This is a genomic window from Streptomyces sp. NPDC059499, from assembly GCF_042749285.1.
GTDB lineage: Bacteria > Actinomycetota > Actinomycetes > Streptomycetales > Streptomycetaceae > Streptomyces.
Window position 1 is genome coordinate 587,691 of sequence record NZ_JBHYTT010000001.1, and the last position, 112,111, is coordinate 699,801.

General features: G+C 71.0%; 107 protein-coding genes (1 of these 107 running past the window's edge). 45 read left to right on the forward strand and 62 right to left on the reverse strand.

The annotated features are described in order from the left end of the window. Positions 1-190 precede the first annotated feature (190 nt). On the reverse strand, positions 191-829 hold the full coding sequence (locus ACFW9O_RS02730; RefSeq protein ID WP_351179790.1) for a PH domain-containing protein: 639 nt from the start codon (positions 827-829) through the stop codon (positions 191-193). Positions 830-965: 136 nt separating this feature from the next. On the opposite strand from ACFW9O_RS02730, the gene deoC reads away from it, so the two are divergent. Genes deoC through ACFW9O_RS02745 form a run of 3 tightly spaced genes read left to right on the forward strand, consistent with a single transcriptional unit; the run spans position 966 to position 4,250 of the window. Beyond that, positions 966-1,913: a deoxyribose-phosphate aldolase gene (deoC, locus tag ACFW9O_RS02735; protein ID WP_351179787.1), complete on the forward strand. Its 948-nt coding sequence runs from the start codon at positions 966-968 to the stop codon at positions 1,911-1,913. A 5-nt stretch (positions 1,914-1,918) separates the two neighbouring features. Next, positions 1,919-3,355 carry an aldehyde dehydrogenase family protein gene (locus ACFW9O_RS02740; RefSeq protein WP_351179784.1) on the forward strand — a complete coding sequence of 479 codons (1,437 nt, stop codon included), beginning with the start codon at positions 1,919-1,921 and terminating at the stop codon, positions 3,353-3,355. Beyond that, positions 3,348-4,250, forward strand: a complete 903-nt coding sequence (locus ACFW9O_RS02745) for an aldehyde dehydrogenase family protein (RefSeq protein ID WP_384604242.1) — start codon at positions 3,348-3,350, stop codon at positions 4,248-4,250. The genes ACFW9O_RS02740 and ACFW9O_RS02745 overlap by 8 nt, the downstream gene beginning before the upstream one ends. An 81-nt stretch (positions 4,251-4,331) precedes the next feature. Here ACFW9O_RS02745 and ACFW9O_RS02750 read toward each other — a convergent pair whose 3' ends face one another. After that, the gene (locus ACFW9O_RS02750; RefSeq protein ID WP_351175457.1) at positions 4,332-4,748 is read right to left on the reverse strand and encodes a hypothetical protein; all 417 of its coding nucleotides are present in this window, start codon (positions 4,746-4,748) and stop codon (positions 4,332-4,334) included. 63 nt (positions 4,749-4,811) lie between these two features. Here ACFW9O_RS02750 and ACFW9O_RS02755 point away from each other — a divergent pair, with 63 nt between their 5' ends. Next, positions 4,812-5,537 carry a uridine kinase gene (locus ACFW9O_RS02755; protein WP_384604245.1) on the forward strand — a complete coding sequence of 242 codons (726 nt, stop codon included), beginning with the start codon at positions 4,812-4,814 and terminating at the stop codon, positions 5,535-5,537. Between the two features lie 215 nt (positions 5,538-5,752). On the opposite strand, the gene ACFW9O_RS02760 is transcribed toward ACFW9O_RS02755, so the two are convergent. After that, positions 5,753-6,529: a SigE family RNA polymerase sigma factor gene (locus tag ACFW9O_RS02760; RefSeq protein ID WP_384604248.1), complete on the reverse strand. Its 777-nt coding sequence runs from the start codon at positions 6,527-6,529 to the stop codon at positions 5,753-5,755. A gap of 203 nt (positions 6,530-6,732) precedes the next feature. On the opposite strand from ACFW9O_RS02760, the gene afsQ1 reads away from it, so the two are divergent. From afsQ1 to ACFW9O_RS02785, 5 genes are all read left to right on the forward strand, one after another. Beyond that, on the forward strand, positions 6,733-7,410 hold the full coding sequence (gene afsQ1 / locus ACFW9O_RS02765) for a two-component system response regulator AfsQ1 (protein ID WP_198959609.1): 678 nt from the start codon (positions 6,733-6,735) through the stop codon (positions 7,408-7,410). Then, positions 7,407-8,939 carry an ATP-binding protein gene (locus tag ACFW9O_RS02770; protein WP_384604251.1) on the forward strand — a complete coding sequence of 511 codons (1,533 nt, stop codon included), beginning with the start codon at positions 7,407-7,409 and terminating at the stop codon, positions 8,937-8,939. Before afsQ1 ends, ACFW9O_RS02770 begins: the two co-directional genes overlap by 4 nt. After that, entirely contained in the window at positions 8,939-9,589 is a 651-nt protein-coding gene (locus tag ACFW9O_RS02775) for a hypothetical protein (protein ID WP_384604253.1), read from the forward strand. Before ACFW9O_RS02770 ends, ACFW9O_RS02775 begins: the two co-directional genes overlap by 1 nt. Positions 9,590-9,684: 95 nt before the next feature. Then, positions 9,685-10,257, forward strand: a complete 573-nt coding sequence (locus ACFW9O_RS02780) for a VanZ family protein (RefSeq protein WP_384605234.1) — start codon at positions 9,685-9,687, stop codon at positions 10,255-10,257. A gap of 91 nt (positions 10,258-10,348) precedes the next feature. Next, entirely contained in the window at positions 10,349-10,552 is a 204-nt protein-coding gene (locus ACFW9O_RS02785; RefSeq protein ID WP_384604255.1) for a PspC domain-containing protein, read from the forward strand. A 90-nt stretch (positions 10,553-10,642) separates the two neighbouring features. On the opposite strand, the gene ACFW9O_RS02790 is transcribed toward ACFW9O_RS02785, so the two are convergent. Both ACFW9O_RS02790 and ACFW9O_RS02795 read right to left on the reverse strand, forming a co-directional pair. Beyond that, positions 10,643-10,951: a hypothetical protein gene (locus tag ACFW9O_RS02790; RefSeq protein ID WP_384604258.1), complete on the reverse strand. Its 309-nt coding sequence runs from the start codon at positions 10,949-10,951 to the stop codon at positions 10,643-10,645. Between the two features lie 134 nt (positions 10,952-11,085). Beyond that, on the reverse strand, positions 11,086-12,240 hold the full coding sequence (locus ACFW9O_RS02795) for an adenosine deaminase (RefSeq protein ID WP_351175443.1): 1,155 nt from the start codon (positions 12,238-12,240) through the stop codon (positions 11,086-11,088). A 113-nt stretch (positions 12,241-12,353) separates the two neighbouring features. Here ACFW9O_RS02795 and ACFW9O_RS02800 point away from each other — a divergent pair, with 113 nt between their 5' ends. Next, positions 12,354-13,112 (forward strand): alpha/beta hydrolase, encoded by a 759-nt coding sequence (locus ACFW9O_RS02800; protein WP_384604261.1) that lies wholly within the window; start codon positions 12,354-12,356, stop codon positions 13,110-13,112. 27 nt (positions 13,113-13,139) lie between these two features. Here the strand turns inward: ACFW9O_RS02800 and ACFW9O_RS02805 are convergent, their stop codons facing one another. Continuing rightward, positions 13,140-14,093, reverse strand: coding sequence for a LysR family transcriptional regulator (locus tag ACFW9O_RS02805; protein WP_351175439.1), 954 nt, complete (start codon positions 14,091-14,093; stop codon positions 13,140-13,142). A gap of 62 nt (positions 14,094-14,155) precedes the next feature. Between ACFW9O_RS02805 and ACFW9O_RS02810 the strand changes: the two genes are divergently transcribed. The 4 genes from ACFW9O_RS02810 (at position 14,156) to ACFW9O_RS02825 (ending at position 17,654) form a co-directional block, all read left to right on the forward strand. Then, entirely contained in the window at positions 14,156-15,466 is a 1,311-nt protein-coding gene (locus tag ACFW9O_RS02810) for an MFS transporter (RefSeq protein ID WP_384604265.1), read from the forward strand. Positions 15,467-15,552: 86 nt separating this feature from the next. Beyond that, entirely contained in the window at positions 15,553-16,272 is a 720-nt protein-coding gene (locus ACFW9O_RS02815) for a L,D-transpeptidase (protein ID WP_384604268.1), read from the forward strand. Positions 16,273-16,368: 96 nt separating this feature from the next. Beyond that, the gene (locus ACFW9O_RS02820; RefSeq protein ID WP_384604271.1) at positions 16,369-17,364 is read left to right on the forward strand and encodes a sigma-70 family RNA polymerase sigma factor; all 996 of its coding nucleotides are present in this window, start codon (positions 16,369-16,371) and stop codon (positions 17,362-17,364) included. After that, on the forward strand, positions 17,361-17,654 hold the full coding sequence (locus ACFW9O_RS02825) for a hypothetical protein (RefSeq protein WP_384604274.1): 294 nt from the start codon (positions 17,361-17,363) through the stop codon (positions 17,652-17,654). The genes ACFW9O_RS02820 and ACFW9O_RS02825 overlap by 4 nt, the downstream gene beginning before the upstream one ends. Before the next feature lie 24 nt (positions 17,655-17,678). Here ACFW9O_RS02825 and ACFW9O_RS02830 read toward each other — a convergent pair whose 3' ends face one another. The 12 genes from ACFW9O_RS02830 to ACFW9O_RS02885 form a co-directional block, all read right to left on the reverse strand. Then, positions 17,679-18,044 carry an STAS domain-containing protein gene (locus tag ACFW9O_RS02830; protein WP_384604276.1) on the reverse strand — a complete coding sequence of 122 codons (366 nt, stop codon included), beginning with the start codon at positions 18,042-18,044 and terminating at the stop codon, positions 17,679-17,681. Positions 18,045-18,064: 20 nt separating this feature from the next. Next, entirely contained in the window at positions 18,065-18,655 is a 591-nt protein-coding gene (locus ACFW9O_RS02835; RefSeq protein WP_384604277.1) for a Uma2 family endonuclease, read from the reverse strand. A 98-nt stretch (positions 18,656-18,753) separates the two neighbouring features. After that, entirely contained in the window at positions 18,754-20,031 is a 1,278-nt protein-coding gene (locus tag ACFW9O_RS02840) for a thymidine phosphorylase (protein ID WP_351175427.1), read from the reverse strand. Between the two features lie 143 nt (positions 20,032-20,174). Continuing rightward, a complete protein-coding gene (locus ACFW9O_RS02845; RefSeq protein WP_384604280.1) occupies positions 20,175-20,591 on the reverse strand; it encodes a cytidine deaminase in 417 nt (138 codons plus the stop codon). Beyond that, the gene (locus ACFW9O_RS02850) at positions 20,588-21,850 is read right to left on the reverse strand and encodes an ABC transporter permease (protein WP_384604282.1); all 1,263 of its coding nucleotides are present in this window, start codon (positions 21,848-21,850) and stop codon (positions 20,588-20,590) included. Before ACFW9O_RS02850 ends, ACFW9O_RS02845 begins: the two co-directional genes overlap by 4 nt. After that, positions 21,847-22,965, reverse strand: a complete 1,119-nt coding sequence (locus ACFW9O_RS02855; RefSeq protein WP_384604284.1) for an ABC transporter permease — start codon at positions 22,963-22,965, stop codon at positions 21,847-21,849. The genes ACFW9O_RS02850 and ACFW9O_RS02855 overlap by 4 nt, the downstream gene beginning before the upstream one ends. Beyond that, the gene (locus ACFW9O_RS02860; protein ID WP_351175461.1) at positions 22,962-24,548 is read right to left on the reverse strand and encodes an ABC transporter ATP-binding protein; all 1,587 of its coding nucleotides are present in this window, start codon (positions 24,546-24,548) and stop codon (positions 22,962-22,964) included. The genes ACFW9O_RS02855 and ACFW9O_RS02860 overlap by 4 nt, the downstream gene beginning before the upstream one ends. Before the next feature lie 187 nt (positions 24,549-24,735). Continuing rightward, positions 24,736-25,791: a BMP family ABC transporter substrate-binding protein gene (locus ACFW9O_RS02865; protein ID WP_351175419.1), complete on the reverse strand. Its 1,056-nt coding sequence runs from the start codon at positions 25,789-25,791 to the stop codon at positions 24,736-24,738. 138 nt (positions 25,792-25,929) lie between these two features. Then, positions 25,930-27,177 (reverse strand): amidohydrolase, encoded by a 1,248-nt coding sequence (locus ACFW9O_RS02870; RefSeq protein ID WP_384605237.1) that lies wholly within the window; start codon positions 27,175-27,177, stop codon positions 25,930-25,932. A gap of 430 nt (positions 27,178-27,607) precedes the next feature. Further along, on the reverse strand, positions 27,608-28,594 hold the full coding sequence (locus tag ACFW9O_RS02875; RefSeq protein ID WP_384604287.1) for a MarR family transcriptional regulator: 987 nt from the start codon (positions 28,592-28,594) through the stop codon (positions 27,608-27,610). Between the two features lie 358 nt (positions 28,595-28,952). Next, complete coding sequence (locus ACFW9O_RS02880; protein ID WP_384604289.1) at positions 28,953-29,240, reverse strand: hypothetical protein; 288 nt, start codon at positions 29,238-29,240, stop codon at positions 28,953-28,955. 118 nt (positions 29,241-29,358) lie between these two features. Further along, a complete protein-coding gene (locus ACFW9O_RS02885; protein ID WP_384604292.1) occupies positions 29,359-30,570 on the reverse strand; it encodes a helix-turn-helix domain-containing protein in 1,212 nt (403 codons plus the stop codon). Between the two features lie 422 nt (positions 30,571-30,992). Here ACFW9O_RS02885 and ACFW9O_RS02890 point away from each other — a divergent pair, with 422 nt between their 5' ends. Continuing rightward, positions 30,993-32,066 (forward strand): hypothetical protein, encoded by a 1,074-nt coding sequence (locus ACFW9O_RS02890; protein WP_384604295.1) that lies wholly within the window; start codon positions 30,993-30,995, stop codon positions 32,064-32,066. 111 nt (positions 32,067-32,177) lie between these two features. On the opposite strand, the gene ACFW9O_RS02895 is transcribed toward ACFW9O_RS02890, so the two are convergent. Then, positions 32,178-32,840, reverse strand: a complete 663-nt coding sequence (locus ACFW9O_RS02895; RefSeq protein ID WP_384604297.1) for a hypothetical protein — start codon at positions 32,838-32,840, stop codon at positions 32,178-32,180. A 325-nt stretch (positions 32,841-33,165) separates the two neighbouring features. On the opposite strand from ACFW9O_RS02895, the gene ACFW9O_RS02900 reads away from it, so the two are divergent. Further along, entirely contained in the window at positions 33,166-34,590 is a 1,425-nt protein-coding gene (locus ACFW9O_RS02900; RefSeq protein ID WP_384604299.1) for a helix-turn-helix domain-containing protein, read from the forward strand. Between the two features lie 2 nt (positions 34,591-34,592). Here the strand turns inward: ACFW9O_RS02900 and ACFW9O_RS02905 are convergent, their stop codons facing one another. Beyond that, complete coding sequence (locus ACFW9O_RS02905; protein ID WP_384604302.1) at positions 34,593-35,273, reverse strand: hypothetical protein; 681 nt, start codon at positions 35,271-35,273, stop codon at positions 34,593-34,595. 105 nt (positions 35,274-35,378) lie between these two features. Next, on the reverse strand, positions 35,379-35,534 hold the full coding sequence (locus tag ACFW9O_RS02910) for a hypothetical protein (protein ID WP_384604305.1): 156 nt from the start codon (positions 35,532-35,534) through the stop codon (positions 35,379-35,381). Between the two features lie 106 nt (positions 35,535-35,640). Here ACFW9O_RS02910 and ACFW9O_RS02915 point away from each other — a divergent pair, with 106 nt between their 5' ends. Beyond that, positions 35,641-37,356, forward strand: coding sequence for a serine/threonine-protein kinase (locus ACFW9O_RS02915; protein ID WP_384604307.1), 1,716 nt, complete (start codon positions 35,641-35,643; stop codon positions 37,354-37,356). A gap of 50 nt (positions 37,357-37,406) precedes the next feature. Here the strand turns inward: ACFW9O_RS02915 and ACFW9O_RS02920 are convergent, their stop codons facing one another. Genes ACFW9O_RS02920 through ACFW9O_RS02935 form a run of 4 tightly spaced genes read right to left on the reverse strand, consistent with a single transcriptional unit; the run spans position 37,407 to position 42,102 of the window. Continuing rightward, a complete protein-coding gene (locus tag ACFW9O_RS02920) occupies positions 37,407-38,450 on the reverse strand; it encodes a hypothetical protein (RefSeq protein WP_384604309.1) in 1,044 nt (347 codons plus the stop codon). Between the two features lie 11 nt (positions 38,451-38,461). After that, a complete protein-coding gene (locus ACFW9O_RS02925) occupies positions 38,462-39,397 on the reverse strand; it encodes an N-acetylneuraminate synthase family protein (protein ID WP_384604312.1) in 936 nt (311 codons plus the stop codon). Between the two features lie 12 nt (positions 39,398-39,409). Then, positions 39,410-40,663 (reverse strand): cytidylyltransferase domain-containing protein, encoded by a 1,254-nt coding sequence (locus tag ACFW9O_RS02930; RefSeq protein ID WP_384604315.1) that lies wholly within the window; start codon positions 40,661-40,663, stop codon positions 39,410-39,412. Positions 40,664-40,704: 41 nt separating this feature from the next. After that, positions 40,705-42,102, reverse strand: coding sequence for a DUF6716 putative glycosyltransferase (locus tag ACFW9O_RS02935; protein WP_384604318.1), 1,398 nt, complete (start codon positions 42,100-42,102; stop codon positions 40,705-40,707). 208 nt (positions 42,103-42,310) lie between these two features. Between ACFW9O_RS02935 and ACFW9O_RS02940 the strand changes: the two genes are divergently transcribed. Beyond that, positions 42,311-43,294, forward strand: a complete 984-nt coding sequence (locus ACFW9O_RS02940) for a glycosyltransferase family 2 protein (protein ID WP_384604321.1) — start codon at positions 42,311-42,313, stop codon at positions 43,292-43,294. Next, the gene (locus ACFW9O_RS02945; RefSeq protein ID WP_384604324.1) at positions 43,291-44,631 is read left to right on the forward strand and encodes a polysialyltransferase family glycosyltransferase; all 1,341 of its coding nucleotides are present in this window, start codon (positions 43,291-43,293) and stop codon (positions 44,629-44,631) included. Before ACFW9O_RS02940 ends, ACFW9O_RS02945 begins: the two co-directional genes overlap by 4 nt. A 10-nt stretch (positions 44,632-44,641) precedes the next feature. Here ACFW9O_RS02945 and ACFW9O_RS02950 read toward each other — a convergent pair whose 3' ends face one another. The 6 genes from ACFW9O_RS02950 to ACFW9O_RS02975 all read right to left on the reverse strand — a co-directional run bounded on the left by ACFW9O_RS02950 (position 44,642) and on the right by ACFW9O_RS02975 (position 52,692). Next, complete coding sequence (locus ACFW9O_RS02950; protein WP_384604327.1) at positions 44,642-45,766, reverse strand: acyltransferase; 1,125 nt, start codon at positions 45,764-45,766, stop codon at positions 44,642-44,644. Positions 45,767-45,816: 50 nt separating this feature from the next. Then, positions 45,817-48,183 (reverse strand): polysaccharide pyruvyl transferase family protein, encoded by a 2,367-nt coding sequence (locus ACFW9O_RS02955; RefSeq protein WP_384604330.1) that lies wholly within the window; start codon positions 48,181-48,183, stop codon positions 45,817-45,819. Then, the gene (locus tag ACFW9O_RS02960; RefSeq protein ID WP_384604332.1) at positions 48,180-49,487 is read right to left on the reverse strand and encodes a hypothetical protein; all 1,308 of its coding nucleotides are present in this window, start codon (positions 49,485-49,487) and stop codon (positions 48,180-48,182) included. Before ACFW9O_RS02960 ends, ACFW9O_RS02955 begins: the two co-directional genes overlap by 4 nt. 56 nt (positions 49,488-49,543) lie before the next feature. Next, positions 49,544-50,893, reverse strand: coding sequence for a polysialyltransferase family glycosyltransferase (locus tag ACFW9O_RS02965; protein ID WP_384604335.1), 1,350 nt, complete (start codon positions 50,891-50,893; stop codon positions 49,544-49,546). Between the two features lie 3 nt (positions 50,894-50,896). Continuing rightward, positions 50,897-51,862, reverse strand: a complete 966-nt coding sequence (locus tag ACFW9O_RS02970) for a glycosyltransferase family 2 protein (RefSeq protein ID WP_384604338.1) — start codon at positions 51,860-51,862, stop codon at positions 50,897-50,899. Between the two features lie 185 nt (positions 51,863-52,047). After that, entirely contained in the window at positions 52,048-52,692 is a 645-nt protein-coding gene (locus tag ACFW9O_RS02975; RefSeq protein ID WP_384604339.1) for a TetR/AcrR family transcriptional regulator C-terminal domain-containing protein, read from the reverse strand. Between the two features lie 38 nt (positions 52,693-52,730). On the opposite strand from ACFW9O_RS02975, the gene ACFW9O_RS02980 reads away from it, so the two are divergent. Together ACFW9O_RS02980 and ACFW9O_RS02985 are read left to right on the forward strand one after the other, a co-directional pair. Continuing rightward, on the forward strand, positions 52,731-54,155 hold the full coding sequence (locus ACFW9O_RS02980; RefSeq protein ID WP_384604342.1) for an FAD-dependent monooxygenase: 1,425 nt from the start codon (positions 52,731-52,733) through the stop codon (positions 54,153-54,155). A gap of 18 nt (positions 54,156-54,173) precedes the next feature. Beyond that, positions 54,174-54,632, forward strand: coding sequence for a MarR family winged helix-turn-helix transcriptional regulator (locus ACFW9O_RS02985; RefSeq protein ID WP_384604345.1), 459 nt, complete (start codon positions 54,174-54,176; stop codon positions 54,630-54,632). Positions 54,633-54,656: 24 nt separating this feature from the next. Here ACFW9O_RS02985 and leuE read toward each other — a convergent pair whose 3' ends face one another. The 3 genes from leuE to ACFW9O_RS03000 form a co-directional block, all read right to left on the reverse strand. Continuing rightward, positions 54,657-55,316 (reverse strand): leucine efflux protein LeuE, encoded by a 660-nt coding sequence (gene leuE, locus ACFW9O_RS02990; protein WP_384604348.1) that lies wholly within the window; start codon positions 55,314-55,316, stop codon positions 54,657-54,659. Positions 55,317-55,502: 186 nt separating this feature from the next. Continuing rightward, positions 55,503-56,120 (reverse strand): hypothetical protein, encoded by a 618-nt coding sequence (locus ACFW9O_RS02995; RefSeq protein ID WP_384604351.1) that lies wholly within the window; start codon positions 56,118-56,120, stop codon positions 55,503-55,505. A gap of 72 nt (positions 56,121-56,192) precedes the next feature. Further along, the gene (locus tag ACFW9O_RS03000) at positions 56,193-57,782 is read right to left on the reverse strand and encodes a methylmalonyl-CoA mutase (RefSeq protein ID WP_384604353.1); all 1,590 of its coding nucleotides are present in this window, start codon (positions 57,780-57,782) and stop codon (positions 56,193-56,195) included. Between the two features lie 209 nt (positions 57,783-57,991). Here ACFW9O_RS03000 and ACFW9O_RS03005 point away from each other — a divergent pair, with 209 nt between their 5' ends. After that, complete coding sequence (locus tag ACFW9O_RS03005) at positions 57,992-58,870, forward strand: L,D-transpeptidase family protein (RefSeq protein WP_384604355.1); 879 nt, start codon at positions 57,992-57,994, stop codon at positions 58,868-58,870. A gap of 199 nt (positions 58,871-59,069) precedes the next feature. On the opposite strand, the gene ACFW9O_RS03010 is transcribed toward ACFW9O_RS03005, so the two are convergent. The 6 genes from ACFW9O_RS03010 to ACFW9O_RS03035 all read right to left on the reverse strand — a co-directional run bounded on the left by ACFW9O_RS03010 (position 59,070) and on the right by ACFW9O_RS03035 (position 64,938). After that, positions 59,070-60,149, reverse strand: a complete 1,080-nt coding sequence (locus tag ACFW9O_RS03010) for a hypothetical protein (RefSeq protein ID WP_384604357.1) — start codon at positions 60,147-60,149, stop codon at positions 59,070-59,072. Next, a complete protein-coding gene (locus tag ACFW9O_RS03015) occupies positions 60,149-60,832 on the reverse strand; it encodes an RNA polymerase sigma factor (protein ID WP_351169882.1) in 684 nt (227 codons plus the stop codon). Before ACFW9O_RS03015 ends, ACFW9O_RS03010 begins: the two co-directional genes overlap by 1 nt. Positions 60,833-61,115: 283 nt before the next feature. Further along, positions 61,116-61,709: a hypothetical protein gene (locus ACFW9O_RS03020; protein WP_384604360.1), complete on the reverse strand. Its 594-nt coding sequence runs from the start codon at positions 61,707-61,709 to the stop codon at positions 61,116-61,118. 112 nt (positions 61,710-61,821) lie between these two features. Beyond that, on the reverse strand, positions 61,822-62,328 hold the full coding sequence (locus ACFW9O_RS03025) for a hypothetical protein (RefSeq protein WP_351169888.1): 507 nt from the start codon (positions 62,326-62,328) through the stop codon (positions 61,822-61,824). 74 nt (positions 62,329-62,402) lie between these two features. Continuing rightward, entirely contained in the window at positions 62,403-63,197 is a 795-nt protein-coding gene (locus ACFW9O_RS03030) for a DUF4328 domain-containing protein (protein WP_384604362.1), read from the reverse strand. A gap of 145 nt (positions 63,198-63,342) precedes the next feature. Next, positions 63,343-64,938, reverse strand: a complete 1,596-nt coding sequence (locus ACFW9O_RS03035) for a glycoside hydrolase family 20 protein (RefSeq protein ID WP_384604365.1) — start codon at positions 64,936-64,938, stop codon at positions 63,343-63,345. Positions 64,939-65,300: 362 nt separating this feature from the next. Here ACFW9O_RS03035 and ACFW9O_RS03040 point away from each other — a divergent pair, with 362 nt between their 5' ends. From ACFW9O_RS03040 to ACFW9O_RS03080, 9 genes are all read left to right on the forward strand, one after another. Continuing rightward, entirely contained in the window at positions 65,301-65,837 is a 537-nt protein-coding gene (locus ACFW9O_RS03040; RefSeq protein WP_384604367.1) for a 2-oxo-4-hydroxy-4-carboxy-5-ureidoimidazoline decarboxylase, read from the forward strand. Positions 65,838-66,027: 190 nt separating this feature from the next. Next, positions 66,028-66,408, forward strand: coding sequence for a succinate dehydrogenase, cytochrome b556 subunit (sdhC, locus tag ACFW9O_RS03045; RefSeq protein ID WP_329208111.1), 381 nt, complete (start codon positions 66,028-66,030; stop codon positions 66,406-66,408). A 5-nt stretch (positions 66,409-66,413) separates the two neighbouring features. Continuing rightward, positions 66,414-66,893 carry a succinate dehydrogenase hydrophobic membrane anchor subunit gene (locus ACFW9O_RS03050; protein ID WP_384604370.1) on the forward strand — a complete coding sequence of 160 codons (480 nt, stop codon included), beginning with the start codon at positions 66,414-66,416 and terminating at the stop codon, positions 66,891-66,893. Positions 66,894-66,922: 29 nt separating this feature from the next. Beyond that, positions 66,923-68,677: a succinate dehydrogenase flavoprotein subunit gene (sdhA, locus tag ACFW9O_RS03055; protein ID WP_351169903.1), complete on the forward strand. Its 1,755-nt coding sequence runs from the start codon at positions 66,923-66,925 to the stop codon at positions 68,675-68,677. After that, complete coding sequence (locus ACFW9O_RS03060; protein WP_329208115.1) at positions 68,677-69,453, forward strand: succinate dehydrogenase iron-sulfur subunit; 777 nt, start codon at positions 68,677-68,679, stop codon at positions 69,451-69,453. The genes sdhA and ACFW9O_RS03060 overlap by 1 nt, the downstream gene beginning before the upstream one ends. Before the next feature lie 193 nt (positions 69,454-69,646). Next, entirely contained in the window at positions 69,647-70,252 is a 606-nt protein-coding gene (locus ACFW9O_RS03065; RefSeq protein WP_384604373.1) for a hypothetical protein, read from the forward strand. 534 nt (positions 70,253-70,786) lie between these two features. Further along, the gene (locus tag ACFW9O_RS03070) at positions 70,787-71,221 is read left to right on the forward strand and encodes a hypothetical protein (RefSeq protein ID WP_329208119.1); all 435 of its coding nucleotides are present in this window, start codon (positions 70,787-70,789) and stop codon (positions 71,219-71,221) included. Positions 71,222-71,292: 71 nt separating this feature from the next. Next, positions 71,293-71,712 carry a DCC1-like thiol-disulfide oxidoreductase family protein gene (locus ACFW9O_RS03075; RefSeq protein WP_351169957.1) on the forward strand — a complete coding sequence of 140 codons (420 nt, stop codon included), beginning with the start codon at positions 71,293-71,295 and terminating at the stop codon, positions 71,710-71,712. A 10-nt stretch (positions 71,713-71,722) separates the two neighbouring features. Next, complete coding sequence (locus ACFW9O_RS03080; protein ID WP_384604377.1) at positions 71,723-72,496, forward strand: TetR family transcriptional regulator; 774 nt, start codon at positions 71,723-71,725, stop codon at positions 72,494-72,496. Positions 72,497-72,608: 112 nt separating this feature from the next. Here the strand turns inward: ACFW9O_RS03080 and ACFW9O_RS03085 are convergent, their stop codons facing one another. Next, complete coding sequence (locus ACFW9O_RS03085; RefSeq protein ID WP_384605239.1) at positions 72,609-73,967, reverse strand: metallophosphoesterase; 1,359 nt, start codon at positions 73,965-73,967, stop codon at positions 72,609-72,611. Between the two features lie 74 nt (positions 73,968-74,041). Then, on the reverse strand, positions 74,042-74,287 hold the full coding sequence (locus ACFW9O_RS03090; protein WP_329208122.1) for an SCO4848 family membrane protein: 246 nt from the start codon (positions 74,285-74,287) through the stop codon (positions 74,042-74,044). A 121-nt stretch (positions 74,288-74,408) separates the two neighbouring features. On the opposite strand from ACFW9O_RS03090, the gene ACFW9O_RS03095 reads away from it, so the two are divergent. After that, a complete protein-coding gene (locus ACFW9O_RS03095; protein ID WP_384604380.1) occupies positions 74,409-75,680 on the forward strand; it encodes a D-alanyl-D-alanine carboxypeptidase family protein in 1,272 nt (423 codons plus the stop codon). Here the strand turns inward: ACFW9O_RS03095 and ACFW9O_RS03100 are convergent. Beyond that, positions 75,628-76,551, reverse strand: coding sequence for a YihY/virulence factor BrkB family protein (locus tag ACFW9O_RS03100; protein ID WP_384604383.1), 924 nt, complete (start codon positions 76,549-76,551; stop codon positions 75,628-75,630). The two genes, ACFW9O_RS03095 and ACFW9O_RS03100, sit on opposite strands and share 53 nt — an antisense overlap. A 128-nt stretch (positions 76,552-76,679) precedes the next feature. On the opposite strand from ACFW9O_RS03100, the gene ACFW9O_RS03105 reads away from it, so the two are divergent. Together ACFW9O_RS03105 and ACFW9O_RS03110 are read left to right on the forward strand one after the other, a co-directional pair. Continuing rightward, positions 76,680-78,032, forward strand: a complete 1,353-nt coding sequence (locus ACFW9O_RS03105) for an FAD-binding oxidoreductase (protein WP_384604386.1) — start codon at positions 76,680-76,682, stop codon at positions 78,030-78,032. A 172-nt stretch (positions 78,033-78,204) separates the two neighbouring features. Next, positions 78,205-78,960 carry a decaprenylphospho-beta-D-erythro-pentofuranosid-2-ulose 2-reductase gene (locus ACFW9O_RS03110; protein ID WP_384604389.1) on the forward strand — a complete coding sequence of 252 codons (756 nt, stop codon included), beginning with the start codon at positions 78,205-78,207 and terminating at the stop codon, positions 78,958-78,960. Positions 78,961-79,047: 87 nt separating this feature from the next. Here ACFW9O_RS03110 and ACFW9O_RS03115 read toward each other — a convergent pair whose 3' ends face one another. Together ACFW9O_RS03115 and trpS are read right to left on the reverse strand one after the other, a co-directional pair. Beyond that, on the reverse strand, positions 79,048-79,638 hold the full coding sequence (locus ACFW9O_RS03115) for a 2'-5' RNA ligase family protein (protein ID WP_384604390.1): 591 nt from the start codon (positions 79,636-79,638) through the stop codon (positions 79,048-79,050). 90 nt (positions 79,639-79,728) lie between these two features. Further along, on the reverse strand, positions 79,729-80,742 hold the full coding sequence (trpS, locus tag ACFW9O_RS03120) for a tryptophan--tRNA ligase (RefSeq protein WP_384604393.1): 1,014 nt from the start codon (positions 80,740-80,742) through the stop codon (positions 79,729-79,731). Between the two features lie 45 nt (positions 80,743-80,787). Here trpS and ACFW9O_RS03125 point away from each other — a divergent pair, with 45 nt between their 5' ends. From ACFW9O_RS03125 to rocD, 4 genes are all read left to right on the forward strand, one after another. Further along, entirely contained in the window at positions 80,788-81,510 is a 723-nt protein-coding gene (locus ACFW9O_RS03125) for an RNA polymerase sigma factor (RefSeq protein WP_384604396.1), read from the forward strand. A gap of 1 nt (position 81,511) precedes the next feature. Beyond that, entirely contained in the window at positions 81,512-82,387 is an 876-nt protein-coding gene (locus ACFW9O_RS03130) for a hypothetical protein (RefSeq protein ID WP_384605242.1), read from the forward strand. 118 nt (positions 82,388-82,505) lie between these two features. Beyond that, positions 82,506-83,258 (forward strand): hypothetical protein, encoded by a 753-nt coding sequence (locus tag ACFW9O_RS03135; protein ID WP_384604399.1) that lies wholly within the window; start codon positions 82,506-82,508, stop codon positions 83,256-83,258. A 137-nt stretch (positions 83,259-83,395) separates the two neighbouring features. Further along, a complete protein-coding gene (rocD, locus tag ACFW9O_RS03140) occupies positions 83,396-84,601 on the forward strand; it encodes an ornithine--oxo-acid transaminase (protein ID WP_351169939.1) in 1,206 nt (401 codons plus the stop codon). Positions 84,602-84,763: 162 nt separating this feature from the next. Here rocD and ACFW9O_RS03145 read toward each other — a convergent pair whose 3' ends face one another. From ACFW9O_RS03145 to ACFW9O_RS03155, 3 genes are all read right to left on the reverse strand, one after another. Then, entirely contained in the window at positions 84,764-85,951 is a 1,188-nt protein-coding gene (locus tag ACFW9O_RS03145; RefSeq protein ID WP_384604401.1) for a glutathionylspermidine synthase family protein, read from the reverse strand. 6 nt (positions 85,952-85,957) lie between these two features. Beyond that, complete coding sequence (locus ACFW9O_RS03150; RefSeq protein ID WP_351169945.1) at positions 85,958-86,233, reverse strand: hypothetical protein; 276 nt, start codon at positions 86,231-86,233, stop codon at positions 85,958-85,960. Positions 86,234-86,347: 114 nt separating this feature from the next. After that, positions 86,348-87,748 (reverse strand): PLP-dependent aminotransferase family protein, encoded by a 1,401-nt coding sequence (locus tag ACFW9O_RS03155; RefSeq protein ID WP_384604404.1) that lies wholly within the window; start codon positions 87,746-87,748, stop codon positions 86,348-86,350. Between the two features lie 47 nt (positions 87,749-87,795). Between ACFW9O_RS03155 and ACFW9O_RS03160 the strand changes: the two genes are divergently transcribed. Both ACFW9O_RS03160 and ACFW9O_RS03165 read left to right on the forward strand, forming a co-directional pair. Beyond that, positions 87,796-88,293, forward strand: coding sequence for a carboxymuconolactone decarboxylase family protein (locus ACFW9O_RS03160; protein WP_351169951.1), 498 nt, complete (start codon positions 87,796-87,798; stop codon positions 88,291-88,293). 16 nt (positions 88,294-88,309) lie between these two features. Further along, positions 88,310-89,047, forward strand: a complete 738-nt coding sequence (locus ACFW9O_RS03165) for an isocitrate lyase/phosphoenolpyruvate mutase family protein (protein ID WP_384604407.1) — start codon at positions 88,310-88,312, stop codon at positions 89,045-89,047. A gap of 88 nt (positions 89,048-89,135) precedes the next feature. On the opposite strand, the gene ACFW9O_RS03170 is transcribed toward ACFW9O_RS03165, so the two are convergent. The 4 genes from ACFW9O_RS03170 to ACFW9O_RS03185 all read right to left on the reverse strand — a co-directional run bounded on the left by ACFW9O_RS03170 (position 89,136) and on the right by ACFW9O_RS03185 (position 93,398). Then, positions 89,136-90,125: a malate dehydrogenase gene (locus ACFW9O_RS03170; RefSeq protein ID WP_351180808.1), complete on the reverse strand. Its 990-nt coding sequence runs from the start codon at positions 90,123-90,125 to the stop codon at positions 89,136-89,138. A 184-nt stretch (positions 90,126-90,309) separates the two neighbouring features. Next, entirely contained in the window at positions 90,310-91,434 is a 1,125-nt protein-coding gene (locus ACFW9O_RS03175) for an XRE family transcriptional regulator (RefSeq protein ID WP_384604411.1), read from the reverse strand. Between the two features lie 429 nt (positions 91,435-91,863). Then, positions 91,864-92,499: a DUF3017 domain-containing protein gene (locus tag ACFW9O_RS03180; protein WP_384604414.1), complete on the reverse strand. Its 636-nt coding sequence runs from the start codon at positions 92,497-92,499 to the stop codon at positions 91,864-91,866. Between the two features lie 20 nt (positions 92,500-92,519). Beyond that, on the reverse strand, positions 92,520-93,398 hold the full coding sequence (locus ACFW9O_RS03185; protein ID WP_384604417.1) for a bifunctional methylenetetrahydrofolate dehydrogenase/methenyltetrahydrofolate cyclohydrolase: 879 nt from the start codon (positions 93,396-93,398) through the stop codon (positions 92,520-92,522). A 237-nt stretch (positions 93,399-93,635) separates the two neighbouring features. On the opposite strand from ACFW9O_RS03185, the gene ACFW9O_RS03190 reads away from it, so the two are divergent. Continuing rightward, on the forward strand, positions 93,636-94,244 hold the full coding sequence (locus ACFW9O_RS03190; RefSeq protein ID WP_384604419.1) for a hypothetical protein: 609 nt from the start codon (positions 93,636-93,638) through the stop codon (positions 94,242-94,244). A gap of 102 nt (positions 94,245-94,346) precedes the next feature. Here ACFW9O_RS03190 and ACFW9O_RS03195 read toward each other — a convergent pair whose 3' ends face one another. From ACFW9O_RS03195 to purN, 3 genes are all read right to left on the reverse strand, one after another. Further along, the gene (locus tag ACFW9O_RS03195) at positions 94,347-95,828 is read right to left on the reverse strand and encodes a DUF2079 domain-containing protein (protein WP_384604422.1); all 1,482 of its coding nucleotides are present in this window, start codon (positions 95,826-95,828) and stop codon (positions 94,347-94,349) included. 173 nt (positions 95,829-96,001) lie between these two features. Beyond that, the gene (gene purH, locus ACFW9O_RS03200; protein ID WP_351180821.1) at positions 96,002-97,555 is read right to left on the reverse strand and encodes a bifunctional phosphoribosylaminoimidazolecarboxamide formyltransferase/IMP cyclohydrolase; all 1,554 of its coding nucleotides are present in this window, start codon (positions 97,553-97,555) and stop codon (positions 96,002-96,004) included. Beyond that, a complete protein-coding gene (purN, locus tag ACFW9O_RS03205; RefSeq protein ID WP_384604425.1) occupies positions 97,542-98,198 on the reverse strand; it encodes a phosphoribosylglycinamide formyltransferase in 657 nt (218 codons plus the stop codon). Before purN ends, purH begins: the two co-directional genes overlap by 14 nt. Positions 98,199-98,436: 238 nt before the next feature. Between purN and ACFW9O_RS03210 the strand changes: the two genes are divergently transcribed. Beyond that, entirely contained in the window at positions 98,437-99,369 is a 933-nt protein-coding gene (locus tag ACFW9O_RS03210; protein ID WP_384604427.1) for a hypothetical protein, read from the forward strand. Between the two features lie 19 nt (positions 99,370-99,388). Here ACFW9O_RS03210 and ACFW9O_RS03215 read toward each other — a convergent pair whose 3' ends face one another. Continuing rightward, positions 99,389-100,996, reverse strand: a complete 1,608-nt coding sequence (locus ACFW9O_RS03215; protein WP_384605244.1) for a DUF6350 family protein — start codon at positions 100,994-100,996, stop codon at positions 99,389-99,391. 125 nt (positions 100,997-101,121) lie between these two features. On the opposite strand from ACFW9O_RS03215, the gene ACFW9O_RS03220 reads away from it, so the two are divergent. After that, on the forward strand, positions 101,122-102,315 hold the full coding sequence (locus ACFW9O_RS03220) for a helix-turn-helix domain-containing protein (RefSeq protein ID WP_384604430.1): 1,194 nt from the start codon (positions 101,122-101,124) through the stop codon (positions 102,313-102,315). 107 nt (positions 102,316-102,422) lie between these two features. On the opposite strand, the gene sucD is transcribed toward ACFW9O_RS03220, so the two are convergent. The 6 genes from sucD to ACFW9O_RS03250 all read right to left on the reverse strand — a co-directional run bounded on the left by sucD (position 102,423) and on the right by ACFW9O_RS03250 (position 110,215). Continuing rightward, positions 102,423-103,307 (reverse strand): succinate--CoA ligase subunit alpha, encoded by an 885-nt coding sequence (gene sucD / locus ACFW9O_RS03225; protein WP_329208168.1) that lies wholly within the window; start codon positions 103,305-103,307, stop codon positions 102,423-102,425. Positions 103,308-103,328: 21 nt separating this feature from the next. Beyond that, complete coding sequence (sucC, locus tag ACFW9O_RS03230; RefSeq protein WP_351175202.1) at positions 103,329-104,510, reverse strand: ADP-forming succinate--CoA ligase subunit beta; 1,182 nt, start codon at positions 104,508-104,510, stop codon at positions 103,329-103,331. A gap of 370 nt (positions 104,511-104,880) precedes the next feature. Further along, positions 104,881-106,053 carry a VWA domain-containing protein gene (locus ACFW9O_RS03235; protein ID WP_384604432.1) on the reverse strand — a complete coding sequence of 391 codons (1,173 nt, stop codon included), beginning with the start codon at positions 106,051-106,053 and terminating at the stop codon, positions 104,881-104,883. Positions 106,054-106,091: 38 nt separating this feature from the next. Continuing rightward, a complete protein-coding gene (locus ACFW9O_RS03240; RefSeq protein WP_384604435.1) occupies positions 106,092-108,494 on the reverse strand; it encodes a DUF5682 family protein in 2,403 nt (800 codons plus the stop codon). Continuing rightward, positions 108,491-109,615 carry an AAA family ATPase gene (locus ACFW9O_RS03245; protein WP_384604438.1) on the reverse strand — a complete coding sequence of 375 codons (1,125 nt, stop codon included), beginning with the start codon at positions 109,613-109,615 and terminating at the stop codon, positions 108,491-108,493. The genes ACFW9O_RS03240 and ACFW9O_RS03245 overlap by 4 nt, the downstream gene beginning before the upstream one ends. Positions 109,616-109,756: 141 nt before the next feature. After that, positions 109,757-110,215 carry a hypothetical protein gene (locus ACFW9O_RS03250; RefSeq protein WP_384604440.1) on the reverse strand — a complete coding sequence of 153 codons (459 nt, stop codon included), beginning with the start codon at positions 110,213-110,215 and terminating at the stop codon, positions 109,757-109,759. A gap of 136 nt (positions 110,216-110,351) precedes the next feature. Between ACFW9O_RS03250 and ACFW9O_RS03255 the strand changes: the two genes are divergently transcribed. Next, on the forward strand, positions 110,352-111,752 hold the full coding sequence (locus ACFW9O_RS03255) for an SWIM zinc finger family protein (protein ID WP_384604442.1): 1,401 nt from the start codon (positions 110,352-110,354) through the stop codon (positions 111,750-111,752). A gap of 41 nt (positions 111,753-111,793) precedes the next feature. Then, positions 111,794-112,111, forward strand: the 5' end (the start) of a protein-coding gene (locus ACFW9O_RS03260) for a DUF5691 domain-containing protein (protein WP_384604445.1). The gene runs 1,302 nt beyond the window's last position; the window shows 318 of its 1,620 coding nt (coding positions 1-318); its start codon is at positions 111,794-111,796; its stop codon lies off the right edge, out of view.

Sequence of the window (112,111 nt, forward strand, 5' to 3'; positions counted from 1 at the left end):
CCCGGTCCGGGGCCTTGGGGGGGGGGGCGCCACGGGACGGGGCGGTGGCTGTGGTACTGGCCCGGCCCCCCCCCCCGCCCCCCCACCGCGGCCGGCCCCCCCCCCCCGGGCCTGCGGGGGGGGGCCGGGCCCGCCACGGCAGGCAGACGACGGCCACCAGCACCCCGTCGGGCGGACCTACGGGGCCGCCTCAGGCGATCGCGAGCAGCACCACGAGCAGCACCGCGCCGACGACGGCCGGGGCGATCACCTCGTACGCCCAGCGCACCGACGCCGTGGTCACGGCCTCCTCCTCACGCCTGCCCGCCCGCTCGGCCAGCTCCCGCAGCTCCCGGACCGACTGGTCGGCGGCGGCGGCGCGGGCCTGCATGTCGCGGACGTCGGCGTGCACGGAGGTCCGGCCGTACGGGTCGTCGTGCGCCTCGCGGGTCGCCTTCCGCGCCGCACGCTTGCGCTCGCGCAGCGATACGGGCACCGCCCACAGCTGGTACTTCCTGCCGTCCTGGGTGAACAGTTCGCTGGAGTACGAGGCCCGGACGTCGGAGACGTCGCTCCAGGGCAGCACGATCGTCCGGAACGGGTTGCGGATGCGGATCCGCTCCTCGTCGGCGAACACCGCGGGCCGCAGGGTGAACGCCACGATCAGCGGAATCAGGGTCAGCAGCGCGGCCAGCGCCTGCCACGGCACCCATCCGTTGCCCCGGACCACCGCGTCGCCGCCGATCCAGCCGACCAGCAGGATCAGCAGCGCGCCGCTGACCAGCCCGGCGACCGACCGGAAGGTCCGGTCGGCGTAGGCGGGCTCGGCGGGAGGTGTGGGGCTCGTCATGGTCCCGATTCTGCCTGACGGGCGCGCGCGGTGGCGGGGCGCCCGCCCGGCAGCCTCGTACGGCCTGCGGGAGACGCGGAAACGGGGAGGGCCCTGTACAGGTCGCTACGCGCGTAGATATGCTCATGTGGTGACCATGCCCACCACTGCACCTGCATTCGCCGACGCGACGGCGTCCGACAGTGCGCTGCGCCGCTTCCTGCACGGGCTGCCCGGCGTCGACACCGTCGGCCTCGAAGCGCGCGCCGCCTCTCTCGGTACCCGATCGATCAAGACGACTGCCAAGGCGTACGCCATCGATCTCGCCATCTCGATGATCGACCTGACGACGCTGGAAGGCGCGGACACCCCGGGCAAGGTCCGGGCTCTCGCCGCCAAGGCCGTCAACCCCGACCCCACCGACCGCACGACCCCGCGCACCGCCGCGGTCTGCGTCTACCCCGACATGGCGGCGACCGCCGCCGCAGCACTGGCCGGCTCCGGAGTGAAGGTGGCGTCCGTCGCGACGGCCTTCCCCGCCGGGCGCGCCGCGCTGGACGTCAAGCTCGCGGACGTCCGCGACGCCGTGGCGGCAGGGGCCGACGAGATCGACATGGTGATCGACCGCGGCGCCTTCCTCTCCGGCCGTTACCTGAAGGTGTACGAGGAGATCATCGCCGTGAAGGCCGAGTGCGGCTCGGCCCGGCTGAAGGTGATCTTCGAGACCGGCGAGCTGTCCACGTACGACAACATCCGGCGGGCCTCCTGGCTCGGGATGCTGGCGGGCGCGGACTTCATCAAGACGTCGACCGGCAAGGTCGGGACCAACGCCACGCCGGCGAACACGCTGCTGATGCTGGAGGCCGTGCGCGACTTCCGGGAGCAGACTGGAGTACAGATCGGCGTGAAGCCCGCGGGCGGAATCCGCACGTCCAAGGACGCGATCAAGTTCCTGGTCCTGGTGAACGAGACCGCGGGCGAGGACTGGCTGGACAACCACTGGTTCCGCTTCGGCGCCTCCAGCCTGCTGAACGACCTGCTGATGCAGCGCCAGAAGCTCAGCACCGGCCGTTACTCCGGCCCCGATTACGTGACGGTGGACTGATCCTCATGGCAACTGCATTCGAATACGCACCGGCTCCGGAGTCCCGCTCCGTCGTCGACATCGCCCCCTCGTACGGCCTCTTCATCGACGGCGAGTTCACCGAGGCCGCCGACGGCAAGGTCTTCAAGACGGTCAGCCCGTCGTCCGAGGAGGTGCTCTCCGAGGTGGCCCGGGCCGGCGCCGAGGACGTGGACCGGGCCGTGAAGGCCGCCCGCAGGGCGTTCGAGAAGTGGTCGGCGCTGCCCGGCTCCGAGCGCGCCAAGTACCTGTTCCGGATCGCCAGGATCATCCAGGAGCGCTCCCGCGAACTGGCCGTCCTGGAGACCCTGGACAACGGCAAGCCGATCAAGGAGACCCGCGACGCGGACCTTCCGCTGGTCGCCGCGCACTTCTTCTACTACGCGGGCTGGGCCGACAAGCTCGACCACGCCGGCTACGGGGCCGACCCGCGCCCGCTCGGTGTGGCCGGACAGATCATCCCGTGGAACTTCCCGCTCCTGATGCTCGCGTGGAAGATCGCTCCGGCGCTCGCCACCGGCAACACGGTCGTGCTGAAGCCCGCGGAGACGACCCCTCTCTCCGCGCTCTTCTTCGCCGACATCTGCCGCCAGGCGGGCCTGCCCAAGGGTGTCGTCAACATCCTGACGGGTTACGGGGACGCGGGCTCGGCCCTCGTCGAGCACCCCGACGTCAACAAGGTCGCCTTCACGGGTTCGACCGCGGTCGGCAAGGCCATCGCCCGCCAGATCGCGGGTACGGGCAAGAAGGCCACCCTGGAACTGGGCGGCAAGGGCGCCAACATCGTCTTCGACGACGCGCCCGTCGACCAGGCCGTCGAGGGCATCGTCAACGGGATCTTCTTCAACCAGGGCCAGGTCTGCTGCGCGGGCTCGCGGCTCCTCGTCCAGGAGTCCGTCCAGGACGAGGTGCTGCACTCCCTCAAGCGCCGTCTGTCCACGCTCCGCCTCGGCGACCCGCTGGACAAGAACACCGACATCGGCGCGATCAACTCCGAGGAGCAGCTCTCCCGGATCACCGCGCTCGTCGAGACGGGCGAGACGGAGGGCGCCGAGCGCTGGTCCGCCCCGTGCGAGCTGCCGTCCTCCGGCTACTGGTTCGCACCGACCCTGTTCACCGGCGTCACGCAGGCGCACCGGGTGGCCCGCGACGAGATCTTCGGTCCGGTGCTTTCGGTGCTCTCCTTCCGTACGCCGGACGAGGCAGTCGCCAAGGCCAACAACAGCCAGTACGGCCTCTCGGCGGGCATCTGGACGGAGAAGGGCTCCCGCATCCTCGCGGTGGCCAACAAGCTCCGTGCGGGCGTCGTCTGGGCCAACACGTTCAACAAGTTCGACCCGACCTCGCCGTTCGGCGGATACAAGGAGTCGGGCTTCGGCCGCGAAGGCGGCCGCCACGGTCTGGAGGCCTACCTCGATGTCTGACGGACGACTGAGCGTCTTCAAGACCTACAAGCTGTACGTCGGGGGCAAGTTCCCCCGCTCCGAGAGCGGCCGGGTGTACGAGGTGACGGACTCCAAGGGCAGGTGGCTGGCGAACGCCCCGCAGTCCTCCCGCAAGGACGCGCGTGACGCCGTGGTGGCCGCGCGCAAGGCGTTCGGCGGCTGGTCGGGAGCGACCGCGTACAACCGCGGCCAGGTCCTCTACCGCGTCGCGGAGATGCTGGAGGGCCGCCGGGAGCAGTTCGTACGGGAGGTGGCGGACGCCGAGGGGCTGTCGAAGTCCAAGGCGGCTGCCGTCGTCGACGCGGCGATCGACCGCTGGGTCTGGTACGCGGGCTGGACCGACAAGATCGGCCAGATCGTGGGCGGGGCGAACCCGGTCGCGGGGCCGTACTTCAACCTGTCCACCCCGGAGCCGACCGGTGTCGTCACGGTACTGGCCCCGCAGGAGTCGTCGTTCCTGGGTCTGATCTCGGTGATCGCCCCGGTGATCGCCACCGGTAACACGGCGGTCGTCATCGCCTCGGCGGACGCCCCGCTGCCCGCGCTCTCGCTGGGCGAGGTGCTGGCCACCTCGGACCTGCCGGGCGGTGTGGTGAACATCCTGTCGGGGAGGACGGCGGAGCTCGCCGCTCCGCTGGCGTCCCACCAGGACGTCAACGCAATCGATCTCACGGGTGCCGTCGCGGGCAGCGAGCTCGCGAAGGATCTGGAGATCGCGGCGGCCGACAACGTGAAGCGGGTTCTCCGTCCACAGGCTGTGGACGGCGTGGACTGGACCGCCGATCCGGGCACACGCCGTCTGACGGCCTTCCTGGAGACCAAGACGGTCTGGCACCCGACGGGCGCCCTGGGAGCCTCCGGCTCCTCGTACTGACGCCCACAGGCCCTCCGGGCGCACGCAGGGCCGCTCCCCGGGGCGGCCCTGCGTGCTGTGCGCGTGCGCACCGTGCGTGCGTCAGCCGGTGATCAGGCCGGTCACCTGTCCCACCACGGGCAGGTCACCGAGCGCCGCGCCGCTGGTCAGCGGGTCGGTCACGACGGCTGTGGTCACCGGCTTGAAGTCGGCGATCTGAGTGCCCACGGCGTTGTCCAGCGGGTCCACTCCCGTTCCGGCCAGCGGGTCGAGCTGCAGATCGGTGACGGGGGCGACGGCACCGGCGAGTCCGTAGCCGAGCGCACTGGTCAGCGCGGGCGCCGCCGCGTCGCTGACCGCCCCGAGGGTGCTGTCCGCGCCGGTGGCCGGAGCGGCGGGCAGCGGTGCCGCCTGGGCCGCCGCACCTCCCGCACCGAGCGCCGCGCCCAGCGCGGTGAGGGTCAGACCGGCGCGCAGAAGAGCGCGGCGCCGGGGCTTGGAGAGTGCATGACGTGCCATGTTTTCCCACCTGATCGAGGCTGGTCGAGTAATCATTCGTGCGCGCAGAGTAGTTGAGGTGTGATGCTCGATACCAACAGGACCTCCCGGGGATCCCCTGCGCGGGTCAATGCCTCACACTTCTGTTCTGTGAGTTCCCAACCGATCCCCACTCGAGTCGTGCTGATCGCCGGCCCCTCCGGCTCCGGCAAGTCCTCCCTCGCCGCCCGTACCGGTCTTCCGGTGCTGCGGCTGGACGACTTCTACAAGGAGGCCAACGACCCGACGCTGCCTCTGGTCACCGGCAGCACGGACATCGACTGGGACTCGGCACGGTCCTGGGACGCGGACGGAGCGGTCGCGGCCATCGCCGAGCTGTGCCGCACCGGGCGTACGAACGTCCCCGTGTACGACATCGCCACGAGCTCCCGGGTCGACCGCGAGGCGCTCGACATAGAGCGCACACCCTTGTTCATCGCCGAGGGCATCTTCGCCGCGGACATCGTGGAGCGCTGCCAGGAACTGGGTCTGCTGGCGGACGCGCTGTGCCTGCGCGGGCGGCCGTCGACGACGTTCCGGCGGCGGCTGGTGCGGGATCTGCGCGAGGGCCGGAAGTCGGTCCCCTTCCTGCTGCGCCGCGGCTGGCGCCTGATGCGGGCCGAGCGGCGCATCGTGGCCCGCCAGACCGCGCTGGGCGCGTACCCGTGCGGCAAGGACGAGGCCCTGGGCCGTCTGGCCGCGGCCGCGGCGGGCCGCTGCCGCCGGACGACGACGGCTGCGGCTGCCTCACCGGCCCCGCCCGCGTCCTGACCTGGCAGAGCCCCGGTGGTGGCCGGAGCGGGCAGATCACCGGGCTGACGTGATCCGGACCGCACCACGCACAACGCAGCGGGGCCGGACAGGACCCCCCGGCCCGTCCGACCCCGCCACGTACTGCCCCCGTACCGCCGCTTCCCCCGAAGCCGCGACCCGTTTCCCCCGTACCGCCGCTTCCCCCGAAGCCGCGGCCCGTTCCCCCTTGCGCCTCAGGCCACCAGCTCGCCGAAGGACTCCTCCTCGTCACGGCCGAAGCTGAGGACCTCGTCCTCGCGCAGCCGGCGGAGCGACCGCCAGATGCTCGACTTCACCGTGCCGACACTGATGTCGAGGATGGACGCGATCTCCGGGTCCGTGCGGCCCTCGTAGTAGCGGAGGACCAGCATCGTGCGCTGGAGTTCCGGCAGCCGTGCGAGGGCCTGCCAGAGCACCGCCCGCAGCTCCGTGCCGCGCATCGCGTCCGTGTCGCCCACCGTCTCCGGCAGCTCCTCGGTCGGGTACTCGTTGAGCTTGCGCCTGCGCCAGGCGCTGATGTGCAGATTGGTCATGGTGCGGCGGAGGTATCCGCCGACCGCCGCCTTGTCACTGATCCTGTCCCACGCCCGGTACGTCGAGAAGAGGGCGCTCTGCAGCAGGTCCTCAGCCTCGAACCGGTCGCCGGTCAGGTGATAGGCGGTCGCGTACAGGGAGGCGCGGCGCTCCTGGACGTAGGCCGTGAACGCCGCTTCGGCGTCCTCGGTCCGCTCCAGGGGCTTCCGTTCCCCCGTGACCTCCCCGTACGCGGTTCCCCCGTCGGCCCCGTTTCCCCCGTGGCCCCCGTTTCCCCCCGTGGGCGCGTCAACCATCGTCAGGTACGACGAGTGCTGACGCCCGGCGCCGCGGAAGCACCCCCGCCCTCCCCCGGCGCCGGACTTCTCCGTGCTCCGGCCGACGTCGTGGAGACGCGTGACAACTGCGCTTGAGGTGGTGCTGTGCAGTGCGTTCATCTCGCGCCCCCCGTCGGTGGAGTCCGTTCGTTCCCTGTGCCAATGAGCTTGCCGGGGCAGTTTCATGGCGCTGTCCCCCGACTGTCACAGGCCTGTCACAGGGCATGTTGACCGCGTCCCGGAGCCCCGGAAGTGCTTGGGGAGACAGATCCAGTAGGGGGGTTTGTCGAACTGCGGCACCACCATGGGCCAGAATGACCTCCGTGCCTTTCCTGTTGCTGATCGAGGACGACGACGCCATCCGCACGGCCCTCGAACTCTCGTTGTCACGCCAGGGCCACCGTGTGGCCACCGCGGCGACGGGAGAGGACGGCCTGGACCTGCTCAGGGAGCAACGACCGGACCTGGTGGTGCTGGACGTGATGCTGCCCGGGATCGACGGTTTCGAGGTCTGCCGGCGCATCCGGCGGACCGACCAGCTGCCGATCATTCTGCTGACCGCGCGCAGCGACGACATCGACGTCGTGGTGGGGCTGGAGTCCGGCGCGGACGACTACGTGGTGAAACCCGTACAGGGCCGGGTGCTCGACGCCCGTATCCGTGCGGTGCTGCGGCGTGGCGAACGGGAGTCCACCGACTCGGCGACCTTCGGGAGCGTCGTCATCGACCGCTCGGCGATGACCGTCACCAAGAACGGGGAGGACCTGCAGCTCACGCCGACCGAGCTGCGGCTCCTGCTGGAACTGAGCCGCAGGCCCGGTCAGGCCCTGTCCCGGCAGCAGTTGCTGCGACTGGTGTGGGAGCACGACTACCTCGGTGACTCGCGGCTGGTGGACGCCTGTGTGCAGCGGCTGCGCGCGAAGGTGGAGGACGTGCCGTCCTCGCCGACCCTGATCCGGACCGTGCGCGGAGTGGGTTACCGGCTGGACTCGCCTCAGTGAGTGATTCCGCGAAACGCTCCATACTCGCGGGTCTTCGCTGGACCAGCCTGCGGCTGCGGCTCGTCGTCGTGTTCGCGCTGGTGGCACTGACAGCCGCGGTGTCCGCGTCGGGCATCGCGTACTGGCTCAACCGTGAGGCCGTCCTGACGCGTACGCAGGACACGGCGCTCGGCGACTTCCGGCGGCAGATGCAGAACGGGGCGGCCTCGCTGCCGCTGCAGCCCACGGGCAGCGATCTGCGGGAGGCCGCCGGGCAGATGGCGAACAGCGGCCCCGGCTACCACGTGCTGCTGGTCGACTCCCATGACGGCAAGCCGATCGTCGGGTCCTCCGACATCGACGCCTTCACCAAGCTCGACGTACCCGTGTCACTGCAGCGCCAGGTGAACAAGAAGCAGCCGCTGACATCGAGCAACAGCCATGAGTACCACCTGTTCTGGCAGCGTACGAGCATCGGCGGCACGCCGTACCTGGTGGCCGGCACGAAGATCATCGGCGGTGGTCCCGCGGGCTACATGCTGAAGTCGCTGGACCAGGAGCGCCAGGACCTCAACTCGCTGGCCTGGTCCCTGGGCATCGCCACCGCGCTGGCCCTCGTCGGCTCGGCGCTCCTCGCGCAGGGCGCGGCAACGACCGTGCTGCGCCCCGTGCAACGGCTCGGGGACGCCGCCCGCAAGCTCGGCGAGGGGAAGCTCGACACCCGTCTCGTGGTCTCCGGCACCGATGAACTGGCCGATCTCTCCCGCACGTTCAACAGGACGGCGAGCTCCCTGGAGAAGAAGGTCGCGGACATGACCGCGCGGGAGGAGGCGAGCCGCCGGTTCGTCGCCGACATGTCGCACGAGCTGCGGACCCCGCTGACCGCGATCACCGCGGTCGCCGAGGTGCTGGAGGACGAGGCCGACAGCCTCGATCCGATGATCGCGCCCGCCGTGCACCTGGTGGTGAGCGAGACCCGGCGGCTGAACGACCTGGTGGAGAACCTCATGGAGGTCACCCGCTTCGACGCGGGTACCGCCCGGCTCGTCCTGGACACGGTCGACGTGGCCGACATGGTCACCGCCTGCATCGACGCCCGCGCCTGGCTGGACGCGGTCGATCTCGACGCGGAGCGGGGCATGATGGTGCGGCTCGATCCGCGCCGGCTCGACGTGATCCTGGCGAACCTGATCGGCAACGCGCTCAAGCACGGCGGCTCGCCGGTACGCGTGGCCGTGCGGGCCGACGACGACGAGCTGGTCATCGAGGTACGGGACCACGGTCCGGGCATCCCCGAGGACGTCCTGCCCCATGTGTTCGACCGCTTCTACAAGGCGAGTGCCTCGCGGCCGCGTTCCGAGGGCAGTGGTCTGGGTCTGTCGATCGCGATGGAGAACGCGCACATCCACGGCGGTGACATCACGGCCTCGAATTCGCCGGACGGCGACGGCGCGGTGTTCGTGCTCCGGCTGCCGCGCGACGCGGAGCGGCTGACCGGTACCCCCGGGGACGACGACCCGGACCGGAACGAGAAGGGCAGCGCGAAGTGATGCGCAGCGACCGCGCGTACGACGCGCCCCGCACGGGATCCTCCGGGAAGGGCCCCGGCCGGGCCGCCGCCGCGCTCACGGCCGTCGTGGCGTGTGCGGCGCTGGCTACTGGGTGCGGCATCAGGAGCACCTCGGTGCCGGTCGACGCGGGGGCCGCGCCGTCCCGGATGCCGTGCCGCGCCTCGGCTCCGGCGGCGACCGCGCAGCCGCTGGAGAGCATCCCGGTCCACGTCTACCTGGTCTGCGCCTCGCAGCTGGCGACGGTGGAGCGCATGGTGGAGGTCGACGAGTCCAGCTCCGACCGGGTCCGCATGGCCCAGTCGCTGCTCGGCGAGCTCCAGCAGGTGCCGACCGCCGAGGAGCGGCGCGCCGGCTTCTCCACGGACGTGCCGACGGATCTGCGGGTCACCGCGGCGCGCAAGGGCGACCCGGAGGGCACGCTGCGCCTCAGCGAGCAGCCCGAGGACCTGCCCGCGCAGGCGCTCGCGCAGGTGGTGTGCTCGTACGCGGAGAGCGAGGCGCTGAGCTCCGGAGGGTCGGTGCTTCTCGGCGGGCCGGGGAACTACACCCCACGGGGCTATCTGTGCACGACGGAGACGAAGAGCCGCCCGGGGGACGTTCCGACGCTGGGTGCCGTCGAGCTGCCCTGAGGGCCGTGTCCGGGCCCGGTTCCGCTCTCCGTGCCGCTCGTCACAGATGCTTCCTGCGACCGGGCGGAACCGATCCTGCCGGTCGCGGCGTCTTGGTGCACGTGCGTCACAGTTCGGACGGCAGCGCCGTCATCCGCTTCCGCGCGGCGGGGGTCTTCCTCCTCCTCGCGCATCTGCTGTTCGTCGGCTGGCTGACGCTGCGCCCGCTGGACGTGCCCTGGGTGACGGCCGCGAATCTGCAGCCGTTCGCCGGGATCAGGGCGGACCTGACGTTCGGCCCCGTCGAGGCGGCGCGCCGGATCGGTGAGGGGCTGCTGCTGCTGGCTCCGCTGGGCGTGCTGCTGCCGATGGCGGGGGGACGGCTGCTGGTCTCCCCGTGGGCCTCGCTGGCCCGGACCGTCGCGGCCGGGGCGCTGATCTCCATGGCCATCGAACTGGGCCAGACCGGGGTTCCGGGGCAGGTCGTCGATGTCGATTCGATGCTGCTGAACACCGTGGGTGTCGCGATCGCCCATCTGCTCGTCGTTCCGGTGTCCCGGGCGCGGCTGCGCCGCGGGAACCGGACCGGCGCCGGGGACCTGGCCCGTCTCAGGGGCGAGGCCCGCTTCAGGAGCGAGGCTCCTCAGGGGTCGACCCCGACGATTTCCAGGGTCGGCATCGCCCCGTAGAGCGACGCTTTGCACCCCTTCGCGGAGCCACTATGGAGGTACCGGGAGCGCGACGGAGCCGCCCCCGCAACGGTTCGCGAAGGAGCTCACCATGGCCGCACTTGTCCGCCCCAGTGACGGACGCATGATCGGTGGGGTGTGCGCGGCGCTGGCACGGCGCTTCGGCACCTCCGCACGGACCATGCGGATCATCTTCCTGGTCTCGTGCCTGCTTCCCGGCCCCCAGTTCCTGGTCTACCTGGCGCTGTGGCTGTTTCTGCCGTCGGAGAAGACCTCGTCCGCGACGGCCTGGTGACCGGCGGGACCACGGGGGTACGGGACAGGGAGAAGACGATGGGGCGCGCACCCGGACCGGGTGCGCGCCCCATTCGCGTGTGCGGGGCGGTCAGCCGCCGATCGGCAGGGCGCCGAGCGGCAGGGCACCCGTCAGTCCGCCCGCGGGCAGGCCGCCGAGCAGGTTGGTGCCCGGCGCCGAGACCTCACTGCCGCTGCCCTGCTGGTTGAGGAGGCCGCTTGCCGCCTCCTGCACGGCAGGCAGCGCGTCAGTCACGGAGTCGAGCGCGACACCGGCCGGAAGCGCGCCGGCTGCGGCGTCGACGGGCAGGGCGACCGCGGAGGCGCTTCCCGCACCGGCGGCAGCGAAAGCGGCACCGAGAGCGGCGACACCGAGGGTCCTGACAGCAGACTGCTTCATGTGAAATTCATCCTTGGGGAAGGGGATGTGAGCGGCTCTGCAACGTAGTCATCCCTCTGCCTTTCCCGCAAACATGCCTGGACACGAAAAAAGGCCGGGATCCGAAGTTCCCGGCCGTTCTTCTTTTGGCTTCCTCAGCCTGCCACCGACGAAGAACCGCTGGTCGTAGCCGTCTGACGGAAGAGCCACTCGGACTTCAGCTCCGCGTACCCGGGCTTGACGACGTCGTTGATCATCGCCAGACGTTCATCGAAAGGAATGAACGCTGATTTCATCGCATTGACTGTGAACCACTGCATATCATCGAGCGTGTATCCGAATGTCTCGGTCAGCCGCTCGAATTCCTGGCTCATACTGGTCCCGCTCATCAGTCGGTTGTCCGTATTCACCGTGGCGCGGAAATGCAGCTTCCGCAGCAGCCCGATGGGGTGCTCCGCGTACGAGGGCGCGGCACCGGTCTGGAGGTTGGAGGTCGGGCAGAGCTCCAGCGGGATCCGCTTGTCCCGTACGTAGGAGGCGAGGCGGCCCAGCGTCACGCTGCCGTCCTCGGCGATCTCGATGTCGTCGATGATGCGGACCCCGTGGCCGAGCCGGTCGGCGCCGCACCACTGGAGGGCCTGCCAGATCGACGGCAGCCCGAAGGCCTCGCCCGCGTGGATGGTGAAGTGGTTGTTCTCGCGCTTGAGGTACTCGAACGCGTCGAGGTGCCGGGTGGGCGGGTAGCCCGCCTCGGCGCCCGCGATGTCGAAGCCGACGACACCCAGGTCGCGGTAGCGGTTGGCGAGTTCGGCGATCTCCAGGGCGCGGGCGGCGTGCCGCATGGCGGTCAGGAGGGCACCGATGCGGATGCGGTGGCCGTTCGCACGGGCCCGGCGCTCACCCTCCCGGAAGCCCTCGTTGACCGCCTCGACGACCTCTTCGAGGGTCAGGCCCGCGGTGAGGTGCTGCTCGGGCGCGTACCGCACCTCGGCGTAGACGACGCCGTCCTCGGCGAGGTCCTCGGCGCACTCGGCGGCCACCCGGACCAGGGCGTCGCGGGTCTGCATGACGGCGCAGGTGTGGGCGAACGTCTCCAGGTAGCGCTCCAGCGAACCGGAGTCCGCCGCCTCGCGGAACCAGATGCCGAGTTTGTCGGGTTCCGTCTCGGGCAGCGCGTCATAGCCCTGCGCGAGCGCCAGCTCGACGATGGTGCCGGGGCGCAGGCCCCCGTCGAGATGGTCGTGCAGGAGCACCTTGGGCGCGCGGCGGATCTGATCGGGTCCGGGGACATTCAGGGTCTGGCTCGTCATTGGGGCACTCTAGCGCCTACGCGCGTAGAGCGCTGTTGGGCGCAGGCTGCCGATGCGTAACAGTGACCGCGATGTCGGGTGGAATACATCTGCCCTTCTGACACTGTTCTGTCATGGCACAGCGCGCACTTCCCCTGCCTGCTGCGAGGCTGGGACGGGCCGTCCACACGGCCGGAGCACCACCTGAGGTCAGCGGCGTGGTCCTGCTGCTCCCGGACGGCGAGACGCACTCGCTGCGCCGCCCCTCCACCTTTTCGTACGCGATACAACTGCCGTTCGCCCGGACGCTGGCGCGGGCCGGGCAGGGCGACGGCCTCGCCGTGCACGTGGTGCACTACCGCCGCCGCGGCTGGAACACCGACGGCGACCCGGTACCGGACGCGGAATGGGCCGCCGACGAGGCCGTTCGCCGCTACGGCGACATCCCTGTCTGCCTGGTCGGGCACGGGATGGGGGGCCGGGCGGCACTGCGTGCGGGCGGGCACCCCGCCGTCACCTCCGTACTGGCGATGGCTCCCTGGCTGCCCGGCTCCGATGCACCGGAGCCCGAGCCGGTGAAGCACCTGGCGGGGCGGCGGGTGCTGATCGTGCACGGCACGAACGACTCCCGGACGGATCCCGAGCTCTCCTACCGGCTGGCCGAGCGGACCAAGAAGACCAACCCGGACACCTGCCGTTTCGAGGTCCACTCGGACGGACACGCGCTGCGGCAGCACCGGGCCGAAGTGGTGGCGCTGGCCGCGGACTTCATCCGCGGTTCGCTGTTCGCCGGGTCGTACGCACGGCCGGTCGCCGACGCGTTCGCCGCGCCGCCCCCGCTGGGGCTGCGGATGCCGCTGGCGGCGGGGTTCGGGCAGTCGCTGCGCTACTGAGCGGCCGGGCGGCGGCAGTTGCCGCGGTCAGTCCGGGAGCAGGTTTCCCCTGCGCGACAGCAGGAAGTGCTTGAAGGCGGCCACCGGTGGCGTGTCCGGGTGGCCGTCGAGCCATGCGACCCCGATCTCACGGGCCGCGCGCGGGGCCGTGACCGTCAGTTCGACCACACCCGGCCGGGCGACCGCGGGCGGCGGGAGCAGGGCCACCCCGAGCCCTGCCGCGACCAGGCCGCGCAGCGTCTCGGCCTCCTCCCCCTCGAACGCGACGCGGGGCGTGAAGCCGGCTTCCGCGCAGAGGTCGTCGGTGATCCGCCGCAGGCCGTAACCGGGTTCGAGGGTGACGAACGTTTCGTCGGCGGCCTCGGCCAGCCGGATGCGGCGGCGGCCCGCCAGCCGGTGGTCGTCGGGTACGACCAGCCGGAGCCGCTGTTCGTCCAGGCGGCGGGTCACGAGGTCCGGGGCGTCGGGGACGGGCGAGGTGAGGCAGAGGTCGAGGTCGCCCGCGCGCAGGCGCTCGATCATCGCCTCGCCGTAGTTCTGGACGAGCTGGAAGCGGACCCGGGGGTGGTCGGCCCGGAAGGCGCGGATCAGGGCCGGCACGGTCTCGGAGCCCATCGTGTGCAGGAAGCCGAAGGCGACCTTGCCCGCCGTCGGGTCGGCGTCCGCCCGTACCGAGTCGGCGGCCTTCTCCACCTCGGCCAGGGCGCGTTCGGCGGAGCCGAGGAAGGTACGGCCCGCCGGGGTGAGCGAGACGGTGCGGCCACGCCGGGCGAACAGGGCGACACCCAGATCCTGTTCAAGTCTCACCATGGCCCGCGACAGCGTCGACTGCGGGACGCCGAGCTCGTGCGCGGCACGGGTGACGTGCTCGTGGCGGGCCACCGCCTCGAAGTACGCAAGGCGTGGCGCGAGCACTTGGCGAATGTCTTCTTCGTAACTACTCGGTGACAGCCGAGGCCGTGAGCTGTGTTGATGCACCATGGGAACGATTATGACGAGTTCATGCATTGGACGCATGAAACGCCGGGCCCTACGTTCGGGGTATGCCTCCTGCCAGTACCGGGGCGTCCACCATCGTGCTGGGCGCCTCCGCTCCGTCATCGCCCGTCGCCGCCGTCCCCGCCCCGGACCCGGACCGCCTCGAGCCGGGCCGTCCCGGCTACCGCCGGATGAGCTTCGCGCTGTTCGCCGCCGGGGTCGCGACCTTCGCACTCCTCTACTCCACCCAGGCGCTGCTGCCCGCCGTCTCCGCCTCTTTCGGCGCCACGGCCGGCCAGGCGAGCTGGACGGTCTCGGCGGCGACCGGCGCGCTGGCGCTGTGCGTACTGCCGCTGAGCGCCCTCTCGGAGCGCTTCGGGCGGCGCCAGATGATGACGGCGTCGCTGACGGTCGCGGTACTGGTCGGGCTGCTCGTCCCGTTCGCCCCGTCGCTCGACTGGCTGATCGCGCTGCGCGTGATCCAGGGTGCGGCGCTGGCCGGACTGCCCGCCTCCGCGATGGCCTACCTGGCCGAGGAGGTGCGGCCCAAGGCACTGGTGGCCGCGATCGGCCTGTTCGTGGCGGGCAACAGCATCGGCGGCATGAGCGGGCGGATCCTCGCCGGATGGGTCGCACAGCTGTGGGGCTGGCGCGCCGCGCTGGGCGCGATCGGGCTGCTCGCCCTCGCCTGCGCGGTCGTCTTCCACTTCATGATCCCGAAGGCCCGTCACTTCACCCCCGGTTCGCTGAACCCGAGGGCCCTGGCGAAGACGGTCGGCGGACACCTCTCCGACCCGCTCCTGCGCCGGCTGTACGCGATCGGCGCCCTGTTCATGACGGTGTTCGGCGCGGTCTACACCGTGATCGGCTACCGGCTCGTCGGGGAGCCGTTCAACCTCCCGCAGGGCATCATCGGTTCGATCTTCCTGATCTACCTCGTGGGCACGCTCTCCTCCGCCGCGGCCGGCCGGCTGGTCGCCCGGCTGGGCCGCCGCGGGGCGCTCTACCTCGCCGTCTCCACCACGGCCGCGGGCCTGCTGCTCTCCCTGGCGGACGTGCTCGCCGCCGTCCTGCTCGGCCTGGTCCTGATCACGGCCGGCTTCTTCGCCGGGCACGCGGTCGCCTCGTCCTCGGTGAGCCGCACGGCGACGACGGGCCGCGCCCAGGCCTCGGCGCTGTACCAGTCCGCCTACTACCTGGGCTCCAGCGCGGGCGGCACGCTCGGCGCCGTCGCCTTCCACACCGGGGGCTGGGCGGGCACGGTCTTCCTGGGTCTCCTCGCGGTCCTCGGCGTGGTCTCGATCACGCTGTACGGGACCCGGGCCGCACGGGCGGAGCGCCGCCCGGCCGTGCCGTCGGCAGCAATGCAGAACTGAGACCTGCGCACGCACAACCACCGCTCCCCCACGCGCGTCCAACAGGGACAGACACGGCGCGGACGCGCGAAGGGGAGCAGGCGTACATGACAATCTCGGGGAAGATACGCACCGGCGCGGGGACACGGCGCGGGGTCGCACTGTCCGTCGCCGGTCTGGTGGCCGCACCGGCCATCGTCCTGGGCACCGGGACCTCCGTCCAGGCGGCCTCCTGCACGGCGGCCAAGGGGCCGTACCAGATACAGGTCGAGAGGAACCTCGGGCTGACCGCCGACGGCCGGCAGTCGACGGCCGACTGCAAGGCGATCCGTTCGTACCAGGTGGCGAAGGGCATCACCCCGGCCATCGGATACGCCGGGCCGGTCACCTGGCGCACGATGAAGACGATCGCCGCCCAGAAGGCGGCCGGGAAGAATCCCAACGCCGCGAAGAAGTGCCCCACCAACAAGGGGCGCATCGCGTGCGTGGACCTGACCCGGCAGCTGACCTGGATCCAGGACGGCAGCAAGCTGAAGTTCGGTCCGGTGCCGGTGCGGACGGGCCGCAACGGCGCGGAGACGCGGACCGGCGCGCGGAAGATCTACTGGCGCAGCATCAACCACTGGTCGACGCTCTACGACGTCCGGATGCCGTACGCGCAGTTCTTCGACGGCGGCCAGGCGTTCCACTCGGTCACCAAGTCCATGTACAACAACCCCGGCTCGGCGGGCTGCGTGAACATGCGCCCGGCGGACGCGAAGTCATACTGGAACCTGCTGAAGAACGGCGACGACGTCTTCGTGTACGGACGCAAGCCCGGCACCTGAGCAGCGGTTTCCGCGCTTCCCGCCCGATTGTCAGTGGCCTGCGGTAGCTTCCACAGTGCTGAGTGAGCGGTGTCACAGCGCAACTGAGGTGAAGCGATGAGTGATCTGACAGCCACGGCCGGGGCGAGTATCGACAGCCGTCTGGAGGGACACCGGACCGAGCTGACGGGCTATTGCTACCGGATGCTCGGTTCGGCCTTCGAGGCGGAGGACGCGGTCCAGGACACGCTCGTGCGGGCCTGGCGCAACTTCGACAAGTTCGAAGGCCGTTCCTCACTGCGCTCGTGGCTGTACCGGATCGCGACGAACGTCTGCCTGGACATGCTGAGCGCGGGCAACAAGCGGGCGCGGCCGGTCGACCTGACCGGCCCGACGCCGCTGGCGCAGGCGGCGCTCAATCCGCTTCCGGAGAACACCTGGCTCGAACCGATGCCGGACGGCCGCATCCTGCCTTCGGTGGCCGACCCGGCCGAGGCCGCCGTGGCCCGTGAGTCGGTGCGCCTCGCCTTCGTCGCCGCGCTGCAGCACCTGCCGCCCAAGCAGCGCGCCGTGCTGATCCTGCGCGAGGTCCTCGCCTGGAAGGCGAGCGAGGTCGCCGAGCTCCTCGACACCTCGGTCGCCTCGGTCAACAGCGCCCTGCAGAGGGCACGGGCGACGCTGGCGGACACGGACAGATCGGCTCCGGACACCGCGAACCCGTTGGACGACGAGCAGCGCAAGCTCCTCGACCGGTACGTGGCGGCCTTCGAGGGGTATGACATGGCGGCGCTGACCGCGCTGCTCCACGAGGACGCCGTGATGACCATGCCGCCGTTCGACCTGTGGCTGCAGGGGCACGACGACATCACCGGCTTCATGCTCAGCATCGGCGCGAGCTGCGCGGGCTCGCGGCTGGTGGCGACCCGGGCCAACGGGTCCCCGGCCTTCGCGCACTACAAGCCGAATCCCGACGGGCCGGGCTTCGTGCCGTGGGCGGTGCAGGTCATCGACATCTCGGAGGGTGCCATCACCGGGATGCACTGCTTCCTGGACACCCCGCGCTGGTTCCCGCTGTTCGGTCTCCCCGACCACCTGGAGGCAGATGCCTCGTGAGGGTGCGCAGACCGGTGGTGATCGGCTGGGCGCTCCTCGCGGCGGGCGGCTGGGCGGTGACGCTCTGGCTCGGCGAGCCCACGGCCACCGCCGGGCCGGGGCCCTCCCCCGTTCCGAGCTCTCCGGCCGGTGCCGAGCCGGGACCGCAGCCCGAAGGCCCGTGCTCGGCGTCCCGGGCGAGGGCCGGCGCCACACCGTCGCCGGACCCCGGCGAGTGGCTGCGGAGCGTCGAGCAGGTGGACGGACGGGTGGTCCAGCACCTGTGCGTCTACTCCGAGTCCCGCCGCTGACCGGGGACGCGGGTGCGGTCCGGATCAGACCGGGTCCCGCGCCTGGTCCCCACCACCGAGGTCCACCACGTCGGCCAGACCCACAAGGTCGAGCAGCGACCGGAGTTCACCCGGTACGTTGCACAGCCGCAGTTCGACGCCTCCGGCCCTGCGCGCGACGAGCCCCAGCCGGGCCAGCGCCTCGACCAGGGCGAGGTCCGGGCGCAGGACACCGCCCACATCGCAGTCCACCGCCGCGGGCGGACCGGCGTCCTCGCGGCCGCGCAGCAGCGCCTCCAGCTCGGCGCAGAGTCCCGGCACATCGGCCCTGGTGATGCGGCCGGTGAGGACGAGGGCGTTCGGGGTCATGGCATCCACACCACAGAGACCGGCGTGACGCCCGAAACTCATCGGCTCACGACGAAACAGCCTCAGCTGACCGGGAACATCCCGGTGTCCACGTCCAGCCCGAACGGCTCGGGGAGGGTGAGCTTCTCGCCGTACTCGACCGACTCCAGGACACGGTAGGTGCCACGTTCCGGGGCACCGTAGAGAGTGGCAGTGGGCCGACCGGAGTGCCATGGGTCGAGGAGCAGAAAAAGTTCGGCACCCGCTTTCGCGTAGCCGTGTGCCTTCTTGATGCGGTCATGGTTGGCATTCGCCTTGGAGGTGATCTCCACGACGAGCAAAGCCTCCCCGGCCGGAACGGGACTGCCGGTCCCGGCCAGAGTGTCACGGGGCAGAATCACCAGATCCGGGATGTAGAGCCCGTCCTGGCCCGGGACCGAAACACCAACCGTCTGGTAGATACCCCAGTCCTCTGGCAGCACGGCGTAGAGCCGGCGTTGCAACAACTCCGCGGTGATGTTGTGCTCATCGGACGGCGGTGGCGACACGGTGACGACCCCTTCAACGATCTCCACCTTGCAGCCCTCGGGCGCGTCCGTCTCCTCCCAGATACGGACGAGGTCGTCCCAGTCCTGGCCGTGACCCGGCCCGGGATCGACAGTGAGTGCGCTCATGGCGGTCTCCTCTTATCGGTGCGTCACCGAGTCCAGCATGCCGAACGGGACCGGTGGTGGTCCACCGGTCCCGTTCACCCGAAAGGGAAAACACCAGGTCAGGCGATACGTTCCCGCACGACCGGCGTGGCGGCGAACGGTGTGCCGGCCGGAGCGATGTCGTACGAGTCGGGCAGCGCCTTCAGCGCGTACTCGAACCTCTCCGGGGTCTCCGTGTGCAGCGTCAGCAGCGGCTGGCCCTCGGTCACCGTGTCACCGGGCTTGGCGTGCAGCTCGATGCCCGCGCCCTCCTGGACCGGGTCCTCCTTGCGCGCGCGGCCCGCGCCGAGGCGCCAGGCGGCCACACCGATGTCGTAGGCGTCCAGTCGGGTCAGGACGCCCGAGGACGGGGCCGTCACCACGTGCTGCTCGCGGGCGACGGGGAGCTCGGCGTCCGGGTCACCGCCCTGGGCGGAGATCATGCGGCGCCACACGTCCATCGCGGAGCCGTCGGCGAGCGCCTTCTCCGGGTCGGCGTCCTTGAGCCCGGCCGCGTCGAGCATCTCGCGGGCCAGCGCCAGGGTCAGGTCGATGACGTCCTTGGGGCCGCCGCCGGCGAGGACCTCGACGGACTCGCGTACCTCCAGGGCGTTGCCCGCCGTGAGGCCGAGCGGGGTGGACATGTCGGTGAGCAGCGCGACCGTCCGTACGCCGCTGTCGGTACCCAGCGCGACCATGGTGGAGGCCAGTTCGCGGGCGTCCTCGATGGTCTTCATGAAGGCGCCGGAACCGACCTTGACGTCCAGGACGAGCGCGCCCGTACCCTCGGCGATCTTCTTGGACATGATCGAGCTGGCGATGAGCGGGATGGCCTCGACGGTGCCGGTGACATCGCGGAGCGCGTACAGCTTCTTGTCGGCGGGGGCGAGTTGGTCGCCCGCGGCGCAGATCACGGCGCCCGTGGTGTCCAGGACGTTCAGCATCTCGGCGTTGGTGAGGTGCGCCCGCCAGCCGGGGATGGACTCCAGCTTGTCGAGGGTCCCGCCGGTGTGGCCGAGGCCCCGGCCGCTGAGCTGCGGCACCGCGGCGCCGCAGGCGGCGACCAGCGGGGCGAGCGGCAGCGTGATCTTGTCGCCGACGCCGCCGGTGGAGTGCTTGTCGGTGGTGGGGCGGGAGAGCGCGTCGAAGTTCATCCGCTCACCGGAGGCGATCATCGCGGCGGTCCAGCGGGCGATCTCGGTGCGGTTCATACCGTTCAGCAGGATCGCCATGGCCAACGCGGACATCTGCTCGTCGGCGACCTCGCCGCGGGTGTACGCGTCGATGACCCAGTCGATCTGCTCGGGGCTCAGCTCGCCGCGGTCCCGCTTCGTGCGGATGACGGAGATGGCGTCCATGTCCTTGGAGTCCTTCCGGCCGGTACGTACGCAAGAGTCCCGAATGACTCTACGCGCATAGAGATTCTTGTTCACAAAACACCGAGCCAGCCCGGCGATTGGGGGCGGGGCCGCCGGACGACCCCGGCGGCCCCGCTCACTCACTACCTCAGGTGATGCGGCCCGAACGCCTGCGGCAGCATCTCGTCGAGCGTCCGGAAACCTTCCGGGGTCTCCAGGACGAGCTCCGGCCCGCCGAACTCGTACAGCAGCTGCCTGCACCGCCCGCACGGGACGAGCACCGCGCCCCTGCCGTCCACACAGGTGAAGTGCGTCAGCCGGCCGCCGCCCGTGGCGGCCAGCTGGGAGACCAAGCCGCACTCGGCGCACAGGCCGAGGCCGTACGACGCGTTCTCGACGTTGCAGCCGACGATCGTGCGGCCGTCGTCGACGAGGGCCGCGACGCCGACCGGGAAGCCCGAGTACGGGGCGTACGCCCGGGACATCGCGTCCCGGGCGGCCGTACGCAGCGCCTCCCAGTCGACCGGCGCCACACCGGCGTCCGCGGACGCCGGTGTCACTTGCCCTCGCCCTTGCGGTACGGCACACCGTCCGCCTTCGGCGGCCGCAGCCGCTGCGCCGACAGTGCGAGCACGAGCAGCGTGGTGACGTACGGAGCGGCGTCCACGAACTGGCTCGGGACCTGGTCCGTCAGCGCGTACCAGGTGAACAGCAGCGCGGAGCAGGCCGCCGCGATCACCGCGCCCACGTACTTCTTCCGGTACAGCTGCCAGAACACGGCGATCACCAGGAGGATCGCCAGGAGCAGCAGCATCGCGTGCACGTTCTCCGCGCCACCGCGCAGCTTGAGGCTGTCGGTGAAGCCGAAGAGCCCGGCACCCAGGGCCATTCCGCCCGGCATCCAGTTACCGAAGATCATCGCGGCGAGACCGATGTAACCGCGGCCGCCGGTCTGGCCCTCCTGGTAGATGCTCGTGGCGACGATGGCGAGGAAGGCACCACCGAGCCCGGCCAGTCCGCCGGAGATGACGACGGCGATGTACTTGTACTTGTAGACGTTCACGCCGAGGGTCTCGGCGGCCACCGGGCTCTCGCCGCAGGAGCGGAGCCGCAGGCCGAACGCGGTGCGCCACAGGATCCACCACGTGGCGGGGATCAGCAGCAGGGCGACGACGGTCAGCAGGGACAGTCCGGTGACGAGCCCGCCGATGATGCCGGCGAGGTCGGAGACGAAGAACCAGTGTTCCTGTTGCAGGTCCTGCATCCAGTCGGACAGCCCCGGAATGGTGATCTTGTCGATCTCCTCGAGCCGCGGGGACTGCTTGGAGGAGCCGCCCTGCTCCTGGGCGAAGGTGAAGTTCGAGAGGTAGCGGGTGACTCCCACGGCGAGGATGTTGATCGCCACACCGGAGACGATGTGGTTCACGCCGAAGGTGACGGTCATGACCGCGTGCAGCAGACCGCCGAGCGCGCCGCCGATGATGCCGAACAGCACGCCCACCCACGGGCCCCACTGGAAGCCCGCCCAGGCACCGAACCAGGTGCCGAGGATCATCATGCCCTCGAGCCCGATGTTGATGACGCCGGCCCGCTCGGCCCACAGACCGCCGAGACCGGCTAGGCCGATGGGGACGGCCAGTTCGAGGGCGCCCGCGACCTGTCCGACGGAGGTCACGTCCTCCGCGCCGCTGATCATGCGGACCAGCGACACGAGGGCGAGAGCACCGGCGACGATCAGGAGGACGACGGGCAGGGAGAGCTTGCGGCGTCCGCCGCCCTTCTTGGGGGCGACGCGTGCGGCAGGTACTTGGGTGCTCACAGGGCCGCCTCCTTCTCGGTCGTGAGGGCGTGGCCGGCGGCGAGTTCCTCGCCGACCTTCTGCTGCTGACGGCGGGTCCCGTAACGCCGGACCAGTTCGTAGCTGATGACGACGGAGATCACGATCAGGCCCTGCATGATCGTGGCGATCTCCTTCTCGAACCCGAACTGGTCGAGCGACGAGGACGCCTTGTCCAGGAACGCGATCAGCAGGGCGCTGAGGGCGATGCCCACCGGGTGGTTACGGCCGAGCAGCGCGATGGTGATGCCGGTGAAGCCGATACCGACCGGGAAGTCGAGGCTGTACGTGTGGGTGTCACCCAGCAGCGTCGCCATTCCGGCCAGACCGGCGACCGCGCCGGAGATCAGCATCGAGGTCAGGATCATCTTCTTGGCGTCCACTCCGGACGCCTGGGCGGCACTCTCACTGGCGCCGGTGGCGCGCAGGTCGAAACCGAACCGGGTGCGGTTCAGGACGAACCAGTAGACGAGGCCGAAGCCGGCGGCGACGAAGGTGAAGCCGTAGATCTCTCCGGCCTCGGCGCCCAGGGAAAGCCCCGGGAACCAGCCCGACTCCGGGATCTCGCCCGTGGTCAGGTTGTTGGAACCGGCTGCCTGCTCACCGAAGTTCTTCGGCAGGATCAGCCAGGCGATCAGCGAGGTCGCGATGGAGTTGAGCATGATCGTGGAAACGACCTCGCTCACCCCGCGCGTGGTCTTGAGGATGCCCGCGATGCCCGCCCAGAACGCGCCCACCAGCATGGCGACGACGACGATCAGGGCGATGTGGAGCGGTCCGGGAAGACTGACGCTCGCGCCGACCAGGGCGGCCATCATGGCCCCGAGGCGGTACTGGCCGTCGACGCCGATGTTGAAGAGGTTCATCCGGAAGCCGACCGCGACCGCCAGAGCGGCGAGGTAGTACGTACCGGCCTGATTGATGATCAGTACCTGTACGTCGGGGTACGACGCCTGCTCGAACAGCAGCCGGTACAGCTCGAACGGATCACGGTCCGAGATGAGCAGGACCACGGTGGCGAGCGCGAAGGCCACGACCAGGGCGAGTGCCGGCCCGGCGAAGCCCAGGATCAGCCGGTCCTTGTCGAATTTCTTCATCGGGCCTCGTCCTCCGGTGCTGCTTCGAGGTGACCGGCGGCGGCGCCGGTCATGGCCGAGCCCAGTTCCTCAGGGGTGATGGTGGCGGGGTCGGCGTCCGCGACCAGCTGGCCGCGGTACATGACGCGCAGGGTGTCGGACAGCCCGATGAGCTCGTCCAGGTCCGCCGAGATGAGCAGGACGGCGAGCCCTTCGCGGCGGGCCGCGCGGATCTGGTCCCAGATCTGCGCCTGCGCGCCGACGTCCACGCCACGGGTGGGGTGGGCGGCGATGAGGAGCTTCGGTTCGTGGCTCATCTCGCGGCCGACGATCAGCTTCTGCTGGTTGCCGCCGGAGAGGGACCCGGCCGTGACCTCGATGCCGGGGGTGCGGACGTCGTACTCGCGCACGATCCGCTCGGTGTCCTGACGGGCGGCCTTGGGGTCCAGCAGGAACCCGCGGCTGTTGGGCTTCTCGCTGACGTGGCCGAGGATGCGGTTCTCCCAGAGCGGTGCGTCCAGCAGGACTCCGTGCCGGTGCCGGTCCTCGGGGATGTACCCGATGCCCGCCTCGCGCCGCTTGCGCGTGGGCGCGCGGGAGATGTCGTCGTCGCCCAGGGTGATCACGCCGCTGTCGGCCGCCCGCATGCCGATGAGCGCGTCGATCAGCTCGGTCTGCCCGTTGCCCTCGACGCCCGCGATGCCGAGGACCTCACCCTTGTGGATGGTGAAGCCGACGTCGGACAGGACGTCACGGACGACCCCGTCCGGGTCCGTCACGCTGAGGGAGAGCCCCTCGATGCGCAGCATCGGCACGTCCGTCACCGTGGACTCACGGGTCTCGGGCGAGGGGAGCTCGCTGCCGACCATCAGCTCGGCGAGCTGCTTGGTGGTCGTGTGCGCGGGATCCGCGGTGCCCACCGTCGTACCGCGCCGGATCACCGTGATCTCGTCGGCGACCGAGAGGACCTCGCCGAGCTTGTGGGAGATGAAGATGACGGTGAGTCCCTCGGCCTTGAGCTCGCGGAGGTTCGCGAAGAGCGCGTCGACCTCCTGCGGCACGAGCACCGCGGTCGGCTCGTCGAGGATGAGGATGCGGGCGCCGCGGTAGAGGACCTTGAGGATCTCCACGCGCTGGCGGTCGGCGACCCCGAGGTCCTCGACGAGTGCGTCGGGCCGGACCCCCAGGCCGTACGCGTCGGAGATCTCCTTGATCTTCCTGCGCGCGGCGGAGCCGATGCCGTACAACTGCTCGCCGCCGAGGACGACGTTCTCCAGGACGGTGAAGTTGTCGGCGAGCATGAAGTGCTGGTGCACCATGCCGATGCCGCGCGCGATGGCGTCGCCGGGGTTGCCGAACGAGACCTGCTCGCCGTCCACGGCGATGGTGCCCTCGTCCGGCTTCTGCATGCCGTAGAGGATCTTCATCAGCGTCGACTTGCCGGCGCCGTTCTCGCCGACGAGGGCGTGGACGGTGCCCTTGCGGACGGTGATGCCGATGTCGTGGTTGGCGACGACGCCGGGGAAACGCTTGGTAATGCCGTGCAGTTCTACGGCAGGGGGGCTGCTGGACGCGTTGATGACGCACTCTCCTTGGCCGGACAGGAGCGGGGGCGGAGGGGCAAAGGGGCGGGGTGAAGTTATCGCGCCTGAGGGCTGTCTACACGCGTAGCGCTGCCGAATCGTAAATCAGACGGGCGGATCTTCTTCGGGGAAGTTACTCCGGAGGCCCGGAGCGGCAGTGATGCGCGCGCTCCGGGCCCACAGGAAACCAGACGTACGACCGGGGTCGTTACGGAGTGGTCTTGACGGTGATCTTGCCGTCGATGATCTCCTGCTTCGCCTTGTCGACCGCGGCGATGACCTCGGTCATCTCGGTGAAGGCAGGGTTGGACATGGCCAGGCCGACGCCGTCCTTGTCCAGGCCGTAGCGGATCTCACCGGTCTGCGGCTTGCCGTCCTGGACCGACTTGATCAGGTTGAAGACGGCAAGTTCGACGTCCTTGGTGACCGAGGTCAGGATGGACTTCTTGTAGGCGGCGAGGCCTTCCTGGTTGTACTGGTCGGAGTCGACGCCGATGTTCCACTTGCCGGCCTTGGAGACGGCCTCGATCGCACCGGAACCGGCCAGACCGGCCGCCGAGTAGATCACGTCGGCACCCTGGGCGAGCTGGCCCTGGGCAGCGGCCTTGCCGAGGTCGGGCTTGGAGAAGCCACCGAAGTCCGGCGGCTGGGTCAGGTACTGCGGAAGTACCTTCACGGAGGAGTCGGTGTCCTCGACGCCCTGGGCGAAGCCCGCCTCGAACTTCTTGATCAGCGGGGTCTCGACACCACCGATGAAGCCGACCGTCTTGGTCTTGGTGACCTTGGCGGCGGCGACACCCGCGAGGTAGGAGCCCTGCTCCTCGTTGAAGACGATGTTGGCGATGTTGGCGCCGGTCACGGACGCGTCGTCGATGATGCCGAAGGTGATCTTCGGGAACTTCGGCGCGACCTTCTTGATGGCGGGCGCGTAGGCGAAGCCGACACCGATGACCGGGTTGTTGCCGGCGCGGGCGAGCGAGGTGAGGCGCTGGACCTTGTCCGCGTCCGACTCGCCCTCGGAGGGCTCGGCCTCGGTGCCCTTGACACCGAGTTCCTTCTCGGCCTTGGCGAGACCCGCGTACGCGGCGTCGTTGAACGACTGGTCTCCGCGGCCACCGATGTCGTACGCGATGGCGGCCTTGTTGTCCGTGGACGACGACGACCCGGTGTCCGAGGAGGACGAGTCGTCGCCGCACGCGGTGACGCTGAGTGCGAGCGCCGCGGACATAAAGCCCACGGTGGCAATCCTGGTGATCCGGCGCAAGGGAAGGCTCCTTCAAACCTGACCGAAGCGCCTCTTCCGGCGCTGGTTTCGCCGCGATCGTAACGCGCGTAGATGTCAGATAAGGACCTGTACGTAAGCCGTTATCGGATCGTCGCGAACAGAAGGTGTCCTGTCCGGTTACGAGCGGTTGCCGTCGAGCAGCGCCGAGGCGGTGAACAGCTCCACTCCAACCGTGATCGCCTCCTCGTCCACGTCGAAGTTCCCCCGGTGCAGGTCCAGACCACGGGTGTCGCCGGGCGTCCGCACTCCGAGCCTGGCCATGGCGCCGGAGACGTGCTCCAGGTACCAGGAGAAGTCCTCCCCGCCCAGGCTCTGTTCGGTGTCCTCGATCGAATACGATCCGCGGCGGGCGGTCATCGCGGCGTCCAGCAGCCCGATGGATTCCGCGTCGTTCACGACGGGCGGCACACCGCGGATGTAGTTGATCACGGTCTTGGCCCGGTGCATTCCGGCCACCTCGTCGACCGCCGCGTGCACCAGATCCGGTGCCTCGCGCCAGGCGTCCAGATCGAGGCAGCGAACCGTTCCGGACAGTTCGGCGTGTTGCGGGATGACATTGGGCGCGTGCCCGGTCTCCAGCCGCCCCCACGTGAGAGCGAGCCCCGAGCGCGCGTCGACGCGCCGGGCGAGCAGCGCGGGCACGTCGGTGGCGACCCTGGCCGCCGCGGTGACCAGGTCGGTGGTCAGGTGCGGCCGGGCGGTGTGCCCGCCGGGCCCGTCGAGGGTGACCTCCAGGCGGTCGCAGGCGGAGGTGATCGCACCGATCCGGAGCCCGATCTTCCCCACGTCCACCTTCGGGTCGCAGTGCACGCCGATGATCCGCCGGACGCCCTCCAGCGCCCCGTCCTCGATCGCGTCGGCAGCGCCGCCGGGCAGGACCTCCTCGGCGGGCTGGAAGATCAGTCGCACGGGGTGCGGCAGCAGGCCCTGCCGGTCGAGCTCGGCGAGCACGAGACCGGCGCCGAGGACCGTGGTGGTGTGGACGTCGTGCCCGCAGGCATGCGCCCGGTCGGGCACGGTGGACCGGTAGGAGACGCCCGCCTTCGTGTCCGGAATCGGAAGCGCGTCGATGTCGGCCCGCAGCGCGAGCATGCTCCGCGTGTCGCCGTCCCGCCGTCCCACGTCACAGATGAGCCCGGTCCCCGTCGAGAGCACCCGGGGCTTCAGTCCCGCCCTTTCGAGCCGGGCCTTGATGGCCGCGGTGGTACGGAACTCCTGGTTGCCGAGCTCGGGGTGCATGTGAAGGTCACGCCGGAAGGCGATCAGCTCGGCACGCAGCTCATCGGACAGGGCGCCGGGCAGCGCGCCGGGCAGGGCGACTCCTCCGGCCAGCTCGGCTTCTTCGTGGGACGCGCGGGACTTCAACTGGTTCACCCAGTGAAGGGTAGGCCCCCGGGCCCCTCAACTGGCCACAGATCAATAAAAGTTCAGCCGCTTAGAGGAACAAAAGTTGGCGTTGCGGCGTGTGACGGGTATTAACGGTGGGTACACTCCGCCGTTCTCCACGGCGGCGCGAGTGGGGCGCGAGCGCGGTCGTACGCGGGCTCGAGACTCCCGGCCCGCCCGATCATGCCCGTGCGCGTCCTGGCCCCCGAACGTCCACGCCGGTGGAAGGGGAAGTCTGCGGGGCGCCGCGATCCCGCGTCAGCGGTCTCGCCTCGACGACGTGACGACAGTCCGGACGCTTTCCCTCTTCGGCGGCACGCCGTGACCCGTGACCGAGCACGCGTCCGAGGCCGCCGGCCTCGCGTGCCGGCCCGCGATCGTCCGGTGGAGATCGTGTGCTTTCCGGCGGTCAGGGCAGCCTGAGCAGCTCGCGGAGGGTACCGACGTAAGCGGTGACATCACGTTCGGCGGTCGGCACCGGGGCCGTGTCCGGGGCGGTGGTGCGGCAGGACCGGCAGAGGCCGTCGGGGAGTGCCTCGGGGCGGCCGGGGGCGCCGCACTGGGTGCACTCGACCATCAGTCGGCGTACGGGGGCGTCCGGCGTCGGTGCAGTGGGCAGGTGGGGCGGGATCTTGTCGCGCAGTCGGCGCCTGACGAATCCGACCGGTGAGTCGACGGCTGCGGGGAGACCGGCCACGAGGGTTTGGACGAGGTAGTCGGTGTCCACGCCCCTCGCGAGCCATTCGGCGGCCAGCTCCTCCAGGACGGCGCAGTCGGCGGCGGAGAGGGCGAGCCGGGGATCGACGCGGCCGAGCCGGGCCAGGGCGAGATAGGCGGGCGAGTTGCCCGAGTCGCCCTGGGGGGATGCGGCTTCCGGCGCCGATGCCGGTTCCGGGGTCCGCTGCTGCGGTACGACGGGGGCCTCGACAGCGCCGGACGTGAGGGGCGCGGAAGGTGCCGGGATCACGAAGGGCGTGGGCGGTTCCGGGTTTCCCTCGGCCTGGAGGTGGATGTTCCACCACTCGTTGTCGCGGGCCGTCCTGGACCAGTAGGTCCGGGTGACCCAGCGGACCTGCCCGTCACCGACAGCGGCCAGGCACCGGACGTGGCGCAGGTGACCGGCGACACCCAGCGCCCTCAGCGCGCTGCCGACAGCCATCTGCCCGTACGGGGGAAGGCACTTGGCGAGCGACTTAATGTCCATGGCGGCGCCGTCGGGAAGCCTGTCCACGTACCCGGCGATGTGGCGCTCCCGCTCCGGCATCAACACGAAGTCATCAGGGGACGGCGGGCGTTGATCCGGTACGGAGCGCTTGCCGTAGCCGGGATTGGCCTTCGCGTACGGGCGCGAGGATGCGGGTGCGCGCAGGGCGGAGCTAGGGTGCTCGATAGCCACGAGATCGGTCCTTCGATCTTGGGGTGAGACCCCGGCACGGTGCGTTCAACACCGAGTCGGGGTCGTTCAGTTGTGGGAACCGTAAGCAGGCGCGACACTCCGCCGCAAGTCGGTCACGATTAGTCATACTTGCTGGCCGTGACGGGTCAGGGAGGGTGGGGAGGTTTTCCCAAACCCTTCTTTTACCTACCGGATGACAGACAGCGCTCGGACCCCGAAGCTCGCATCCCGACACCCGAATCCCGAAGCTCAAGACTCGGGTCCGCGCCCGTCCACGTACCCCCGAACGAGTGAACGTCCCTGTCCTGGCGCTCGACCCCCGAGCCTCGGGACCCGAGCTTCGAGCCCGGGTCGCCGTTCATCCATCTCCCCGCAACCGCCCGCCACGGCTGGCCGCAACCCGCACGGTGGCCCGCAACGCCTCCGTAAGACGGGCAGCGAGATAGCGGAGCTCTCCCGCATCGGCGCGCGGAGCGTCCAGCATGGCCTCCGCATGCCCGATCAGCTCGGCGGCCATTCCCAACTGCACGGCCTCGACCCGTTCCGCGACACGAGACACCGGACCGGGCACGCCCTCGTCGGTGACGAGAATGCAGACCTTCCCTTCGCTTACCCAGGGCAGCAACCGAGCGGCGGAATTCGGCATACGGGACCTGCTCTCGTCGGGAACGTCCTTGGTGACGGCTCCGCCACGCTAGGTCGCGCGTACAGGAGCCGACAGGGACGCTCGGTGCGACTTCGCGAGCCGAGTAGGACGGCCTGTCCTACCCACCGTCCAGGCCGAGCCTGTCGGCGAGCTCCGCGACGGGCGAAACGCGACGGCGTTCCCTGCCCCGCAGATCGGTCACCAGTCGGCGGCTCGTCGAGTGGTACCGCATCCATTCAGGAGCAACACGCTCGGCGGCCAGCAGTGCCTGAACCGCACCCTCCCGCTTGTCCAACTCCGAGAACGCCAGCGCCCTGTCCACATGGAAGCGGGCGAGCCATGTGGGCGGGAGCGACTGCAACTCCGGAACAGAACGTGCCGTGCGCAGTGCCTCGGCACCGTCCTCCATCTCCACCAGGAAGTTGACCTTGGCCACGCCCACATTGGTCGGGCCGAACGGAGTCGCGTAGTCGAGCCGGTCCGTGCCGATCCGGGCAGCGGCCGCACTTGCGAGGTTCAACAGTTCCCGCACCGTGTCGTGGCGTCCCGCACGCACCGCTGCCGTCGCGGCCCTGAGCAGCAGAATTCCCCAGACGGACAGCTCGACAGGACGGGATCGGAACCTGGGCTCGATGCGTTCGGCCGCAGTCGTCGCAACCCGCTCCGCGTCGGCCAGCCGCCCCTGCTTGGTCAGGACCCAGGCCAGACTGGACATCCCGACGGCTTCCAGGTGCGGATCATCGCCCTTGCGTGCAGCCTCCGCAGCCCGCTCCAGAGCAGTGAAAGCCGCGTCCTCCTTGCCGAGTGCGGTCAGGGTGGTTGCCGCGACCTGGTACGCCTCCGCAAGCACCGACTGCGCCGAGGCGGCCTCCGCACCGGTGTGCGCTCGTACAGCAGCGCGGGCATCTTTGATCAACTGCGGCAGCAGCGCGCCGATCTCACTGAGCCGACCTTCGCGCCGGACACGTTCCGTGGACCGCAGGGCCGCCCTCAGATCCGAAAGGGACGGTGACTCCTCGGGATCCGACTCTTCTCCCAGTAAGTCGGCGACGGGAGAGACCGCTTGGCGCAAGGCCAGCACAGATGGCTGCTCCTGCTCGTCGCGCACCTCGAAGGTCGAGGGTTGACCCACCAAATTGGATGGCTCGACATCCAGGGCGCCGGCCAAGGCATTGAGCGTCGTGAGCCGGGCAGTGCTGCGTACGCCCTGCTCCAGCTTGCGCACCACATCGACCGAGATTCCCGCCCGCTCGGCGAGGCCTTCCTGAGTCAGCTTTCGCCGCCGGCGCAGCCGGGCGATGCGGTCGCCGATGTCCGATTCCTGATGCATGGTCACCCCCGCGAACAGGTCTGGGTGAACACGCTACGCCCCAGTCGTACAGCGCGTCTCGCCCATCCGGTGCCGCCAAGGGTCCGTCGGAACCGGCGAGCGCCTGCGCCGCTCTACCTACGCAGGGCTGGACCATTGAGTTCGCACAACGAGGGTGGGCAGCGATGACGGTCCGAGCGCGGGAGCGGTACCTCGGAGGAGGCTTCCTGTTTGTCGCCTTCCTCACAGTCGTCTACGGGTTCGGAACGGCGCAGGCCGACGGATCGATCGCTACGGCCCTGATTGCCGCTGTGCCGGCTGCCGTTGGCCTGCACCTGGTCCGTGGCAGGCGCAGGCACCGCTGACTGGCCTCTCGGGCGGCCCCCCGAACCATTGGCCTGGACTATTGCGGAGGGTAACGGGATGGCGGATCATTCCCATCCGTGACGATCTTCATCGCCGTCGTGCTCGGCGCGCTCCTCTCTGTGCTCTACAAGCTCCTTGTCGCTCCCCGCCGCATCGCCCGCTGGGTCAACGAGAGCTTCGTGGCCGCCGACTACGGTCTCGTGCCCCGCGAGGCTCTCGACGCGCGTCGCTCCGGCCCGCCCCCGCCGCCGTACCGGCGCAAGGAGACGCAGGCCGTGGCCGACGCCGCCTGGGAGGGGCACTGGCAGGTGGCCGAGGCGTACGTCGAGGCGGCCGGTCAGGACTGGGACGAGCGGTGGTCCCGGACCGAGCTCCTGCAGCAGGTGGCCGGCGAGGACGACACATGGCTGGATGAGTGGCGCGCGGCCAGGCCCGGGAACTGTGATGCGGCAACCATCCACGCCGGGCTGATGGTGCACCGGGCCTGGGAGATCCGTGGCAGCGATTACGCCAACGCGGTCTCCCGCGAACGGATGGACACCTTCCGCTCCATGCTGCCGGCCGCGATCGCGGAAGCGCAGCAGGCCGCCCTGCTCGACCCCGTGAACCCGGGCCCCTGGGTCGTCATGGTCACTGCCGCCCGGGGAGCCGAGTACGAGCGCGAACAGTTCCAGCCGCTCTGGGACGGCTTGGTCTCCCGCGCCCCGCACCACTACTCGGGTCACTGGCAGGGCCTCCAGTACTGGTGCGCCAAGTGGTTCGGCAGCGACAAGTTGATGACGGCTTTCGCCGAGCAGGCGGTACGAAACGCTCCGCCCGGCAGCCCGCTCGCCGGCGTGTACCTCCACTCGCTGGACGAGCTGGTCAAACGCTCGGGATCTACCGCGCTGCCCACCACCCGCGCGGCGAAGGATCTCCTCGAGAAGGTCGCTGCTTCGCTCGCCGAAGTCGCCCCCGACAACGAGCACCTGCCCTCGCTGCGTCATCTGCTGGCGCACTACCTGGTGCAGTCGAAGATGTACGCCGCCGCGCTGGAGCAGTTCCGTCTGATCGGCCCGTGGTGCGGCGCCGAGCCCTGGCGCAAGGACGGCAATCCGGTGGAAGCCTTCGAGATCGCCCGGGGCACCGCGGCCAAGCTTTCCGGGGCGTAGGCGCTCGCACCGCCGGGGGGCGTCCTCCCGGATCCCCCACGGCGGGAGGACGCCCCGGCTTTCACGGTGGTCCTGTGGTCGGCCGGTTTCGCGATGCCGCCTGTCGAGGCGTCAGTACAGCCTCTTGACCGCCGTGGTCGTCGTGTTCTTGAAGTCGGCCACCGGAGCGTCGGCGAACCTCCCCATCTGCCCCCAGCTCACGACAGTCACCGTCCGGCCGTCCCGTCCCACGGACAGCAGATGGATGTCCGTGGCGCCGTAGGACGTCGTGGTGTGCAGACCGTGCACCCGCGCGCCCTCCTCGACCGGCAGCGGGCCGTAGTCCCGGCCCTCGGCCTCGATCTCCGGGTCGGTCTGCTCGATCCGGTCGGCGCAGGAGCGGATCTCCTTGTTGAGCAGTGCGGCCAGCGCCTTGCCCTTGGCGTCGGAGCCCGTGACGACGGTGACCTGTGCGGCGCCGGTGTCCAGATCGGTGTGGAAGACCCGGTGCCGGTAGTCGTAGGCCGGTACGCCCTCGCCCAGGCAGTAGGCGAGCTCGACCGGGAAGCCGTCGGTGACCGGCCCCGCGACCCAGTCGGACGAGGGGTGCGGCGGAAGTTGGGACGCCTTGAGGAACGCGGGCGGGACGGCCTTCGCCGACACGACGGCATTCTTCGCCGTGACGGCCTTCCCCTGCGCGGCGCCCTCCTGCGCCTGGGTCGGTGCCGCGCAGGCGGCGAGAGCGACGACGGAGAGCGCGGCGGCGAGCACGGCGGTGCGGGTGTGCATGGGCATGGGTGTCCCTCGTGTGGAGTGCGTGATGAAGTGCCTGGTGGCCTGCGTGGGATGCGGCGGTGTGACGACCCGACGTCATCACGCCGGCCGTCGTACGACCGGGTCGCCGCGCCGCTCGCCGTGACGGTGGCGGTGTCCTTCGAGGACCGGGGCCGGCAACACGAGCATCGGCGGTCCCGGTGGGCCGGCGCAAGACCCGCCGTCGGACCGGCCGGGGTGGAACCATCCCAGCCACCTTGACGTGCAGGTATATGGGCGCCTGGGACGGGCCCCGACCCCGGGACGCCTGCTCCCGGAACCGGATCGAGCCCTGACGGGTGCGGAGGTGACGGTGCAGACACAGGACTCCGTGGCACAGTTCGCGGCGCTGCTGAGGGAACTGAAGGAGCGTACGGACCGCAGTTACGGTTCGCTCGGCCGCCGTCTCCACATGAACACGTCCACGCTGCACCGCTACTGCACCGGTGAGGCGGTTCCTCTCGACTTCGCGCCCGTGGAGCGTTTCGCGGCCCTGTGCGGGGCTTCGGGTGCGGAGCGTCTGGAGCTGCACCGCCGCTGGCTCCTGGCCGTGGCTGCCCGGCAACGCCCCCACCCGACCGGGCCCCTCGGTGAGGCGGAGGGACCGGGTGAGGCGGAGGGACCGGAAGCCCCGGCCGGCGGGCAGCCCGGCGACAGCGGCAGTGATGACGGCGGCGCCCCCACGAGCGGGGCTGTCGGTGGTCCGGCCGCCCCCACGAGCGGGGCTGTTGGTGGTCCGGCCGCCCCTGCGGTCGAGGCTGCCGATGGTCCGGCCGGAGCGGAGGGCCTGGTGAGCGGTCCCTCGCCCGCGCCGCGCCGCCCCAGGCCCTGGTACCGGCGCAAGCGCGCCGCGGCCCTCGTGTGTGCCGCGCTCGCCGCTGCGGGGAGCCTGGCCCTGCTGCCGGACGGCCGGGACACCGACGACGGTGCGCGGGCATCGTCGGTCGCCCCGGGGACCGCGTCCGCGTCCGCCGGCCCGAGGGCCTCGAACACCCGCTCCGTGTCGCCTTCCGATGGCCCCAAGGACGGCACCGCGAGCTCCCCGGGAACCCGGCGCGAGCCGTCGGACCCGGCCGGCTCCACGAGCGCCCCGGCAGGGTCCGAACCCGCGGGTCCTCCCCTCGCCTGGTCCGTCGACTCCCACGGGTGGGCCTTCGGCTGCGCTCACACCTACGTCGTCGCCGCACCGCCGGATCGGGTGCCGCCCCCTCCGGTCCAACAGGACGCCGGTACCTGGGCGGCGACCCAGCGGGCGGTACACGGCGGGGAGACGATCGTGAAACTGTCCGTGCAGGGGACGTCCGACACCGCGGTGGTCCTCGAAGCGTTACGGGTGCGCGTGACCGGCCGCGCCGATCCCGCTCCGGGCAACGCGTACTCCATGGACCAGGGCTGCGGCGGCTCCCTCACCCCGCGGTCCTTCGCCGTGGACCTGGACAGGAACCGGCCCGTCGCCCGCGCGACCGCCGGCAACGACGCCGGCACGCCGATCCCGGCGGTGAGCATGCCCTACCGGGTGTCCGCCGAGGACCCCGAGGTGCTGCTGGTCACCGCCAGGACCGTTACCTGCGACTGCAGTTGGTACCTGGAGCTGGACTGGTCGTCCCAGGGCCGCACGGGCACCGCCCGGATCGATGACCGCGGCCGCCCGTTCCGCACCAGCGCCGTCGAGGGCCTGACGTCCTACGAGTACGACACCTCTGCCCGCGCCTGGGCGCCCCGCGTGGACTGAACTCAGTCCTTCCGCGCGTCCCAGGCATTGCCGATCCAGCCGTCGAAGGTGGGGATCAAGGCGGCGAGTGCGGCTCCGAGCCGCCAGTCCAGGTCCGGTGCGTACAGGCGCACCGTGTCGCCGGACGACCTGAACTCCAGCGGGACCTTTCCTCCCGAGCGCCACTTCATGCGGCGGGGGCCGCGGGGGAAGTCCCCGCCACCGCCGCCGCCTCCGAAAAGGAGAGCCACGAGTATGAGCGGCAGCAGGGGCGTGCAGAGCCACCACACGCACCACCAGAAGAGCCGACCCTTGTATCCCACCGCGTCGGGCGCACCGGCACGGCTCACGGTCCAGCGCGTGCGCAGTCCCCGGCTGAACGCCTTGTCGCGGGTGAGCACACCGAGCAGTTCGCCCTGCGGGCCGAGCACCTGGAACTGTGCGCGTCCCCCGCTCGCCGAGACGGTGACCACGGTGGCGACCCGTGCCTGTCGGTGCTCGTCCGCCCACAGGACGAAGGAGCGGGCGCCGCTCTGCCGGGCCGCGAGGTAGGCGGGGATGCCGTCGGAAGGCAGTTCGCGCTCCACATGGGCGACGGGCCGTGAGGCTCCCGGCCCGTCCCTGAAGTCGATCCTGCAGTCGAACAGGCCGCCAGGTGCGGTCCGCAGCCGCCCCAACCCTCGCAGCGTCAGAGTACTGGTCACCCGGCCGGCTCCTTCACGTGTCCGTGCTGAACGTCCGGCCCCGTACCGGACGTTCAGCACGAAGGTACGCCCTGCGCAGCCTTCTGCGCTCCCTTGTCCGGGGCCTTAGCCGACCTCGTCGCCCGGCGCCACCGGATGCGCCTCCAGCTCCGGGGCGGCCGGCAGTTCGGCGATCAGCGCCTGGGACCCGCCGATGTAATGACGCGCCGAGGGGCTGGTCCGGTGCGGCCGCGGCGCCGGCGGCACGTGCACGGTGCGCATTGATCACATGCCTTCTGTCGTACGGCACCGGTTCCCGAGCCCGTCGCGCCTCCACGCCGCTTAGGCTGCTTCCGTTGGCCAACACATCACAGGGGGTACAGGGTTGATGAGCCATGCAACGGAGGTCTTCCAGCCGCTCCAGGCCGACGACCCGCCGGTGGTGGCCGGCTATCGGCTCGCCGCGCGGCTCGGCGCCGGTGGCATGGGCCGGGTGTACCTGTCACACACGCAGGGCGGCCGCCCCGTGGCGATCAAGGTCGTGCGGCCGGAGCTGGCCGACGATCCCGGCTTCCGGCGGCGGTTCGGCCGGGAGATCAAGGCGGCCCGACAGGTCCGGGGGGCGTACACCGCCGAGCTGATCGACGCCGACGCCGACGGCGTACCCCCGTGGCTGGCCACGCTGTACGTCCCGGGACCGTCGCTGACGGAGGCGGTGACCCGGCGCGGGCCGCTGCCGGTGCCCGCCGTGCTGTGGCTGATGGCGGGGGTGGCCGAGGCATTGCAGGCCATCCACGCCGAGGGCATCGTGCACCGTGACCTGAAACCGTCGAACGTGCTGTTGGCGGGCGACGGCCCACGAGTGATCGACTTCGGTATCGCGCTGGCCACCGACGGGACCTCGTACACGGCGACGGGGGGCACGATCGGGACGCCGCCCTTCATGGCCCCGGAGCAGGCGTCCGGGGGTGAGATCACTGCGGCGACCGACATCTTCGCTCTCGGGCAGACGGCGGCGTTCGCGGTGCTGGGCAGACCGCTCTACGGCGACGGCCCGGCCGTCAACGTGCTGTACCGGATCGTGCACTCCGACCCCGACCTGTCCCTGCTGCCCGAGTCGCTGCGCCCGCTGTTCGCCCGGTGCCTGGCCGCCGACCCGGCGGAGCGGGCCACGCCGGCGGAGGTCGTGGAGTGGTGCCGCAACCGCCTGGGGGCCGACGCCGACGCAGGCGGGGGGCCTGCCGTGTGGCGGGAGATCACCGGGCCCGAGCCCGTGGTTCCGGCGCCGGAACCCGCGCCGACCCCGGCTTACACGTATGCACCCGTGCCCGCGCCCGACCCCGCCTCTCCGTTCCCGCCGGTCCCCGCGACCGCCCAGGCACTTCCGCGACCGGGGTCCGGGTGGCCGCAGCCTCCGTCGGGGCGGACGGTAAGACGTCCGGCCAGCAAACGGCGCACGGCGCTGATCGCGGCTGCCGCTGTGACGGGAGCTGCGGTGCTGGTGGTGGCACTGGCATGGTCGGTCATGGACGCGATGGACCGGATCGGCGACCGGGCCACGGCCGGCTCCACGGCGTCCTCCGCGGGACCGACCGCACGGTCGTCGGCATCCGTACCGGGGTCGTCGTCGGGTCCCTCCGCGGATGCCGCGAATCCGTCGGCGGTCGGGGCGGGTGACGGCGCGTCCGAGGACTCCGTGTCGTCGGACTCGCCCCAGGAGCCGCGACCCGAGGGATTCCCCCTGGTGTGGCTGGACGCGAAGAACTCGCTGAGCCTCAAGAGCTCCGATCCGTCGCTGACGGGCCGCAAGGGTGACATCCGCTTCGGCTGCGAGACGGACGGCTGCGAACTGAAGAGCGACAGCACCGTGTTCGTCCAGATATTCGGAGGACACGGCACCACCCTCGACGAGTGCCGTCTCATGCTCAGGAGCGCCGATCGCCACACCTGGCCACTGGCCGCGGCGGCGGCCGGCACCGAGATCTGCATGAAGGACAAGGAGGGCAACATCGGGCTGTACGTGATCCAGACCAAGTCGACCGCCCTGCCGGACCTCGCCTTCCTCCAGGGAGACCTGACCGTCTGGCGCGACGCCGCCTCCTAGGGCAGGCACCCCGGGCGGGCGCCTGGTGAGGGCGGCCGGCGTCCCCCGGGTCAGCCCTCCGTGACCGCGGTCACCCGCCAGGGCGAGAGCCGTTGGACGTCCCGGGCCGTCTCCGTGACGCCGCTCAGGAAGCCCTGGGCGCGCGGGGAGGCCGAGTCGCGGAGCCATTCCGGCGCTATGTCGCACACCGCGACCTTCACCCCGGTGCCGACCAGGGCCAGCGGGAGGGTGTGGACGACCGTCGACGGGAAGCTCAGGACGGTGTGGCCGATGGGGCCTCTGCGGGCGATGAGTTCCAGGGGAAGGTCCGGTCGGACGATCTCCAGGCCGGTGGCGGCTTCCAGGGCGTGGAGCTTGTCCGCGGACTCACGGCGGTGGGCGAAGTAGCGGGTCGCGCCGTGGGAGCGGGCCAGGGCGGTGACCGCCTCCTGGTACGGGACCGGGTCGACCACACCCGTCTCGACCAGGGACGTGCCGACCAGGTCGGCGCCCTTGGTGATCAGGGGCGGGCCGAACCGGTCGCGGGTCCAGGCGAAGGTGTTGGAGGTGACCTCGACGTCCTGCGGCGCCTCCACCGGCATCGCGGTGAACACCTCGACCGTGCGGGTCGCCGAGGGCGTGAAGCTGCGGCGGGCGGCGGAGGTCACCGGGGCCAGGAGCAGTTCGCGCGGGCCCCGGCTGCCGCGGCGGTGCCAGCGCACCAGGCGTTCGCCGCGCGCGAGTTGGGCGACGAACTCCATGGTGGCCGTACCGTCGTCGACGACCGTGATCCGGCGGATGCGGACCAGGGAGAGGAGCAGCTGTACGTAACGGGAGAACGGGTCCCCGATCACGATGCGGTCCGCCCTGCGGATCAGCCCCGTCAGGGCGCGCAGGGCCTTCAGAGGCGCGCCGGTCTCCCCGCGCGCCTCCTGCCAGCGGACCGCTATGCCCTCGTCGCGGGCCAGCTCCGCCATCCTGCGCAGCTGGCCGCGCGACATCGGGTCGACCGGGGGGAGGACGACGACGGTGGTGTCGGCGGAGCCTCCCCGGGTGTGGGTCCACTCCAGGACGTTCAGGAGCTGGACCGGGCTCTCGACGAAGGCGAGGTTCACCGGTCTGCCCGTCAGACCGTGACCGGCTCGGCGGCCGGCGTGTTCTCGGTCTCGGCGACGACGCCCGTGACGCGGCGGAGCTTCTTCATCGGGCCGAGCTCCGACTCGTACACCTTCTTGACGCCGTCACCGAGGGAGGCCTCGATGGTGCGGATGTCGCGGACGAGGCGGGTGAGACCCTGCGGCTCGACGGAGGCGGCCTGGTCGGAGCCCCACATGGCGCGGTCGAGGGTGATGTGGCGCTCGACGAACGCCGCGCCGAGCGCGACGGCGGCGAGGGTCGTCTGCAGGCCCGTCTCGTGGCCGCTGTAGCCGATCGGGACGTTCGGGAACTCACCCTGCAGGGTGTTGATGACGCGCAGGTTGAGCTCCTCGGCCTTGGCCGGGTACGTCGACGTGGCGTGGCAGAGGAGGATGTTGTCACTGCCGAGGACCTCGACCGCGTGCCGGATCTGGCGCGGGGTCGACATGCCGGTGGAGAGGATGACCGTGCGGCCCGTGGAGCGCAGGGAGCGCAGGAGCTCGTCGTCCGTGAGGGAGGCGGAGGCGACCTTGTGCGCCGGGACGTCGAACTTCTCGAGGAAGGCGACGGCCTCGGTGTCCCACGGGGAGGCGAACCAGTCGATGCCGCGCTTGGCGCAGTGGTCGGAGATGGCCTGGTACTCGGCCTCGCCGAACTCGACGCGGTGGCGGTAGTCGATGTACGTCATCCGGCCCCAGGGGGTGTCGCGCTCGATGTCCCACTGGTCGCGCGGGGTGCAGATCTCCGGGGTGCGCTTCTGGAACTTGACGGCGTCGCAGCCGGCTTCGGCGGCCACGTCGATCAGCGCGAGCGCGTTGTCGAGGTCACCGTTGTGGTTGATGCCGATCTCACCCGTGATGTAGACGGGGTGGCCGGGGCCGGCGGTGCGGGTGCCGAGCGTGCGCAGGCGGGAGGTGCTGCTCATGGTGGTGCTTCCTTACTTGGTGGGGGTGGTGTCGGCAGGGGCCGAGCTGGTGGTGAGGGTGGGGCCGAGCAGCCAGGCCGCGATCTCGCGGATGGCTCCGAAACCACCGGGGGTTGTGGTCACGGCCCGCGCGGCGGCGCGTACCGAGTCGTGGGCGCTGGCGACGGCGACGGGCCAGCCCGCCAGTCCGAAGCAGGGCAGGTCGTTGACGTCGTTGCCGACGTAGAGCACGCGGTCGGGGTCGAAGCCCTGCTCCTCGCACCACTGCTTGAGTGCCAGGTCCTTGCGGTCGATGCCGTGCAGGACGGGGACCTGGAGCTTGCGGGCGCGGGCGGCGACGACCGGGTTCTGTTCCGTGGACAGGATCAGGAGCGGGACACCGGCCTTGCGCAGGGCGGCGATGCCGAGGCCGTCACCGCGGTGCACGGCGACGATCTCGTGTCCGTCGGAGTCGATGAGGACGCGGTCGTCGGTCTGCGTGCCGTCGAAGTCGAGGACGACCGCGTCGATGTCCTCGCGCGTCGGCAGCGGTGAGGGGTCCAGGAGCGGCGCGAGGGCGCGGGCGCGTGCCAGGTCGTGCGGGTCGTCGATCTCCAGTACGCGCGCCGGGTCGGTCCGTACGAGCGCGGTACGGCCGAAGAAGCGGTGGCGGTGGGTGCGGAAGCCCCCGACGTCCATGGCGTACGCGGCGCCCGTCTCCAGCAGGTCCTGCGGGCGGTCCTGACGGCGGGGGCGTACGGCCTTGTCGTGGTTGACGCCGTACGTGTCGTCCTCCACCGCACTGCCGTCGCGCCAGACGAACCCGTGGAACGGGGCGACGGTGACCGCCGTGTCGGCGCCTTCGCGGGACACTGCGGCGGCGACGCCGTCGATGTCCTCGCGGGTGATGAAGGGGCTGGTGCACTGCACCAGGAGCACCACGTCGGCGGTCCTGCCGGGCTGCATCGCCTCGTACGCGTCGAGGGCGTGCAGGACCGCGGCCTCGCTGGTCGCGGTATCGCCGGCGATGGCGGCGGGGCGTTGCACGCAGTGCAGCCGGTCCGACTCGCCCAGCGCCCGGCCGGCGGCCCGTGCCGCGTCCGCGATGGCCGGGTCGTCGGTGGTGACGACGACGTCCGTGACCTCGGGGGAGGCGAGGCAGGCGTGGACCGCGCGGGCCACCAGGGGGACGCCGCCGACCTGGGCGAGGTTCTTGGCGGGCACGCCCTTGGATCCGCCGCGGGCGGGGATCACGGCGAGCACGGTCGGTGCCGGTGGCGGGGTCATGGCTGCTCCTGAAGCGTCGGGCGTGGCGGCGGGGTCGGCGGTCACAGCTCGCCCATCCGCCGGATCACGGGGGCGACCCGCTGGACGCCGTGGCGGTAGGCGCCGCGCGCCGCGTTGCGGACGGTGTCGCGCACCGCCCCTCTGACCCGGCCGGTCTCCTTGGGCGTCGCGGCGCCCGGCAGCGGGCGGCCGTCGGTGGCCAGGTGGTGGCGGGCGAGGATGCCGGGGAGGTATCCGGGGGCGGTGGCCGGGGTGTAGTAGGGGGCGAGGCCGGGGAGGGAGCCGCGTTCGAGCAGGACGGCGACCTGGGCCCGCGCGGTGTCGTAGGCCGTGTCGTACGAACCGTCGGCGGCGACCCCCTGACCGGAGACCCATTCCTCGTCGGGCTCGGGGCGGTGCCCGCCGTCCAGCCGGTCCCAGGAGGTGACCAGCCCGGAGCCGATGAAGTGGTGGTTGCCGAGGGTTTCCCGTACGCCGAGGTCGGAGAGGATCGCGGTCGGGATACGGCGGTGCAGGGACTCCAGCGCCGCAGTCGAGGAGACCGTGACCAGCAGGTCGGTGCGGTCCAGCACCTCGCCCATGTGCCCGTACACCAGGCGGAAGTTGGGCGGCAGGCCGCCCGGGAGGCGCTCCGCGAGCCGCTGGTAGGGCAGTTCCTCGATGTGGGTCGTGTGCTCGCCCGGCTTCGAGCGCAGTTTCAGCAGCACCTCGCGGCCCGGGTGCAGCCTCGCGTGCTCGACGAGCCTGCGCAGCAGGTACGTGCGGTCCGCGCGGGAGGCCGGCACGGAGGGCTGGGCGGCGAACACGACGGTGTCGCGGCCCTCTTCCGGGCGGTGCGGCGCCCCGCCGAGGAACGGCAGCGCGGCCTCCGTGACGGACGAGGCGTCGGCGCCCACTCCCTCGTACACCGCGCGGAAACGCTCCGCGTCGTGACGGGAGTTGGCGAGGACGATGTCCGCGCCGTGCCGCAGCAGGAGTCCGTCGGCGAGCTTCTCGTAGACGACTCCCACGTACCCGGTGACGATCACGGGCCTGCGGGGCAGGGCCAGGGCGGCCAGTCCGTGCAGCATCGCCTGGACGGCGCCGCCGACGAGGGCGAGCACGACGACGTCGTACGCCTCGTCACGCACCGCGTGCAGGAATTCGACGGCCGTCACCTCGCGCACCCGGCCGGCGTCCACGCCCACCTCTCCGACCTCGGCCAGCTGCCGGGGGGTCGGGGTGGCACGGCCGCGCAGCAGCAGTCCGGTGACCTCGACGGGGCGTTCGCCCTCGCCGGCCCAGGAGGCCCCGCCGGCACCTGCGGTCAGGCGGCGCGCGGTGAGCGCGCCCCACTTCCACCGGGTGTCGGAGTCGGCGAGTACGGCAACCCTGAGCGCCGGGGAGGCTGCTGCTGCGGTGTCGGCCGGATCAGCCGAATTACTGGTACGTGGAGGCACGCCCTAAAAGCTAGGAAGGCATTTCTATGAGCGGCCCAACGCGGGGGCAACAAATGGTTAACAGCCCGCCGACGGTTGGGGATATGACCTCGGAAACACCTCAAAGAGCCGTGAATTTACGCCGATTCACTGATCCGACATGCGTCGTTCACCCTCAGTCCTCTTCAGGGACAAGGGAAATGCCGGGCCCGCCCTTAGCGTGATGCGGGTGGTTAAGCTCTCCGTCATCGTGCCGTTCTACAACGTGCGGACATACGCCCCCGATACGCTCCGAAGCCTGCGCGCCAACGCCCGCGAGGACTTCGAGTTCATCCTTGTCGACGATGGTTCGACCGACGGTACGGCGGAGCTCCTGCGCCGGGCCCAGGACGACATCGAGGGGGTGGTCGTCCACAGACACGAGCGGAACACGGGTCTGGCCACGGCCCGCAACACCGGCCTGGACGCGGCCCGCGGGCAGTACATCGCGTTCCTGGACGGCGACGACTGGCTCGCACCGGGCCACTACGCCCGGCTCCTCGCGCGGACGGAGGCCCTGGGCTGCTCCTTCGTCCGTACGGACCACGTCCAGGTCACCGGCAGGTCCCGCACGGTGCACCGCGTCCCGCACGGCCGGCGCGGTGCGGTGAGCTCCCCCCGGGACGCGATCCTGCCGGCCTCCCGGACCACCTCGGTGGACTACGCGTACGCCTGGGCCGGGCTCTACCACCGGAGCCTCCTGGACCGGGGGCTGCTGCATTTCGCCGACGGGCTGCGCACCGCCGAGGACCGGCCGTGGATATGGCGGCTGCACCGCGAAGCGGATTCCTTCGCGGTCCTGGGAACGCTGGGCCATTTCTACCGGCGGGGTGTCGCGTCGTCACTCACACAGATCAGCGACGAGCGCCAGCTCGATTTCCTACGCGCCTACAACCAGGTCGTGGGTGAGACGGCGGCCGACCGCGACGCGGACGCGCTGCTGCCTAAAGCGGTGCGTACGTACTGTGCCGTCATCGCCCACCACGTCGGCTCCATCGGAAAATTCGAACCGTCCGTGGCCCGGAAACTGAAATCGCTCAGTGCGGCGGCGCTCGCGGACATGCCTCAGCCGATCCTCGACGACACCCTCGACGCCATGGACGTACAACGGGCGACCCTGCTGCGCAGACTGCGCCGCCGGCCGGTCGCCGCGAAGGGAGCGGCTGCCGCGTGACCACCCAGATCTTCGTCGCCTCGACTCCGTACGGCACGGCCGTACTCGCCGCCGCCCTCGACGCGAAGTGCTTCGACGACGCCGACCGCCGCATCCTGCTGCTCTGCGACACCTCGACGATCCCGGAGGCGGCGCCCCCCGCGGGCTCGATGCCCGGTTCCGGCCTGCTGCGCACCCGTTTCGACGAGGTGCTCTCCTGGAACGACACCATCTGCCCCCAGCACCCGGCCGAGTGGACCCCTCGCGCCGACGACGCGCCCCTGTGGGAACGCCATCTGCGCCGGGCCTGGCACCTCGGGGACGACGACGTCGAGCTGGCGTTCGCGTCACCGCACACCGCACCCGCCCAGGCGCTCGCCCAGATCCTCGGCGGCGGAACCGTCACGGTGTACGTCGACGATCTGGCCGGCTACGGCCCGACCGGCAGCAAGATCCCGCCGCTGATCGGCACCCGGGTCGGGCGGGTGCTCCACCCGGACCTGCTCCCCGGCCAGCGGCCGCTGCTGCTGGCCGAGTTCGGTGCGGAGCCCGTCCCCCTGCCCCACGAAGCCCTGCTGAAGGTGTTCGCCGAACTGGCCGACGCCGCTCCGGAGTTCCCGTTCCCGGACGGCCCCGCGCTGCTCCTGGGCGAGCGCCTCGCCGAGTCCGGGCTCCTCTCCCCCGCCGAGGCGAGGGAACTGCACCTGCGGATGGTGCGCGGCACCGTCGCCCTCGGCCACACCCGGCTCCTGTTCGTGCCCCACCCCCACGCGCCGGTCACATGGTCGGCCGCGCTCGCCCGTGAGGCCACCCGCCTCGGCGCCGAACTGACGGTGCTCGACAGCGGGTCACTCACAGCCCCCGTCCTGCCGGAGGTCCTCTACCGGCGGATACGGCCCGCGCTCGTCGTCGGCTGCGCGGCGACCGAACTGCTCACGGCGGCCACCCTGTACGAGCTGCCCGTGGCCAGGACCGGCACCGGAACGCTCCTCGAGCGCCTGACCCCGTACGAGAACACGTACAGGGTGCCGGTCACGATCACCGACGCGCTGCTTCCCGAACTCACGGACGCCGCCGCGGTCGCCTGTCAGAAGCCGCCCACGGAGGCGGCCGTGGCCCGGAAACTGGACGGTCTCCTGCACGCGGTCGGCTTCGCCATGCAGCCCCGGGTGCGCCCTGACCTCCGCCCGGCCGCCGAGCGCTACCTCTCCGAGCACCTGGACGGGCGCACCTGGCGCTATTTCAAGCGCCGCCGGCTGGCCTCGCTCGCGCTCCCGGGCGTGGTGCCCCCACGCCTCGCCTCCATCCGCCGCAACCCGACGCTGCGCCGCCTCGCCCGCCGCGTACGCGGCAGGTGACCACCGGCTCTCAGCCGAGCAGCCGTGTCAGGCCGAGACGGGTCCACAGGAGGGCGGCTCCGAAGGAGAGCACCGTGGTGGCGGCCGTCACCCCGGCCATGAGGGCCGCGGCCGCCGGCCACGTGAGGTCCGCCGTGACCAGCGCATCGGTGAGGACGCCCAGGACGAGGACATGGATCATGTACGCGCCGAACGAGGCGTCGGACAGCCGGGTCAGCGCCGGCCGCAATCGGTCCGGGATGTGCAGGCGGTGCAGGGAGAGCAGCACTCCGGCACTGAACAGGGCGACCAGGACACTCGCGTACGGGATCGCGTAGTGCACCTCGTGCTGGTACGCGACGGTCGCGGCCAGCGCCGCGCCGGCCAGGAGGAGCCACCACAGGCGGCGCCTGCCGAACGTACCGGCGGGCACCGCGAGGAGCAGGGCGCCGAGTACCGCGTAGATCAGCTGGTACGGGCCGAAGCCCCAGCCGAACCGCGGCAGATCCAGTTCCGTGATCCGGGCGATGTCGCCGGACAGGGACGGGGCCGCGCCGAGGACGAGCAGGGCGGCGCCGAGTCCCCAGGGGCGTCTGCCCGCCTTCACCAGGGCCGCGAAGGCCAGCAGCAGGATGACGGGGATGTAGGCGTACAGGTACCAGAGGTGGTACGCCGGGCGGACCGAGGCGAACAGCGAGTCGAGTGCCAGGTCGCCGACCGGGTCGTCGTTGGTGGAGCGCAGCCGGCCCCACGCCAGGTACAGCGCCGTCCACACGGCGAGCGGGATCACGATCCGCACGACGCGCTTCCACAGCCGGCGGCCGTCCCTGACCGGGGCCCCCACCAGCACCACCCAGCCGGCGATCGCGAAGAACAGGGGCACCGCGAAGCGGCCCGCCGAGTCCGCCACGAGGCCTGCCCAGTAGGTACCGGGGCCGTTGGATGCCTCGCGGCCCGCCGTGTTCACGAACGCGGAGCCTGTGTGGCACAGGATCACGCCGACCGAGCAGAGCAGCCGGATCAGATCGACGTCGTAGCGGTGCTCACGGACCGGGCGGGGCTGCGGCGCGGTCCCCGGGGCGGCATCCCGGGACGGTGCGGTGGCCGTTTCGGTGGCCGGTGTTCCGGCTGGAGAAGCAGAGGATGGCATGGTCATCGAAGGCTATGAACGCACTCGTCCGGGGTGAACTCCGGGCAGGTGAACGCTCACTTCGTCCGGGTGTCGGGCAGGTGAAGGCCGTGTGCTCCCTCGGCGCTCCGCGGGCCCGGGATGCGCGGGGCGTGCAGCGGCAGACCGAAGACCTCGCGCAGACCGGTGAGGTTGTCCCGGGTCACGGACCAGAGGTGCTCCTGCCTTCCGTGCACGTCGGCCACGGCCGCCCGGTGATCCTCCAGCACCGCCGTCGCCCGCTCGGCGAGGCGGGCGCCCAGGGCCCGGTCGTGGACGGACACGCCCCACTCGGGGCGCTCGATGTCGGTGAGGAAGTAGGCGAGTTTGGGGTGCGAGACCAGACTGATGACGGGTGTGCCGCAGCCGAACGGGATCATGCCCGCGTGTCCACGCATCCCGATCACCAGGCGGGTACGCCGGTAGAGGTCGCGGATCTGTTCGTTGGAGCGCAGGTACAGCGGCTCCACCGGCAGGGAGGTCCCGTGCTCGCGGCGCAGGTCGTGCACGAACTTCTCGTCCGCCGGCATGTGAGCCGCGTAACGGACCTCGGCGTGTTCACCGATCGCGCGTACGGCGTCGTCCATCTCGGCCAGGAAGTGCCCGTAGTCGTGCCCGAAGCGCAGATTGGCGCGGTCGTAGGCGCAGTTGACCAGTACGGTGTCGTCGCGTCGCACCGGATCGGTCCAGTCGGGGTCGAGGTGGCGGGCGACGGTGGTCGGGCAGGGCTGGTAGCGCACCCGGTCGCGCAGGTCGTCCGGCAGGAGTTCCCTGACCCGGGCGACGGAACCCTGGTTGCGCAGCCCGAAGAAGGCCGACCGTTCGACCAGGACGCGCAGACTCGCCGCGAACCTGTCGCGGCGGTAGCGCTGACCGTCGAACACGTTGTAGCCGACCGCGAAGACGGCCAGCGGCGCGGTGATCCGGCCCAGGACGTCGTCCGCGATGTTCCACTGCCAGCCGCTGTTGCTGTTCGGCGCGGTGTCGGGGAGGAAGAGCCCGCCGCCGCCGACGATCACCCCGCGACGGGCGTTGAGCTCCTCCAGGACCGGCCCGTCCACCAGCCGGTGCACGGACTGCTGGTGCCAGCGGCGCGGACCGGTGTCGGCGTCGAAGCACATGCGGACGGCTTCGGGCAGCACCTTGTCGCCCGCGTTCTCCTGGCCGTCGGCGAACAGTGCGACGTGCGCAAGCTGTTGAGCAGGGGCGGCGTCAGGGGCGGCTGGGGCGTCTTCACCGGCGACAGGTATGGGCGGGCGGGGCTCCCGGGTACGCACGTACCAGGCGCGGCAGTTGGCGTCGGTGGGATCGGAGTCCAGGCCGTCGCGGGCGTAGCCGTGTGCGTCCCGCGTCCGGCCGAGCAGCCAGGCGAGCCGGGCCAGCTGCCCGTACGCCCGGGCCGCGAAGTCCGGTGACACGGTGGCCAGCAGGAGGTGCGCCTCGGCCTCTTCGTACCTGGACAGGGCCATCAGGCAGATGCCCAGCGTCTCGTGGCAGCGCGGCAGGTCGGGCCGGTCGTCCACGGCCGCGGTCAGCAGTGCGACCGCCTCCTCGTAGCGGCCCTGCTGCCGGTGGACGTCGGCGACCTGGCGGACCAGCTCCACCGGGGTGTTCCCCCCGGCCGGGAACGGAAGCGCGTGGTGCAGGAGCAGTTCGGGGTGCTTGGGACCGGACAGGGCGCAGTACGCGGCCCGGAACGCCTCGCCGTCCAGCTCGTAGCGGTCGCGGGCCTCGTACGCCGGGGCGTATCCGGCACGGTCGGTGTCCGTGAAGCGCAGTACGGCGGTGCTGTCGGGCACGGGCGTGTCGTCGTAGAGCCGGCCGACCAGGAAGTCGTAGCGGGAATCGACGGCCGTGAGCAGCCCGGGGGCCCGTCCCAGCGCACGGTCCACCCGTCCGTCGCCGCCGTGCGCGTCGCCGGATCGCCCCGGGTCGGCAAGGCCGGTGAGGAACGTGCCGTCGGTGTCCTGGCGCTGGATCACCAGCAGGCCGTCGTCCCGGACGGTCCGCCGGCCGTCGGGGCCGGGCTGCGGCACGGCGCCCACCCCGGTGCGCAACTGCAGCAGGGGCAGCAACGGGCCGAGCACGACCGTGCCGGGGCCGAAGGCGACGACGGTGTCGTAGGCGTCCGCCCGGAAGACGTCGAGGCGGTCGGCGGCCTCGTACGGGACTATCCGGGGGTGCAGTCGGCGCGCGGCGTCGAAGGCGGTGTCGGGCAGGCCGGGGTGCAGGACGAGGAAGTCCTCGCAGACGGCCGGGTTGGTCAGTACGAGGCTGCGCAGCAGCAGGAGGAGGCCGGGCATCCGGTCCTCGTCGGTGGAGGCGGCGAAGGCGATCCTCCGCTTTCCGGTGACGGCGCGTCTGTCGTCGGCGTCCGCGGCGGCGGAATCGGCGGGAGCGTTCATCTCAGCTGGGTCCTCAGGTCGGTCTCGTCCTCATGGGTGGCGTGCGCGGTGACCCACGCGTGCTCCCGCGGCAGCAGCTGTCCCGGCAGGCCGAACCCGATGAGGTCCAGGCGGTCGGCGTCCAGGAAGTCCAGGAGCCGCAGCACGGTGAAGGCCGTGGTGGTCCGGGTTCCCCAGCCGCCCTCCCCGATCAGCGCCGGATCGCTCAGCGGACGGCGCAACGAGGCGTCGCCGATGTGGTCCTGGGCATCGGGGACGAGCCGTGCGCGCAGCGCCCGGCGCCAGTCGGCGGCCCGGTCGCCGAAGACCAGGCGGGTGCCGGCCCTGCCGCCCCAGCCGGGCCCCGTCCAGGGCGTGTCGCCGCGCAGGGTGAGGGCGTGCAGGTCGGTGCGCACGAGGGCGGAGGATTCCCCGCCCGTCGGCAGGGCGTCGCAGCGCACCACCAGGTCGTACCCGTCGATCAGCTTCCCGAGCGGACCGCCCGCGGCCCGCTCCTCCTCCTGGACCCGGGGCGCCCCGGCGACCACGCACACGGAGCGGCCCTCGACGAGACGGCGCAGGGCCGGGACCCCGATCGGCTCGGTGCCGCCGAGCAGCGGGTCGGTCATCCTGTCCCGGTCCAGCAGCCGGCGGTGGGCGGCGTACACCCCGGCGAGCTCCCGGACGGCCGGGTCGCCCATGCCCCGGCCGGCGGTCCGCTGCCGTACGACGTCGGCGAAGCCGGCCCCCGCCTCCGCGGCCGGCACGTCTCGCAGGGCCCGCAGCCGGGTGGCGTCCTCACCGTCGGGAAGGAGTCCGGCGGCGTCGTCCAGGCAGCGGCGGAGGTCCCGCAGGGTCGCGACGCGCCGTGCTATGTCCTGGGACGAGGAGGGTTCCTGCTGCAGCGTCAGGTGACGTTCGTAGGCCTGTACGGCCTCCTCGTTCCGGCCGAGGGCGTCCAGCGCGCGTCCACGCAGCCGCCATGCCCCCTTGGACCTGTCCCGCATCCCGGTCGCCTCGGCCGCGAGGCCGAGGGCGAACCGCGCCTGCGCGTCGCCGCCGGCCTCCAGGGCGTGCCGCGCGGTCCGCAGCAGTGCGTCGAAGAGGCCGTCAGCTCCGGAGGAACAGGCCGTGGTGAGCGTGCCGATGGAGGCGACCAGGCGGGTCTTCCCGACGTCGTCCATGGGGCCGGAGGCGGCGAGGGCCGCGAGGTGGTCGCCGCACAGGCGCAGCACGGCCGGTGCGGCAGGCACCTGGTGCCCGGGGCCGCCCGTCGCGGTCCTGGTCCGTACGGCCTTGAGCAGTCCCGTGAAGGTCTGGCCCATGCTCGATTCCGCCGTTCTGTGATCGGTGGCCGGCCGGGGCGGCGCCCGGGGCCGGGTCAGAGTCCGAGGCTGCTGCGGGTGCGCCGTACGGTGCGGCGCAGCCGGACCGCCGCCCCGCCGGGTCCGCCGCCGCCCGGCAGGAGGAGCTTCTGCAGGCGGCGGCGCTTGAAGTAGTGCTGGGTCGTCGCGTCGAGCCCGCCGCGCAGCCAGGACTCGGCCTCGTCGCGCAGTGCGGGGTGGAGGCCGGACTGCATGCAGTAGCCGACCGTCCGGACCAGTGGGGCGAGGGTGTCCGGTGCGGTGGTGGCGAGCTCCGGGACGGGCTCGCTCCCCTGCTCGTCCAGATCGGGTACGAGGTGGTCGACGATGGTCAGCGGGACGCGGTTGCTGTTCTCGTACGGGGTGATGCGGTCCAGGACGAGACGGGTGCCGACCCGGGCGACGGGGATGCCGTAGTACGCGGCGGCGGTGAACATCGCGGTGGAGAAGCAGCCGACGACGAGCGTGGGTGCGCACCGTTCGTAGAGCGTCTCGGCGAGCAGCGGGCTGTCCAGGGTGCTCAGGCGCACCCCCGCGGCGGCGGCCGCGTCGTCCAGGGCGTGGGAGTAGCGGGCCGGTGCGGTGGGGTGCGGTTTGAAGAGGATGGAGGTGTGACCCGCGCGTGCCGCACCGTGCAGCATGCGGATGTGCAGGTCCTCCTCCTCCTCGGGCGTGAGGATGTTCAGGGCGGCGAGGTACTGGCCGAGGAGTACGGCGGTGGGTGCCTCGGCCTCGACCGCCGCGAGCCTGCGGTCGCCGTCGGCCGCGCGGGCGATCTCGCCGAGGACCTTGCGGAAGGCGTCGTCCGGTACGAGTTCGGGCTCGACGCCGGCCTCCGCCAGCAGCAGCGGCTTCAGGCCGGTCACCAGGTCCAGGTGGAGCACGCGCTGGATGCGGCAGGCGATCGACACCGGCACCTTGTTCCGGGTGGGCCCGTAGCTCATCAGGCCGTCCGCGTACACGTGCAGGGCGCTCTCGGCGAAGATCGCCGCCAGTGCGCGGGCCGGGTTGACCTGGATGGATTCGACGGCCAGGTCGACGGGGTTCTCCGGGGGGATCCCCCAGGCGAGCCGGAAGGCGCGCTGCCACAGCTCGGTCTCCTCCGGGCGGGGGCCCCAGCCGCTCGGGTGGTGCGGGCTGATCGCCTCGTTCCAGTCGACGACGGAGTCGAAGCGGGCGGCGATGTCTCCGTACCCCCTCATCTCCTCCAGCCGGAGGGCGGTTTCGGGGATCTCCGCGTTGTTGGAGACGAGCAGGACGCGGTGGCTGTCCTGGCCGGGTCCGAACTGGCCGGCGTCCAGGGCCGCCGCGAGCGTGGCAGCCCCGTACAGGGTGGAGACCTGGAAGATCTGGGTGCGCGTGGGCATGGGTCAGGCGGCCTTCTGCTTGTCACGCAGGCGGTTGAGCAGGGTGCTGCGCTTGTTGTCCATCATCGTCAGGGTCCTGTCGAGCACCGGCTGCGGCATGCGGTGCAGTGCGGCGGTCGACTCGTGGCGCAGCCGCCGGGCGGTGGCGGGGTCGTACACGTCCGCCTTCTCGTTGTGGAACGCGATCATCGCGCAGTAGGTGCGGACCGCCTTGGGCAGAAGGAGTTCCGCGTCCCGGTCCCGGCCGATCTCCTCGACGAGCGTGTCGTAGGCGGGGAAGAAGTCGAGCTGTCGGGAGTCCTTGATCTGGGTGAGGGACGTGGTGACTCCGCGCCGGTAGAAGATGCCGTAGAGGCCCAGGGCCGCGTAGGTGCGGGCGTGCAGGTGGAGCCGCCAGATGAACAACCGGTCCTCGGCGGTGCGCAGTTCGGTGGCGAACCGCAGGGTGCCGTCCTCGAAGAGCCGACGGTGGTAGATCCCCGCCCATACGAACGGGTAATCGACCATCGTCTCGCGCTCGGGCGCCGCGATTCCCTCCCGCGGGTCGAGCACGGTGTCGCGGAGCCGGGCAGGCGCGCGGCGCACGACACGGCTGGTGCCGGTGGACTGCACGTGGTCGGTGCGGGCGAAGTCGCAGTCGAGTTCCTGCGCGGCGTGCAGCAGGCGGGCCAGATGGCCGGGCGCGTACCAGTCGTCGCCGTCGAGGAAGGTGACGAAGTCGCCGCGGGCCGCGTCGATGCCGCTGTTACGGGCTGCCGCGATGCCCGCGTTCGTGCCGTGCCGGATGACCTCGGCCTGCGGAAGTCTCTCCGCCCACCGGTCGATGACGGACGGCGTCCCGTCCGTCGAGCAGTCGTCGACCAGCAGGAACTCCACATCCGGGCCGGCGTTGCGGGCCAGGCTGCTCAGCGCCGCGTCGGCGAAGGCCGCGACATTGTGGAAGGGAACGACGACGGACAGTTTCGGCACGCGGGGACTCACCTTCGATCTTGGTCCACACACGCTAGTGAGTCACGTGGAGGAGCGGGTGTCCTCCGGCCCGACGAGTGGTGAACTCTGGGCATCCCCGCGATGACCTGACCCGGGGACGCCGCGCCCGGCGGGGGCGCCCTGCGGGGACGCCCTGCGGGGGCGCCCTGCGGGGGCGCCCTGCCTCACCGCACCCCGTACCGCGCCTCGATGCCCGCGACGATGATCCACAGGCCGTCCTCGAACCGCTCGTCGTAGCCGGCGAAGATCTCGGCGCCGGCTGCCGCGGCGAGCGGGAACTGCTCCATCCGCCGGGCCCGTTCACCGATGTCGAAGCCTTCCCGGCGCTCGTCCGGCATCGGCTGGACGCCCTGCTCCTCGGTGACGAAGCCCATCGTGTACGAGTACGCGGTGATGCCGGCCCGTACCGCCTGCCGCAGCTCGAAGCCGGCGCCGACCATGGTCCGCAGATGGGTTTCGAGCCCTTCGGCGTGGTCGGTGCCGGTGAACCTGGCACCGCTGTAGACCTTCGCGCCGTCCCGGTAGCGCAGCAGCGCGGCACGCAGTCCGCTGTTGTAGGCGACGAGCTGCCGCTGCCAGGTGTCCGCGGCGGGGCCGGGCAGTTCCTCGTCGAGCATCCGGCGGTACATCACGGTCGCCATCTCGTCGAGCAGTGCCTGCTTGTCCTTGAAGTGCCAGTACAGAGCGGGCGCCTTGACGTCCAGCTCCCTGGCGATGGCGCGCAGGGTCAGCCCGTCGAGGCCCACCTCGTTCAGCAGGCGCAGCGCCGTGTCGGCGACGCGCGCCCTGTCGATCTTCGTCGTACCCACCTTGACAATTTAACAGCGTTAAGCGCAAACTCCGAACCATGGAACTTAACGGTGTTAAGGAAACTGAGGTACTGATCGTCGGAGCCGGCCCCAGCGGCCTGGCCCTCGCCTGCGATCTGGCACGCAGAGGTGTGCGCGCCCTCCTCGTCGAGCAGGCCGCCGCGCTCTTCCCGGGCTCACGGGGCAAGGGCATCCAGCCGCGCACGAGGGAGGTGCTCGACGACCTCGGGGTGGGCGAGGCGGTGCGTGCGTACGGCGGCGCCGCCCCCGTCGGCATGACGTGGCGCGACGGGGAGCGGCAGGGCGCGTACGACATGTTCCGCCGCGCGGCACCGACGGACGCGGAGCCGTACGGGGAACCGTGGATGATGCCGCAGTGGCGGACCCAGGAGATCCTGCTCGCCCGGTTGCGTGAGCTGGGCGGCGACGTCACCTTCTCCACCGCCCTGACCGGCCTCTCCCAGGACCCCGGCGGGGTCACCGCCGAACTGACCACGGGCCCGGTGCGCGCGTCCTACCTCGTCGCCGCGGACGGCGGGCGCTCCACCGTCCGGCGCACGCTCGGCATCCCGATGGACGGCGAGAGCGTCGACCCCGCCCCCATGCTGGTCGCCGACGTCCGGATCACGGAAACGGCCCTCGACCGGCTGAACTGGCACATCTTCACCGGCGACGCGGGCTACACCACGCTGTGCCCGCTGCCCGGCACGGCCGACTTCCAGCTCGTCGCCCAGTTCAAGGACGGCGAGCCGGACACCTCGCCGGAGGGCGTACGGGAGCTTCTCGCCGCCCGCACCCACCTCGACCCGCAGGACGTCACCGAGGTGCGCTGGTGCTCGGACTTCCGGCCGCGCGCCGCACTGGCCGAGCGCTTCCGCGCGGGCCGCGTCTTCCTCACGGGCGACGCCGCCCATGTCCACTCCCCGGCCGGCGGGCAGGGTCTGAACACCAGCGTCCAGGACGCGTACAACCTCGGCTGGAAGCTCGGCCAGGTCCTGCGGCACGGCGCGCCGCCCGCGCTGCTCGACAGTTACGAGGAGGAGCGGCGCCCCGTGGCCGCCGACATGCTGGGCCTCTCGACCCGCATCCACCGGGGCGAGCAGGAACGCGGCGCCGCCACCCAGCAGCTGGGCCTCGGCTACCGCGAAGGGCCCCTGTCCCACGGCCGGGCGGGCCTGCTGGAAGCCGGCGACCGGGCACCGGACGGGCCGGCGGGCGACGGGCAGCGGCTCTTCGACGTCTTCCGGGGGCCGCACTTCACCCTGCTCGCCGTCGGCACCGACGTAGGGCTGCCCGCGCCCGGCGGTGCGTTGCTGCGCAGCCACCGGGTGGCGGCCTGCGAGGCCTACGGCAAGGGCCTGTTCCTCGTCCGCCCGGACGGCTACATCGGCTGGGCCGGCGACGACACCTCGGGGCTCGCGGAGTATGCCGCGACCATGGGCCTTGACCTCAAGCTTGGTTGAGCTCCTACGTTCGGGGACATGGACTACTCACACGATGACGCAGGACTGGCACGGCAGCCCATCGGCTACTGGAGCTGGGCCGCCCACGAAGCGACCGTGACCCACATCCGCGCCGCCCTCGCCGAGCACGGTCTCACCCAGCCACCCTGGTGGGTGATCAACCAGCTCGTCGAGGCGGACGAGAAGGGGCGGCCCCGCGCGGAGGTGGTCGCGATGCTCCGCGGCTACCTGTCCGTCGGGGACGGGCTGGAACCCGAGATCGACACCCTCATCGCCCGGGGCCTGGTCACCCAGGACGCCACCACCCGCCTGCGGCTGACCGCCGAGGGGCACGCACTGCGGGAACGTGCCTACGAACGGGTCGGCCGGGCGAGCGCGGAGATCCACGCCGGCATCCCGGACGAGGAGTTCGTCGCCGCCCTCAAGGTCCTCCAGCGCATGATCCACAACGTGGGCGGCAAGGCCTGGCACCACTGAACGCCGGGAGTGGGCGCGGCCCGCTCAGACGCCGCTGACGGTGAGCTTCGCCGCGAAGCCGAGGAACAGCACACCCGCCAGCGAAGTGGCGCCCGCCGACAGCCGCTTGCGGCGGCGGAACGCGGTGGCCAGGCGGGTGCCGCCGAATATGAGCATCGAGAGGTACAGGAAGCTGCCGATCTGCAGCAGGACGCCCAGCAGCAGGAAGGACAGCGCCGGGTAGGCGTAGCCCGGGTCGACGAACTGCACGAAGAAGGAGATCAGGAACAGGATGGCCTTCGGGTTGAACAGGCTGACCACGAGCGCCCGCCGGTAGGGGCGCTCGACGGCCGTGGCCGGCGTCGGGTCCCCCTCGGTCAGCTCGGCGACCCGCTGGTGCCGCTCACGCCACGTCGACACGGCGGCCCGCAGCATCCCTATGGCCAGCCAGGTCAGGTATCCCGCACCCGCGTACTTGACGACAGCGAAGAGCAGCGGCGTCGTCTGCAGCAGGGACGCGGCCCCCATGGCGGACAGCGTCATCAGGACCGTGTCCCCGGTCCACACCCCCGCGGCGGCCATGTACCCGGTCCGCACACCGCGCCGGGCGGCGACGGACAGCACGTACAGCGAGTTGGGCCCCGGCAGCAGAATGATCAGCACGAGGCCGGCGAGATAGGTCGGGAGATCGGTGACACCTAGCATGAACGGAGTCTCGCACGCGGGTACGACACCCGGTTCGGGTGCCCCGTTCCTCCGGCAGGGCGAACCCGGGCCGTCACCTCGCGTGGCGGCCCCGCCCGGGTGACCTGGGCGGCCGGGCGGTTGTCCGGGCCCCGCCGCCGGGCGGTTGTCCGGGCCGTCGCCACCCGGGCGGGGCCCGGGCCGGCCTCAGCGGCCGGCGGTGGCCGTGCGACGGCGCAGGGCGACGAAGCCGATGCCCGCGGCGCCGAGCGCGGCGGCGACGCCTCCCGCGGTCACCAACCCGTCATGGCTCCGCTCGCGCACGGCTCCGGCGGCGACGCCACCTTTCGGGACCACCCTGGTCCCCGTGCCGCTCCCGTCGGCACCGCACCCCTTGGGAAGTTTCGGGAAGTCCGTGACGCCTGCCGGACGGCCGCCGCCCTCCACGGCGGTGCGGAGCTGCGGCGTGGGGCCGTCCGGGTCGAGGATCTCCCCGATGATGCCCGCACGTGCGGGCAGCTCGGGGTGCTTGCGGTCCAGCGTCTCGAACACCCTTCCGTCGCCGAAGCTGCGGAAGACCACGGACGGCCCGGACGGGGCGATGGTCAGAAGGGCCTCGAGCCCCGCTCCGATGTCCTGGTGGATGGTGACCACGCACGTGACCGGGGTCTCCGGGCCCCCGCCGTCGCTGACCGGTGCGACGGTGGCGGTGTCGGCGAACGCCGTGGCCGTGGGGGCCATGGCCGCGCCGGCGAGTGCCGCTGAGGCTGCTGTGACTGCTGCGGCGCGAAGGGCGAGGCGACGGCGCGAGGTGGTGAGAGACATGGACGACTCCGTGAGGAAGGGCGGCCTCATGGGCCTGCGGGAGGCGAACGTGCGGCGGAAGAAGGGAGGTTCTCAGAACGCGTCCGTCGGGACGTACGTCCCCCAGACCTCCCGCAGAGCGTTGCAGACCTCGCCCACCGTCGCCCGCGCCCTCAGCGCGTCCTTCATCGGATAGAGGACGTTGGCCGTGCCCGCCTCGCTCCCCGCCGCCTCCTTCAGCTGGGCCAGCGCCGCGTCCACCGCCCCCTGGTCGCGTTCGGCCCGGAGTTTCGCCAGCCGGGCAGCCTGCTGGGCCTCGATGGCCGGATCGACCCGGAGGGGTTCGTACGGCTCCTCCTCGTCGAGGCGGAAGCGGTTGACTCCGACGACGACACGTTCGCCGCTGTCGGTCTCCTGCGCGATCCGGTAGGCGCTGCGCTCGATCTCGCCCTTCTGGAAGCCGCGCTCGATGGCGTTGACCGCGCCGCCCATGTCCTCGACCTTGAGCATCAGTTCCAGGGCTGCGGCCTCGACGTCGTCGGTCATCCTCTCCACGACGTACGAACCCGCGAAGGGGTCCACCGTCGCCGTGACGTCCGTCTCGTACGCCAGGACCTGCTGGGTGCGCAGGGCCAGACGGGCCGACTTGTCGGTGGGCAGGGCGAGGGCCTCGTCGAAGGAGTTGGTGTGCAGCGACTGCGTACCGCCCAGTACCGCGCCCAGGCCCTGTACGGCGACCCTGACCAGGTTGACCTCGGGCTGCTGCGCGGTGAGCTGCACGCCCGCGGTCTGGGTGTGGAAGCGCAGCATCAGTGACTTGGGGTTCTTCGCGCCGAACTCCTCCCTCATCACCCTCGCCCAGATCCGGCGCGCGGCACGGAACTTGGCGACCTCCTCCAGGATCGTCGTGCGGGCCACGAAGAAGAAGGAGAGACGCGGGGCGAAGTCGTCCACGTCCATGCCGGCCGCGACGGCGGTACGGACGTACTCGATGCCGTCGGCCAGGGTGAACGCGATCTCCTGCGCCGGCGAGGCGCCCGCCTCCGCCATGTGGTACCCGGAGATCGAGATGGTGTTCCACTTCGGGATCTCGGCCCGGCAGTACTTGAAGATGTCGGCGATCAGCCGCAGCGAGGGCTTCGGCGGGAAGATGTACGTGCCGCGGGCGATGTACTCCTTGAGGACGTCGTTCTGGATGGTGCCGGTCAGCGCGTCCGCCGGGACGCCCTGCTCCTCACCGACCAGCTGGTAGAGCAGCAGCAGGAGGGCGGCGGGCGCGTTGATGGTCATCGAGGTGGAGACCTCGTCCAGCGGGATCCCGCCGAACAGGACGCGCATGTCGTCGATGGAGTCGATCGCCACACCGACCTTGCCGACCTCACCGGAGGAGATCGGGGCGTCCGAGTCGTGCCCCATCTGGGTGGGCAGGTCGAAGGCGACCGACAGGCCCGTCGTGCCGTGGGCGATCAACTGCCGGTAGCGGGCGTTCGACTCGGTGGCCGTGCCGAATCCCGCGTACTGCCGCATCGTCCACGGCCGGCCGGTGTACATCGTCGGGTAGACACCGCGCGTGAAGGGGTACGCACCCGGCTCGCCCAGCTTCTCCGGGGCCTTCCAGCCGTCTAGGGTGTCCGGCCCGTACACCGGCTCGATGGGGAACCCCGACTCGGACTCACGCGTCATGTCCTGCGCCTCCGCTCAAGCCACCGTTCGGCCACCGACGTACCGGCGGGGGTCCGCGCACCGGGACCTTGCTCACAGCACGCCCCGGGGCCTGGACTCACCTTCCCCATCATGCGCAGGATTCGGCAACCGGGCAGGACGGGAATCCGTCTCATGAGATATCCGCGCCACGAGATTCCGGGAACCGGTGGGCGAACCAGGGGGACGAGATGAGACGCACAGGTACGAACAGGCGTGCAGGAAGAACGCGCACTGCGGCAACGGCATGCGTCGGCGTCCTCGCCCTCGCCACGCTGACGGCGGGCTGCAGGGCCGAGCCGGTCGGCGCCGCCGAGCCCACGGCCGCACCGAAGGCCCCCTCGACGGCCGCGAGCCCCACGGACGACGCCAAGCCGAGCGGCCCGGCGACTCCGTCCTCCCCCGAGACGAAGCCGAGCAGGAAGCCCGCACCGCGGCCGAAGACCCTGATGTCCGTCGGAGACCGGAGCAAGCAGGTACGGGAGCTCCAGGCCCGGCTGCGCCAGATCGGCCACTTCGACCGCAGACCCACCGGGTACTACGGCACCGCGACCGTCGCGTCCGTGAAGTCCTTCCAGGGCAAGCGGGGCCTGTCGCGTACGGGGAGGACCGACACCGTCACCTGGCAACGGCTGCTCGGGATGACGCGGAAGCCGACTGCCCAGGAGCTGGATCCGCCGACCGACAGGCCGGCGGCCGAGCCGGACGCTCGCTGCATGACGGGCCGGGTCCTCTGCATCAGCAAGAACAGCCGCACCCTGTCGTGGATGATCGACGGCCGGGTCGTCTCGTCGATGGACGTGCGGTTCGGCTCGCAGTACACGCCCACCCGTGAGGGCACGTTCTCGGTGTACTGGAAGTCCCGTCACCACGTGTCGACCATCTACGACTCGCCCATGCCGTACGCGATGTTCTTCAGCGGGGGCCAGGCGGTGCACTACTCGTCGGACTTCGCGGCCCGCGGCTACAGCGGAGCCTCGCACGGCTGTGTGAACGTCCGGGACGAGGGGAAGATCGCCTCGCTCTTCGCCCAGGTGAGGAACGGCGACAAGGTCGTCATCTATTGGTAGCGGCTTCAACGAAAAAGGGCGCGAGCGGGACCGGGGGAACGTGTCCCGCCCGCGCCGGTTGCGCCGAGCCGAAGGTACGGGGGGAACCCCGGCTCAATGCGCGGCCGATGACCAGTCGGCTCACTTACTACTGCGCCAAGGCCTCGAAAAACGTCACACTTGTCGGCCGAGGGCCACTCCAAGGTGACATCAGCGCAGGTCAGCGGGTGGATTCGGCGACGTCGACCGACGAGGACCGCGTGTCCGCGCCGCCCTGCGGCTCGTCCTCCGCGGGAGGTGTGCGGAAGGAGATCGACGGGAGCGAGCCCTCGGTTCCGTCTCCCGTGCCCTTGCCGCCGTCGGTGCCGTCCGAACCGTCCCCGCCACCGCTGCCGTCCTCGTCGAGGAGCCGGTCGCAGAAACGCTCGAGGTTGCGTTCGCCCTTGGCCAGCCGGATGAGCCAGCGCTCGCTCGCGGCGCTGAGGGTGCCCTCGCGGTAGGCACGGCAGGCCCGGACGGACCTCTCGTACAGCTCACGGGCGTTCTCGGAGTCGGCGTTGTCGGAACCGCTCGGGCCGCCGGTCCCGTCGGGCGTCTCCCGGCCGTGCCCGCCGTCCTCGGAACCGTCCTGGTCCGCGCCGCCCTCCCGGTCGCTGTCGCCCCGGTCCGTACCGCTGCCCGTTCCTCCGTCCTGGCCGGTCAGCCCGTCGCCCGGGTCCGTTCCGGTGGCCGCCCCGCCGGGTGTCCCGGAGGCGTCCGGGAAGGCGGGCGAACCGGACGGCAGGGGCGAGGGCGTGCCGCCGTCGGGCAGTTCGGCCCCCAGTTCCTCCGGGGAGGCCGCCGCCGACACGGACGTGGCGGGGACCGGGGAGACCTGGCCGCCGAACGGCGCCGGGAGCACGCCGGTGCCCGCGGCGACCGCCACTCCGCCGAGCGCACATCCGGCGAGCGAGACGGCGAGGCCGTAGCGCACGGGACGGCTCCAGCGGGGCCGCCGGGACGGGGCGGAGCGCGTGGCCCCGATCCGTACGGTGTGCAGGGCGTCCTGTTCCCCCGCGATTCCGGCTCTCACCGCGCCGTCCCGCTTCCTGGCACGGGAGGTCTCGCGGAAGGCTGCCAGCGCGGTCGACTCACCGGGCAGTTCGGCACCCGAAGGGCGCGGGGTACGCGCGGACCGCAGTGCGGCCTCCAGCCGCCGGGCCTCTTCGCGGGCGTGATCGTCGACGGGCTCGACGGATTCGCCACGGAGAAGAATCTCCGCCGCGTCCGCGTCAAGCCACTCGTACCGCTCGTCGGCCATCACATGTCCTTCTGCGTCCACGGACGCGAATGCGTCACACCGGCGGGCGCCGCCACACCGTTGCGGGCGGGGCGCTGCGCGGGCACGGCACCGAGTCCGGTACCCGCCGCCGGAATCTCTTCGTCCGGGCCGTTGTCCGCGCCGACGAGCTCCGCCAGCCTCTTCAGTCCCCGGTGCGCGGCCGTGCGTACCGCACCGGGTCGCTTGCCGAGGGTCTGCGCGGCACTCTTCGCGTCCAGCCCGACCACGACACGGAGCACGACAGCCTCGGCCTGGTCCTGCGGCAGCTGCGCGATGAGCGAAAGAGTACGGCCTGTGCCCAGCGACTCCAGCGCCTCGCCCGCCGTATCGGACTCGGCGGCCTTCCCGGCCAGCTCGGTCTCGTCGCCGCCGATGGCCGGCCGTCGGCCACGCATCCGGATGTGGTCCAGCGACCGGTTGCGCGCGATGCGTGCGGCCCAGCCTCGGAACCGGTCGGCATCCCCGCTGAATCGGTCGAGGTCACGCGCTATCTGCAGCCAGGACTCCGAAGCGACGTCCTCGGCGTCCGGCTCCCCCACCAGCGTCCGTATGTAGCCCAACAGGCGCGGTTGCACAGCGCGGTACACAGTACGGAAGGCGTCCTCGTCCCCGTCCTGTGCCGCGAGCACCGCGGCAGTCAGCTCCGCGTCGTCCCCCAGCACTCCCTCAACCCGCCCTGCTGATCTGAATCGCAGCTGGTCACCACTGCTGCGCCACTCTGCGCGACTCAGCACGCTACGTGGTCGGACGGTGTCACGTCCATGACTTGTACAACCCGCAACTGTCTCCTGACGCAGCGAGGTGTGACAGAAAACGCACCCACGGCGCTGAGATGAGTACGGGGCCGCTGTGCGGCCCCGTGGAAGACGACCGGGGCCTCTCCTGTGGGGGGTGGCGGCCCCGGTCGTCGTCCCCTCTCACTCCTGTCCCCGAGGCGCCGCGGTGTCAGACCCGGCCGCGCGCTCTGCGTGACATCACCGCGCGCAGCACCCGCTGGCCCTCGGTCGACAGGTCGAGCGCGCGGCGCAGGCCCGCTCCGCCGCCCACGGTTCCCGCGGTCTCCGCGAGGGTCTCCAGGATCTCGATCTGACGGCGGACCTCACCCGTGACGAGCGGCCCGCTGCCCTGGAGGTCGCCGCTGCGGCAGCGCTCCAGCTGCTCGGTGCCGCCGGCGGCCGGGAAGTCGAACCCCCGGTGGATGTCCAGCGCGACGAGCGAGCAGGCGTCCGCCCACGCACGCAGGGGCTCCACGGCGAATTCGCCGGGCGCGGCGGCGAGCATCGCGCGGACACGGATCGCCGGAGTGTCTCCGGCCACGGGCGCGTCCCCCGCCCCCTCGGCATCGCCGTCCAGCGATGCCCGGACGGCCGCGAGCCGCGTGGCCCACTCCTCGCCGCTCCCGCAACTCGCCCAGAGCGGGCGCAGCGGCTCCTGTTCATCGCCTTCGGCCGGGGGCGGCAGGCAGCGGTCCAGGCATGCGAGCCCGCTCGCCGCCAGCCCTCGCTCGTCGGCAAGAGCGATCAGCTCCAGCAGGCTCATCGGCGTCTCCCCTCGGTCAGGACACAGCGGAACGCTGTGCTCCCTGTTATCGCGTACTGCGTCAGATGGCTGAAAAGCGTCACTCTCGCGACACGGGAGAACACGCTGAGACTCAGTCAGACGGGCTCTCGATGCCCAGACGGTCCAGAAAAGCGAAGAAAAGCGGCTCGGCGAGCGACTCGGGATGTTCGACGCGCAGGAGTTCGAGCAGGGGGCCTTCGAGGACTCCGCGGCCTGATTCCGACGCCCACTGGACGGCCCGGGCAGCAGCGTCCTCGGGCGGCAGGAAGAGGTCCTCGAGCGTGATGCCCTCCGGACCGAGATGCGCGGCCATGGGTGCCCGCCCCAGACAGGCGTACCAGGATCCGCTCTGCGGCGCGGCCGCCTCCACGACCACGCAGGCACTGTTCATGACGAACCCGAAGAGGACGGGCGCCCGTAAGGATTCGGCGAGTGCGGCCATGGAGCCGAGGGGCGGCTCGCTCGGGTGGGTCCAGACCTGCCAGCCGTCCGCCCGGTACTGCCGCAGGGTCAGCCGGTCCGCCACGTACCGCAGTGCCGGATGGCCGGAAAGCGGCTCACCGCTGCGGCCCACCAAGTAATAGCCCCAGAACCCCACATCGCGCTCCCCCCGCGGTCCGGGGTGCCATTCTGCCCGGCGGACGCGGCGGGAAAGCGCGAAATCGGGTCAACTCAGGACGGGACGGGACCGGTCGCGGACTGCTCCCTGAGCGGGTACGCGCCGAGGGCCACCCTCTCCCCCTGCATCGCGGTCAGCTTGCGCACGAAGAGGATCGCGAGGACGGCGGCGACGATGTCGAACAGGTCGGAGGCAATGAGCGCAACCACGGCATCCACGATCTCCTGCGGCATCACGGCCTGCGCGTAGAGCCGATCGGCGACGCGGCTGAAGACCGCCGACAGGATCCAGGCAGTCCACCAGAGGTTCAGCGGTGTCTGCGAGACCGTGCGCCGGCTGCCGTCCGTGTCGGTACCGACGCTCCCCGCCCAGATTCCGGCGGCGATCCGGCGCGGCAGCCAGAGGTTGCCGATGGGGACAAACCAGGCGCCGACCGCCCAGCCGGGCTTCATGCGCTGCTGACCGGCGTCGAACACCTCGGCGTTGCGCCGGACCCGGCGGAACCAGATGAGGAAGACGACAGCGGTGGCCAGCATGGCCATGGTCTGCAGACTGCCGGCGAAGCCGTACAACAGGTTGGCGTAGGCCTGCGCGTCGTTGCTGACGTACGCGCGGTCACCGGAGAGGGCCGTGGCGTATCCACTGCGGACGTTCAGCCCGGCGACGACCGCCAGGAGGTCGGTGGCGATGACGATCCCGAGCAGGACGACGACTGCCCTGGCGAGCACGACGGGTGAACGCAGCAGGTGCCACGTCTCCTGAGCCGGAGCCGGGGTCGCGGCCATCAGTCCGTGCGGTGGTGAGAGGTACAGCGCCGCGCAACGGGTGCAGCGACCATCGGTGGACACTACGGGTCTCGTACGGCATTTGGTGCACAGCATGGAGCGGAACCCCCAGGATTCGTCAGGAACGCATGAGCCGCGCGCCCCTCCCCAGGGCGCGCGGCTAGCGGAACCTAACCTCCCGCGGCGTCGCTGTCCACGGAGTTGCCGATCAGCCCGACGTCTCGACCTCGTCCGCCAGCTTCTGGAACTGCGCCCAGGTCAGCGTCGGTTTGCGTGGGTCCCACAGCTTCTGGGAGACCGCGTTGAGCGGCATCCGGATGCCGTCGGCCACCTGCTGCGGGGTCTGTGCGTTCGGCAGGTCCCCCCAGACCGCGAACCGGCCGCCGAGGATCTGCTTCGAGTAGCGCTCGGGCACCGGCTGGGTGCCCCGCAGGACGAACGGGGTCCACTGCTCGTAGATCCGCTGCCCCGTCGGATAGACGAACTCGTTGGGCTGGCCGAGTACGTAGTAGAGGTACTCGTCGTTGAGGTTGATCACATCTCGGCCCTCGGCCAGGTACTCCTCGGGCGGCCGGGCGCCGATCTCCTTGCCCGTCCAGTACTCGACCTCGATGCCCTTGTGGGCGGTGACGGTCCCTCCGCTGAAGAAGCCGTCGTTCCAGGCCTTCGGGATCTTGTCCGCCTTACGGATGACGGCGGCGCGGTCGTTCAGCCAGCCCTCCGCCAGGTCCTGGATGGTGGCGTCGTCTCCGTACTTCTCCCGCGCCGCCGCGGCGAGCTGAGGGTACGAGGCCTGCGGGCTGCTCACCGTCAGCGCTTGGTACTCGTCGGCGCCGACGTGGAACCAGTCGCCGGGGAAGAGCTCGGCGTACTCGTTCAGCAGGTCGTCGACGATCTGCGCCGATTCGGGATCGGAGATGTCGATGGCTCCCTGCCGTGCGACGCCCTGGGTGTTGCGCAGTTGCAGGTCGGGGTGCGCACGCAGGACAGCGCCCAGGTGTCCCGGGGAGTCGATCTCGCCGACGATCGTGATGTGGAGGCTCCGCGCGAGCTTCACGATCCGGCGGACCTCGGCCTTGGTGAGGTGCTGCTCGGAGACGACTTCGGGGTGCGTGTCGGACTCGATCCGGAAGGCCTGGTCGTCCGAGAAGTGCAGGCCGAGCTGGTTGAGCTTGATGTCGGCCATCTCGTGCAGCCGGGCCTCGATCCATTCGGCGCTGTAGTGCTTGCGGGCGATGTCGAGGTTGAGACCGCGCTGCGGGCGGTCCGGGGTGTCGCGCACCACGCCCTCGGGCATGGTCCCGGCGGCGTTCAGCGACTGCTTGAGCGTGCGGGTCCCGTAGAAGACGCCCGCCTGGTCGTGGCCGCTGATCGTGACGCGGTCGCCCGCCGCCTTCAGGGTGTACGACTCGGGGCCGCCCTTGGCTCCGAGTGCCAGCTCGACGTCGTCGGCGCGGGCCGCGGCCTCACCCCGGTAACGGATCTTCAGCTCCTTGGCGAGCAGCTTCGCCTCGTCGGCGAGCTCCTCGTCACCGTCGGCGATGACGACCGTGCTGTTCTCCGCCGGTTTCCAGCCGGGGCCGCGGGCGGCGGTGTGCGAGCGCACCGCGGGTACGGTCTCGGGCGCCGTGGAGAGCGGGTAGCTGCGGCTCGGCGAGGGGGAGGCGGATGTGCGGGAGGAAGCCTGCGCGCCGCCCTGGTTCCCGGGGCCGGAGCTCTCGGGCCAGACGATGACGGTGAGGGTGACGGCGGCTGCCGCCGTGACGGCGGCTCCGGCCACCAGGGCTCCACGTGAGGGCGACATCGGTCAGAATCCTCCGGATCGAGGGGAGAAACAGATCAACAATGGGGAGATAGTCGGGCATTCTCCTCAGCGTTACGTCCATCAAGCGTTCCGAAACTCTCCCGTCCGGGTGAACTTCGCGCATGGCTCGGGTACCCGAAGCCCTGCCTCGCTAGCGTGGCGGCACATACGTCTCACTGTTCGCTCTCTCCCCCCACGCAACCTCGTTGCTCTCCGGCCCCTCTCCAGGGTCGAAGTCGTCGTTCAACCGAGGAGTCCCGCTGTCCAGGTCCAGCGAGTCCCACGCCGGCCTGCCGAAACCGCCGCAGCAGGCCGGGCGGACAGCCATACCCGTCCAGAGCCGCGGTACCGCCCCGGCCCCGGTGGAGGCCCCGGTTCCGGATCCAGTCTCGGCGAGTACGCGCGCGAGTGCCCACTCGAGCGGACTCGACCGCTTCAACACATGGCCCCGCGAGGTCGCCGAGGCCGCTCTGCTGGAGTGCTGCGGCAGCCGCCGCTGGGCCGTTCGCATGGCCGCCCACCGGCCCTACCCGGACCTCGGCGCGGCTCTCGCCGCGTCGGACGAGGCGGGCTACGACCTCGCTCCCGCCGACATCGCCGAGGCGCTCGCGTCCGAGAGCGCCCCCTGCCTGCACCACGCCGCGCCCCGCGCCGCCCATCTGGCGCTACGGGCGGCCCATGCCGCGTACGAGAGTCGCTTCGGCCACGCGTTCGTGATCTGCCTGGACGGGTGGCTGCCCTCGCAGCACGTGGACCAGGTGCTGGCCGCGATCCGTACCCGGCTGGCGCACGACCCCGACGAGGAGCGGGCCCTCACGGCGGAGGAAATGCGGCGACTCGCCCGGGGCCGCATCATCGAGCTGGTGACGGACGCGGGGCGGGCACGGAGCCCGTTCTGAAAGGTGGCATATGGACTGCGGTAGCCCGTCCGTGCCTGTTTGATTGCCACTTTGATCACACCAGAGGCCCCGCCGCCATGGAACCGACAAAGCGTCGCTACGATGGCCAGGGCCGGTGGACCGTACCCGGCCGGGTCAGACCGACAGTCAAGCCGGCCGACCCCAATCCCCGCTCCCGGAGGGTTCTTCCGTGCCGGCTGGAACGCTGTACCGCGGCCGGGAAGGCATGTGGTCCTGGGTGGCTCATCGAGTCACCGGTGTCCTCATTTTCTTCTTCCTGTTCGTACACGTCCTGGACACCGCTCTCGTGCGTGTCTCCCCCGAGGCGTACGACGACGTCGTGGCCACATACAAGACACCGCTCGTCGCGCTTCTCGAATACGGCCTGGTGGCCGCGATTCTCTTCCACGCGCTGAACGGTCTTCGTATCGTCGCCGTGGACTTCTGGTCCAAGGGCCCGCGCGTTCAGAAGCAGATGCTCTGGGCCGTCCTGGGTATCTGGGTCGTGCTGATGGTCGGGGCCCTGTACCCCGTCCTCGGACACGCCGTACGCGAAGTCTTCGGGAGCTGAGGCCAATGTCCACCGAGACACCTTCCTCCGCGATCGGCGACGTCGAAGCCGTGAGCCTGTACGACATCGACAACCCGGCTCCGGTGATCGAGCCCCCGCGCAAGCGCACGGGCAAGTCCCCCAAGGGCTCACGCACCAACTTCGAGATGTACGCCTGGCTCTTCATGCGCCTGTCGGGCATCGTGCTGGTCGTTCTCGTCATCGGTCACCTGCTGATCCAGCTGGTGCTGGACGGCGGCGTCTCCAAGATCGGCTTCGCCTTCGTGGCGGGCCGCTGGGCCTCGCCGTTCTGGCAGGTCTGGGACCTGGCGATGCTGTGGCTCGCCATGCTCCACGGCGCCAACGGCCTCCGTACGGTCATCAACGACTACGCCGAACGGGACAACACCCGCTTCTGGCTGAAGATGCTCCTGTACACCGCCACGGTGTTCACCGTCCTGCTGGGCACGCTGGTGATCTTCACCTTCGACCCGAACATCCGCTAGGCGCCGGGACAGAGGGACCAGAGGAAACCATGCAGATCCACAAGTACGACACCGTCATCGTCGGCGCCGGCGGCGCCGGCATGCGCGCGGCCATCGAGTCGACCAAGCGCAGCCGTACCGCCGTGCTGACGAAGCTCTACCCCACCCGCTCCCACACGGGCGCGGCGCAGGGCGGCATGGCCGCCGCGCTCGCCAACGTGGAAGAGGACAACTGGGAGTGGCACACCTTCGACACGATCAAGGGCGGCGACTACCTGGTCGACCAGGACGCCGCCGAGATCCTGGCGAAGGAGGCCATCGACTCCGTTCTCGACCTGGAGAAGATGGGCCTGCCCTTCAACCGCACGCCCGAGGGCAAGATCGACCAGCGACGCTTCGGCGGCCACAGCCGTAACCACGGCGAGGCCCCCGTCCGCCGGTCCTGCTACGCCTCGGACCGCACCGGCCACATGATCCTCCAGACGCTGTACCAGAACTGCGTCAAGGAGGGTGTGGAGTTCTTCAACGAGTTCTACGTCCTGGACCTCCTGCTCCAGGAGGTCGACGGCGTCAAGAAGTCCGCCGGCGTCGTCGCGTACGAGCTGGCCACCGGTGAGATCCACGTCTTCCAGGCGAAGTCGGTCATCTTCGCCTCCGGGGGCACCGGCAAGTTCTTCAAGGTGACCTCCAACGCCCACACCCTGACCGGTGACGGCCAGGCCGCCGCGTACCGCCGCGGGCTGCCGCTGGAGGACATGGAGTTCTTCCAGTTCCACCCGACGGGCATCTGGCGCATGGGCATCCTGCTGACGGAGGGCGCCCGTGGTGAGGGCGGCATCCTCCGCAACAAGGACGGCGAGCGCTTCATGGAGAAGTACGCGCCCGTCATGAAGGACCTCGCGTCCCGTGACGTCGTGTCCCGCTCCATCTACACGGAGATCCGCGAGGGCCGCGGCTGCGGTCCCGAGGGAGACCACGTCTACCTCGACCTCACGCACCTCCCGCCGGAGCAGCTGGACGCCAAGCTCCCGGACATCACCGAGTTCGCGCGTACGTACCTCGGTATCGAGCCCTACACGGACCCGATCCCGATCCAGCCGACCGCGCACTACGCCATGGGCGGCATCCCGACCAACGTCGAGGGCGAGGTGCTCGCCGACAACACGACCGTCGTCCCGGGCCTGTACGCCGCCGGCGAGGTCGCCTGTGTCTCCGTGCACGGCGCCAACCGCCTCGGCACCAACTCGCTCCTCGACATCAACGTCTTCGGACGCCGGTCGGGCATCGCCGCCGCCGAGTACTCCGCGAAGAACGACTTCGTCGAGCTTCCCGAGAACCCGGCGCAGCAGGTCATCGACCAGGTCGAGCGGCTGCGCAACTCGACGGGCACCGAGCGCGTCGCCGCGCTCCGCCTGGAGCTGCAGGAGTGCATGGACGCCAACGTGATGGTGTTCCGCACCGAGCAGACGATCAAGACGGCGGTCGACAAGATCGCCGAGCTGCGCAAGCGCTACCTCAGCGTGTCCATCCAGGACAAGGGCAAGCGGTTCAACACCGACCTGCTGGAAGCCGTCGAGCTGGGCAACCTGCTCGACCTGGCCGAGGTCATGGCGACCTCCGCGCTGGCCCGCAAGGAGTCCCGCGGCGGTCACTACCGCGAGGACTACCCGAACCGCGACGACGTCAACTTCATGCGCCACACCATGGCGTACCGCGAGGTCACCGCCGACGGCACCGAGTCGATCAGGCTCGACTACAAGCCGGTCGTCACGACCCGCTACCAGCCGATGGAGCGTAAGTACTGATGGCTACCCCCACCCTGGAGAAGTCGGACAAGGCTCCCGAGCCCGAGGCCGGCTTCGCCGACACCCCGTACATCACGGCCACGTTCCGGATCCGCCGCTTCAACCCGGAGGTCTCCGACGAGGCGCAGTGGCAGGACTTCCAGATCCTGATCGACCCGAAGGAGCGTGTCCTCGACGCCCTTCACAAGATCAAGTGGGAGCTGGACGGCACACTGACCTTCCGGCGCTCCTGCGCGCACGGGATCTGCGGCTCCGACGCGATGCGGATCAACGGCAAGAACAGGCTCGCCTGCAAGACGCTGATCAAGGACATCAACCCGGACAAGCCGATCACGGTCGAGGCCATCAAGGGCCTCACGGTCCTCAAGGACCTCGTGGTCGACATGGACCCGTTCTTCCAGGCCTACCGCGATGTCATGCCCTTCCTCATCACCAAGGGGAACGAGCCGACCCGTGAGCGTCTGCAGTCCTCCGAGGACCGCGAGCGCTTCGACGACACCACCAAGTGCATCCTGTGCGCCGCGTGCACGTCCTCGTGCCCGGTGTTCTGGAACGACGGCCAGTACTTCGGCCCGGCGGCGATCGTCAACGCGCACCGCTTCATCTTCGACTCGCGTGACGAGGGCGGCGAGCAGCGCCTGGAGATCCTCAACGACCGTGACGGTGTGTGGCGTTGCCGCACGACGTTCAACTGCACGGACGCCTGCCCGCGTGGCATCGAGGTCACCAAGGCGATCCAGGAAGTGAAGCGCGCGCTGATCACGCGTCGCTTCTGACCCAAGAGTCGCTCCGGCTCCGCCGGTTGTCACCGAGAGGCCCCGTTTCGCGCACGGACTGTGCGGGAAGCGGGGCCTCTTGGTGCGTCACGGGGGCATGGACGGTACGGTCATGCGGAGTCGGTGACCGGCTCGCCACTCCCGGCGCAGCACAGCACGGGAGAAGAAGTCTTGATGGAGAACGGGGAACGTTGTGAGCGATCCGAATCCGTACGCGGACGACTCATACAAGTGGGGCCCGCCCCAGCAGCCGGGCAACCCGCCCACGATGCCGGACGGACAGGGCTACGGCTACCCGGCGGCGCCGGGCGCCACTCCGGCGTACGGCTATCCGCAGCCGCTGCCCGAGTCGGCGGCGCAGCCCGGTCCGGGGTACGGCTATCCGGCCGCCGGTCAGCCCACCCAGCCCGGCTTCAACCTGCCGGTGCAGCACGGGATGCAGCCCGGGGGCGGCGGGGTTCCGATGCTGTCTTTCGGTGACATCACCGTCATGAACGACTCGATCGTGACGCCGTCCGGCACGATGCCCCTCAAGGGTGCGGTGTGGACGGCGACCGACATGTCGCGCACGGAGGAGAAGATTCCGACCGTGGCGATCGTGCTGGCGATCATCTTCGCGCTGCTGTGCCTGATCGGTCTGCTCTTCCTTCTGATGAAGGAGAAGAAGACGACCGGCTTCGTCCAGGTCACGGTCACCAGCGGGGGCCGGCACCACTCGACGATGATTGCGGCGACGGGTCCGCAGACCTTCCAGATGGTGATGGCCCAGGTCAACACCGCCCGTTCGATGAGCGCCTGACCCCGGTCACCGGACGCGGGACGGCTGCCTCGTCCTGACGACGGACGGACGGTTCCCGGAGTCCGGCCGGCCCGCAGGGCTGCCCTGTGGGCCGGTCTGCGGGCCGTACGTGCGGGCCGTACATGCGGCCCTGACGGTCTGTTGTGCATTGAGCCCCGCTCCCGCCCCCTCCCGCCCTCTGCGCAGGCCGCCGGAGGCTCCTGCGACGCACCCGGGGCCGCGTGAGGCCCGGTCCTGCCCGCCCGGTGGGCGGCTGCGGCCCCCGCCCTGCTCGCGCCCCGGCCACCCGGTTCCGGGCGGTGGCCCGCCGGGACCGGCCCGGGCGCGCGCACTTCTCATCCCGTAACGCGGCGCCCGCCGACGGCGGGTGGCACGCCATGCCCGAGCCCTGAGTTCCTGATTCCCCCTCACCCTTCCCGACCTGTCGGGCAGACCGAGCTCCGGCATGCCCCCAGAACGCCACTTGAACATGTTCAAAGACGGGTCTACAGTCATGTCATCAGCTTTTTGAACGCGTTCAAGGGAGGGTGGGGCATGGACCTCACTGTGCTCGCGTACGTCATCTACCTACTCATCAGCGTGGCGCTCACCATCTGGGTCGCCCGCACGCTCAGCCGCAACGGCAAGGTCTTCCTCGCCGATGTGCTCCAGGGGAACGAGAAGCTCGCCGAGGCCGTGAACCACCTGCTGGTGGTCGGCTTCTACCTCGTCAACCTGGGCTTCGTGACCCTCTACCTGAAGAACGCCGACGGGGTCACCGACGCCCGCCAGCTCTTCGAGGCCCTGTCCGTGAAGGTCGGCGTCGTCCTGCTGGTCCTGGGTGTGATGCACCTCGGAAACGTCTACGTACTGAACAAGATCCGCCGCCGTGGCCTGATGGAGCGGGAGCAGACCCCGCCCGTGCCGCCGCAGGGCTGGGCGGGCCCGGGCGGCCAGGGGCCGTGGGCCGCACCCGCCGCCGGGAAGTGAGCGGGGCCGTGACGCACATCCCGGTCACGCCCGCCCCGGCCGCACGGACCCGGTTCGCGGAGAACCCGGCCATGTCCGTCCCGGTGACCCGGCTCACCGTGCTCTACGACGACCGGTGCTCGCTCTGCCTCCATCTGCGGCACTGGCTGCAGAGCCGGCGTCAGCTCGTTCCGCTCGATCTCGTCCCGGCGGGTTCGCAGGAGGCGCGGCGCCGCTTCCCCGGACTCGACCACGCGGGCACGCTCGACGAGATCACGGTCATCGGTGACCGGGGACAGATCTACCGCTCCACCGACGCCTGGATCGTCTGCCTCTGGGCCCTGGCCGAACACCGTCCGAGGGCCCACTGGCTGGCCACGCCCATGGGCCGCCCGTTCGCCCGTGCCACCGTGCTCGCCGCGGCGAAGTACCGGTCCGTCACTGCGCAGCCGTGCGGCGAGGGCGACGGACGCTGTGCGGTGCCGGATCCGGCGGACGGATCTCCCGGTTAGCCTTGGGACCGTGGTGAAGGAAGCGAAGAACGTGGCTGACGCGAACGCGGCGAAGCCGGCCGGAGAGGGCAAGGCCGCCAAGGCGGTCAAGGCCCAGAAGAGTGAGCAGACCCGCACTCTGATTCTCGAGACCGCACTCAGGCTCTTCGAGGAGCGCGGTTACGACAAGACGACGATGCGGGCCATCGCCCAGGAGGCCGGCGTCTCCGTCGGGAACGCCTATTACTACTTCTCCTCCAAGGAACACCTGGTCCAGGGTTTCTACGACCGGATCGCCGCCGAGCACGAGGCGGCGGTCCGGCCGATCCTCGCGGGGGACCCGGATCTCACCGTACGCATCAGGGGCGTCCTGCTCTGCTGGCTGGACGTGGCGGAGCAGTACCACCGCTTCGCCGCCCAGTTCTTCAAGAACGCCGCCGACCCCGACAGTCCGCTGTCCCCGTTCTCGCAGGAGTCCGTCGCCGCACGCGAGGCTGCCATCTCCGTGCACGAGCGGTGCCTGTCCGGGTCCAGCACCAAGCACGACCCGGAACTCGCCGAACTGCTTCCGCAGCTGATGTGGCTGATGCAGATGGGGCTGGTGCTGTTCTGGGTCTACGACCGGACCGAGGGCACCGAGCGCAGCCGCCGGCTCGTGGAGCGCACGGCGCCGATCGCCGCACGGGCGATCGCGCTTTCCCGTTTCCGGGTGCTGCGGCCTCTCGTGCGGCAACTCCATGACGTACTCGTGGAGTTCATGCCGGGCGCGGCGGCGCGCCCGGCGCCGGACGTCAAGTCCGGCTGAGCCCCTACGGGGTGCCCGACCCGCGACCGTGCTGTTGTCCTGCGGTCGCAGCGCAGTGGGCGGGTGATCGGCGGGGTGGCGTCGGCCGTCGGTGCGTCGCTCCGCGCGTCGGTCAGGCCTGCTTGGAGGCGAGCTCCACCACGGTGATGTCGGAGGCGGCCCCGACGCGTACCGGAGGGCCCCAGGCGCCCGCACCGCGCGTGACGTAGAGCTGGGTGTCGCCGTAGCGCTCCAGCCCCGCGACGGTGGGGTTGGCCAGTTCGGCAAGGAGATTGCCGGGCCAGAGCTGACCACCGTGGGTGTGGCCGGAGAGCTGGAGGTCGACGCCGTGCTCGACGGCGTCGTGGATGACGACGGGCTGGTGTGCGAGCAGGACGGAGGCGCGTCCGCGGTCGCGGTCGCCGAGCGCCGCGACGAAGTCGGGGCCCTGGCCCTCGCTTTCGCCCGCGACGTCGTTGACGCCGGCGAGGTCGAAGTCGCCGATCTCGACCCGGGCGTTCTCGAGCGGGTGCAGGCCCAGCTCACGTACGTGGTCGACCCACTCTGCGGCACCGGAGAAGTACTCGTGGTTGCCGGTGACGAAGTAGCTGCCGTGCCGTGCCTCGAGCTGGGCCAGAGGCTCGGCGGCGCGGCCCAGGTCGGCGACCGATCCGTCGACGAGGTCACCGACGACCGCGACCAGATCGGGCCGGGTGGCGTTGATGGAGTCGACGATGCGCTGGGTGTGCGCCCGGCCGAGGATGGGGCCGAGATGGATGTCGCTGACGACGGCGATCCGGAAGCCGTGGGCGGAGCGCGGCAGCTTGGCCAGGGGCACGGTGATCCGCTTGACCCGGGGGCCGCGCAGGACGCCGTACGTGCCGTAACCGACGGTGCCGAGCCCGGCGAGGGCGGCGGCGCCACCGACGGCGCGGGCGACGAACAGGCGCCGCGAGGGGTCGGCGACGGACGGGACGGCCGGAGCCTCGGTTTCGGTGCGGGGCTCGGTTTCGGTGCGGGTTCCGGAAGCGGGAGCGGAGGCGGCTCCGGTGCCGGAGGCCGTGCCCGGCTCGGAACGCGGCCCGGCATCGTCCGTGGCCGTCGTGGCCGTCGTGGCCGTCGTGGGCGTCGTCGTGGCAGCGGGCGTCTCGGCCTCCGCGGCCGCGCTCCTGGCGGCCCGGTGGGTGAGCACCCGGCGCAGGACCGGACGTACGGCCTCGCCCACCAGCAGAGCCAGCGTCAGGTACAGCAGCGCGGCCAGCCACAGATAGCCCGGCCAGGCCAGCACCTGCTGCACCCGGAAGGGGACACCCGCACGGCTCGAGACCAGAGCGCCGACGCTCAGCATCGGCAGCACGAACAGCGCGACCGTGCCGATGCGACGCGCCACACCGCCCTTCGCCGTCGTGTCACCGACGAACCGGCGCCACACATAACGGTGCACGCCCACGAGCAGCGCGAGGACCGCTACGGCCACCCCTACGAAGACCACAACCACTTACGCTCCCCCGCCCACCTGTGTGCCTGCTCCCGCCCGTGCCCGGACCTTCGCCTTTGCCCGGCTTGTCATGTGCGTTCGCGGCGCAAAGCCCTGACACCACGGAACCCGATGACTCCGACGGCCGTCCCCAGAAGAAACGACGTGATGGTGAGCAGGAGATGGACCCAGAAGTACGCAGTCGGGTCACCCGCGTCATCGAACGCCAGTCCGCTGCCGTCCTTCCACAAGTTCTTGGCGAAAGTGATCCAGATGAACCAGCTCCACACCCCGAACGCGAGCAGGAACCAGGAGACGGGGCGGCTGAGCTTCATGGATTCAGTATCGCCGCCGCCCTTCGGCCCGGTCGCCCGGGGTGGGCTGTCTCGGCGGTATGCACGGCGGGTCAGACCATCCGGGTCCCCATCCTCAGCTTCGCCATGTACGTTTCCGACCGTGCCTGCTCTGAAAAAGACCGTATTGACGGTCCTCTCCGCCGCGTTGCTGTCCCTATCTGTCGTCAGTCCCGCGGTCGCGGCCGATAAGGACAAGACCGACGACAAACAGCCGAAGCCGACCGGCCCGATGTCGACGGTCGGCGGCAAGCAGCTCGGGGAGGCCGGCACCCAGGTCAACCTGGGCGGCGGCGCACCGGTCCTGCCGAAGGACCTCACCGCCCGCTCGTGGATCGTCGCGGACGCGGAGAACGGACAGGTACTCGCAGCCCACAACTCCCACTGGCGGCTGCCGCCGGCCTCCACCCTGAAGATGCTGTTCGCCGACACGGTCCTGCCCGCACTCCAGCCCAAGACCATGACGCACATGGTGACGGAGGAGGAGCTCGCCGGTGTCGGCCAGGGCAGCAGCCTGGTGGGCATCAAGGAGGACCACGCCTACACGGTCCACGACCTGTGGCTCGGTGTGTTCCTGCGCTCCGGCAACGACGCGGTGCACGTGCTGTCCTCGATGTACGGCGGCGTGCCCGCGACGGTCGCGGCCATGCAGCGGCACGCCGAGGAACTGCAGGCGCTCGACACGACGGTCGTCTCGCCGGACGGCTACGACGCCCCGAACCAGGTCTCCAGCGCGTACGACCTGACACTGTTCGCCCGCAGCGGTCTGCAGAAGGCCGACTTCCGGGAGTACAGCGCGACGGCGACCGCCGAGTTCCCCGGGGAGCAGAAGAAGGGCAAGAAGCGAAAGTCCTTCGAGATCCAGAACACCAACCGGCTGATCACCGGTGACATCGGCGTGGAACCGTACAAGGGCATCGCGGGCGTCAAGAACGGGTACACCACGCACGCGGGCAACACCTTCACCGGCGTGGCCGAGCGCAACGGCAAGGTCCTGCTCGTCACCGTCATGAACCCGTCGTCGGAGGAGAGCCACGCCGTCTACAAGGAGGCGGCGAGCCTTCTCGACTGGGGCTTCGCGTCGAGCGGCAAGGTGACCCCGGTCGGTGAACTGGTCCCTCCGAAGTCCGCGGCCACCGGAACCGGTAAGGGCGCGCAGCAGGAAGGCGCCACGGACGCCGGCAAGGCCGGGTCGGCGACCGGGGCCGGTGCCGGGAAGAAGCACGCGTCGACCACCGCTGCCACCGGCACCAGCGGGGTGTGGACGGCCCTGTCGATCGTCGGCGGGCTGCTGGTGGTCCTCGGGGCCGGCGTGTTCCTGGTCAACCGGCGCTGGCCGCTGCCCGATCTGGTGCGTCGCCTCCCCCGTCGCTGACCGAACCGGTCGCGCCCTCCTCCTTGCTCGGCGTCGCCGTCCATGCGGCGCAGAGCAGGAGCAGCTTCGCAGTGAAGTTGATCCAGAGGAGCAGCGCGACCGGCACGCCGAAGGCGCCGTACATGCTCTTCGACGCGACGCCCTTCATGTAGCTGCCCAGCAGCAGCTTGAGCAGCTCGAAGCCGACCGCGCCGACGAGCCCCGCGACGATCAGCCGACGGCGCGGCGGCTCCACGCCGGGCAGCAGGGTCAGCAGATAGAGCAGCAGCAGGAAGTCCGCGAACACCGCGACCGCGATCGCGGCCACCTGGAGCAGCACACCGCCGGCACCGCCCTCGGGGATGCCCAGCAGATCGGCCGTCCAGCCGATGGCCGTCGAGCCGACGGTCGAGGCGGCGAGTGTCACGAGCGCCGCACCGCCGAGGCCGAGCAGCAGGCCGCCGTCCTTGAGCTTGCGGATGACCGGATTTCCCTCGTCCACGTCGTCCTTGTCCCAGACGGCGCGCAGACAGTCCCGCATCGCGCCGACCCAGCCGATGCCGGTGAAGAGCAGCAGCACACCGGCGACGAGTCCGACGGTGCCCGCGTGGGCCACCAGATTGTCGATGCCGAGCTGGTCCGAGATGCCCGGCACCTGCTCGGCCAACTTGTCCTTGATCTTTTCCAGCTGCTCGTCGGAGAGCAGCGCGGCACCGATCGCCGCGCCGACCGCGATGAGCGGGAAGAGCGCGAGAAAGCTGATGAAGGTGATGGCCGCGGCGAGCCTCGTCCAGTGGACCCGATCCAGCGTCTCGTAGGAGCGCCAGGCGTGCGTCATCATCAGCCGTGTGACGAGCGGCCCGATGACGGGGAGATTTTTCAGCCAGTCCATGACGTACGCGTACCCCTCTGGGCGGAGAAAACCGGTGTCAGGGCCTCCCCGGACCACCAATCACCCATTTCGGTGAGCCCTGTAACAAATCCCTCAAATGGGTTTTCTCGGGCGATACGGTCACCCTCATGTCTGTCGACACGGTGTCCATGACCGGCTGGGGCCGCACCGCCCCGACGACCGCTCTGCGGTTTCGCCCCCGTACCTACGAAGAGGCCGTCGCCGCCGTGCGCGGCTGCGGACCCCGCGGGGTCGTCGCCCGCGGGCTGGGCCGCGCCCACGGCGATGCGGCCCAGAACGCGGGCGGCTCGGTGGTCGACATGACCGCGTTGGACCGGATCCGCACGTTCGACGCCGACACCGGCACGGTGGTCTGCGATGCCGGGGTGAGCCTGCACCGGCTGATGGCCGTTCTGCTGCCGCTCGGCTGGTTCGTGCCGGTCACCCCACGGACCCGCCATGTCACCGTCGGCGGGGCGATCGGCGCCGACGTCCACGGCAGCAACCACCCGGCCGCCGGCTCCTTCACGCGGCATGTGCGCGCGCTGGAACTGCTGACCGCCGACGGCGAGGTACGTACGGTGCTGCCCGGCACCGACCTGTTCGACGCGACCGCGGGTGGCCTGGGCCTGACCGGGGTCGTCCTCTCCGCGACGCTCCGGTTCCGCCGCGTCGCCACCTCGCTCATGACGGTCGACACCGAGCGGGCCGCCGATCTGGACGAGGCCCTGGCCCGCCTCGCGTCGTCCGGGCACAGCGCGCCCTATGCGACGGCCTGGATCGATCTTCTGGCGCGGGGGAAGGCGAGGGGGCGCGCCGTCCTCACACGAGGGGAGCACGCGCCACTCGATGCGCTCCCGGCGCGCGCCCGGCGCACACCGCTGGTGTTCCGCCCGGGACAGCTGTCCGCCACGCCGCCCGCTCTCGTACCGGAGGGACTGCTCGGCCGGACCTCCGCAGCGCTCTTCAACGAGCTCCGCTACCGCAGCGCACCCGTGTCCCGCTCCGGGGAACTGCGGAAGCTCTCCGCCTTCTTCCACCCCATGGACGCCGTCCCGCACTGGAACCGCCTCTACGGGCGCAGCGGCTTCGTGCACTACCAGTTCGCCGTCGGGTACGGCCAGGAGGAGACCCTGCACCGCATCGTCGGGCGGATCTCGGCGCGCCGGTGCCCCGCGTTCCACGCCGTGCTCGGGCGGTTCGGCGAGGCCGGCCCGGGCTGGCTGTCGTTCCCCGCGCCCGGCTGGACACTCTCCTTCGGTCTGCCTGCCGGGCTGCCCGGCCTGGAGCGCCTCCTGGACGGTCTCGACGACGAGGTGGCGGCGGCCGGCGGCCGGGTCTGCCTGGCGAAGGACGCGCGGCTGCGGCCGGAAGCGCTGGCCACGATGTACCCGCGGCTGCCCGAATTCCGCGCCCTGCGGGCGGAGCTGGACCCGCGGGGAGCCTTCCGGTCGGATCTGTCGCGCCGTCTCGCGCTCTGACCGCTTGGCCATGTGCCCACGTGCCCGTCTGCCGCTCCGCCCGTCCGCCCGTCCGCCCGTCCGCCGCAGTCCGTTCCCCCGCCCGTCTGCCGCAGTCCGTTCCCCCGCCCGCTCCGCTGTCCGTTCCGCAGCTCGCTCCGCTGTCCGCTCTGTCGTTGCTAGGAGATTTCCCGTGAAGGACGCCTTCGGTGCCCCGCAGTCCCTGCTCGTCCTCGGCGGCACCTCGGAGATCGGCCTGGCCACCGCGCGCCGTCTGATCTCCCGCCGTACCCGCACGGTCCGGCTGGCCGGCCGGCCCTCCCCCGCCCTGGAGAGGGCCGCCGCCGAGCTGCGGGAGCTGGGGGCGGACGTGCGGACCGTCGCCTTCGACGCGCTCGACACCGAGTCGCACGAGGAGGTGCTCGGAAAGCTCTTCGCCGAGGGTGACATCGACACGGTGCTGCTGGCTTTCGGCATCCTCGGCGACCAGGCGCGCGACGAGGAGGATCCTCTCTCCGCGGTCCGGGTCGCCCAGACCAACTACACGGGGGCGGTTTCCGCCGGCCTGGTGTGCGCCGGCGCACTCCAGGCGCAGGGCCACGGATCGCTGGTGGTGCTCTCCTCGGTGGCGGGCGAGCGCGCCCGGCGCGCCGACTTCATCTACGGGTCGAGCAAGGCGGGCCTGGACGCCTTCGCACAGGGACTCGGGGACGCGCTGCACGGTACGGGCGTGCATGTGATGGTCGTCCGTCCCGGATTCGTACGGTCGAAGATGACCGCCGGCCGTCAGGAGGCGCCGCTCGCGACGACTCCGGGCGCGGTCGCCGACGCGATCGTGACGGGTCTGAGGCGGCGCTCGGAGACGGTATGGGTGCCTGGCGCCCTGCGGGTGGTGATGTCGGCGCTGCGGCACGTTCCGCGCCCGCTGTTCCGTCGGCTGCCGGTCTAGGACCGGTAGGCGAAGGACGGCAGCGGACCGGGCAGCCGGACCGGAGTGCTGTCAGGACCGCGGGGGCCGGGGCCCCGCCCCGGTTCGTCAGGGCTGCAGGGACGGCTGGTCCACGGAGTAGCCGCCCTGGGCCGGCACGGAGGGTGCGCCACCGCCGGCCCCGAACGGGAACTCGTTGATCTTGCGCCAGACGCTGTCGGCGCCCTGCTCGTAGAGGGCGAAGGAACCGCAGGTCCACGCCGCCTCGTACGTGGAGAGCTCCTCGTACGCGCGGTCCATCGCGTCCTCCGCGATGCCGTGCGCCACGGTCACGTGCGGGTGGTACGGGAACTGGAGCTCGCGCACCAGCGGCCCGGATGCCTCCCGGATCCGCTTCTGGAGCCAGGAACAGGCCGAGGCACCTTCGACGACCTGGACGAAGACGACCGGTGAGAGCGGGCGGAAGGTACCCGTTCCGGACAGCCTCATCGGAAAAGCGCGGCCGGCCGTGGCGATCTGGGCGAGGTGCGCCTCGATCGCCGACAGGGCGGCCGCGTCGGCCTCCGTCGGCGGGAGAAGGGTGACGTGGGTGGGAATGCCGTACGCGGCAGGGTCCCCGAAGCTCGCGCGCCGCTCCTGGAGCAGGCTGCCGTATGGCTCCGGGACCGCGATCGAAACGCCAAGCGTTACGGTCCCCACATCGTTCTCCTCAATCGTCGATGGTCGGTTTTCGGTCGTTCCGACGCCAGTGTGAACCCTCGGGCCGTGATCTCGCCAGGGTCCTTGGACTCAGTGCTTCGCCGGCAGAAGTCCCATGCGGTCGTACGTCTGCGCCAGCGTCTCGGCGGCGACGGCCCTGGCCTTCTCCGCTCCCTTGGCCAGGATGGAGTCCAGCGTCTCCGGGTCGTCCAGATATTCCTGGGTGCGGGTCCGGAACGGGGTGACGAACTCCACCATGACCTCGGCGAGGTCCGTCTTCAGCGCGCCGTAGCCCTTGCCCTCGTACTTCCGTTCGAGATCTGCGACGGCAGTTCCGGTGAGGGTGGAGTAGATGGACAGGAGGTTGCTGACGCCGGGCTTCTTCTCCGCGTCGAAGCGGATGACGGTGTCCGTGTCGGTGACCGCGCTCCTGACCTTCTTGGCGGTGACCTTCGGGTCGTCCAGCAGGTTGATCAGACCCTTCGGAGTGGACGCCGACTTGCTCATCTTGACCGCCGGGTCCTGGAGGTCGAAGATCTTCGCCGTTTCCTTGAGGATGTACGGCGCCGGGATGGTGAACGTCTGTCCATAGCGGCCGTTGAAGCGCTCGGCGAGGTCGCGCGTGAGCTCGATGTGCTGGCGCTGGTCCTCGCCGACCGGGACCTGGTTGGCCTGGTAGAGCAGGATGTCGGCCACCTGCAGCACCGGGTAGGTGAAGAGACCCACGGTCGCCCGGTCGGCACCCTGCTTGGCGGACTTGTCCTTGAACTGCGTCATGCGGGACGCCTCGCCGAAGCCGGTGAGGCAGTTCATGATCCAGCCGAGCTGGGCGTGTTCGGGAACGTGACTCTGGACGAAGAGCGTGCACCGCTCGGGGTCGAGCCCGGCGGCCAGCAGCTGGGCGGCGGCGAGCCGGGTGTTCGCCCGAAGCTCCGCGGGGTCCTGCGGAACGGTGATCGCGTGCAGGTCCACCACCATGTAGAACGCGTCGTGGGACTCCTGCAGCGCCACCCACTGGCGGACCGCGCCGAGGTAGTTGCCGAGGTGGAACGAGCCTGCGGTGGGCTGGATTCCGGAGAGCACACGGGGTCGATCAGAGGCCATGAACTCATTGTCTCAGGTATGGAACCGATCTCCGGCAGCCGGTGTATGAAAGGTGTGAGGACGCGGGAGGGGGCCCTGCAGCCAGGGCCGGAGGGGGGCCGCACCGTCGACGACAGGGCCGGGAGCGGTGTCGTCGGGCGTGCCGGAGGACAGTCCGGTGGACCGATCGGGGACACGGCCGACGACGAGGCCGCGGTGATCGCTCGTGTGCGCGCCGGCGAGGCGGAGGCATACGCGCAGCTCGTGCGCGCCCACACGGGTGTCGCACTGCGGGCGGCCGTGGCCTTCGGTGCCGGGGCCGACGCGGAGGACGTGGTGCAGTCCGCGTTCTTCAAGGCCTACCAGGCGCTGGGTCGTTTCCGGGACGGTGCGTCCTTCCGTCCGTGGCTGCTGCGGATCGTGGTGAATGAGACGAGAAACACAGTTCGGTCGGCGGGGCGCGCACGAGCAGTCGCCGGGCGCGAGGCCAGATTCCAGGGTGCCGACCCGTTGATACCCGATGCGGCGGATCCCGCGGTGGCGGCGCTGGCCCAGGAGCGGCGGACCCTGCTGTCGGCCGCCTTGGAAGAGCTCACCGAGGAGCAGCGACAGGCGGTGACCTGCCGCTACCTGCTCGAAATGGACGAGGCGGAGACCGCGCAGGCGCTGGGCTGGCCGCGCGGGACGGTGAAGTCCCGTCTGAACCGCGGGCTGAAGAAGCTGGAACAGCGGCTCGGCAGACAGTTGGGCCCGGGTCCGGGGCGGGAAGGAGGTGAGAGGAATGGCTGAGATGGACGATCCGGTGCGCCCGGGGCCGGAGCGCGACCGCTTGGGCCCGGAGGGCGATGAGGACCGGGCGCGGCTGCGGGCGGAGCTCCTGGCCCTGGGCCGCGGCCTGGAGGTGCCGGGGACCGACGGCCGCACGATGGCCGAGCGCGTGCTGGCACAGATCGTCGCCGAAGCCGCACCCACACCGGTGCGTGAGCCTCCGGGGCTGCGGGAGCGGACCGGCGCGTGGACCCGCAGACACGCACGGATGCTGACCGCCGCCCTCTCCGGTCTGCTCATCGCGCTGGTGCTCACGCCCCCTGTCAGGGCAGCGGTCGTGGAGTGGTTCGACTTCGGCGGGGTCCAGGTGCGGTACGCACCGTCGGCGGAGCCCACCGGCCAGGCCGGCGCGCCGGATACGGGCGGGGAGCCGGCCGCCCCGGACTGCACCAGGTCGGTGCCGCTCGCCGAGGCGGCGCGGCGGGCCGGCTTCCGGCCGGTGGTCCCCGGCGAGCTCGGCCCGCCGGACGCGGTGGCCGTGACGGGCCTGCCGGAGCGCCGGTGGATGGTCACCCTGTGCTGGCACGAGCGGGGGCGGACCATTCGGCTCGACGAGTTCGCGTCCGGTCTCGATCCGTACTTCACCAAGCAGGTCCGCATCCAGCCGCAGTGGCTGGAGCTGGGCACGGACGACGGCGCGCCGACGAACGCGCTCTGGTTTGCGCAGCCCCATGAACTGACCTTCGGGTTGGTCGGGAAGGACGGCCTGCGGTGGGTCCGGTCCGAACGGACCGCAGGGCCGACGCTGTTGTGGGTCCGGGGCGGGCAGATGACGCTGCGGCTGGAAGGCGTGGACTCGCAGGAGCGGGCGCGCGCCGTCGCCGAGTCCACTCTCTGATTTCTGGACGGACCGGAAAACAACCGGCTTCCGGACGGAACCTCGAAAGGCCCGGCGGTGTATCAGATGTGTCCGGTCCGGAGGGTCCGCTCCGGACACAGGCAGGGGAGGGGACGACATGCGAAAGCGACAGGAACGGCGGGGGTGGGTGCGGCGTCTCGCCGTACTGGTGGCGGTCCTCGGGCTGGGCGTGCTGCTCGCGCCCAGCGCGGTGGCGGGCGGGCAGACGAGCGTGCTGGTCACCTCGCCGTCGAGCGGCGAGGCCGCCGCCGTCTACGTGTCGGATCCGCGATTCGGCCGGCTGTCCCGTCTGCTGGGCCCGCCGGACAGGGGCGACCGCCTCCAGCCTCCGTCGCTGGACGGCTCCGTGGCGACCCGGCAGATCAACGTGACATGGATGGCGCTCGACCTGCAGCCGACCCGGACGGACCGGGTGTTCCCCGGGGCCGACCCCGACACCGTATGGATACACACGGCCGCGCAGGTCCCGGCCACGTATCAGGGGCTCTGGCACCGCGCCGCCGAGCCCAAGAAGCTGGTCGCCCTCCTGGACGACCTGGGTCTGATGGGCCGGCCGAACCCCGAGAAGGGGGGACCCGCGCTGTATCCCCGCCCCTGGGAGAGCCCGAGCGCCCAGGCGTCCTCCGCAGGGGCCCGGGCCAAGGACGCGCCGTCACCGGATGACGAGCCCTCCCCCGACCGGACGGCCGCCGGTGCGGCCGCAGCAGCGGATGCCGGGCCGTACGAGCGCCTCGACCACTGGTGGTGGGCGATACCCGGGCTCGCGATGGGCGCGGTGCTTGCCCCGGCCCTGCGTTCGAGGGGTGGGCGACGGGAGCCGGGGCGGCGTCAGGAGTTGCTCGACCGCTGAGCGGCGGGCAGAGCGACAGGAAGCGGTGCACCAGGGTTTGGAGGCGCGCCGCACGGTGGAGGTTTCCTCGTCCCGGATCCGACCGACGATACAAAGTGGGCACACCCCGCCCACGCCGCACGACGAACGGAGATCCCGTGTCGACCACGGAAACTGCCATCGCCTCCGCCGAGGCGCACAGCGCGCACAACTACCACCCGTTGCCGGTCGTCGTCGCCTCCGCGGACGGAGCCTGGATGACCGATGTCGAGGGCCGCCGCTACCTCGACATGCTCGCCGGTTACTCGGCCCTCAACTTCGGACACGGCAACCGGCGCCTCATCGACGCGGCAAAGGCCCAGCTGGAGCGCGTGACGCTGACCTCGCGCGCCTTCCACCACGACCGGTTCGCCGACTTCTGTACACAGCTCGCCGAGCTGTGCGGCATGGAGATGGTGCTGCCCATGAACACCGGAGCGGAGGCGGTGGAGACGGCGGTGAAGACCGCGCGCAAGTGGGGGTACCGCGTCAAGGGTGTCCCGGACGGCATGGCGAAGATCATCGTTGCCGCCGGTAACTTCCACGGCAGGACGACCACGATCGTCAGCTTCTCCACGGATCCGGAGGCGCGGGCCGAATTCGGCCCGTACACACCGGGGTTCGAGATCGTGCCGTACGGGGACCTGACCGCGCTCGGTGAGGCGATGACCGAGAACACCGTGGCGGTGCTGATCGAGCCGATCCAGGGCGAGGCCGGGGTGTTGGTGCCGCCGCCGGGCTATCTGCCGGGGGTCCGGGAGCTGACCCGGGAGCGGAACGTCCTGTTCATCGCGGACGAGATCCAGTCGGGGCTCGGCCGTACCGGCAAGACCTTCGCGTGTGAGCACGAGGGCGTGGTTCCCGACATGTACGTGCTGGGCAAGGCGCTCGGCGGTGGTGTCGTGCCGGTGTCGGCCGTGGTCTCGTCGGCCTCGGTGCTCGGTGTCTACCGGCCGGGTGAGCACGGGTCGACGTTCGGCGGGAACCCCCTGGCCTGCGCGGTCGCGCTGGAGGTGGTCGCGATGCTGCGTACCGGTGAGTTCCAGCAGCGGGCGGCGGAGCTGGGTGACCACCTCCACCACGAGCTGGGGCTGCTGGCCGGCGAGGGGGCGGTGGAAGCCGTCCGGGGCCGCGGTCTGTGGGCGGGGGTCGATATCTCCCCGGGTCTCGGGACGGGCAGGGAGATCTCGGAGAAGCTGATGGATCGCGGGGTGCTGGTCAAGGACACCCATGGGTCGACGATCCGGATCGCTCCTCCTCTGGTGATCAGCAAGGAGGATCTGAACTGGGGCCTGGACCAGCTGCGCGGCGTGCTGAGCGCCTGAGGTCCGGGGTGTGCTGAGCACCTGACCGAGCCGGTCGGGGCCCGACCCCACGGGGCCCGGGCCGGGGAGGCCGCCCGCACCGGGTCCGGCCTCCCGGGAGCGCCTGGCCGCCCCCGGGCCGGGCTCCGGGCAGAGCGGCGGCCCGGAGGGCCGCGCAGGCCCTCAGAGGATGACGTGGGGCAGGAAGCGTGCGTATTCGTCCGTGACCAGCCCCGCCGATTCCCGGATCCCGAGCCCGGCCGCCTCGTTCTCGACCACCCAGGCGCCGAGGACTACGCGGTTGCCCGCGAAGTCGGCCAGCGGCGCCAGTTCCTGGTAGCAGCAGGGTTCGTCGCGCAGCACCGCCTCGCTGCCCGGCTCGTGGATGGTGACTCCGGCACCCTCCCGGCCGAGCAGGGGCTTGGCGACATAGCCCGCTCCACCGGGCCCGGCCAGCTCGCGGGGTCCGTCGAGATAGGAGGGCAGCAGATTGGGGTGACCGGGGTACAGCTCCCACAGGACAGCCAGGAGCGCCTTGTTGGAGAGGAGCATCTTCCAGGCCGGCTCGATCCAGCAGGTGGTGCCTGTTCCGCCCCCGTTGTCGAGGGTGTCCAGCACATGCGGCCCGAACCGGTCGGTCGCCAGCCACTCCCACGGGTAGAGCTTGAAACAGCTGCGGATGAAGCGGAGCCGCTCGTCCACGAACCGGCCGGCCAGCCTGTCCCAGCCGATCTGTTCGACGGAGAGTGCCTCGGTCTCTATGCCGGCCTGCGCCGCGGTCTCGCGCAGATAGGCGACCGTCATCAGGTCCTCGCCCAGTTCGTCGCCGTCGGAGTGGGCGAAGTACAGCGGCCCGGGCGGCAGCAGCGGGGCCTGCCGCTTCCATGCGTCGACGAGACGCTCGTGAAGGGAGTTCCACTGGTCGGCACCCGGGAAGCGGTCCTCCATCCAGAACCACTGAGGACTGGCGGCCTCCACCAACGAGGTCGGGGTGTCGGCGTTGTACTCCAGCATCTTCGCCGGACCGGTCCCGTCGTACCGCAGGTCGAACCGGCCGTACAGAGAGGGGAGTTCGGCGCGGCGCCGCCAGGACTCGGAGATCAGTCCCGCCAGTCGGCGGTCGGTGATGCCCAGATCGGCGAAGCGGTCCTGTTCGACGATGTGCCCGGCGGCGGCCAGGCACATCGTGTGCAGCTCCTCCACGACCTCTTCGAGCGCCTCGACCTCGGGCAGCGAGAAGACGTAGTAGGCGCTCTCGTCCCAGTACGGGCGCAGGGATTCGTCCGGGTAGCGGGTCAGGGGGTAGATCAGCCCCTGCTCCTCCACGGTCTCCTGCCAGCCGGGACGCGGCTCGATGGTGCGGCGCTCCATGACGGCTCAGCCGCCGCCGGAGCCGGAAGATCCGAATCCGTCGCGCTCGACCGCGGACTTGTTGAAACTGCCGCCGGAGACCTTGTTGTGGGAGCTGCTGCCCCCGTAGTAGTACGAACCGCTGCCGTTGCTGTCACTGCACTCGTAACTCGGCAGTATTTCCTGGGTCACCGGGTCGACGCACCGCCGGTCGGGTTCCGAACTACAGGAGGTGAGCGTCGCCGCGAGCACCCCCATGCCGCCGAGCACCACGGTGCCCGACCTGAGCCTGCGCCTGACCATCTTCTGTTCTCCCCCGTCGTGCCCACGAGCCACTGGATGCAGTCAGATTAGATGCACGACCGGCCCGGCTGAAATCAGGTGCTCACGCTCCCCCGTTTGTCCGGACATCCACGCCTACGGAAGCACCCGGCAGAGCGCGTCCAGCGAGCCCGCCCAGGCGCTCTCCGTCGGAGAGCCGTAGCCGATCACCAGGCCGTCCCGGCCCGCGACCGCGTCCCGGTGCCGGAAACGGGACAGTCCCTCGATGGCGAGGCCCTGCCAGGCCGCCGCCTGGACCACGGACCGCTCGGTTCCTTCGGGGAGTTCGAGCACCGCGTGCAGTCCGGCCGCGATGCCGCTGACACGGATGTCCGGGGCACGCTCGGCGAGCGCCTCGACGAGCTGGTCGCGGCGGCGCCGGTAGCGCAGCCGCATCGCGCGCACATGGCGGTCGTAGGCCCCCGAATCCATGAACTGGGCAAGTGTCAGCTGGTCCAGCGTCCCGGACATCCAGTCGAAGCCCCCCTTCGCCTCGCACACCTCTCCCACGAGCCCCTCCGGCAGAACCATCCAGGCCAGCCGCAGTCCCGGTGCCAGCGACTTGCTGGACGTGCCCATGTAGACGACCCGTTCCGGGTCCAGCCCCTGGAGTGCGCCCACCGGCTGGCGGTCGTAGCGGAACTCCCCGTCGTAGTCGTCCTCCAGGAGCAGGCCCGACGCGGACCGCGCCCAGTCGACCGCCGCGGCCCGCCGGTCGGGGTGGAGGGGCGTACCGGTCGGGAACTGGTGCGCGGGGGTCATCAGCACCGCGCCGACGCCTCGCATCCCGCCCAGTTCCCCGGTCCTGGCCCCGAGCTCGTCCACCGGCAGGCACGGGGTGCGCAGTCCCGCTTCGGACAGGAGGTTCCAGTGGATGTCGAGACCGTACGACTCGACCGCGACCTCCTTGACCCGCCGCTTCCGCAGCACCTTCCCCATCAGCATCAGCCCGTGGACGAACCCGGAACAGATCACGATGCGATCCGGGTCCGCGTCCACACCGCGCACCCGCGCCAGATAGTCCGCCAGCACGGTGCGCAGTTCGACGCGCCCCTGGGCGTCCGCGTACCCGAAGGCCTCGTTGGGGGCGGCGGTCAGGGCGCGCCGGGACGCCTTGAGCCACTCGGCGCGCGGGAACGCCGACAGATCGGGGGATCCGGGCATGAGGTTGTGGGCGGGCCGGCGCCGCACCTGCCGGGATCTCGCCGTCCGCGTGGCCGGCCGGCGCGGGGCGGCCCGCTGCGCGACCCTCGTCCCCGAACCCTGCTGTGCGGTGAGCCAGCCCTCGGCGACGAGTTCGGCGTAGGCGTCGGCGACGGTGTTGCGGGCGATCCCGAGATCGACGGCGAGCGTGCGGGACGAGGGCAGACGGGTTCCGGGGGCCAGCCGCCCCGTACGGACGGCCTCCCGTAGTGCGTTGATCAGCCCGCTCCGCAACCCCGCGCCGACCGGTTCGATGTGCAGGTCGGCACCGAAAGCGGCCCAGGAATCTGTCATGGAAATGGACCATACCGGTGCGCCACCGGGGCCGTAGCGTCGTACGCATGACGACGAACGAACACAGCCACGCCCCCGAACACCCCGCCCGACTGCAGTGGGCCACGCTCTCCCCCGAGGTCTACAAGGCCATGGTCCGGCTGGACGCCGCCTCACGTAAGGGACTCGACCCGACGCTGCTCGAACTGGTGAAGATCCGGGCCTCGCAGCTCAACCGCTGCGCCCTCTGTCTGGACATGCACTCGAAGGACGCGCTCGCCGCGGGTGAGTCCGTCGAGCGGATAGTCCAGCTCAGCGCCTGGGAGGAGTCGCAGCACTTCTACACGGAGAAGGAACTGGCGGCGATCGAGCTGACGGAGGCCGTGACGGTCCTGACCGACGGGTTCGTACCGGACGAGGTGTACGCGAAGGCCGCCAAGCAGTTCGAGGAGGCCGAGCTCAGCCAGCTGATCGCAGCCATCACGGTGATCAACGCCTGGAACAGGTTCGGGGTGGCCACCCGTCAGGTGCCCGGCCACTACACGCCCGGCGACATCAAGCACTGAGACGGCGGTGAGACCCATGAACGAGCCGGTGTCCGTCTTCCGCGCCCTGCACCACGACCGCGCTCCGGGCGATCCCCTGGTCCTCCCCGGTCCGTGGGACGCCTCGAGCGCCCGCGCCTTCGCCGACGCCGGCTTTCCGGCGCTGGCGACACCGAGCGCCGGGGTCGCGGCCTCACTCGGCCACGAGGACGGACACACGCCCGCCGCCGAGATGTTCGCGGCGGTGGCCAGGATCGTGCGCGCCGTGTCCGTTCCCGTTTCGGCGGACATCGAGTCCGGTTACGGTCTGGCCCCGGCGGAACTCGTGGAACGCCTGCTGGAGACCGGTGCGGTCGGCTGCAACCTGGAGGACTCGGCCGACGGGATCCTTCTCGACCCGCAGCGGCAGGCGGACCGGCTCGCGGAGGTGCGCTCCGCCGCGGAGGGCCGTCTCTTCGTCAACGCCCGCGTCGACACGTACATCAGGGGTGTTCCGGCCGGTACGGACGTGGTCGCCGAGACGATCGTCCGTGCCCGGCTCTACGCGGCCGCCGGTGCGGACTGCGTCTACCCGATCGCCGCCCCGGCCGGTGACCTTCCCCGTCTTGCCTCCGCCGTCCCGGTCCCGCTCAACGCCAACGGCTCACCTGACGGGCCGTCCGACGCCCGCCGGCTGGGTGAGCTCGGCGCCGCGCGGATCACCTTCGGCCCCCTGCTGCAGCGACGGGCCGCCGACGCGGTGCGCGACCTCGCGGAACGGCTGCGGGGCCGCTGAACCCGGACATGAGAAGGCGCCCCCGGCAGCATGTGCTGCCGGGGGCGCCTCTTCGTACGGATCCGGTCCGGCCGGGGCCGGAGGCCGGTCAGATCAGGCCGAGCTCGCGGACCGCGTCGCGCTCCTCGGTGAGCTCCTTCACCGAGGCGTCGATGCGCGCACGGGAGAACTCGTTGATGTCCAGGCCCTGGACGATCTCGTACGTGCCGTCCTTCGTGGTGACCGGGAAGGACGAGATGATGCCCTCGGGGACGCCGTAGGAGCCGTCCGACGGGATGCCCATCGAGGTCCAGTCGCCCTCGGCGGTGCCGTTGACCCAGGTGTGCACGTGGTCGATGGCGGCGTTGGCGGCCGAGGCGGCCGAGGACGCGCCACGCGCCTCGATGATCGCGGCGCCACGCTTGGCGACGGTCGGAATGAAGGTGTCGGCCAGCCATGCCTCGTCGTTGACGACCTCGGCGGCGTTCTTGCCGGCGATCTCCGCGTGGAAGATGTCCGGGTACTGGGTCGCCGAGTGGTTGCCCCAGATCGTCAGCCGCTTGATGTCGGAGACGGCGGCACCGGTCCGCGCGGCCAGCTGCGAGATCGCGCGGTTGTGGTCCAGACGGGTCATCGCGGTGAAGCGCTCGGCCGGTACGTCCGGGGCGGCGGCCTGCGCGATGAGCGCGTTGGTGTTGGCCGGGTTGCCGACGACGAGGACCTTGATGTCGTCCGCGGCGTTGTCGTTGATGGCCTTGCCCTGCGGCTTGAAGATGCCGCCGTTGGCGGAGAGCAGGTCGCCGCGCTCCATGCCCTTCGTACGCGGGCGGGCGCCGACCAGGAGGGCGACGTTCGCGCCGGCGAAGCCGACGTTGGGGTCGTCCGTGATCTCGATGTTGCGCAGCAGCGGGAAGGCGCAGTCGTCGAGCTCCATCGCGGTGCCCTCGGCGGCCTTCAGACCCTGCGGGATCTCGAGGAGTCGCAGGTTGACCGGCACGTCCGGGCCGAGCAGGTGGCCGGAGGCGATGCGGAAGAGCAGCGCGTAGCCGATCTGGCCGGCTGCGCCGGTCACGGTGACATTCACGGGAGTGCGGGTCATGGCGATCTCCGTTAGACAGCTGGCGGTGGGGGTCCCTGCCCCTGGTGCTGGATATCTCTGAATCTTGATGTGAAGAGATATCCAGCGATCAGGCTATCCGACCCCGGTCGCCCCGGCCGCCCACCCCCCTGTGGGACCGCACACAACCGGTCACGTACCGCAGCTGTCCGTCCGCCCGGATGCCCTACTCAGGTGTGGTGCAGCCTTCCGTACCGGAGGCGAGCGTCGCGCACGCCTTCGCGTCCGAAGCCTTCTTCACGGCGACCATCGGGGTGTACGCGTCCGCGTCCGCGTCCACCGTGCCGTCCTGCCCGCCCGCGCCCGCGCTGATCCGAACGGTGTCTCCGGGAGCGGCCTTCGTTATACGGGCCCACGCGGCCGCACAGGTCTTGCTGTAGCGGACCTCGACGAGGCTGGTGCCCACCGTCGCCCTGGAGACCGTGCTCGCGAACTGGCCTCCGCAGCCCATGGCTTCCGGGTCCTGTCCGGTGCAGTCCGCGCCGGTGCACCCGACCCCGGCCGGAAGCTCCGGCGCGGTGGTGCTCGGCTCGGCGGACGGGGTCGCGGTCTTCTTCCCGGCGTCGTCCGCGCCCAGATCGGTGAGCAGTACCGCGCCGGCTATCACCAGCAGAGCGCCCACCACACCCACGAGGAACATCGTCAGCTTGCGGCGGCTGCCGGGCTGTCCGCCCCGCCCCGCACGCCGGTCCGGCGGCTGTGCCCCCGCACCGGCGGCGTGGAATCCGTCCGCGGGGCCGACGCCGCCCGGGGCGCCGGCGTCCGGTCCCGCCCCGTGCCGCGGCTGCTGCGGGATCCGCGGCACGGCTCCGCGCTGGACCGGTACGGACGGCGGACGGCCCGCGTCGCGCACGTCGTCCCCGGGCACAGGCGCGGTGGACACCCCCGCTCCCCCGCCGGCCCGTCCGCCGGAACGGCTGCTCCGGCCGGCCGCGGGGGCCGAGGTCGGCCCGAGCTCGCCGAGCGCCGCACGCGCCTGCGAGATCCGTATGGCTTCCATCGTCATGTCGTGGCGCATCTCGGAGCGGCTCCAGGCACGCTCCGCCAGCTCCCACATGGTCGTCAGGTGGCTCTGGTTGGTGCCTGTCACCTCGGCGAGCGCGACGATCGCCCCCTTGGGCGCGAGCAGCCTGCCGTTGAGGTAACGCTCCCAGGACGTCTTGCTGTAGCCCGTGCGGTCAGCCACCGCCGCGATGCTCAGCCCGCTCCGGTCGACCAGCCTGCGCAGCTGGTTGGCGAACTCCTTGACCTGCGGGTCGAGTTCCTCCGGTAGTGCCTTCCAACGAGGCATTACTCCCCCTCATCCAATTCCCCCGAACGTGCCCGATGCGCCCCCGCTCCGTGACACCGAGCCCTGACGCCCCACTCAGAACCGGTGGTCTCCCGCTTCTGAACTACCCACGAGGATGCGCAAAGCCGAGGTGTCAGTTCCTCAGAGGGGGGCGCATGGGTGCATTCGGCGTCACCACACGCTCCGTCGTACGCCTGTGGCGTATGCCGGTCAGTCTGCCATCGTTGCGCGGCGATCACACCGTGGCGGAATGGTCACTTCCGTGCCACAGGCCACTGCCATCCCTTGAACCGGACACCTCATGTCCATGACCCTGGAGGCAGGACGGGGCAAGGCCGCTCAAGTCACCGCATTCCGGCGTTTCTTGCTCCGGGACGTCCCGTCCGGTGTCCGTCCCTCCTCGGGGGAGGGGACGGACACCACAGGCTTCTAGCGGATGGTGAAGTGGACGACGTCCTCCAGGATGGGGACGTCCAGCCACGGCTTGGGCTGCGCCATCAGCGCGAGCAGGACGATCAGGGTGCCCATCAGCCCGTAGGTGACGAGGTCCGTGAACCGGGACCGCACGGCCAGCATGCCGACCGAAGGAACCACCCAGCGCAGCACCGCCCCCGCGAGGAGGGCGAAGCCCATCAGCATCGCGCCGATCCTGAAGGCTTCCGCGAAGGGGTCGGCCCCCACGATCAGCAGCCCGACACCGGCGGTGCAGAGCACAGTGAGCAGCGGCCACTGCCGGGCGGGCGCGGGAGCGTCGCCGGGCGCCGCACGGCCGCCGCCCTCGGGGCGGGCGGTGTCACGGGTCAGCGAGAATCGCCGCGAGGGCGCCCGGGTCGAGCCGCCGGCGCCCGCCGGGGATTCCTCCTCGGACTGAACTGCCGCCGGCGCCCCGACGGACTCACCGGTCGCCGGTGCCTCGACGGACTCGTCCGGACCGTCCTTCACCACCGCGTCGCCCGGACCTTTGGCCGAAACCGCCGCGTCCGGACCGCCGGGCTCGACCGCCTCGCCCGTTTCCACAGCCTCGTCGGCGTGCGTACCGTCCGCCGGACTCGTACCAGCACCCATGACGCTCCTACCGGCCCGGATCAGCCGGCGGAGACGGCAGAGGCATCGGCCGCCGCGCGCTCGGCCGCCTCGACCACGTTGACCAGCAGCTGGGCGCGGGTCATGGGTCCGACGCCGCCCGGGTTCGGGGCGACCCATGCGGCGACCTCGGCGACACCGGGGTGCACATCGCCGACGATCTTGCCGTTCTCGTCCCGGCTGACGCCGACGTCGAGCACGGCCGCGCCCGGCTTCACGTCCTCGGGCTTGATGAGGTGCGGCACACCGGCGGCCGCGACGATGATGTCGGCCTGCCTGAGGTGGGCCGAGAGATCACGCGTGCCGGTGTGGCACTGGGTGACGGTCGCGTTCTCGGACTTGCGGGTCAGCAGCAGCGGGATCGAGCGGCCGATGGTGACACCGCGTCCGACGACCACCACATGGGCACCGTTGATCTCCACCCCGTGCTTGCGGAGCAGCGTGACGACGCCCTGCGGGGTGCAGGGCAGCGGCCCGGTCTCGTTCAGCACGAGCTTGCCGAGGCTCATGGGGTGCAGGCCGTCGGCGTCCTTCGCCGGGTCCATCAGCTCGAGGACACGGTTGGTGTCGATGCCCTTGGGAAGGGGGAGCTGCACGATGTAGCCCGTGCATTCGGGGTTGGCGTTGAGCTCCCGTACGACCTCCTCGATGTCCTCCTGGGTGGCGGTGTCGGGGAGTTCGCGCTGGATGGAGGCGATGCCGACCTGTGCGCAGTCACGGTGCTTGCCGTTGACGTACCACCGGCTGCCCGGGTCGTCCCCGACGAGCAGGGTTCCCAGGCCGGGGGTGATGCCCTGCGCCTTGAGGGCCGCCACGCGGACGGTCAGATCGGATTTGATCGCAGCTGCGGTGGCCTTGCCATCGAGAATCTGGGCAGTCATGACACCCATCCTCGCGGATGACCCCACCCGCATACCAATTCTGGGTTGCACCGTGGACACGAGGTTGCACTTGCACAACACATTCGCCTGTTGACTGGACAAAAAGCCGATGTCAGGACGACGATGAGGCGCGCAGTATCGCGGACAGTGCCGGGGGGACCAACCGTTTCGGATCGCGCAGCATTCCTCCGCCCGGACCGCGTCGTCCCCGCACATTTGCAACGGAGGAATTCGGCCATGAGCTTCGGCGACCCCAACAACCCCTACGGCCAGCAGCAGGGCCAGCAGCCGGGCGGGCAGCAGCCGGGCTACGGCTACCCGCAGCAGGCACCCCAGGGCGTGCCGCAGCAGGGCTACGGCTACCCGCAGGCCCCGCCCGTCCAGGCCGGCTACGGCGGCTTCCCCGGTATCCCCACGGAGATGCCCGGTGGCGTGAAGTCCGCGCGGGTCATGCTCTACGTGATCGCCGGCCTGCAGCTGATCGGCGCGATCATCTTCGCGATCGCCGCCGCGGCCGTGAACGCCGCCAAGAACGACGCCTCGCTGCAGGAGGACGTCCAGTTCCAGGAGCTCGCGGACTACTCGGGCAACGCCCTGTGGGGCATCGTCGCCTTCGCGGTGCTCTGGGGTGTCCTCGCCGTGTTCCTCGCCGTGAAGTTCGGCAGCGGTGGCAACGGCATCCGCGTCACCGCGATGGTCTTCGGTGTGATCACCGCGATCCTCGGGATCTACCCGTTCATCGTGGTCGGCCTCGTCCACACCGTTCTGGCCGTCCTCGTCGTCGTCTTCGTGGCGAAGTCCGACGGTGGCAGCTGGTTCAACCGTCAGCAGCAGCCGCAGTACTGATCCTGATCCACCGGGTGGAGTGCAGTCCCACCGGCAAGGCCGCAGCTCCCGCGTTCCGCGGGGCCTGCGGCCTTCGGCGTTCTCCGGGGGCCGCGGCTGTGTTCAGGAGCGGAAACCGGACGGCGCCGGAGTGGTCCGCTCCATCACGACGAAGGACCCCGACCGGTGCTTGATCCGGTAGCGCGCCTCGGGATGGAGCTGCTGCGCGTACTTCACCGGATCGTCGATCGGCGTCGACCAGCCGAAGTCCAGGTTGATCGCCACGATGTCGGGAGCGGTACCGGGGGCGCCGCCGACCCAGTAGACCGTGCGGTCACCGGTCAGGTGCGCCATCAGGGTGATGTCCGTCTCCACGCGGGCGCCCTCGGGGATGGCGTCCAGTGCCTCCTCGGCCGCCTCGACGCGCGCTTCGGAGCGGTAGAACTCCGGGCGCAGCAGGTCGCGCAGGGGCAGGTGCTGGGTGAGGGTCACCGCGATCGCGGCCGCCACGGGCACGGCGACGTTCGCGTACGCGAGGAGCCAGGGCCGATTCGAGGCGCGGCTTCGGCGGATGCCGTCGGCCATCGCCAGGAAGACGACCGGCATGAGGATCGCGCTGTAGTGCCAGACCATGCCCCAGTGGTTGGAGTCCTGGGACAGCAGCCGCCAGCCGAGCGTGGGCAGGACGAGCAGGATCAGGGGTGAGCGCAGCGCCATGAACGCGGTGATGCCGACCAGGAAGATCAGCATCTCCACCTTGACGGAGGAGTCGAGGACGCCGAGGACGGAGTCGAGCAGGGAGACTTCCTGCTCACCGTTCTTGTCGATCTTCTTCCAGTAGTCGTACGTACCCGCGCTGCTGGCCGCCGGTATGAGGACGAGCACGGTCAGCACGAACGCGAACACTCCGAAGGCCGCCAGCAGCATGCCCTGGAGCCGTCGCCCGTAGAGGGCGAGGAGGGCTCCGACGACCGCGACGGTGATCCCGAGGTCCTCCTTGATCAGGACCAGGGGCAACGCCCAGAGGACTGCGGCCGTCCAGCGCTGCAGGAGCAGCGCGCGGCAGATGAGTGCGATCAGTGGGACGGCGAACGCTATTTCGTGGAAGTCGGCCTTCACCGCCTCCTGGAGGCCCCAGGAGAGCCCGTACGCGACGGTGGCGCAGAGACCGGAACGGCCGCCCAGGAGCTGTTGGACGGTGCGCCCGACGACGACCGCGGAGGCGGCGAACAGGGCGGACTGCGCGAACAGCAGTGCGAGGGCGGAGGGCCAGATCCAGTAGAGGGGGACGAGGAGCGCCACCACGGGGCTGAAGTGGTCGCCGAGTATCAGATAGCCGGGGCCCTTGATGTTGACGACCGGGGCGTTCAGCCCGGCGTACGCGCGCACCTCCTGTTCGAAGATCCCCAGGTCCCAGGAGGGCGACTGGAAGTGGCTGTACCGCAGATACGCGTAAAGGAAGTAGAGCGCGCACAGGAGTGCGGCCACGATCAGGTAGGGACGCAGCGGCACGGGGTTCGACGGATCGCCGGACCGCTCGGGGGCCGTCTCCGGCTGCTCCCGGTCGCCGGGCGCGGCCGCCTCACTCTGGTTCAGGTCAAGCACGATGCCCCCGCAACGGAATCCCTCGCTGGTCTCTGCCGGTCGTACCGGTCCAGCCCCTACGGACCGACAAGGCCATTCATTAGAACAGAGGGACGACTGATCTCCGTACGTCGGGACGCGGTACAGGCCGCACCCGGAGCGGGTGCGGCCTGTACCGGATCACTGCGGGGTCATCAGTGGAAGAAGTGGCGCGTGCCCGTGAAGTACATGGTCACGCCGGCCTTCTTCGCCGCCTCGATCACCAGTTCGTCGCGGACCGAGCCGCCCGGCTGGGCCACGGCCCTGATCCCGGCGGCGGTGAGAATCTCCAGGCCGTCGGGGAAGGGGAAGAAGGCGTCCGACGCGGCGTACGCACCGCGCGCCCGCTCCTCGCCGGCCCGCTCGACGGCGAGCTTGGCGGAGTCGACGCGGTTGACCTGGCCCATGCCGACGCCGACCGAGGCGCCGCCCTTGGCGAGCAGGATCGCGTTGGACTTGACCGCACGGCAGGCCTTCCACGCGAAGGCGAGCTCCCTGAGCTCGTCCGCGGCGAGGGCCTCGCCGGTCGCGAGGGTCCAGTTGGCCGGGTCGTCGCCGTCGGCCTGGAGCCGGTCGGTGACCTGGAGCAGCGCGCCGCCGTCGATGGGCTTCACCTCGAACGCGGAGGTCAGGGCGTCGGGGCAGCGCAGCACCCGGATGTTCTTCTTGCGGGCGAGGATCTCGACCGCACCGTCCTCGTACGCCGGGGCGACGATGACCTCGGTGAAGATCTCCGCGACCTGCTCGGCCAGCGCCACGGTGACCGGACGGTTGACGGCGATGACACCGCCGAAGGCCGACAGCGGGTCGCAGGCGTGGGCGTTGCGGTGCGCCTCGGCGACGTCGTCCGCGATCGCGATGCCGCACGGGTTGGCGTGCTTGATGATCGCGACGCACGGCTCGGCGTGGTCGTACGCGGCCCGGCGCGCGGCGTCGGTGTCCGTGTAGTTGTTGTAGGACATCTCCTTGCCGTGCAGCTGCTCGGCCTCGGCGAGGCCGCCCTCGCCGGAGGTGTAGAGCGCGGCGGGCTGGTGCGGGTTCTCGCCGTAGCGCAGGACGTTCTTGCGTACGAAGGTGTCCCCGAGGAACTCGGGGAGGCCCGAGTCGTCCGAGGCCGCGTAGTCGTCCGCGAACCAGGAGGCGACGGCGACGTCGTACGAGGCGGTGTGCCGGAATGCCTCGGCGGCGAGCCGCTTGCGGGCGGTCAGGTCGAAGCCACCGGCCTTGACCGCGGCCAGGACGTCGGCGTAACGCTCCGGGCTCGTCACGACCGCCACGGACGGGTGGTTCTTGGCGGCGGCGCGGACCATCGAGGGGCCGCCGATGTCGATCTGCTCCACGCACTCGTCGTCGGACGCGCCGGACGCGACGGTCTCCTTGAACGGGTACAGGTTGACGACCACGAGGTCGAACGGCTCCACACCGAGCTCGGCGAGCTGCTCACGGTGGGCGTCCAGACGCAGGTCCGCGAGGATGCCGGCGTGCACCCGGGGGTGCAGCGTCTTGACCCGGCCGTCGAGGCACTCGGGGAAGCCGGTGAGCTCCTCGACCTTGGTGACCGGCACCCCGGCGGCGGCGATCTTCCCGGCGGTGGAGCCGGTGGAGACCAGCTCGACACCCGCCTCGTGCAGACCGCGGGCGAGGTCCTCGAGCCCCGTCTTGTCGTAGACACTGACCAGAGCGCGGCGGATGGGCTTATTCACCGACATGACCGAGATGAACCTTTCGTCCCTCAATGCGATAGCCGTCGCGGGCGAGCCGCCCTACGGCCTCGACGAGCAGCTTGCGCTCGACTTCCTTGATGCGTTCGTGGAGGGCCGCTTCGCCCTCCGGGGTGTCCTCTTCGGTCACCTCGACCACGCCCTGCGCGATGATCGGACCGGTGTCGACGCCGTCGTCGACGAAGTGGACGGTGCACCCGGTGACCTTCACGCCGTACGCGAGCGCGTCGCGCACCCCGTGGGCACCGGGAAAGCTGGGGAGCAGGGCGGGGTGGGTGTTGACGAACCGGCCGCCGAACCCGGCGAGGAAGCCCTTGCCCACGATCTTCATGAACCCCGCGGACACGACGAGGTCCGGGCGGTGCTCCGCCACGGCGTCGGTCAGCGCGACGTCCCACTCCTCGCGGGTCGCGTACTCGCCGACCTTGCACACGAACGTGGGGAGTCCGGCACGCTCGGCGCGTTCGAGGCCGAGGGTGCCGTAGCGGTCCGCGCCGACCGCGACGATCCGGGCGCCGTAGCCCTCGGGGTCGTCACCGATGGCGTCCAGCAGGGCTTGGAGATTCGTGCCCGAGCCGGAGACCAGGACAACCAGACGGGCCGGGGCGGCGGAAGGGGGCGGGGAGGCCACAGCAGGGCCCTTTCTCGCGTGGTAAGGCAGGTGCGGTGTACTGGTGATGCGTTTGTATGGTCGTACGAAAGAATCTCGTCCCTCGATACGGGGAACTCTACGAACGGGTCGACCGTCAGCAACGATACCGGCACACCCAGCGGCCCCCACGGGACGGGGGCGTGGCCGGGAGGTAGCGTCAGGGGACAGGGAACCGTCCTCAGGGCGGAAATGACGAGATGGGGAAGACGTTCACCACATGCCGGACCGCCTCCGCACCGCCTTTGGCCACCCGCTGCCCGAGCGGACCTTCACGCTGATGCGGGAACGCCGGTCCTCATCGCCGGACTCCTCCTCGTCGCCGGACTCCTCCGCGACAGGCTCCTCCGGCGCACCGGATTCCCCGTCGGCGCCGGGCTCCTCGCCTGCGCCCGGCTCCTCCTCCGCCTCCGACGACAATCCGTTCGCCGCCCCGCCCGAGGACCGGCCGGACCAGCCCTGGCAGCCGCGCCACCCGTCCCACGGCGGCGGAGGCAACGGCGGCGACAACGGCGAGGGTCCGTCCGACGACCGCCCCGTCTGGGGCAGCCAGTGGAGCGACCAGCAGCCGGGCCGCCAGACCGGCGGTTTCGGCAGCCGTCCCGGCGGGACCGGCGGGCAGGGCGGCCAGGGCGGGGGCCCCGAGGGCAACCCCGGCGGACTGCGCTGGGACCCGACCGACCCCGCGCAGCGCCGCGCCCGCTACGCGGTGCTGGGCGGCATGTGGGCGTTCTTCTTCGCCCTCTTCGACTTCCCCGAGATCGCGCTGCTCCTCGGTGCGCTCGCTGTGTACTGGTCGGTCAGCGCCCTGCGCGCAGGGCCGCGGAAGACCCCGGCACAGAGCGCCACGCCGTCCGCGACCGGTGGTGCGGCCGCGGACCGTGCCCCCGCAGCCACCCCGCCCGGTGCTCCTCCGGTGGCACCGCCCGCGAGTGCGCCGCAGAACAGCGGCAGGCAGCAGACCACCGCAGCTGTCAGCGGTCTGGTCACCGCGCTGCTCGCCCTGCTGATCGTCGCCACGTCGTTCACGGTGCAGCTCGTCTACCGCGACTACTACACCTGCGTGAACGACGCCCTCACCAAGTCCGGCGCCCTGGCCTGCAATGATCTGCTGCCTGAGCCGTTGGAGCCCTTCTTCGGCGTGAAGAAGTAGCGCCCGGCGAAGCCGCCCGCTACGAAGCAGTCTCCCGGCCGGGTTCCGGGTGCCCAGGGGCATCCGGAACCCGGCCGGCCGGCGTTCCGCCCTTCTTCACCGGGGGGCTGTCACCACCGGGAACGACGGGGAAGTCCGCCATCAGCCCGCCGGAACTCTTCCGGAGCGAGGCCCAGCGCGCCTTCCTGGCACCGTCCTCGTGCCACGGGTCGGCCGGCAGGAACTCGTACGGTTCCGAGTCGGGGAGCCGGGCTTCCGCCTCGTCCTCGCCGCCACTCCTCCCCGTCGCCCCGCCTTCCCCCTTCCCGTCGGCCCGCTCCTTCGTCTCCCCCTCCGCACGCTCCGCCGTCTCACGCCGCCACCCCCACGGGTGTTCCCGCAGCCGCCAGAACCTGAGCAGCAGCGCCGCCGGTACGCCGATCACGGCCGTCCACACCAGCGCCGCCGGCCCCACCAGCCACCACACGGGCCCGAATTCCGCCAGCGCCCCGGCGCCCATCGGCCCGCCCGACGCCGCGGCCAGCACCGCCGCACCCGCTCCGCACCCGACAGCCCCCAGCACCGCCGCCAATGCCGTGTCCCGTGGGCTCCACGCCTCCTCACGCACCCCGTCATCGGGAGCCGCCCCCCGCGCCGTGAAGCGGGCGACCGCGAGCCCGGCGGCAACGGGCACCGCGACCGCCGCCCAGTTCGCGACCGTTCCCGGCCCCGGGGTCGGCACAGCGGCCAGCAGGGGGAAGTCGGGCAGCGCCGGATGCCCGGCGAAGGCGAGGGGGGTGGCCGTGGACTCCGTACCGAGGGCGAAACCCGGCCCGAGGCCGTACGCCGCACCCCACATCGCCGCATTCGGTACGAGTGCCAGAGCCAGCAGCAGGACGGCGACTTGGTCCGCCCAGTGGCCGGACAGCGCGAGGTAGGACTCCCGGGCCGCCACCCCGTGCCACAACAACGCCACGGCGACCACCAGGGCGCCCCCGCCGAGCAGCACCGTCACACCGGCCGCCGCCGACCGGAGGACCGTCCGCGTTCCGGACCGGAACCGGGACCTGGCGACAGCCTCCTGCAGCCTCAGCGGCGCCCAGACCATCAGCGGACCCACCGGGCGCCCGCACGCCGCCCAGACCCCGGCCGCACCGGCCACCACGACGGTGAGCGGGAAGGCGAGAGAGGTCCGCTCGGCAGGCAGCCCGCCACCCCGCGCGTACGCGGCCGCGGCCAGCGCCACCAGAAGATAACCGCCGGTCACCGCGAAGAACGCGCCGACGGCCGAATGCCTCACCGTCGAATCTTCCTCCGGTTCCGCGGACTCCCGCGCGGCGCGGTACACCAGCCACACCGGCAGCACGACGAGGAGCAGCGGGACGGTCGCCACGGGCGCCGGGTTGCCGCTCAGGGTGTCGGTCCTGACGAGCTCGGCGCCGTGGGCGAGGAGCCACAGCCCGGTCGCCGCGTGGAGGGCCTCACCCGGGCCGCTGTCGGGGTAGGGGGAGCTGATCCACAGCACCATGACCAGGACGGACAGCGAGCCGAGCCCGAGCCCCGCCGCGATCGCCCCGCGTACAAAGGCGGAGGCCAGTGCGGCCGACCTGCTCCGCTCGGCAGGCAACATCGGGCTGCGCTCGGTCACTTGGGTCACCCGGCCATGCTCCCAACGACACGCGCTTATTTCGTGTAACGGGCGAATGGCCGCTGTGTCGCTCAATATACGTTTATGTACTTTTTCGCCCAGTGCAGTGTCGACGGGGGCCGGACATGACACGGAGCACCACCGGTCCGGTCACCACCGCACCGCTGCCCTCCCCCAAGGAGCGCCGACGGCTGCGCGAGGCAAGGGCACTGAGTGAGGAGCAGGTCGCGGCGGCCGTGGGCGTCACGGCCGCCACCGTCCGTGCCTGGGAGACAGGGCGCACCAGCCCACAAGGCCGTAAGCGCACGGCGTACTCCAGACTGATCGGCTCCGCAGACACCCGCACGGGGGCGCAGGAATCGCCGCCCCCCACCGTCGAAGCCACCGGGAGCACCACGATGTCCCCGACCGAGCCCGGCACCGGAACCGGAGCCGCCACAGACACCGAGGCAGCTCCTGCCCCTTCCTCCACACCCGCGGCACCGGACCCGGTGGGGCTCACGGCCGCCGAAGAAGCGTTCGACGCCCTGTACACACGCATCGCGACCGGCCTCGTCCACCAGGCGTACCTGCTGACCGGCCGCCGGAACCTGTCCCAGGAGGCCGTCGAGCACGCCTTCCAGCTCGCCTGGCAGCGCTGGCCCGAGGTCGCCAGGGACCGTGACCCGGGAGGCTGGGTGCGTGCGGCGGCGTACGAGTACGCGATGTCACCCTGGCACCGGCTGCGCCGCGCCCACCGCCGCCCCGACGCGCTGCCCGAGGATCCGGGGCGGCACGCGCTGCTCGACGCGCTGCTCCGCATGCCGCCGGTGCACCGGCGCACCCTGCTGCTCTACGACGGTGTGGGCCTGGACCTTCCGGAGACGGCCGCCGAGACGGAGGCGAGCACCCCGGCGGCGGCGAGCCGGCTGCTGAACGCACGGGCCGCCATCGCCGAGCGGCTGCCCGAACTGGCGGATCCCGTGTCCCCCGACGAGCAGTCCGCGCTGCTCCAGGAGCGGCTCGGCTCGCTCGCCCTCACCGAGCACGTGCCCGCACCACCACCGGCCCGGACCGTCCGCAGGGGCAGCGAACGCAAGGCGGAACTCTGGACCCGGGCGGCGATCGGCTTCGCCGTGCTGCTCATCGGCACGACGGCTTTCACCCTGAAGACCGCTCCCACGCAGTACGAGCAGCCGATCGCGCCGGCCGAGCGGGTCGGTGGCGTGCCCCCGCGCGGCGGCCCGGAGAAACTGACCCCGCAGGACCTGAAGCTCCAGAAGACGCTGCGCGGCGAGTTCGCCCACGGCCCGGAACGCCTGGTGCCGCGGATCCCCTGACCTGTACGGCAACGGCTCGGGCCCGCACCCCTCGCAGGAGGAGTGCGGGCCCGAGCCGTTGCTGCGGTGACGCGGTGCCGCGGCGGACAGGCCGCTGCGGCGCGCAATCAGCCGCCGAGGATCTCGCGCGCCAGCTTGGCGGTCTCGGTCGGCGTCTTGCCGACCTTCACGCCGGCGGCCTCGAGGGCCTCCTTCTTGGCGGCGGCGGTGCCGGAGGAGCCGGAGACGATGGCGCCTGCGTGGCCCATGGTCTTGCCCTCGGGGGCGGTGAAGCCCGCGACGTAACCGACGACCGGCTTCGTGACGTTCTTCGCGATGTAGTCGGCCGCACGCTCCTCGGCGTCGCCGCCGATCTCGCCGATCATCACGATGAGGTCGGTCTCGGGGTCGGCCTCGAACGCCGCGAGGGCGTCGATGTGCGTCGTACCGATGACCGGGTCGCCACCGATGCCGACGGCGGACGAGAAGCCGATGTCACGGAGCTCGTACATCATCTGGTAGGTCAGCGTGCCCGACTTGGACACGAGACCGATGCGGCCGGGCTTGGTGATGTCGCCCGGGATGATGCCGGCGTTGGACTGACCGGGGGTGATCAGGCCGGGGCAGTTCGGGCCGATGATCCGGGTCTTGTTGCCCTTCGAACCGGCGTACGCCCAGAAGGCGGCCGAGTCGTGGACGGCGATGCCCTCGGTGATCACGACGGCCAGCGGAATCTCGGCGTCGATCGCCTCGACGACGGCGGCCTTCGCGAAGGCCGGCGGCACGAAGAGGACGGACACGTCGGCGCCGGTCTTCTCGATCGCCTCGGCGACGGACCCGAAGACGGGTACCTCGGTGCCGTCGAAGTCGACGGAGGTACCGGCCTTGCGCGGGTTCACGCCACCGACGATGTTGGTGCCGTCGGCCAGCATGAGCTTGGTGTGCTTCATGCCCGTGGCGCCGGTCATCCCCTGGACGATGACCTTGCTGTCCTTGGTGAGGAAGATAGCCATGGTGTTGGAGTCCCTCGTCCCTTACTTCGCAGCCGCGGCGAGCTCGGCGGCCTTGTCGGCCGCGCCGTCCATGGTGTCCACGCGCTGCACGAGCGGGTGGTTGGCGTCGGAGAGGATCTTGCGACCCAGCTCCGCGTTGTTGCCGTCAAGGCGCACGACGAGCGGCTTGGTGACCGCTTCGCCCTTGGACTTGAGCAGCTCAAGCGCCTGGACGATGCCGTTGGCGACCTCGTCGCACGCGGTGATGCCACCGAAGACGTTGACGAAGACGGACTTGACGTCCGGGTCGCCGAGGATGATCTCCAGGCCGTTCGCCATGACCTCTGCGGAGGCGCCGCCACCGATGTCGAGGAAGTTGGCGGGCTTCACGTTGCCGTGGTTCTCACCGGCGTACGCGACGACGTCCAGCGTCGACATGACCAGACCGGCACCGTTACCGATGATGCCGACCTCGCCCTCGAGCTTGACGTAGTTGAGGTTCTTGGCCTTGGCGGCCGCCTCGAGGGGGTTGGCCGCGGCCTTGTCCTCGAGCGCCTCGTGGCCGGGCTGACGGAAGTCGGCGTTCTCGTCGAGAGACACCTTGCCGTCCAGGGCCAGGATGCGGCCGTCCTTGGTCTTCACCAGCGGGTTGACCTCGACGAGGAGGGCGTCCTCGGCGACGAAGGTGTCCCACAGGGTCACCATGGCCTCGGCGACACCCTCGGCCACGTCGGCCGGGAACTTCGCCTGGGCCACGATCTCGCGGGCCTTGACGATGTCGACGCCGTCCACGGCGTTGACCGGGACCTTCGCGAGGGCCTCGGGGGTCTTCTCCGCGACCTCCTCGATGTCCATTCCGCCCTGCACCGAGGCCATGGCCAGGAAGGTGCGGTTGGTGCGGTCGAGGAGGTACGAGACGTAGTACTCCGCCTCGATCTCCGGGGACAGCTCGGCGATCATCACGTTGTGGACCGTGTGGCCCTTGATGTCCATGCCGAGGATGTCGGTCGCACGGGCGACCGCCTCGTCGGGGTTGGCGGCCAGCTTGACGCCACCGGCCTTGCCGCGGCCGCCGACCTTCACCTGCGCCTTGACGACTGACTTGCCGCCCAGCCGCTCGGTCGCCTCGCGGGCTGCCTCAGGCGTGTCGATGACTTCACCGGCCAGCACCGGTACACCGTGCTTGGCGAAGAGGTCCCTCGCCTGGTACTCGAACAGGTCCACGCGCGTCCGTCCCTTTTAGTGGTCTCGCGGTTGGTTTTCTGCGTGGGCGTGCCGCGAGGGGCAACGTGACTGCGCGGTCACTAGGGAGGCGTACACGGTGTCCGGGTACGCGGCATGTCCATCCGGCAGGTTATCCCCGCGCTCCGCCGGACCCTAAATTGCAGATCACACCTGAGCGGTGATAACAGTCACAGATCGCGCTGGTAGCCGGGGTGCGAGGGACAAAACGGCATGTCCACCCGGGTGCGAGTGCACCACCCGACCGGTGAGCGGGGAACCGGATCCGGTGAGCCCGGTACTCCGGAGTGGTGACGGATCGCTCCGGAGGGTGACGGATCGGGCCGGAGCCCGACGGTCCGCCCGGCAGCCCTCAGGCCAGGACCTCGCTGTCCGGTATCGGCAGGGGACGTTTCTCGATGGCGGCGGCCATGACCTCCGGAAAGAGGTCCGGAGTGCAGGCGAAGGCCGGTGCGCCGAGCGCCCCCAGCGCGGCCGCGTGGTCCCGGTCGTAGGCGGGTGCGCCCTCGTCCGAGAGCGCGAGGAGTGTCACGAACTGCACTCCGGAAGCCTTCATCGCGGCGACCCGCTTGATCATCTCGTCGCGGATTCCCCCCTCGTAGAGATCACTGATGAGCACGACGACGGTGTCGGCGGGGCGGGTGATCTTCGACTGGCAGTAGGCGAGCGCCCGGTTGATGTCCGTGCCTCCTCCGAGCTGCACGCCGAACAGGACGTCGACGGGGTCGTCGAGCTGGTCGGTGAGGTCGACGACGGCCGTGTCGAACACGACGAGCCGGGTCGCCAGCGTGCGCATGGAAGCGAGCACCGCTCCGAAGACCGAGGCGTGGACGACGGATGCCGCCATGGACCCCGACTGGTCGATGCAGAGGATGACGTCCTTCTTCACCGACTGCGCCGCCCGCCCGTATCCGATGAGGCGCTCGGGAACGATCGTGCGGTGTTCCGGCAGATAGTTCTTGAGGTTGGCCCGGATGGTGCGGTCCCAGTCGATGTCCCGGTGCCGCGGCCTGCTGATCCTCGCCGAACGGTCCAGTGCCCCGGTGAGCGTCGCTCTCGTACGGGTGGCCAGTCGCCTCTCCAGATCCTCGACGACCTTGCGGACGACCGCGCGTGCCGTCTCCTTCGTCGTCTCGGGCATGGCCTTGCTGAGCGAGAGCAGCGTGCCGACGAGGTGGACGTCCGGCTCGACGGCCTCCAGCATCTCCGGCTCCAGGAGCAGGGCGGACAGTCCGAGGCGGTCGATCGCGTCGCGCTGCATGATCTGGACGACGGAGCTCGGGAAGTAGGTGCGGATGTCGCCGAGCCAGCGGGCTACGGAAGGCGCGGACGCCCCGAGCCCCGCGGACCGCTCGTTGCCGCCCCGGCCGCCCGGCTTCTTCCCACCGCCGTACAGCGCGGTCAGCGCACCGTCCATCGCGACATCACGGCCGGTGAGCGTGCACCCCGTGCTCTCGGCACTGTCCGCGCCGAGCACCATGCGCCAGCGGCGGAGCCGCTCCCCGTCGTCCGGAACCGCAGTCATCGCCCTCTCCCCTTCTCCGGTCCTCGCTGTGTCCGTGGTCATCCGGCCGCCGCCCGTTCCGTTCCCGCTCCCGCTCCGGGGCGGGCTCCGTCTCCCGGTTCGAAGTCGGCCCCGAGCAGCAGCCGGAGCACCGGAACGACCGCGTCCGCGCGCTCCGCGTCGAGTCCCGCGCCGAAGCCCGGGGCGGCGGCCTCCGCACCGCCGTGCGCCCTCCCGGGGTCCGGGCCCCGGCGGACGAGCTCGCCCAGGGTGCGCCGCACACCGGGGTCGTAGACCGAGAACGTACGGCGCAGCAGGGGCAGGACGTCCGTGAACATCTCCGCCGGTACGCCGGTCAGCCAGGCGTCCACGAGTCCGAGGAGCCGCTCGTCGTGGACGAGCAGCATGCCGCCGCCCGCCGCCCCGCCGACGAAGCCCTCGATCCATGCGGCGGCGTCGGCCGGTGGCGTCCCGGGCGAGAGGGCCAGCCCCATCAGCCGGGCCGCGTCGTCCTCGGCGAGCCGCCCGTCATCGAGCAGCAGGCGCGTCGCACGGCCGCGGATCACGCCCGCGACCGTGTCCCTGGCGGACAGCCTGTGCAGAACTCCCGCCCAGCGCTCCCGCAGCCCCCGGGCGGACACCGCTCCTCCGGCGAGCAGGCCGATCGCCGTGTGCACACCGTCGACCTGGCGGTGCAGCTGCGCCGCGCCGTCCGCGTCGAGACCGGTGCACGCGGGCGGCAGACCCACGCAGATCCGCTCGGCGAGACCTACGGCGACCTCTCCCAGTGCGGCCGTGTCCGTGGACCGCACGTCCCCGTACCGCAGGGAGCGCGCCAGGGCCGGCAGCGCGTCGGCGAGGTGGCCCACGTCCGCGTCGAGGGCGGCACGGTCGGCGAGGGCCCTCATCACGACGGGCAGCGCATCGGGGAGGTCCGCCAGCAGACACCGCTCGGCGAGCGCGGTCACGTCGGCGAGCGCGGTCGCCGAGACGGCGTCCGATTCGGTCCGGGCGGTCGCGGCGGAGAGCACCGTGGTGCCCCACACCCCGGCTTCCGCGATCCGTACGAACAGCTCCGGCTCCCAGCGCAGCCGCCAGCTCTCCCGGAACGTCCCCGTACTCCCCCGGCCCGCCGCGGGATCGCCCCAGCCGACTCCGAGGAGTCCCAGCCGGTGCAGCAGTCTGCTGCGGGCCGAGTCGTTCTCCTTGCGCAGGTCGAGGTCCAGATCCCGCTCCTGAGCCTCCGGTTTGAGCCGGAGGGTGCGCTGCAGTCGGGTCAGGTCTCGCTGCAGGGGCACGGCGGGGGCGCTGTCGGGTACCTCGCCCAGGGCCTCCCCGACGACCAGCCGGTCGTGCACGAGGGCGAGTGGCACGTCGGACCCCTCGCACATGACCGCCCGGACCGCGTCGGTGGCCTCGGCCAGGCCGGCGAGCGGGCGGCCCCTCATCGCGGCCAGTGCCCCGGCGAGCCGGACGGCCTCGATGACATGGGCGGAGGAGACGAACCTGTCCTCGTCGCGCAGGAGTCCGGCCACCTTCGTCATCCATCGCTCGATGGGCCGGTCCGGCGCACCGAACAGATGCCCGTACCAACCGGGGGAGTCGATCCCCGCGCCGTATCCGCTGTGCCGGGCGAGTCTGCGGTGGGTCCACGGCACCCAGGTCAGTTCGGTTCTGACCTTGGGAATCCCCTTGAGGAGCGCTCTGTCGGCGGCGACCGTCGTCCTCGCGGTCAGGGCGGGGACATGCCAGGCGCCGCAGACGACGGCGAAGTCGTCGCCGAACTCCTTGCGGGCGGCGCGCAGCTGGATGCGCATGTACGCCTCCCGGACGGCGTCCCGGGGATGCCCTCCGTCCCCGTATGCCTCGCGCAGCGCCGTCATCGCCTCCGCGAGCGCCTCGAAGGGGGCCCGTGGGTCTTCCGGGACACCTTCGGTGCCGCGGTGTTCGACGACGTCCTCCCACCAGCGCTCCGGGTCGTCGTAGCCGGCGGTCCGGGCGAGGACACCGATCGGATCGATGACCTGGGTATCGCCCGGCCGGCTCTCCGTCCGCCCGCCCTGTTCCGTCCGCCCGCCGTGCTCCGTCTGCTCGTTCTGCTCCGTCATGGCCAGGGAATGCGCGGCGGGCAGGTCCACGAAGCGCACCGGGACCTCGTGCGCGAGCGCCCACCGGATCGCGACCCATTCGGGTGAGAACTCGGCCAGCGGCCAGAACGCGGCACGCCCCGGGTCGTCCACGGCATGGGCGAGCAGCGCGACGGGCGGCCGCATCTGCTCGTCGGCGGCGAGCGGCAGCAGCGCGTCAGCCTCGGGCGGCCCTTCGATGAGCACGGCACGCGGCTGTACGCGGTCCAGAGCGGCCCGCACCGCTCTGGCGGATCCGGGCCCGTGATGACGGACCCCCAGCAGCAGCGGGCCGCCCGGGCGTTCCGAAACAGCCGGGCGGAGGGCGGCCGTCATACGGAGACCTCGCGGCAGGCGCGGTAGAAGTCCTTCCAGCCGTCACGCTCCCGGACCACGGTCTCCAGGTACTCCTGCCAGACCACACGGTCCGCTGCGGGGTCCCTGACGACCGCGCCGAGGATGCCGGCCGCGACGTCGCCGGGCCGCAGCACACCGTCGCCGAAGTGGGCGGCGAGCGCGAGTCCGTTGGTGACGACGGAGATGGCCTCGGCCGTGGACAGCGTCCCCGACGGGGACTTGAGCTTGGTGCGGCCGTCCGTGGTGACGCCGTCGCGCAGCTCCCTGAAGACCGTGACGACGCGCCTGATCTCGGCCATGCCGTCGGGTGTCGCGGGCAGGTCGAGCGAGCGCCCGATCTGGTCGACGCGCCGGGAGACGATGTCCACTTCGGCATCGGGTGTCGCGGGCAGGGGCAGTACGACGGTGTTGAACCGGCGGCGCAGGGCACTGGACAGCTCGTTGACCCCGCGGTCGCGGTCGTTGGCCGTGGCGATGAGGTTGAACCCGCGGACGGCCTGGACCTCCTGTCCCAGCTCGGGAACGGGGAGTGTCTTCTCCGACAGGATCGTGATCAGCGCGTCCTGCACATCGGCGGGGATGCGGGTCAGCTCCTCCACCCGGGCGGTCATCCCGTCGGACATGGCCCGCATGACCGGGCTCGGAACCAGTGCGTCGCGGCTGGGACCGTGGGCGAGCAACTGCGCGTAGTTCCAGCCGTAGCGAACGGCTTCCTCCGGTGTCCCCGCCGTGCCCTGGACGAGCAGCGTCGAGTCTCCGCTGACCGCCGCGGCGAGGTGCTCGGACACCCATGTCTTGGCGGTGCCCGGCACACCCAGGAGGAGCAGGGCCCGGTCGGTGGCGAGCGTGGTCACGGCGACTTCGACGAGGCGCCGGGGGCCCACGTACTTCGGTGTGATCAGTGTCCCGTCCGGGAGCGTCCCGCCGAGCAGATAGGTGGCTACGGCCCACGGCGACAGGCGCCAACGAACCGGCCTGGGACGGTCGTCGGCAGCGGCGAGAGCCTTGAGCTCGTCGGCGAAGGCGTCCTCGGCGTGCGGCCTCAGGGCCTCGCCGCCTGCCTCTGCGGCGGCGACAGCGGTACGTACGGACACGGTCATGGATCCCCCTCCAGATCGTTCGACCCGATGTGGTTTCCACCGTGCACCATGCCACTGACAATCGGCCCCGGCGCCGAGGCCGGGGCCGATTCCAGGTGGTCGGCTGCCGGTTGCCGGCCCCGCGGACGGAGGCGGGGAACGTCAGCCGGTGACCGGCGAAGCCGCGACGCAGCCGCCGCCCGTCAGGAGCGCCTCGCCCTTCGCCTCCTCGATGACCTTGCCCTTGTGCGTGATCGTGCAGGTGACGTCGGCCGCGCCCTCGTCCAGGGCGATCGGCATGACAGCGGACGGCATGATGCCGCGCAGCGTGACGGTCTTCCTCCATGGCAGCGTGGGCGACTTGACGGTCACGATCTTCGGTTCCATGGCTCTGCCACCGCCGCCGTGGAACTGGATCTCGTCGACGGTGGTGCCGGTGACCTCGTAGGTCACCTCGTAGGTCTCGTCCACGGCATCGTCGACCGCCTCGCCGACGGACTTGTCCACGGATTCGGAACACGCGCCCAGGCCGAAAGCGAGACCGCCGGCAACGGCGGCGCACACGACGGCACGAGCGATACGGATGCGTCTGAGGTGAGCGGAGCGAACGATGCGGTTCATGCGTTGTCCCCCGAGTCGGTCGGCTGATGCCTCATTCGCAGAGAAGCGCACGGAGTGCACGGGGTCAAGTGCCCTCGGAGCACTCGGAATCGCAGGTCATGACCGATTGTCAGTGGGGCGGCCTACCGTCGTTCCCATGCTGCTATCTCACGGGGGAGAACCCTCAGGCGCCACCGATCCGGTGGTGCGCTGGACGGTGGAGCAGGTACTGGCCCTGGCTCCTGACGACGCGTCGCGCAAGGCGGGGAACAGGCTCGGCACGGCCGGCCCATGGTCCGAGGCCGGCTACGGCGGTACGGGGGCGGTGTGGGGGCTGTGCAAGGGCAGCGGCACCAAGCCGTACCGCACGGTGATCGACACCACGGGACCTGCGTACACGTGCAGTTGTCCGAGCCGGAAGTTCCCGTGCAAGCACGCGCTGGGGTTGTTGCTGCTCCGGGCTTCCGACGCATCGGCGCTGAAGGAGGGCGAGGAGCCCGCGTGGGCCGGGGAGTGGTTGGAGGGCCGGCGCAAGCGGGCGGCCGAGCGGGCCGCGGTACAGGCCTCGGGCGAGGGTCCCGCCGCAGGTCTCGCCGATCCGGAGGCGGCCAGACGGCGGGCCGACCGCCGGGCCGAGCGGATCACGGGGGGCGCGCAGGAGCTCGAGCAGCGCCTCACCGACCTGCTGCGCGGGGGCCTCGCGGCGGCCGACCGGTCGGGATACGCACTGTGGGAGGAGACCGCGGCGCGCATGGTCGACGCGCAGGCCCCTGGGCTCGCCGGGCGCGTACGGGAGTTGGGCGCGATCCCGGCATCGGGCCCCGGCTGGCCCGTGCGCCTGCTCGAGGAGTGCGCGCTGCTGCATCTGCTGGACACGGCGTGGCTCGGGCTGGACCGGCTGCCCGAACCACTGGCGGCGACGGTCCGTACGAGGGTGGGGCTGACCTCCCCGGCCGAGGGACCGGCGGTCCGCGACCGGTGGCTGGTGCTCGCCCAGTACGACACCCAGGACGGCAAGATCGTCACCCGCCGCATCTGGCTGCACGGGGAGGAGTCGGGGCGCACCGCCCTGCTGCTCTCCTTCGGGGCAGCGGGACGCTCACCCGGACAGGCACTGCCGGTGGGCGTGACGATCGACGCCGAGGTCACGCCGTATCCGGGTGGCGGGCGGCTACGGGGCGAGCTGGGGCCGCAGTTCGGCACACCCCTCGCCACGGCGTCCCCGCCACCCGGCGGCACCACGGGAGACGCCGTGACCGCGTACGGGCGGGCCCTGCTGGACGACCCCTGGCTGGATTCGTGGCCGGCCACCCTGCGCGACGTCATACCCGTGCCGTCCGGGGACGGCTGGCAACTGGTCGGCGCAGCAGACGGATCCGCGCTGCCGATCGCACCGTCCGGGCTCTCGCGGCCGGGTCTGTGGAAGCTCGTCGCGCTCTCCGGAGGCGGTCCCGTGACGGTGTTCGGGGAGTGCGGCCACCGCGGTTTCGACCCGCTGGCCGCCTGGTGCGCGGAAGCCTCCGACGACGGCGCGGGCGCGACCGTGGCGCTCGTCTGACGCACCGGAACCTGCTCGACCGACAACCGGAGGAGACCGAAATGTCCACGATGACAACGACCGGCGCGCCGGTGAACGCCCCCTGGGAGGAGCTCGTCACCTCGGCGCTGCTCGGCACCGACCGGCGCCCGCCGCCCACCGGAAGCGGACCGTCGGACGGCCCTGCCGCGCTGCTGGACGCGGCGGCGCTCCACACGGTGCGCCGCCGGGCGGCGCTGCTGCCGGCCGCCGGGGCCGCGGTGCCGGAAGCGGCGCCCCCCGATCCCCGCCCGCCGCTTCCGGCGGCGGCTCGGCGCCGGCTCGCCCAGCTGCTCGCCGACCGTTCCGCGCCCTCCGGCAGCGGGCGCCGGGGGACGGCC

Excerpts from the sequence above, each read along its gene's own strand:
- ACFW9O_RS02730 (WP_351179790.1), bottom strand. The coding sequence starts at position 829 with ATGACGAGCCCCACACCTCCCGCCGAGCCCGCCTACGCCGACCGGACC.
- deoC (WP_351179787.1), top strand. The coding sequence starts at position 966 with ATGCCCACCACTGCACCTGCATTCGCCGACGCGACGGCGTCCGACAGT.
- ACFW9O_RS02740 (WP_351179784.1), top strand. The coding sequence starts at position 1,919 with ATGGCAACTGCATTCGAATACGCACCGGCTCCGGAGTCCCGCTCCGTC.
- ACFW9O_RS02745 (WP_384604242.1), top strand. The coding sequence starts at position 3,348 with ATGTCTGACGGACGACTGAGCGTCTTCAAGACCTACAAGCTGTACGTC.
- ACFW9O_RS02750 (WP_351175457.1), bottom strand. The coding sequence starts at position 4,748 with ATGGCACGTCATGCACTCTCCAAGCCCCGGCGCCGCGCTCTTCTGCGC.
- ACFW9O_RS02755 (WP_384604245.1), top strand. The coding sequence starts at position 4,812 with ATGCTCGATACCAACAGGACCTCCCGGGGATCCCCTGCGCGGGTCAAT.
- ACFW9O_RS02760 (WP_384604248.1), bottom strand. The coding sequence starts at position 6,529 with ATGAACGCACTGCACAGCACCACCTCAAGCGCAGTTGTCACGCGTCTC.
- ACFW9O_RS02775 (WP_384604253.1), top strand. The coding sequence starts at position 8,939 with ATGCGCAGCGACCGCGCGTACGACGCGCCCCGCACGGGATCCTCCGGG.
- ACFW9O_RS02785 (WP_384604255.1), top strand. The coding sequence starts at position 10,349 with ATGGCCGCACTTGTCCGCCCCAGTGACGGACGCATGATCGGTGGGGTG.
- ACFW9O_RS02790 (WP_384604258.1), bottom strand. The coding sequence starts at position 10,951 with ATGAAGCAGTCTGCTGTCAGGACCCTCGGTGTCGCCGCTCTCGGTGCC.
- ACFW9O_RS02795 (WP_351175443.1), bottom strand. The coding sequence starts at position 12,240 with ATGACGAGCCAGACCCTGAATGTCCCCGGACCCGATCAGATCCGCCGC.
- ACFW9O_RS02800 (WP_384604261.1), top strand. The coding sequence starts at position 12,354 with ATGGCACAGCGCGCACTTCCCCTGCCTGCTGCGAGGCTGGGACGGGCC.
- ACFW9O_RS02805 (WP_351175439.1), bottom strand. The coding sequence starts at position 14,093 with ATGGTGCATCAACACAGCTCACGGCCTCGGCTGTCACCGAGTAGTTAC.
- ACFW9O_RS02810 (WP_384604265.1), top strand. The coding sequence starts at position 14,156 with ATGCCTCCTGCCAGTACCGGGGCGTCCACCATCGTGCTGGGCGCCTCC.
- ACFW9O_RS02815 (WP_384604268.1), top strand. The coding sequence starts at position 15,553 with ATGACAATCTCGGGGAAGATACGCACCGGCGCGGGGACACGGCGCGGG.
- ACFW9O_RS02820 (WP_384604271.1), top strand. The coding sequence starts at position 16,369 with ATGAGTGATCTGACAGCCACGGCCGGGGCGAGTATCGACAGCCGTCTG.
- ACFW9O_RS02830 (WP_384604276.1), bottom strand. The coding sequence starts at position 18,044 with ATGAGTTTCGGGCGTCACGCCGGTCTCTGTGGTGTGGATGCCATGACC.
- ACFW9O_RS02835 (WP_384604277.1), bottom strand. The coding sequence starts at position 18,655 with ATGAGCGCACTCACTGTCGATCCCGGGCCGGGTCACGGCCAGGACTGG.
- ACFW9O_RS02840 (WP_351175427.1), bottom strand. The coding sequence starts at position 20,031 with ATGGACGCCATCTCCGTCATCCGCACGAAGCGGGACCGCGGCGAGCTG.
- ACFW9O_RS02855 (WP_384604284.1), bottom strand. The coding sequence starts at position 22,965 with ATGAAGAAATTCGACAAGGACCGGCTGATCCTGGGCTTCGCCGGGCCG.
- ACFW9O_RS02880 (WP_384604289.1), bottom strand. The coding sequence starts at position 29,240 with ATGCCGAATTCCGCCGCTCGGTTGCTGCCCTGGGTAAGCGAAGGGAAG.
- ACFW9O_RS02885 (WP_384604292.1), bottom strand. The coding sequence starts at position 30,570 with ATGCATCAGGAATCGGACATCGGCGACCGCATCGCCCGGCTGCGCCGG.
- ACFW9O_RS02895 (WP_384604297.1), bottom strand. The coding sequence starts at position 32,840 with ATGCCCATGCACACCCGCACCGCCGTGCTCGCCGCCGCGCTCTCCGTC.
- ACFW9O_RS02910 (WP_384604305.1), bottom strand. The coding sequence starts at position 35,534 with ATGCGCACCGTGCACGTGCCGCCGGCGCCGCGGCCGCACCGGACCAGC.
- ACFW9O_RS02915 (WP_384604307.1), top strand. The coding sequence starts at position 35,641 with ATGAGCCATGCAACGGAGGTCTTCCAGCCGCTCCAGGCCGACGACCCG.
- ACFW9O_RS02925 (WP_384604312.1), bottom strand. The coding sequence starts at position 39,397 with ATGAGCAGCACCTCCCGCCTGCGCACGCTCGGCACCCGCACCGCCGGC.
- ACFW9O_RS02930 (WP_384604315.1), bottom strand. The coding sequence starts at position 40,663 with ATGACCCCGCCACCGGCACCGACCGTGCTCGCCGTGATCCCCGCCCGC.
- ACFW9O_RS02950 (WP_384604327.1), bottom strand. The coding sequence starts at position 45,766 with ATGACCATGCCATCCTCTGCTTCTCCAGCCGGAACACCGGCCACCGAA.
- ACFW9O_RS02955 (WP_384604330.1), bottom strand. The coding sequence starts at position 48,183 with ATGAACGCTCCCGCCGATTCCGCCGCCGCGGACGCCGACGACAGACGC.
- ACFW9O_RS02960 (WP_384604332.1), bottom strand. The coding sequence starts at position 49,487 with ATGGGCCAGACCTTCACGGGACTGCTCAAGGCCGTACGGACCAGGACC.
- ACFW9O_RS02965 (WP_384604335.1), bottom strand. The coding sequence starts at position 50,893 with ATGCCCACGCGCACCCAGATCTTCCAGGTCTCCACCCTGTACGGGGCT.
- ACFW9O_RS02980 (WP_384604342.1), top strand. The coding sequence starts at position 52,731 with ATGGAACTTAACGGTGTTAAGGAAACTGAGGTACTGATCGTCGGAGCC.
- ACFW9O_RS02985 (WP_384604345.1), top strand. The coding sequence starts at position 54,174 with ATGGACTACTCACACGATGACGCAGGACTGGCACGGCAGCCCATCGGC.
- leuE (WP_384604348.1), bottom strand. The coding sequence starts at position 55,316 with ATGCTAGGTGTCACCGATCTCCCGACCTATCTCGCCGGCCTCGTGCTG.
- ACFW9O_RS02995 (WP_384604351.1), bottom strand. The coding sequence starts at position 56,120 with ATGTCTCTCACCACCTCGCGCCGTCGCCTCGCCCTTCGCGCCGCAGCA.
- ACFW9O_RS03000 (WP_384604353.1), bottom strand. The coding sequence starts at position 57,782 with ATGACGCGTGAGTCCGAGTCGGGGTTCCCCATCGAGCCGGTGTACGGG.
- ACFW9O_RS03005 (WP_384604355.1), top strand. The coding sequence starts at position 57,992 with ATGAGACGCACAGGTACGAACAGGCGTGCAGGAAGAACGCGCACTGCG.
- ACFW9O_RS03010 (WP_384604357.1), bottom strand. The coding sequence starts at position 60,149 with ATGGCCGACGAGCGGTACGAGTGGCTTGACGCGGACGCGGCGGAGATT.
- ACFW9O_RS03020 (WP_384604360.1), bottom strand. The coding sequence starts at position 61,709 with ATGAGCCTGCTGGAGCTGATCGCTCTTGCCGACGAGCGAGGGCTGGCG.
- ACFW9O_RS03035 (WP_384604365.1), bottom strand. The coding sequence starts at position 64,938 with ATGTCGCCCTCACGTGGAGCCCTGGTGGCCGGAGCCGCCGTCACGGCG.
- ACFW9O_RS03050 (WP_384604370.1), top strand. The coding sequence starts at position 66,414 with ATGTCCACCGAGACACCTTCCTCCGCGATCGGCGACGTCGAAGCCGTG.
- sdhA (WP_351169903.1), top strand. The coding sequence starts at position 66,923 with ATGCAGATCCACAAGTACGACACCGTCATCGTCGGCGCCGGCGGCGCC.
- ACFW9O_RS03060 (WP_329208115.1), top strand. The coding sequence starts at position 68,677 with ATGGCTACCCCCACCCTGGAGAAGTCGGACAAGGCTCCCGAGCCCGAG.
- ACFW9O_RS03070 (WP_329208119.1), top strand. The coding sequence starts at position 70,787 with ATGGACCTCACTGTGCTCGCGTACGTCATCTACCTACTCATCAGCGTG.
- ACFW9O_RS03075 (WP_351169957.1), top strand. The coding sequence starts at position 71,293 with ATGTCCGTCCCGGTGACCCGGCTCACCGTGCTCTACGACGACCGGTGC.
- ACFW9O_RS03090 (WP_329208122.1), bottom strand. The coding sequence starts at position 74,287 with ATGAAGCTCAGCCGCCCCGTCTCCTGGTTCCTGCTCGCGTTCGGGGTG.
- ACFW9O_RS03100 (WP_384604383.1), bottom strand. The coding sequence starts at position 76,551 with ATGGACTGGCTGAAAAATCTCCCCGTCATCGGGCCGCTCGTCACACGG.
- ACFW9O_RS03105 (WP_384604386.1), top strand. The coding sequence starts at position 76,680 with ATGTCTGTCGACACGGTGTCCATGACCGGCTGGGGCCGCACCGCCCCG.
- trpS (WP_384604393.1), bottom strand. The coding sequence starts at position 80,742 with ATGGCCTCTGATCGACCCCGTGTGCTCTCCGGAATCCAGCCCACCGCA.
- ACFW9O_RS03125 (WP_384604396.1), top strand. The coding sequence starts at position 80,788 with ATGAAAGGTGTGAGGACGCGGGAGGGGGCCCTGCAGCCAGGGCCGGAG.
- ACFW9O_RS03130 (WP_384605242.1), top strand. The coding sequence starts at position 81,512 with ATGGACGATCCGGTGCGCCCGGGGCCGGAGCGCGACCGCTTGGGCCCG.
- ACFW9O_RS03135 (WP_384604399.1), top strand. The coding sequence starts at position 82,506 with ATGCGAAAGCGACAGGAACGGCGGGGGTGGGTGCGGCGTCTCGCCGTA.
- ACFW9O_RS03145 (WP_384604401.1), bottom strand. The coding sequence starts at position 85,951 with ATGGAGCGCCGCACCATCGAGCCGCGTCCCGGCTGGCAGGAGACCGTG.
- ACFW9O_RS03150 (WP_351169945.1), bottom strand. The coding sequence starts at position 86,233 with ATGGTCAGGCGCAGGCTCAGGTCGGGCACCGTGGTGCTCGGCGGCATG.
- ACFW9O_RS03155 (WP_384604404.1), bottom strand. The coding sequence starts at position 87,748 with ATGACAGATTCCTGGGCCGCTTTCGGTGCCGACCTGCACATCGAACCG.
- ACFW9O_RS03160 (WP_351169951.1), top strand. The coding sequence starts at position 87,796 with ATGACGACGAACGAACACAGCCACGCCCCCGAACACCCCGCCCGACTG.
- ACFW9O_RS03165 (WP_384604407.1), top strand. The coding sequence starts at position 88,310 with ATGAACGAGCCGGTGTCCGTCTTCCGCGCCCTGCACCACGACCGCGCT.
- ACFW9O_RS03170 (WP_351180808.1), bottom strand. The coding sequence starts at position 90,125 with ATGACCCGCACTCCCGTGAATGTCACCGTGACCGGCGCAGCCGGCCAG.
- ACFW9O_RS03175 (WP_384604411.1), bottom strand. The coding sequence starts at position 91,434 with ATGCCTCGTTGGAAGGCACTACCGGAGGAACTCGACCCGCAGGTCAAG.
- ACFW9O_RS03180 (WP_384604414.1), bottom strand. The coding sequence starts at position 92,499 with ATGGGTGCTGGTACGAGTCCGGCGGACGGTACGCACGCCGACGAGGCT.
- ACFW9O_RS03185 (WP_384604417.1), bottom strand. The coding sequence starts at position 93,398 with ATGACTGCCCAGATTCTCGATGGCAAGGCCACCGCAGCTGCGATCAAA.
- ACFW9O_RS03190 (WP_384604419.1), top strand. The coding sequence starts at position 93,636 with ATGAGCTTCGGCGACCCCAACAACCCCTACGGCCAGCAGCAGGGCCAG.
- purH (WP_351180821.1), bottom strand. The coding sequence starts at position 97,555 with ATGTCGGTGAATAAGCCCATCCGCCGCGCTCTGGTCAGTGTCTACGAC.
- ACFW9O_RS03210 (WP_384604427.1), top strand. The coding sequence starts at position 98,437 with ATGCCGGACCGCCTCCGCACCGCCTTTGGCCACCCGCTGCCCGAGCGG.
- ACFW9O_RS03220 (WP_384604430.1), top strand. The coding sequence starts at position 101,122 with ATGACACGGAGCACCACCGGTCCGGTCACCACCGCACCGCTGCCCTCC.
- sucD (WP_329208168.1), bottom strand. The coding sequence starts at position 103,307 with ATGGCTATCTTCCTCACCAAGGACAGCAAGGTCATCGTCCAGGGGATG.
- ACFW9O_RS03235 (WP_384604432.1), bottom strand. The coding sequence starts at position 106,053 with ATGACTGCGGTTCCGGACGACGGGGAGCGGCTCCGCCGCTGGCGCATG.
- ACFW9O_RS03240 (WP_384604435.1), bottom strand. The coding sequence starts at position 108,494 with ATGACGGCCGCCCTCCGCCCGGCTGTTTCGGAACGCCCGGGCGGCCCG.
- ACFW9O_RS03245 (WP_384604438.1), bottom strand. The coding sequence starts at position 109,615 with ATGACCGTGTCCGTACGTACCGCTGTCGCCGCCGCAGAGGCAGGCGGC.
- ACFW9O_RS03250 (WP_384604440.1), bottom strand. The coding sequence starts at position 110,215 with ATGAACCGCATCGTTCGCTCCGCTCACCTCAGACGCATCCGTATCGCT.
- ACFW9O_RS03255 (WP_384604442.1), top strand. The coding sequence starts at position 110,352 with ATGCTGCTATCTCACGGGGGAGAACCCTCAGGCGCCACCGATCCGGTG.